The sequence below is a fragment of the Aeoliella sp. genome, assembly GCF_965227375.1.
Classification (GTDB): Bacteria; Planctomycetota; Planctomycetia; order Pirellulales; family Lacipirellulaceae; genus Aeoliella.
Map to the genome: position 1 here is coordinate 516,619 of NZ_CBDDFX010000002.1, position 115,343 is coordinate 631,961.

A 115,343-nucleotide genomic window follows, 5' to 3' on the forward strand; every position below is an offset into this window, starting at 1 on the left:
CAGAACGGCGGCTACGTCTGATTGCCGTGACCGGCTGGGGCAGCGACGCGGACCGCGCCATGTCGGTCGACGCCGGGTTCGACTCCCACCTGGTGAAACCCATCATTTACAGCGAATTGCTGGCGGAAATCGAAGGTCCGTCCAGTCGCAAGAATGAAAACGCAACGCAACTTGCCTGACTGCCATTCGTGAGCTAGGCTTTCGCAGAAGGTTCGCTCAACCACGGCCCCTGGCAATTCCCATGCGCTCACTGATCGTTATTACCGCCTTGATCATTGCCGGCACCGGGATAACTCCCTTCAATCTGGCTGGCGTCGACATCGGTGTCGACCATGCCGCCGAGATGACGCTCACGATCATGATGTTCGTGGCGTTGTTCTTTGTGATGGAGTAGTGGTCGATCCTTGCTGGACTCGCTGTCTCAATCGGCCATAAACCGGCCGTCGCTCACCAGCGACTCTTCGCCCACGTCCGAACGCAGTACGAGCGTCGGGTTGTAGACGATAAAATCCTGGTGGTACGGCACGCTCACGTTGCCGCCGAAGCCCGCATTGTCGCCCACCGCCAAGTGCACCGTGCCGAGGATCTTCTCCGACTCCAGCACACTGTCGCACGGCTTGGCCTTTTCATTGGTACCAACTCCAAGCTCCGCGAGGTTGCGAGCCATCGGGTGCGTAGCGAATACGTCGTTGAGCGCCGCCAGGAACGGCGGGTCGCCCAGCACTTCGACTAGTTCGCCTTTGGCGAAACGGAAGTACCACTTGCCGGGCTCCTCGGGCGGACCGACCGAAAGCTCACCTTCGGCGGTGCCTTCGATGGGGGCAATGAACCCTTCGCCACCGGGCAGGTTGCCGAACTGACCTGGCTGGCTGATGATGCCGGTGTCGGCCGTGCCGTCGCGGCCTTCGAGCGAAAACCTCAGCACCCTTCCTTCGGCACTGTGAACTTCGGCTTCGGTAGCCTTGGTCAAAGCCTCGGCGGCCGCCACGCTACGTCGCTCCACCATCTTCCAATCGGCGGTCATCACGCCAGAGAACATCTCCAACTCCACACCAGGCATGGTGGCGACCCGGGCGATGTTGGTGCGTGTCAATAGTCGCCGAAAGTTGGTGTGCGACACACTCGAGGCCGAGAGTACTAACATCACGTCGATCGAATCGCTGGCCGAAGACAAGTACTTCTCGAGCTTCTCGATATCCTCGGGCGCAATCGTCTTGTCGAGCAGCTTGTCAGCCAGACTCGTCTCCTCGAGATAGTCCATAAAGCCCGTTGGATAGACTTGCTCGAACACATGACGCGGAGGCTCCGCGCCCGACTCTTGCCCGCCTGGATAGATGGAGATGAGCGTTTCGACATCGCGCTGTTTCGCCTTAGCAGCAATCAACTCGGCCAACGCCTGGCGGGTGGGCACTTCGCTGGTGGCCGTTTCGAACGGCGCGTCGTCGGTCACGATGGCCAATCGCTCGCCAGCGCGGCAAGCCAGGTTCACGTCTAGCAGCGAATCAATCGCTTGATCAAACGGCATGGTCTATTCTTCCTGTTCGGTGGTTGTGTTGGTTTCATTCGTCGTGCTGTCGCCCGGCGGGTCGAACGCTGCAACCAGAGCAATGTCATCCGCTGGGGCAACGGTTCGCAGGTCCAACAGCACGCGGTCGTTCCGCCAGTTGCCAACGATCTGCGGTCTCGAATCTTCCAGTTGCTTCTGAATCCTCGCCAGCTGCTCGCCATCGCACAGCACGCTAATGCCAACCGAGGGCAATGGCCTTGTGCCGCCCATGTCTTCGGCCGAGGGGATCTCGACCGGCGAGGCGGTCACGATGCCCGGTTGCGATTCGATCTGCGCGGCCATGCGTTCGGCCCGTGATTGCAGGTTGAGAATCGGCGTGGATAACAACGCGAGCGTGGGGATCGAAGTTGCTGCGCGCTCGGTGTCGCGGAATAGCGTGAGCGTCGCTCCCATTGCGCTTTCAACCAAGGGATCGACACAAAGCGCTGTCGCAAGTGGCGAACCGCTGAGCTTGTCGACCGCGTCGCGGCGGCCGATTGCCAACCCGCAAGCCGGCCCGCCGGTGTAGCCGTCGCCTCGAGCGATGGTGAGTGCCACGCCCGCCGCCAAGCTGTCCGAAGCGGTCACCACGTCGAGCGGAATGGCTTCGCCCAGCGACGCCAGCGCGCCGCGGCCGATGTGATGGACTACTTTGGCCCCGTGCTCGCCGGCGAGCTTCACCAGCTCGGCCAACTCAGGTCGACAAGTCTGATCGCGCAAAGCATGTGGCAGCGCCTCGACACGCAGCAGCACGCCCGCACCGTCGGCCAAAGCCGCGCGGTAGTCGTCCAGCGAAACCGAATCACTCGCGCCCACCTCTACGAGGTCGACGCCGGCTTGCTGCGCGAGATCGGTTAAGCGGATACTGCCATCCATGGTGCCGACTTCGCCCCGCGCGACGACAATCGCGCGTCCTTCGGCCAGCGTGCTCAACGCGAGCAGCACTGCGCCCGCGGGCGAGTTGAAGATGGCTGCCGCTTGGCCGCCAGCGACTTGGGCCACCAGTTCTGCGACTTGTTGGCCACCGCGGGCGTGGTAGTGCTGGGCGGTGACCGAAAGCGTGGCCAACGCCTCATCGGCCAGCGGCGGACCGGTGAGCCCGGGCAGCCACAAGTTGCCAGTGGCGTTCACCACCTGCGGTGCCTGACTGGCGTGCCGTCCCAGGATAAACCGGGCAGCGCGATCGGCAATCTCGCCAATCGAGGGAATTGGGGCATCGAGCGCGCGACGACTCACTTCGCGGCGCATCCGCTCGACGAATTGCCGCACGCCGTTGGTGACTTCGAGTTCCTGCACGCGGTCGACCAAGCTCTTAATCCTGGGATTCTCCATCAGATCGTTGACCGATGGCAGTCGACTGAAAAGATCGTTGGGGGTCTTCATCGCAAACTCGCACAGGCCAAGTGTTTCACAACCGCACCGCCGATGATTCTATCACACAAACGGCCGGTCGTGTCACCACCCATACGGCCAACTTGCTTGCAAACCGCGACAGGGTGCCACACAATAACGTGGCTCGTTCGACTCGTGCTTATCCGAACGGCAGCAGTTCATCTAAGCAAGTATCAATGGGAGGGTGCGATGATTGTTGTGAACACGGAGACCGTTCCCGGCTTTGTAGTAGCCGGCGTGAAAGGGATGGTGCAAGGAAACACGGTTCGAGCCAAGCACGCGGGGCGGGACATTGCCGCCGGGTTCAAGAATCTGGTGGGAGGTGAGCTGAAAGGATACACCGAATTGTTGACGGAGTCGCGCCGTCAGGCGGTGGAACGCATGATGGCGCAAGCGCAGGAGCTGGGCGCAAACGCGATTGTCAACGTTCGCTTCACGACCAGCGCCGTGACAGCCGGTGCGGCCGAGCTGTACGCCTACGGCACCGCCGTGGTGCTGAAGAAGCCTTCCGCCTAGCTCTATTGGAGGACCACAACCATGGAAGATGCCATTGGGCTGATGATCGGCGTAGGTTTCGTAACGTTCATGCTGGCGCTCGGCTTTTTCGTGGGCGGCTGGCAGGAAAGGTCGCATATCAAGAAGCTGGATGACCGCGAAAGCGCTAACGGCGACTTTCTGATCACTCAGGGCAAGACCGCGTACAACGTGAGCCCCGACGGGCCGCCCCCCACAATCCTCATTGGCGAATCAGTGATCGCCAGCGACTACCTCAAGACATTCCTCGCAGGCCTGCGCAACCTGTTCGGCGGCGAAGTGAAGAGCTATCAAACGCTGATGGACCGTGCACGTCGAGAAGCGCTGCAGCGAATCGTCGAGCAAGCGCGGGCGGGCGGTTACAATGCGGTGTGCAACGTTCGTATGCAAGCTGCCGACGTCGGTGGTAGCACGTCGATGGGAAAGAAAGCGATGGTCATGGCCGCCATCCTGGCATCGGCCACCGCTTACCACCGACAAGGGTAACGCGACCTGCCGCGCACCAGAGCCATGCCCAAGCCACGCCACGATCCGTCGATCGAGAACGAGCCGCACTTCTTCGCAGCTCCGCTGGACGTCGATCCGAGCGAAGCGAAGGCCGAAACGCTCATTGACCGCGAGCAAGCAAGGGCGACCGAGCACGATAAGGTCGACCACGTCGTGTGGGACGAACCTTCGCTGCACAGCGAACTGGCAGGCGAGCCGGATGAGTCGCAACTCACCTACAGTCGGTGGCTCGAAAAGAACATCGCCGCAACCAGTTGGGCGAAGAGCTGGCTGACTACCTTGGCCGTGGCCGCAGCGGCAGGGCCGTTCGCGATCATCGGGGCGTTGTTCACTCCGCCCGAAGCGGGAATCGCTACCAGCGGTGGCTTGATTGCCGTATGCGTGGTGGCACCGCTGACCGAAGAGATCATGAAGATCGCCATCGCCCTGTGGGTGGTGGAGAAACGGCCTTTTTGGTTCAAGTCGATTGGACAGATTCTATTCTGTGCCTTGGCGGGCGGGATCCTGTTCGGCGTGATCGAGATCCTGGTCTACCTGAACCTTTACCTTCCCAACGCGGGACCATCGCTCGCGCGTTGGCGGTGGACCGTGTGCGTTGGTCTGCACATGAATTGCTCATTCATCGCCGGCGTGGGGCTTGCGCGCATCTGGTACAACACGATCCGCGAACGTCATCGCCCCCTGCTCGGACTGGGCATGCCATGGTTCTTCATCGCCATTGTGGGCCACGGGCTGTACAAGTTCGCGGTGACCATGGCCGAGCTATCCGGGTGGCTCGACTTCGAGCCAGCGTGAGTGCTATTGCTGCGCGGGAGCGACCGTAATCTCGCCGATGTCCAGCGAAGTGTCTTCTTCGCCCGGTGTGATCGTCTCCATTGTGAATGTCGAGCGACCGATGGGCGTTGCAGCCTCGTCGCCCTGTTGCTGGGTGACCGAGACATTGAATCGCGCGGCGGGAACTCTTTCGATTCGGAATGTGCCATCGTCGTTGACTTGCACGTTCTGCTTGGAGTACTGCTTGCCGGCTTCGGATTGCATGAACTCCGACCACGCCGCCCAATCTTTTCGGATCATATCTACCGGGCCGCTAAACGGAGGGGCGTCGGTGCCAATGCTAAGTTGCACGCCCTCCCAACTATCGAGGCCCACCAGCTTACCAACGACTGGTCGACCGCCACCGAAGATCATTTTCGTGGGCACGCCGGGAAGCACATCGACAAACTGCACCGGTCGAAGCGTTCGAATCTTATCCTCACCAACCGGTTTGCTGATGCGCGACACTTGCACCACGCCGGGCGGGACCTTGTCGAACACGTAGCGGCCATCATCTCCAGAAGTTACCTCGTCGCTGCAAGTTAGCATCAACATCACGTCGAGCCCCTCGGGATCACGATGCCCGCGAGCCGACATTTCGATCGACTCATCGGCGCCAGGAGTCTCTCCCCAGAGCACTTGCCCCTCGATGCGGCCCCATGGTTCAAGGTGCACGTCGGGATGCTCGCGAACCCACTCCAAGTTGATGATGGCCACGCCCGACGGGTGTGTGGCGATCAGCGCCGCCGGCGCTGACTCGTCCGGCAGCGTGAATGTTCCATCCTCGGCGGTGGTGGTCCAGCGGGGTTGCGACCATCGATCACGCAGCGACGCATCGTCAGCCAGGTCGCGCAAAGCGATGGAGCCGCCATCGATGCGAACTGTACGCCGGCACATCGCAATGGCCACCTTGGCGTCAGCGACCGGCTTGCCATCGACATCCACCAAACGCCCAGAAACACCCGCGGAGCGATGCAGTCGAATCGTCCGGCCGCGCTGCGGGGCGTCGCGGAGAACCTCACCGGTTTCAAACGGAACGTACCCATCCGCCTCGACGCGAATCGCTTGTCTGTCGTAGCCTTTTCTCCCCTTGGGTGGCCAGATCAACTCGCCGTTCTGATAGTTTCTGATCATGTGCGTCTGCCATTGCCAACCGAAACCCTCCATGAAGCTGGTGCCGGGCAGCGCCAGGAACTCCTTAATCGGCTCACCCGACTCGGCGTCGACTACCATGGCGGAGAACGTGGCTTCTGAATCGTCCAGTTTCTTCACTGGCTCCTTATTCTCTTCCTCGGTCTTCTCCCTCGCCCCTTGCAGGTCCTCGAACAACTTCTCATGCATCTCTAGCCGGTCGGCTTCATCGGGGGTGAGACCTCCGAGCGTGATCTCGTGAACTTCGCCGGGCTTCAGTTCCAGCTCCTTGGTAGGCAGCGAAATGGTCACGCCCTGTGGCCTCTTGATGCCCCGTCGGTAGTAGCACGCCATGTTTGGCGGCACACAAGGAAAGTTGAACTCACCTGCTTTTGGTTGGGGTCGCCGATCTGGGACGTGAATGTTAATTGACAAGTCCGGCAGACCGTCCTTCTCGGCGATGGAAGTGCTGACGCTAGCCGATTGCTCCATTCCCTCGGCCGGTAAGATCGTACTGTTGATGCTTGCCCACCGCTGAAGCTGAATGGCCGCGCCCGCTTCGCGTCCCTGCCGAGTAGCCAACGCAAAGCCATGCTCCGGGTGCACGGCGATCAGGTAGTACTTCAACTTCTCATCGGCAGGATAAACCGTGAAGCGGCCTGCGTCGTCGCTAACTGCCACGACATCGTCCAAGTGATGGCGGAGCTTACCATCTTCCAGTGAAATATCACGCCCCCGATAGGCAAGGGTCTCGTCGACCGGCGGTGCGAACACAACTTCCGCACCTTCAACTGGGTTACCGTCACTATCAACTACCTGGCCGACGCACGCGTGCGCGGAATTCGGCACCAGGTCGGCAACCGTCTCTATTTGATCGAAGCGGTGCGAACCCCGCAGCGAGAAACCACCAATTGAGTATCCGTTGAATTTGAACTTTTCCTCTAACAGTCGGTGTTCCGCCCGCTGTAGTTCTCGCGCCGTGTCCATCGCGGCGTGGGTGATGCGGTAGTGCAAGCGGGCTTTGCTCGGGTCGGGTAGCTTGGCAATGCGATCTTCCAACTCCTGCCAGGTGATGAACTCCTTGCCATCCAAGAGCATCATGTGCTTGGCGATCACGATGGTAAAATCGGTGCGAGGCGGCTCTTCGCGAACCTGGGTGGCCTCGGTCGGCGAGGGCTGAGTAGCCTTGCTGCTTGCCGCGGGCACTTGCTCCATCCGATAAGGCTTGCCCGCCTTGTAGAGTTCCAACCGCTGTTGCATGTTGGGTTTCTCTGCTGGCGTGGCTAGTTCGAGGGCCTTTTGCTCCGTTGCAATGGCCTTCTCGAAATCATCTGCCTCCGCGTAGGCGGCGGCCAAGGTATCGTACAACTGCGCGGTGGGCTGACCGAATAGTTCGATGGCTTCGGTCGCCAGCTTCACGGCTCGTTTTCCATCACGGAACGATGCTGCTGGAGCTGCTGCGAACAAGTAGGCTAGGTTATTCTTCGCGATTGCTTCGTAAGTTGTCCCACTTGCCTCACCGTCCGCGATGATTTGCTCGTACAGATTTACTTGGCCAGCGAAGTCTCGCTTTTGCTCCAACTCGCGGGCCCTTTCCAAAAGCCGCTGCAGGTTGGACTCTCCTACGGCGCCATCCTCAACTTTCGAGAGTCGCTCTCGCAGGGCGATTGCTTCATCCGGTTGGCCGGTCGCTTCGTAGGCTTTGGCCAACGCGCTGTAGAGCGGGCGGACCAGTTCAAGTGATTTGGTATCGCCAATTGCCGATGCCCCCTCTTCGATGGCTCGATCGTAGTCACGAAACGACTCATCCTTGCAGTTCACCAAGAGCATGATCAGCTGTGCCCGCACGTACGGTGCAGCGCGAGGCGTAGGATCCATCGACAGTACTTGCTCGTAGTCTGCAATTGCCTTGCCGTACTCCTCTGCTTGTAACCAGTAACGACCACGCATCACTAGGGCAGACGTCAATTCATCTCCGTTGAAGAGGTCGACTGCCTCGGACATTTTTTCGGCCGCCTCGAAAGGCTTCCCGTCTCCAGCCAGCTTAGTAGCTTCTAGACCAATGGCGCCTAGTTTGTTGCGCGCCTCCTGGTTCTTCATTTCGACATCGACGGTAATGGTCCCGCCCTCTAAGACATCGACTTCTTTGGCATTCTCATTTGCGTCACTCCACTCCGGTGCGGCGCCAGTCTCATCGTCGTAGGGTGTGCCGGCTTGCAAAACGGAGATGCTTGTCTTGCCGGGGAGGCAACGGACTGTGAACTTGGCGTCCTGGCCAACTGGCATGCGAAATCCTCGGTGCCGATCGAACCTACCCGACTTCAGGTGTTCGATTTGGACATAAGCATCAGCCCCTGGAGCAAGTGAAATCGGTTTCTTGGTTTCCGTGTCCACCAGCTGGACCTCGACCAAACCACCCCGCTCCATGCGAAGATCCGGCGCCTGAACGCGCTGGTCGGGGCCCACATTCACACCACTAAGCGGGCGCGGCAAGGCGTCGGGCACCGCCGTGTGGGGAACCATCAGCTGGATGTCGTACTCGCCTGCGGGGACTTGATCGAATTGGTAGCTGCCATCGCTGTCGGTCTGGGCGGTGAGCACGAACTGCTCGTAGGTGGGGTCGGGCCCTTCCTCGACCGCTCGAATTGCCCGCACTCGACCATTGGCTAGCGGCTCTCCATTGACTTGCTGCACTCGCCCTTCAATCTGCGAGGCCACTTCCAGTTGCACGTCCTTCGTACCAGGAATCGCGTCATAGGCGACTCGCTTGAGGGCAAAATCGGGGTGCGACACACTCAGCACGGGAGGAAGGATCTCCTCCGACTCTCCCACACTCGGCTCAGCCGCAGCCCAAAAGGACAGGGAGTAGATTGCGTCGCCTCGAGCGGCCAGCAGCTTCTCATACTCCTGGCGATCAAACGGAGCGGCATCATCGATCGAATAGCGACCCTCGGCGTCGGTCACTGCGTTGTGAATCCCAGGGGGAAGCGGCGTGGTTGCCCCTCGGCTAACCCTCACCTGCGCCCCCTCGATGGGCTTGCCATCGGGGTCGGTGACGGCGCCGGTGAGCGTTGCCGAGGGTTCGAGTGTTACGCGGGCGTTCACGCCAGCGGCGAGTGCTGGCTTGGCAGCGCTGGCATATCGAGTGACAAAGCCAGGTTTCTGAGTTACGAGCCAGAAGACTTCGTTCTCGTTTCGAGACGCAGCTTCCCGCCAGTCCTTCTCCGCGGTAGCGACTTCGTCCTTGGTAAGAACATCGGCAAACTCAAACCGTCCATCGGGGCCAGTGGTGGCGGTAGCAAGCTGCTTGAAATTGTCGGCCAGCTGGCGACTTCGATATAGCGTGACCGTCACTCCATTGGCCGGCTTGCCGTCAGGAGCGAGACAAACACCCTCGACCAGGTTTGGTGTCTTCTGGGCCTCGAAACGAAAGTTCTTGGTCCCCTGCCCTGTTTGTCCACCAGCGAGAGTTAGGGTGCCGGCCCCAGCTTCGAGCGTACCTTCGGTGGGTGCGGCGTCGCTCTTTTCTTCGCGAGGATCTGCGTCGGACTCTGCATTCGAGCGTTCCTCCGTTGCATTCAAGAGTTCCTCTTCGCCCTTTCCAAGCAGCACCCAGTCGAGTCCGCTGCCATCTTGCTCAACAGCCCCTTCGATCTGTAGGAACTGGCTAGTCGGCTCGTCGGTAAACCGCTTTGAGGTGTAGGCCATCTTCCATACTCCACTGTCATCTCTACTACCCCAGCAGGACACGTGGAGTGAGTCGGTTCCCTTGGCCACGTCCATGGAGTACCTTCCCGCTTCGTCGGTCACGGTCTCGGCGATCCAAATGCCGGTGCCGAAAGCGCGATCGCTTGGCATGTACGAGAGCTTAACCTCACAGTTTGCAACCGGTTTGCCATCGTTCCATCGCACCGTGCCGCTCAAACGAACGGCTTCTGCTTCCTCGAAATCGATTTCTACCGCCGAGACAGGTGGCGACAAATCTACAATACGAGGAGTCACCAGTGGCGGAGCGACGCGGCCAACGACAAAAGCGTCGTGAGTGCGATCATTCGTACTTGCGGCAGTCGACAGATAGAGCTTGTGCTTACCTTGGACTGGAGGCAATCGATACCTCCCCTGCTGGTCGGTGAGCGTTGCATACTGCACAGGGAACGACACGCCCTTCAAGTTGCCGTCGGCACAACTCGCCATCACCACAGCACATCCCGCGATTGGCTGGCCAGTTTGGTCGCGTACGGTACCGGAAACTCGCGCACCTTTGACTAAGGAGATTTCTCCCAAATCTGGATTGCCTGCATCAATGTCAATGTATTTGGGAGCCCATTCGGAAGATGCAATCCATGCTGCACCCTTCTTCTTCTCCGCCAGCATGATTTCGAACCGGCCATCATCATCCGTTGTCAGAGGGTCCAAGACCCAACGGTTACCATAGTCGGCGATAGTCTTGATCACTGCACCCGGAACAGGCTTGCCATTGGGATCCACGACTCTTCCCGACACGGCTTGTCCCGGCAACATGACAAGAGGGCTGAATGGAGTCTGACTGACCTTCGTGTCGCGCAGCGTATGCCACGACCAGGTACGAGCATCGGCATAGCCTTTCGCCTTAGCACTCAGCTGAATGTTGAAAGGCCGGTGCACCAGTTGGGGAAACTTCGAAACGTCGAAGCGGTAGCGTCCCTGGTTGTCGGTCTGCCCCTCTAGTGCAGCGATCGACTCATCCCAGCGGCCGATGGCATACTCATGTATCTTCTGAAGTTCAAACCTCAACTGAACATTCGGGATGGGATTCTCCTGCTCGTCAACAATTCGTCCTGTCAGTTGATTGGGCCACTCGACGGCAGTGCCAGAAACGCCCCATTCGGGCAGGGAGGACTGCGCAAGTCCTTCGGCAGAACTATCGCTTGGTACGGTTTCCTCGGCGTTGGCCTTCCCCGGCTCGACGGTCATCAAGCTCAACCCCAACGCCACGGCGCTACAGAGCACCAGCGCCGCCAGCTTCCATTTTCTCGAGCAATCGCGGAGGATCGTCAGCCGTTCGTCGAGCAGCACGGTGATGCGTTTGCGAAGTTGGCTCTTGGTTTCCCACAGCCCTACCGCACCCGCCAGCGATGGCGGACGCACGGAGTCGAGTTGCCGCGCCCAGCCGACGAGTTGCGCTGCATAGCTGGTGCGGCTGGTGAGTGCGGCGGCCGCTGCGTCGGCCAAGGTTTCCTGGTCGAGTCGCACGCGGCGGCGAAACAGCCAGTACAAAGGGTGCGCCCACAGCACGATTATCAAGCCGCGGATCGAGGCCAGCATCCACAGGTCGCCACGGCGCAGGTGCGCGAGTTCATGCGCCAGCACCAACCGCAGCCCTTCGGCGTCCTGGCGGTCGGCGTATTGTTGCGGCAACAGAATCATCGGCCGCAACAACCCGAGCGCCACGCCGGTCGCCACCCAGTGGCTAAGACGCAAATGAGGACGGCGGTCGCCTGCGTCGCACAGCGCGGAGAGCAAACTCTCCACCTCGGGCGGCGATGGGTCGGAGCTGCGCACCATGCAGTACGTTTGCCACCCCCCCAAGATCAACCACGCCAATACAATGATGCAGCCAGCGACCAGCGGCGCCAAGAAATACGGGCTGAGATTAACTTCGTGGATCTCGGCCACGACTTGGGTTTGCGTAACGCCGCCCGACTCTCTTGGGGCTGGCTCCTCCGCTACCGGAGCGGCTGGCTGAACATAGTACGATTCTCCTTCCAGCGGGTTTACTTTAACCACCGGAGTTTCTGACAGGCCGGCCGCTGGCTCTTCCTCCAACACCACCCAATCAGGCTTCGGCGGTGCGTCGCCAAGCAAATGCACCACCGACCACCCCGGTACGGCGAGCAAAACGCCCAAGAGCGCCAACCCACCAACCGTGGCCCAGGCCAACACCAACCGCCGGGCCGGTTGCTGCATCAAGCTACCGGCAAGCAGCACCACGGTCAGCAGTAACGTGGATAGCAGATAGTAGTCGGCAAACCATCCAAGTGCATAGTCGTACCAAGCATTCATCGTTCGCCCCCTTCTTGCTTACCGCGTTGTTTGCCACGAGCTTTGGCGATCATCGCTTCGAGTTGATCCAACTCCGACGCCGAGAGCCTCTTGCCCTCGAGCGCGTGGACCAGATATTCGTCTACCGCGCCGTCGAACACCCGATCGAGAAACCCCCCTGCGAGTCTCCGGAACGTGTTCTTGCGTTCGACCAGCGGCCGGTAGACGTAGGCCTTCCCCTGTTTTCGATGCTCGACCAGGCCCTTTTGTTCCATCACCTGAAACAGGCTGAGCACCGTGGTATAGGCGAGCGGCTCGCCATACTGGCTGACTGCGTCGCAAACTTCGCGAACAGTCGCTTCACCGCGGTCCCACAGGACCTTCAAAGCTTCGAGTTCGCGGTCGGTGGGGTCGAATTCGGCCATTTCTAGGGCTTTCCGGAGTTCTACGGCATCATAAGTACTGGTGAACCAGTAATTCCATCGCCGATTCTACGGGTTCGCCAGTAGATGTCAAGAAGAATTCAGCGAACGGGATAGAAATCCGTTGAAATTGCCACCCAGAGTCGAAACACAAGCGGTGGCGAACCCCTTTCGTCGCCCTGCTGGTTGCGGGATACTCGCCAGTCTCGCCCACTGCCTCGAAACATCGCTATGCCGAACACGCCACCCGATCCAACGCCCACGCAACTCTCTCCCTTCCTGTCGCAGGATGATTGGCTGGCGATATGGCTCGGCGCAATCGTACTAGCGGCGTCGCTCGCGGCGGTTGCCCTCTGGGGAAACGACGTCCAAGCGTACGTAGCCAAGCCAGGCGCATGGCGGGAGTTGCCCGTGACAGCTTTGGTGCCATCGGAACAATTCGTAGGATCGCCACTCATGGGGTCGTTGGTGGTGGGCACGGTGCTGTGCGTGCTCTTCGCTGTGGCCCAGCGCGCTCGCGGGGAGCGCAGCACTGACTTTGTACCGAGCTTTGTGGTGGTCTATCTGCTCGCCTTGGTGTCGTTCACTCTCGCCGGACACGAAGTGGTGAAGGCCTACAACCTGGAATACGCCTTGTGGGCGCTGATGGTAGGACTGATCATCAGCAATACGATTGGCACGCCCAAGTTCTTACGCCCGGCTGTTCTCACTGAGTTCTACATCAAGACCGGCTTAGTCTTGCTGGGATCCGAGGTGCTCATGAGCCGACTAGTCGCGTTGGGCCTGCCTGGCATTGGTGTCGCTTGGGTGGTCACGCCGATTGTACTGATCACCACGTATTGGTTTGGGCAGCGCGTTCTGAGAATGCCGTCGCGGACGCTCAACATGGTGATTGCGGCCGACATGTCGGTGTGTGGCGTTTCGGCCGCCATCGCCACGGCCGCCGCCTGTCGGGCGAAGAAGGAAGAACTCTCGCTGGCGATCAGCCTATCGCTCACGTTCACGGTCGTCATGATGGCCGTGATGCCGATGGTGATCAAGGCGATTGGCCTCGACCCCTACGTCGGCGGTGCGTGGCTCGGCGGCACCATCGATTCTACCGGCGCTGTGGCCGCGGCCGGTGCGACACTGGGGGACGAAGCGCTCGAAGTAGCCGCCACGGTGAAGATGATTCAGAACATCCTGATCGGCGTTACCGCGTTTTGCGTCGCCGTATACTGGACCACGCGTGTCGACGTTTCGCGCAAGGGGGAGCGTGTCGGCGCAGGCGAAATCTGGCGGCGTTTCCCTAAGTTCGTTCTGGGGTTCCTGGCAGCTTCAATCGTGTTTTCGGTGTTGCACGCTATGGTGCCAGGCGGGGCGGAGCTAACCGAAGCGATGATCAAGAACGCGACGAAGACATTCCGTAGTTGGCTGTTCTGCTTGGCGTTCGTCTGCATCGGGCTGGAGACAAATTTCCGTCAACTCTTGCCCCAATTAAAAGGTGGCAAGCCTCTCGCACTGTACTTGTGCGGGCAGTTTCTCAACCTCTGCCTGACTTTGCTAATGGCTTGGCTCATGTTTGGTGTGTTCTTCCCGCCCGCCGGCGACTGATCTTTTGCATTGACCATGAACAACCGAAGAAACGACCTGCTGCAACTTGCCGCTTACGTAGCAGGTGTGACCATCGTGTGGTGCTTCGTGCTTCCGCTTCTAAGTCGGCAGCCGACCATCGAACGGCGGCTGGACTGGCTGGCCAGCGAGCGGATCGACGCCAGCGCAATGTACTACACCGAGTTGGAGCGCATGGAAGATTGGATGCCGGAAGGCGTAGAGTGACGCCAACGCACTACTCCACCCGCTCGACGATCAGCCGCGGTGCGAGCGCTGCTTCGCGGCCAATTTGAATCGAATCGATGACCATCCGCTGCGCCTGCGACACCTGCTCGGCGCTGGCAAACACGTGAGCCAGCGGTTGCCCCGCGGCGACCTCGTCGCCCAGTCGCACGAGCATCTCCAAGCCGACCGAGAGGTCGAGCACGTCGCCTTGCTGGCGCCGGCCGCCGCCGAGTTCGATGATCGCGCGGCCCAGCATTTGGGTATCGATGGCCGTGACGTAGCCGGCGGACGGGCTCGCCACTTCGTGCCGCGCGGCAACAGGGCGCGGGGCGTCGAGGTCGCCATCCTGCGCGGCAACCATCTCGCGAAACTTGACCAACGCCGAACCATCGTCGATGGTCGCCTGCAGCATCGCCGTTGCGGAGTCGAGGTCCGCTGCCTTCTCGGTCAACACCAGTAGCTCGGCGCCGAGGGCAAGAGTCACTTCCATCAAGTCGTCCGGACCGCAGCCTTCGAGCGCGGCAACCGACTCGTCCACTTCCACCGCGTTGCCTGCCATACGGCCGAGCGGTTGGTTCATGTCGGTCACCAGGGCCACGGTCGCCACGCCCATCTGTTTGCCAGTGTCGACCAGCGAGCGTGCCAACTCTTGTGCGTCCCACAGAGTCTTCATGAACGCACCGCTACCGTGCTTCACGTCCAGCACCAATGCGTCGAGCCCCTCTGCCAGCTTCTTGCTCATGATGCTGGCGGTAATCAGTGGTATCGACTCGACAGTGGCGGTGACGTCGCGGAGCGCGTAGAGTAGGCGATCGGCGGGCACCAGTTCGGCCGTGGCGCCGTTGATCACGCAGCCCACCTGGTCGACAACCGCGCGCATCTCGTCGAGCGACAAGTCGGTGCGAAATCCGGGGATCGACTCCAGCTTGTCGAGCGTCCCCCCCGTAGCGCCGAGCCCGCGGCCGGAGATCATTGGCACCCTCAAGTCGCAGCAGGCGAGCATCGCGGCCAGGGGCAACGAGACTTTGTCGCCAATGCCGCCGGTGGAATGCTTATCCACCTCGGGCGCCAGCGAATCGGGCCAGTCGAGCGTTACGCCGGAGTGCAGCATGTGCCGAGTGAGCGACGCAGTCTCAGCCACCGTCATGCCGCGGCAACACACGGCCATGGCGAACGCCGCCATCTGGTAGTCGGCCACCTCGCCGGCCACGAACCCGCGGACCAGGTCGGCAATCTCCCCATCAGCTAGTTCACCACCGTCGCGTTTCTTGGCAATCAGGAAAGTCGAATTCATATCAGGCCATTCCCCCCACGACACCTTCAACGATCGTCATCAGTTTGCCTGCGGCCGAGGCCGCTGCGGCGACGACTTCTTCGCCGCTGGTCTCGCCAAGCTGATCGGGACTGCACGCGTTGGTTACCGTTGATAGACCCAGCACGCGCATGCCGAGTTGTACCGCCACGATCACCTCGGGCACGGTCGACATGCCGACCACGTCGCCACCCAGGCGGCGGACCATACGGTACTCGGCGCGGGTTTCGTAGGTCGGCCCCAGCATGCCGACGTACACGCCGCGGTGACAAACAAAGTCGCTGCGCCGCGCGATTGACATCGCTTGGTCGGCAAACTCGGGATCGTAGGGCGCGCACATGTCGGGCCAGCGTGGACCAAGTCGCGGGTCGTTCTTGCCCACCAGCGGGTTACGGAACATCAGGTTCAGATGATCGTCGATCACCATGATGTCGCCCACTTGATACTGCGGATTGAGCCCGCCAGCGGCGTTCGACACCACCAGCACGCTCGCGCCGAGGGCACTCATCACCCGCACCGGAAAGGCGACACGGTCCACCGGGTGCGCTTCGTACATGTGGAACCGCCCCTGCATGGCGACCACCGGCACGCCCGCCAACGTGCCACACACCAACCGGCCCGCGTGACCGATGGCGGTGGACTCCGGCAAGTGGGGAAGGTCGCTGTAGTCGATGGTCGTTGCGTCTTCGATGCGATCGGCAAGTCCGCCAAGACCCGAACCGAGAATCATGCCCACCCGCGGTGCGACGGGCCAACGGTCCTCAATCGCGGCGACCACAGCGGCGACTTGTGCAAACGTGTCGGGCATCACGCACCCGCAGTGGCCAGATGTTCCAGGACGCCATCGAACAGGGCGCTGAGCTTGGGCTCGGCGCGGCCCGCGGTGGCAATGATCTCCTCCACGTCGGCCGGCTCCAGCGCGTCGGGCAAACACATGTCGGTGATCACCGCCACGCCAAATACACGCAGCCCGCAATGCACGGCCACAATCACCTCGGGCACGGTCGACATGCCCACCACGTCGGCGCCAATCATTCGCAGGAAGCGATACTCGGCGCGCGTTTCGAGGCACGGACCGGTCACCGCCACGCTGACGCCTTTGTGGGCGACAAAGTTCTCACGGCGGGCGATCTCCAGCGCGACCTCCATCAACTCCTTGTCGTACGGCGCCGACATATCGGGGAAGCGCGGGCCGAGTCGGTCGTCGTTCACGCCCACCAGCGGGTTGTCGCCCATCAGGTTGATGTGATCGTCAATCACCATCACGTCGCCCGGCTGGTAGTAGGGATTCATCCCTCCCACGGCCTGCGAAACGCATAACACGTCCGCGCCCAAGGCTTTCATCACGCGAACTGGCAGCGTAATCTGCTTCAGCGGGTAACCTTCGTACTGGTGGAAGCGACCTTCCATGGCCACAACCGGCAGCCCCTTGAGGTTGCCGCACACCAGCCGCCCGCGGTGGCTGGTGGCCGTCGACGTTGGGAAGTGCGGGATGTCGGCGTAGTCGAGCGACGCCTGCACGTCGATTTGCTCAGCGAGGTTCCCGAGCCCCGTGCCGAGGATCACGCCGGCGCGCGGTGTAGCGTCCCAAGCGTGGCGAATTGCGCCGACAGCATCCTGTATCTTGTCGTATAGGTCGAGCATTGCTTTCGATTCAATTGCAGTAGGTTAGTAGTCTGAGTCGGAGGTCGCGCCCTCGGCGATGGCCGCGGTGGAACTGGTGCCTAGTCGCGTGGCGCCAAGTTCCACGAACTTCACCGCGTCCGCAAAGCTCCGCACCCCGCCGGACGCTTTGACTTGCATGGCGTCGGACGTGTGCTTGCGCATCAGCGCGACATCCTCCAGCGTAGCGCCGGTGCCAACTAGCCGGCCTTCGTCGTTCTTCTTGAAACCAAAACCAGTCGAGGTCTTCACAAAGGCCGCTTTCGCCTGTTCGCTCAGCTCGCAGAGTTTGATCTTCTGCTCATCGTACAGCAGTCCGGTTTCGAAAATCACTTTGGTGATCGCGTCGTGCTCGGCGGCCGCTTCGACCACCGCCTGAATGTCGGCCAGCACGTAGTCCCAATCGCCCGAGAACACCTTGCCCAGATTTACGACCATGTCGACTTCGCGCGCGCCCTGGCTGCAAGCCTCGCGGGTCTCGGCCACCTTGGTGCTGGTGGTGGTCCCGCCATGCGGAAAGCCAATCACCGTGCTCACCATGACAGGCGAGTCGCCCAATTCCAGCCGCGCCAGTGGCACATGCGATGGTTTGACGCAGATGCTGGCCACCCGCAGTTCGTCGCACAGCTTACAAGCGGCGCGGACATCATGGTCGTTCTGCGTTGGCTGAAGCACCGCATGGTCGATCATCGAAACGATGGGATTCATAGCACTAGCCGCAATAAGGGGGCGCGGAGAGAGTCAACGAGAAGAACGAATTATAGAACGGTCCGCGCGCAATGCCCAGGTAGCCGCGCGTGTGCCGATGGTGGCTACTCAGCCGGCAGCTTAAGATCGACCACCACTGGATAATGGTCGGATGTTTCGAGCGACACACACCGGGCGATGAACGCCCGCTCGACGTACGGCATCAGCTCAGCAGGCAGCAGGATGTGGTCGATCATCGTGTAGACGTCCTGCGGATCGCGGGCGCCGTTTTCGTTCCAATCCCAGTGCGACGTGTAGCGGTCGGCCACGCGAGTGATGCGTTCGGCGACGTTCACCAACTCGGGGCTTGGCTGCTGCGAATCGTAGTCCTTCAGATTGGCGATCACGTCGGTCACCGTCGAGCGGGTTTCGTCGCGGTCTTCGACGTCCGGGTCGTAGTCGTTCAAGTCGCCCAGAACAATGGGCATGTAGCCACGCTTCACGATCTCGCCGCGAATGATCCGCCGCGCGACTTCGCCCTCGGCAGTTCGGCGAGCGTTGGAGTACTCGTCTTCGGGATTCGACTTGAGGTGCAATCCCAGAAAGCCCAACTTGCGGCCCGCCACGGTGAAATAGTAGACCGAGTTGCGCGAGATCGAAGCGGTAGAGGTCTGCCGGCTGCCACTGTAACCAGTGAACGAGAACGACTGCCGCCAGGTGGGATCATCGCCGTCGGAAAAATAGGTCCGTATCGCCTCGCCATCGACCACATCGGGCTTCAGGCGGGAGATCACCGCGATGTCCATGCCGGTGAACGAGTCATTACTGTCGACGTGATAACCCTGGTACTCGGTGAGCCCCTTTTCGTGCAAGATCTTGATCAAAAGGTCGACCGATTCCTTGCTGGTCGTCTCGGCCAAATTCAGAATATCGGGCCGCAACACCTCGATCACGTCGGCCACCCGCTCATGATGCTGCTGACGAGCATGATCGAACCGAAACTTCTGCAACTGCCCCGCCCGACTGCCGGGCGCCATGAGAATCTCGGCGTTGAAAGTCACAATGCGGAGCGGCGTGGGCTCGGCGGCTGTGGCAAGGGGAGTCAACAGGCCGAGGAACAAAGCGAACGTGCTCAGGCGAGAAGGCAGATAGTAATACATGGGGCGCAGGGGGAAACCAAGTGGGAGTAAGCAGGGAGAATGTCCTTATGTTAATTGAAGGCCAATCCTCCAGCCATCAACAGAATTCGGCGCCAAGTCCATGCAGGAAACAAAACTACTAGTCATCTTGAGAGCTTCAGCTCGATAGGCTCCTGATTCTCGCTTATGGTGATGCTCACACCACCCACTAGAGAAGCGTAGCCGGGTGGAATAGGGCGGTTCTTCAGCGACCGCAGGTATTGGGCGAGCTCGCGTTGCTTATTTTCACCCAGCAACTCCTCGGGCGGGTCGCTCTCCACGACACAAACTGTGTGCTCTCCCACGGGAGCGCCGCTCACCCCATTGCACTCCAGTACGAATTTGCCTTGATCGTCGGTTACCGCCGAGGCAATGAACTCCGGTCCGACGTCCATATTCGGAATGAATCGCACGGTAGCCTTAGGAAGTGGTCTGCCTCCCAGCAGCACTACTCCCTCGACGGGTACAATTTCGGGTGTCGGCTGTCGATTGCAGCCCGAAAGGACCCCCAGAACAATTACCAGGGATACAAAGCGAGTGATCTTTCGCATGAAACCTTCCTCAAGCGAACGCCAATTGCTAGTTGGGAATGATCTCGCCGTCATCCCGCATAGACATCCGCTGAAGCGTCACCAAGTCTCCTGACGATTCGAACGAAAGAAACTGAACCGATCCGTCACACAACACGAAGTTGGCTCCTCCAGAGTGACCGCTGCCGAAGTTCGTCTTTCGAGAAGTAGCGCCTATCCGTGCTGACGTGCCGTTGATCGGCCACGCGGAATCGCACAGAACATCCTGCCCGGAGTTGTAATTGGTCCACGCCCAGCCGCGGTAATTCGCCAGCGGGGTTGAGTCTCTCCATGTTTCATCAAAGCTGTACCGCTCGCCGGCTAGAAGCGTATTGGATGTTCCGTCGGTGATCTTCTTGGCGGATATCTTGCTGTTGTAAAAAAGCACTCCATTGAAGGTAGCGTTGCTCACGGGCCACGCGCGAGTTCCACCGTTGCCAAAGTAACTATTTACACCGAAGTAGTAGTTGTTGTATCGCATCACCTTCTCCTCGACGAAGTCCGAGGGGCAGACGTAGGCTTCGATAAACGTGGCGCCTAAGGAGTCGGGGCCAACGCAATAGGCGTACTCTCGCTTGGTCAAGTCGAGCTGTGTGTGAAGGCTGTTCAATTCCAAGTAAGGCTGAATCCAAGTTAGCCAGGAGCCCCACAGTTCGGGAGTCGGCGGCTCAGGACATCCGATGGAAGGGCAACTGCTTTGGGAGATCTCACCCGAGCCATTTCCAATAGGCACGGATAGTCCAGGTGGAAACGCCTTCTTCGTATCGTGATAGAGGATACAAGCCAAGCCAAGTTGTTTCTGCTTGTTGACGCATTGAATTCGTCGGGCTGCTTCCCGGGCGCTTTGGACGGCTGGAAGAAGCAACGCCACGAGAATGCCAATGATGGCAATCACTACCAACAATTCGACTAGCGTGAATGCGCGAATTCGCGTCTCGCCACGAGTGTTCATCGATTCTCCTCGGATCATTGTCACGCCTGTCAGGCTGTTCGCAGCTCGCCTGCGAAACAAACCTCTCAACACACGAATGATAGCCCTTCCGGCAAGGTGCGCCTACGATTGCTATGTTAAGTAATGGCGATAGTTGGGTGCCTGCCTACGCAACGGCGGGCAGCACTGATGAAATGATCATTGGTGCTACCCGCCGGTTTGGAAATCCTATGCGGTCTCGCTAGTCCACTCAGGCGGCGGAGCGACGCAAGTAGAAGCCTCCACCGATAACCAACAAGGCTGCTAGTGCCAAAGCGGAAGGCTCTGGAACGGATACATTCTGGACTCCGGCCAATGCACCGGACTCCGCGCCAAAGTTCTCCTTCCACAGGGCATAGTCCGCAGCGTCTACCGTACCATTACCATTGCCGGATCCTGCTGGTAGCACGGTATTCTCGTCTCCACCAAGGTTGTTTCTCCAGACAACGTAATCGGCAATATTTACCACTCCATCGTCGTTGAAGTCTCCCTCAAGGCCCGGTGCCACTTCAATGAACACGCCCGGGCTACCGACGTCACCACCACCATGGGCTTCAATCGAGCCGCCTGCGCTGACCGGATGAGCGAAGTAGGAGTGAGAATCACCCAGTAGCGCCGCTGCCCACAAGCTGCCATCGGCGTCAAGGCCATTGGCGCCGGCAGCAGTTAAGTCGGTGAGACTGTAGGAGCTTCCTGCCTCGGGAATTGGCCAACCGTTGATCTCCGCGTATCGCAAGGTTCCCAGGAGCCCAGTCGGATCGCCGGAAGGAACACCGCTCACGGCATCGTATTCTCCGAAGCTTGCCCAAATGGAAACGATGTCGTTGTACCCGTCGAGTCCGCCTTCCCCAAGGATCGAACCTCCGGTACTGCTACCAGCCCCGTTGTTGTACGACTCCATATCGGACACAGCGATGAAGTTGATATCGATGCCAGGGTCGGGGTCGGCACCTTGACGCTCCCAGGCCGCCTCAATGTCAGCCAAGTTCAGATTGTCGTTGTAGAAGACCGCAACTCCGCCAGCGGGGATGGTGCCAGCAGCAATGTTTGATTGCGTAAATACGTTCGAATTGCCATCGTCCAAAACCCCACCGGCAAGGTCAACTTCAGCTCCCGTGTTGTTGTAGACTTCGATCCATTCCCAGTTTGGCTCGCTGGACAGAGGATCGTACATCACCTCTGTGACGATTAACTTGCCATTTGGTGTCGGAGTGGAGCCAAACACATAGCCTGGATTTCCAATGTCGCCCGTGTTGTTGAGCGTCACGTTGTCTGCGGGCACAAAGGACTGCACACTTGTCTTAGCGCCGCGCTGGTCGACAACACTGGTGGCCCATTGGCCGCCATCACCGTTCGATGGATTGCCGCTCCACTCGATAGAAAATCCGTTGGAGGAAGAAGGCCAACCCTCGGTTGCAGTTACGTCGTAGTCGATACTGGCCGTGGCCATACTGAAGTCGCCAATAACCATACCGCCGTCACCGTCGTCCACAAACGAATCTCGATAGACCGTTTCGTTCTCCCACAGCCCCATATTGGTGTTGGGGCCACTGTTGGACAAACCTGGGAAAAAGGACACCGGCACCGCGAGTTCCGTGGTGAGTCCCCAGGCATCCTTGAACGCCTGGACGCTATTCGTTCGAGGATCCATTGATCCGAAGAACCCGTCGAACAGCACCGCAACACCGCCCGCTGGAATGATGGTATCGATGGTTCCCGACGACCCGGGAGGAACCAAGGTATTGGATATGTTCGGCGAAGCACCTACCGGTGGCTCAGAATCGCCGATGCGATCCAACCAGAAGCCATTTAGGTCGATCGGGGCGTTCGTGGTGTTCTTGACCTCCAACCACTCCCAAGCGTTCTCGTCGAGAGGGTTGTACATCAGTTCGGTGATCACCAAATCCCCTGGCGCAGCAGTCGCTGGGCATGACACGCTAAGAGTAACCAAGGCAACTGCCATGATCAGAACAATGGGCTTATGCATTAAACAAACCTCTTCTCGTACGTTGTACCTATTATCAATATCAGGCCGGACAAACACCGATCGGTCGAAATGCCAGATCTCGGCATTGTCAGATACTACTCAACATGAAGGCCACGCCACGCGTAACGACGTGGCGTGGCCTTGAAATCTGAATCCGACGAGCCCTCATTCCGCTGCCCAGAATAGAAGACTCGCGTTACCGTCTGTAAGAATCTCAACCCAGGCGGCGACGCATGGCTACCGCGCCCATGCCCGAGGCGGCCATCAAGGCGACCAGAAGGCTGCTGGGTTCGGGAATGTTCGTCGCGCCGGGGGTGTCGGTTTCACCAAGTGTGAACGCACCGATTACGAAGGGACCGCCATCGGGCTTGCGGTAAGCTTGGCCGGGGACGAAGCTTCCGTCCGGGCCGAGGACCTCCAAGCCGAGCGAAGTGCCGTACTCATATTCGGTACCACTTGGTGGATTGGCTTCTTCGATCAAAGCAACGCCGTCGACAATCGACGACCACGGCATAGAGTCCAGCACGCCATCGTCATTTGTATCCAGATCGTCGGCGTTGGCGCCGGTGAACCCGCTGACCAACAGGTGGGTTGTGTTGTCGCTGTTCTCGAAGTTGATGTTTGTAACCAGATCGGGCGTAACGCCTTCGAAAACCATTCCAGCTCCGTTTTCGAAGGTGGATTCGGCCGCCAAGAAGTAACCGCTTGCCGGAATCGACATGCCGGTGAGGTCGACAACAGCCTCGATGGTCCCTGAACCACCACTTCCGTCACCAATGACAAGGTAGGTAAGACCGTCCAAGCTCTCGCCAGGACTGCCGAACAATTCGAAATACTCGCTGTTGTCTCCGCCCGATTGGTCGGTGCGCATTTCGTTGATTACTGCTGCACTAGCAGAACTGCCCAGCACTGCGATCGCCAAGCAAGAAAGTAAACCAAGTGAAGCTGCTCTCATTAGTCCAATACTCCTTCCGACAAGCGCACGGGCCTGCCTCAAATCAAAACCAAAGGTGTCGTACCCGCCTAAAATCGCGCTCACGTCGCGCAACTTTGTTGCCGTGTTATCCACACAACCCGCCGGTCACATACTACCGAACCAGTTCGCAACCGCCAGTAGTTTCAATGAAAATTCTTGCGATTTTAACAATTCTTGAGGATTCCTGCGGCGATTGGCAGGTGGCTGGGTTGCGAGGATCTAGTAGGTGAAATGCTTGATCATCTCGCCTTTCTCATCGATTTCCGTGAGCGATTCGATGCCGATGTCGAGATGTACGCTCGACCAGTCGCGGGAAACCGCTGCATCGCTGCGAGACGTCTTCACCCCCTCAGGGGTCATCGGCAGGTCGGATACCAGCAGCAGGGCGCCGCGGGCGATGTGGTTGCGGTGGCCGACCGCGAAGATCGTGGCGGTCTCCATGTCGATGGCGATCGTCGAGTACTCGCGCAGTTGCTGCTTGAAATGCTCATCGTGCTCCCACACGCGGCGGTTCGTCGTGTGCACCACGCCAGTGCGGTACTCGAGGCCGTGGCCCACCAGCTTCTCGGAGACAAACTTGTGCAGCTTGAACGAAGGCAGCGCTGGCACCAGCGGAGGCAAGTAGTCGTCGGAGGTGCCCTCGCCGCGGATAGCGCCGATCGGCAAGATGAAGTGGCCGATCTCGGTGGAATCCTTCAAACCTCCACATTTGCCGAGAAATAGCACTCCTTTAGGCTCGTACGCGGTCAGCAGATCCATGATGGTCGCCGCGTTGGGCGAGCCGATGCCGAAGTTCACGATCGTCAGGCCGGCAGAGTTCGTCGAGGCCTGCATTGGGCGGTCGTCGCCATAGACCGAGCAGCCAAACCGCTCGGCGAAACGCCGGACGTAGGCGCGGAAATTCGTCAGCAGTACGTAGTCGCCGAACTCGCCCAGAGGCATCCCCGTGTATCGTGTGAGCCAATCGCGGGCGATGGTCTGCTTGTCGAGCATGATGTACCGTGCCAGGGGGCCAAAGCAGGTGAACGGTTAACGCCTTTGCTGACAACAACTTAGGCCCACCAAGCCGCTGGTGCAAGTGAATTTGGCGAACACCCGCGTGGACGGAGCTGCGCGGTGTGCATCTGCCGACGAAACCACTTGTCGGCCTTGGGGTTAGATAGAGAGCGGTACCGGTATGGACTCATTTCCCGCGTTAGTAGCCCTGTCGGTTCAACAGGTAGATCGACCAGCACCGAACGCTGGTTCCCGTTACACCTCCTTTTTTCAAATGGAGAGACCCAGATGACTTCGAATCGATTTTTCTCCCGTTCGGTGCTGACACTGGCCGTCGTGGCACTTTGCAGCGCGGATGTGTTGGCACAGCCAGGCGGTGGACGTGGCGGTCGAGGCGGCCGTGGTTTCGGGGGACCCGGTGGCGACGTAGCCGGCCTGCTGCAGTCGGAAGACGTTCGTACGGAATTGGAAGTCACCGACGACCAGATGGCCGACATGCAAGCCATGGGCGAAGACATGCGCAACGAGATGCGTTCGATGTTCGAGGGCATGCGCGACCTGTCGCCTGAAGAGCGGCAAGAGCGTTTCCAATCGATGCGCGATGAGATGGAAGATATCCGGGCCGAGGCCGAAGAGCGTATGAACGACATTCTGCTGCCGCATCAAGTCGCCCGCCTCAAGGAAATCCAACTCCAGCAGCAAGTCCGCCGCGGCGGCCTGCAGGGCGCCCTGCGTGGTGAATTGGCGGAAAAGCTCGGCATCACCGAGGAGCAGCGAGACGAACTGGTAGAAAAAGCCCAAGAGCTGCAGACCGAAATGCAAGAAAAAATCGCCGAGATGCGAAAAGATGCTGAGGAAGAACTGATGCAAGTCCTGACACCTGAGCAGCGTTCGCAACTCAAGAGCATGCTGGGCACCGATTTCGAAATGGAAGATCGCGGCTTCGGTCGTGGTGGCTTCGGCCAGCGTGGCGGTCGTGGTGGCGGGTTTGGCGGCCAAGGCGGCCGTCGTGGTCGCCCACAGAACGAGTAACACTCACTCGGCGAATTCAGGGGCGTCCTCGGCCCTGGTAGCACATTAGCTGCAGGGATCCGGGCCGGGGACGACTTAACTTTGGGTCGCGCTCCCCCTGCGGAGATTCGCGAAATCGCCCAAAGTCCCTGGTTGCAACAGTTTGCGACCAGGGTCGCGGGTGCTCATAATATTGATAAATCGGGAATGGATTGCCGCAACTCGGCGTCTCATTCACGGGTACCTGCTATAGTTGCTGCAAGCTACCCCCTCCTGGCGCGGGCTCCCCCTGCGCCGCTCCCCCTCCCCCTGGCGTATATCTTCAGACGTGGAAACCGGCGCACTACTAGTTAAACGAGGTTTGTTGACCGCCGAGCAGGTTGCCGAGCTCAGCCAGGCGGTGAATGGTGGACCTCAGCGCCTGGAAATGGCCGCGGTGGATCGTGGTTGGGTGAACGAAGAAGATGTGCTCGAAGCGCTGGGCCAAGAGATCGGCGTCGACGTCATTGACCTGGAGCACACCGACGTCGACCTGAGCCTGCTGAACGAGTTCCCGCAGCGGCTGATTCATCGCTTCGACCTTTTCCCGGTCCGCCGCGACAATGGCTCCATCGTGGTGGCCACCAACAACCCGTTCGATCTCTACGCGCTGGACGAGCTGGCCAATCAAACTGGCACGCACATCGAACCGGTACTGGCCGAGCGACGGCAGATTGCCGAGCGCATCAAGAACCACCTGGGCGTCGGTAGCGAAACGGTCGAAGGTCTGTTGGCCGCGCGGCAGGATGAAATCCAGCTGCTCGAAGACATTGACGCCGACGACGCCGAACTGGCCGCCGAGGCGCAGGAAGCGTCCGTCGTTCGTCTGGTAAACGAGATTCTGCTCGAAGCGGTGGAAACGCGGGCCAGCGACGTGCACATCGAGCATCAGGGCACTGGCATCAAGATTCGCTACCGCATCGACGGTATCCTGCACGCCCAGCCGGTGCCGCCGGAGATCAACCACTTCCACGCCGCGATCGTGAGCCGCCTGAAGATCATGGCGCGGTTGAACATCGCCGAGAAACGCCTGCCGCAAGACGGCCGCATCAAGCTCCGCGTCGCCGGCCGCGAGGTCGACGTGCGTGTGAGCGTGATCCCCATGATTCATGGCGAAAGTATCGTCATGCGTCTATTGGATAAGGGATCGATGGAGTTCTCGCTCACCAAGCTGGGCATGGACTCCGGGCTCTACGGCCGGTTCAGCGACTACATTCGCATACCGCACGGCATCGTGTTGGTTACGGGGCCCACCGGTTCGGGTAAGACGACCACGCTCTATAGCTCACTGCTGGAGATTAAGAGCGAAGACACCAAGATCATCACCACCGAAGATCCGGTGGAGTATCAGCTCGACGGCATCAACCAGATTCAGGTTCACCCCAAGATCGGGCTGACATTCGCCGCGTCGCTGCGTTCGATCCTGCGTCACGACCCCGACGTGGTGCTGGTGGGCGAAATCCGCGATCACGAAACGGCCGAAAACGCCATTCAGGCGGCGCTCACCGGTCACTTGGTGTTCAGCACGCTGCACACCAACGACGCGCCGAGCGCCTACACGCGATTGGTCGACATGGGCATCGAGCCGTTCCTGGTCGCCAGTACCATCGAAGCGGTGATGGCCCAGCGGCTGGTACGCCGACTTTGCAACGAATGCAGAGAAGCGTTCACGCCCAGCCAGGACGACTTGCCCAAAGACTTCCCCTGGGACGACCTGCAGGAGGCCGGCGGCCAGCTGTACCATCCGCGCGGCTGCCGCAAGTGTCGCGAGATAGGCTACGCGGGCCGGCAGGGTATTTACGAGTTGTGCCCCACGACCGACTCGGTCCGCCAACTTGCCCACGACCGCGCCAGCAGCTGGGAAATCCGCCAAGCGGCCCTCAAGGATGGAATGCTCACACTGCGCCAAGACGCCTGGAAGAAAGCCATCGCCGGCAGCACCACCTTGGACGAAGTGTTGCGCGTGACGAAGGGCGATATGGTTTAAGCGACGTAAAAGGTGGGTGAACCTGCCGGTACAGTGGGCTTGGTACAAAACGGATCTACCGGCGGCAGAACCACCCACCCTACATAACATTAGGTCTCTTCCCTGAACCCCAGATTCTCCCCCTCCCATAAATGCCCGACTTCGCCTACATCGCCCGAAACTTGAGTGGCCAACGTGTCGAAGGCACGTTGGCGGCGAGCAGCGAGCGCGAAGCGCTGACGCAGCTTGCCGGGCGGGACTTGTTTCCGGTGAAGGTGTCGGCGGACAAGAAGGCCATCGCGGTGGCCGCGGGCGGCGAGGCGATCAAAGTGCCCTCGCGGATTGTGGCGCCGGTTTACTCGCAGTTGGCCGCGCTGTTGCGTAGCGGTGTGCCGCTGTTACGGTCGCTGCAGGTGATAAGCGATCAAACCTCTCACGCCAAACTTCGCGCGGTGCTCGAAGACGTGAAGAGTCGCGTGGAAGACGGTGCGACGTTGGCCGAGGCGATGGGGCACAACCCCAAAGCGTTCGACGAGCTAAGCACCAGCATCGTTCGCGCCGGTGGCGAAGGTGGCTTCCTGGAAGACGCGCTGGAGCGGGTTTCCGCGTTTGCCGAACAACAGGGCGAATTGAAGAGCCGCGTGATGGGCGCGCTGGCTTATCCCATGGTGCTGGCCGTGATCGGCACCGGCATCGTCGGCGCGCTGTTGGTGTTCGTCGTGCCTAGCTTCGAGAGCCTGTTCAACACGCTAGCCCAAAAAGGGGAACTGCCGGGAGTAACTAGCGGGCTGCTCGCGTTCAGCAGCTTCTTGCAAAGCTACGGCATCTTTCTGGCCATCGGCCTGATCGTGATATTCTTTTTGCTGCAACGACATTTCCAGACGCCGGCCGGTCGGCGGGAACTCGACAAACTGAAACTCCGCATCCCCATGGCGGGCGACATTTACCTTAGCCTGGCGGTCGCCCGGTTTTGCCGGGTGCTGGGCACCCTGCTGCGGGGTGGTGTGCCGATTGTCCGCTCGCTCGATATCTCGGCCGATTCCACAGGCAATAAGGTGCTGATGGACGCGGTGCAGAACGCTTCGGAAAACATCACTGCTGGCGAAAGCCTGGCCGAACCACTGGGCGAAAGTGGCTACTTTCCCCAGAATGTTGTGGAAATGATTGCCGTGGCCGAGCAGTCCAATAGCCTTGAAACGGTGTTAACTCAAATAGCGGACACCCTGGAACGCCAAACTTGGCGAAAGCTGGACCTGGCAGTCCGGCTGCTGGAGCCGCTGCTGCTAGTGATGCTGGCGGTGGTCGTGCTAATTGTGGTTATGGCTTTGCTGCTGCCGGTCCTTAAAATGGGAACGACCGTATAAATAACGAAATCTGCAAGACGAATAGCGAATCACCAGCCGTGACGTGCTCAATTGCGGTTTAATACATAGAGCCATTCCGGGGTCGAGGACGACCCGGTTCGCTCGAAAGAAACCTACTAGCCCCCCTACCCTGCTGAAGGATGTTCTCAATCGAATTGATTCGCCTTGATGAGCGCCGCCAGCAGCCCGCCCTAATTGATGGAAGACAGGAGTTATTGAAATGACGCGCACATCGCATAGAAGCCGTCGTCGCGCCGGTTTTACACTGATCGAACTGTTGCTGGTGCTCGGCATCCTGGTGGTGCTCGGCGCCATGGCGGTGCAGATCTTCGGTGGCACCCAAACCAAAGCCTACCGTCAGGCTGCCAAGAGCCAAGTCGATTTCTTCAACAAGCAGGCGTACGTCTACCAGGCGAACACCAAGCAGTTCCCATCGTCGATCGAAGACTTCATCAAGGCCCCGTCGGGTATGGACGAAGCCGATTGGGCGGGTCCGTACATCGATGGTTCCTCGGTGCCCAAGGATCCTTGGGACAACGAGTACAAGATGACCGCGCCTGGCAAGAACAATCCCAACAGTCTCGACATTTGGTCGATCGGCCCCGACGGCCAGGACGGCACCGACGACGACATCGGCAACTGGGAAAGCTAAGCCGCTCCCCGAGTTGATCCAGAGTTTATGGCTAAGCCGCGGGCGGTTGCTTGCGGCTTAGCCCACGTATAGCGAGTCGTTATGTCCCCCGCGCGTCCCGTTCGTTCCGCTTTCACGCTAGTCGAGATCCTGCTGGTTCTCGCGCTGTTGGTCGTGATCGCCGGATTCACGGTACTGACGCTCGACGCTTCGGTGCTCCGTTCCAAACTGCGCAAAGGCGTCGAACAGGTCCGCACCACCTGGGCCGAAGGCAAGCATACCTCGGTGGCCAACGGCCAACGGATGGTGTTCACCTGCTTGCTCGGCGGTCGCGACTACCGCCTGGCGCCGCTGGGGCAGGCCATCACGCCCGACCAGCAAGCTCAGGCCGAGGGCAGTGGCCAGCTGCCGGAAGGTGTTGTGTTCCGCTCTCTCGAGGCGGCCGCCCCCACCGCGATGACGCAGCAAACCGGCTCCTACTACGTTGAGGAGGGGCAGTGGTCGCAGCCGGTGGTGTTCAACCCCGATGGCACGTCGTACGACGCGGTCGTGGTGCTCGAAGAATCCAGCGGCAAACAAGTGCAGGTGACGCTGCGCGGACTAACCTGCACGGCCGCCACGTCGGACGTTCCCAGCTACCGGGAGACACGATGATGGGCGCTCGAAGACAAGCCAGACGCACGCACCAGAGCGCGTTCACGCTGCTGGAAGTGATCCTGGCCATTGCCATTCTGGCCATCTCGCTGGGATACATCGGCACCGTGGTCACGTCGGCGTTTGAACTGTCCGCCGAGACCTCCGACAGCCTCGAAGCCCGCATTGTCGCTCAGACGATCATCGACCAAATGAAGTGCGGTTCGATGGACATCGTCGATGCGGGTCCGATGCCGATGTCCCAGGGCGAAGCCCTCAGCGCATGGTCGGTGCAAATTATTGTGGAACCCACCTCGGTAAGCGAGCTACTGCAAGTGCGCGTGCTAGTCGCCCGCACCGAGTCGACCGACGACCGCCCCGCGTGCGAGCTGGTTCGTTGGTTCCAGGATCCCGAATACGCCGAACAGATGGCCGCGATGGCCGCCAGCGTGGAAGCGGCGGCGGCGTCGACTACCGGCACGACCTCCGACTTTTCCTCCGACACGTCTTCCGGTTCGTTTTAGGCCCCGATGAACTCTCGCCCTTCAACACGCACTCAGCAAGGCTTCACGCTCATCGAGCTGATCCTTGCGCTAGCGTTGTCGGCCGTGTTGCTGGCGATGTTGGCGGCCGCGTTGTCGTTGGGCATGTCGCGGGCGATGGTCAGTCGCGAGCGGGTCGAGCAAGCGCGGCTGGTCGAAGGCGTGATCGGGCTGATTCGCAGCGACGTACACCACGGCGTGATCTACGACCCACAAGATACCTCGACCGCTATGCAGATGGCCGAGGCGATGGCCGAGTTCGACGTCGACTCGCTCGACGACATTGGTTCCTCCGATGGCGGCTCATCCGCCGGCGGTTCATCGAGCGGTGTTTCGTCCTCTTCGTCCGAGGAGGATGCGGAGTCCCTTTCGCTCCGCCAGCCGTTGGGCCTGTACGGCACGCTGCAAGAGTTGCAGATGGATGTCTATCGCGAACGCCCCAACTTCGAACTCGACAGCAGCGGCAACGTGGTTCCTTCGGCCAGCATCTCGGGAATCAGCACGGTGCGGTACGCGCTGGGCGAGGGTGGCGCCACGCTGGGTGTGCGTGGTTCGATGAGCGGAGTGGAGTACGGCACCGGGCTGATTCGCCAGGAAGCGAACCGCGATCTGCTGAACTGGGCCAACCAAACCGGCGCCACCACGGCCCTGGTGGGCACGCCGCAACTCGTAGCGCCGGAGGTTTCGCGGCTGGAGTTTCGTTACTTCGACGGCACGCAGCTCTACGAGTACTGGGACATGCAGGAAATGCAGGGCCAGTTGCCGCGAGCGGTGGAACTGCGGATGTGGTTCGCGCAGCAGCACGAAGATCGCTTCGGCAACGTCACCACTACTGAGTCGGAACCGTACGTGCTGGTGATCGCCCTGCCGAGCACGTGGCATTACTACAGCGCCGACCTGGTGGGCGTGGATAGCGGGACAACTACGAGCGGGACCGACTCTTCGGGCAGTTCGGGTTCGGGAGGCAGTCGATGACACACGCCAAACGACAACGACGCGGCAGCCTGCTGTTAACCGTGCTGATCGTGGTGGTGATCCTCACACTCACGTGCGTGGCGTTCTACGACTGGGCGTTCGCCGAGTACAAGGCGGCCGACGTTGGACAGCGGCAACTGCAAACCAAATTGGCCGCCGAGTCGGGCATCGAGTACACCCGCTATTTGCTCGCGCTCGACGAGGCAACCATCGTCTCTGGCGGCGGCCTGACCAGCAACCCGGCTGACATGCAGACCATCCTGCCCGGTGCCGACGGTCAGTACGACCCGCGACCGGCGCTGCGTTGTCGGTATGCGATCGTGGCTCCGGCCCTCGACTCCTACCACGAATTCGCCGGCTACCGTTTCGGACTGGAGGACGAATCGGCGCGGCTGAACCTGAACACCATCCTGGTGGCCGACGCTCGTGACCCGCGCGGGTCGCTGGGGCGCTCGCTGTTGATGGGCCTGCCAGGGATGACCGAGTCGATTGCCGACGCCATCCTCGACTGGCTGGACGAAGACGACGAACCGCGCGAGTTTGGCGCGGAGCGCGACTACTACACCTCGTTGAGTCCCGCCTACGAGCCGCAGAATGGCCCGCTGGAGAGCATCGACCAGTTGCTGCTGGTGCGGGAAGTGACGCCCGAGTTGTTGTTCGGCTTCGACCGCAATCGCAACTACATCGTCGACAACGACGAGGCCCAGCTCTACGGGATAGAAAACGTCGACAACTCGACCGGCAGCTTGAATCGCGGTTGGGCGGCCTACCTCACGCTGCGTAGCGGCGAGCGGAACCTTCGCGCCGACGGCAGTCCGAAGATCGATGTGAACGCCGAAGACTTGGAGACGCTGCACGCGGAACTCTCCGAAGTGCTGGACGCCGATCAGGCGAACTTCATCATTGCTTATCGCCAAGGCGGAGCGTACGACGAGGACGACGAAGAAGACACCGGCATCGAGGACAACGCCGGCCCGGTGGAACAACGCAAGAGCGCCGGCTCGCTCGACTTCGACTACGAACAAGGCGGCTCGGTGCCGATCGACTCGATCCTTGACTTGATCGGCACGCAGACTCGCGTGGTGGAGAATGGTGAAACACAGCGGACCATCGTCGAGGAAGCATTTCCCGAAGATCCCGGTTCGATGCAGGCGTACTTGCCGGTGATGATGGAGAACCTGACCGCAGGCGGGCAGCCGGTGATTCCGGGGCGACTGAATATCAACCAAGCGCCGCGCGTGTTGCTCGACGGACTGAGTTACACCATGCCCGAGGCGTTGCCTCCGCAGGCGGTCGAGCAGATCCTGGCGAACCGCTCGTTCGAACCCGCCACCGACCAACCCGATCAGAAGTACGAGACGTGGTTGCTCACCAATGGCATCGTAACCCTGGATCAGATGAAGCAGTTGATGCCGCTCGTGACCGCGGGTGGCGACATCTACCGCGTGCAGGTGGTGGGCTACTACGAGGCCGAGGGCCCGTTCACGCGGCTCGAAGCGGTGATCGACGCCAGTGGCGTAATCCCCACCATAAGCTCGGTCCGCAACCTGTCGCCGCTGGGAGCCGGTTTTACCGTTGAGCAACTAGGTTTCCTGGAATAGGTGAAATATTCGCTTGCCCACGGCGTTGTGAATAAAATGAAGTATTGGCAAGACCTAGTTCTTGCGAATCCTGCTACAAGGCTGAGAGTTTATGTCCGACTTGCTGGTAATTGATTGGGACTCCACCCACGTTCGCGCGTTGGTGGGCAGCCGCGGTGGCGGAACGCTGCGCGCGAGCAAAGCAGCCACGGCGCCGATCGCCGGCGATCCCACTGTGGCGAACATTGCCGATGCGCTTAGTCCGCTGATCACCAAACTGCACGCTGGCAAGTTGAAGGTGATGGTCGTGCTGGGTGGACGAGATGTCCAAAGCCGGATGTTGCGCGTGCCGCCGGTGCCCAAGGACGAACTGCCCGACGTGGTGCGGCTGCGAGCCTCTACCGAATTTCCCACCGTGGACGAGTCGGCCACCATCGACTTCCTGCCACTGGCCATCCATGGCGACGAGGCCACCTCGGTGTTTGCAGCGCGGGTAAGCCAGAACACGCTGAACTCCGCTCGCAATGTTTGCACCAAGCTGCACGTGGCGGCCGAGACGATCTCGATGCGAGGCTGCGGCATCGCCCGACTGGCGATGCAGGAGACGCCGAACCTGAACACCGGCGTTCATTTGGTGGCCGCGCTGCGTGGTGCGGAACTCGACCTGGTCGGAATCTGCGATGGGCAGACCGTGGCGATTCGCTCGGTGCCGGTGCCCAGCGAGGGCGACGTCGAGGGCCGCGCGCAGGCGGCCGCTCGCGAGACGCGGCGGACGATTGCTGCGGTGGCCAGTGAGTTGAACGCCAAGGACATTCAATCGCTGGTGTGGATCGTTGGCAGCCAGCAAGACACCCAGATCGCCGACCTTGCCGGGCGAGCACTCTCGCGGAGAGTGGTGCAGGTCGACATTCGTTCGCTGGGTGAATCCGGCGACGTGTGGCCCGACGAGGCGGCTGGCTTTGCCGGCTTGCTTGGCAGCGGGCACTCGCTGGCGAGTCGCGACGTGCCGATCGACTTCCTCGCTCCGCGGAAGCCACCCGAGAAGAAGGCGCCCATCACCACCTACGCACTGGCTGGCGCGCTCGCAGCGGTCATGTTCTTGGGCGGTGGCTGGCTGGCCTACAGCAGTGTTGCCGGCATCCAACAGCAGGCGGTGAAGTACGAGAAGGACATGGGCGAACTGGAAGCAGAGATTAAGGAGTTGGAGCCGGAACTCAAACAAGCGACCGAAGTCGAGCAGTGGCTCGCCACCGACGTGAACTGGCTCGACGAAATCGACCGCCTGGCGATGACAATCAGGCCGCACGAGTTGGATAACCACGAAGACTACCAACCGGACCGCGATGTACAACTGCGCTCGATCCTCGCCAAGCAGGCACCTGGACGCAACGCGGTGGGAGGCTCCATAACGATTTCGGGTGGAGCAAAAAGCCAGGTGGTGGTGAAGGAGATCGAGGATCGACTCCGCGACGAATACCACCAAGTGAACCCGGGCCTGCTCGACACCGACGATAACGATAAGACGTTCGGCTGGAGCTTCCGCGACGAGATCGCCGTGACTCCCAGTGAGGAGGACCGACGATGAGCGATCGCGAAAAGAAACTTGCCGCTGCTGTGGTGCTGCTCGTGGTGCTGTGGGGTGGCAACTGGGCGTGGAAGAAGTACGCCACCTGGCGAGACAATGCAGTCGCCCGGCATTCGGCGGCCGACACCGGCAAGCAGGACGCTTTCCACCAGCGCGTGCAAGCGCAACGCAAGGTCGCCCAGCTTGGCAAGTGGCGCAAGCAGTCGCTGCCAGCGGTGCTGCCGGTTGCTCAGTCGGAGTACCGCGGCTGGCTGATTCACCAACTTCAAGAAGCGCGGTTGGACGTGGACGACCTGGTGCCGCAGCGGACCAATCTGCGCAGCAACGCCTATCAGGCGATCAGTTATCAAGTCACCGCCAATGGCCGATCCGAAGCGGTGATTCGTTTTCTTGACAGCTTCTACCGAAGCGACCAGATGCACAAGATTACCTCGCTGCAACTTACCCCCGACGGCAGCCGCGATGTGAAAGTGGTGCTATCGGTCGAGGCGCTGGTGGTAAACGGCGTGAAGCGCAAGACCGGCCTGTACGAGGGTGAATCGGAACGGCTGGCGCTGGCATCGGCCGACGAGTACATCGAACGGATCATCGAACGCAACCCGTTCGCCGCCTACGAGCCACCACCGCCGCCACGCAAGGAACGCCCAGTGGTGGTCCGCGAGGAGCGTTCCACTCCCCCTCCGCGACCTCGCTTCAACCACGCCGAATACGCCTACCTGACTGGGTTGGTCAGCGTGGGAGACGACTTTCAGGCTTGGGTAACCGTGCGGACGCAGGAAAAAGACCGCCTGCGTTTGAACAAGGGCGACGACATCGAAGTCGGGCTATTCAAAGGCAAAGTAGTCAGCATCGATAAGAGGCTGATGGTCGTCGAGACCGAGGACGGCGACGTTGTCGAATTCGGCATGGGTGACAAGCTGACCGACGGTCGCATTCTCACCTCCGCGGCTGCTGGCAGCTAGCAACGCCAGCGGCCTGGGCGCTGCCTGGTTGCGCTTTTCTTCAGCTAACCCTTGCTGCAAACACCAAAAAGACTGGTGAAGCTTGGTAAACCCTACCGATTATTCCGGTAGCGACGATCGCACAAGATCGTAGGGGCGGCGTGCGCGGCCAGACTCATTGCAGTTTGCGCCCCGCACCCGCGCAGAGTCACGCAATCAAAACGAACGAGCGATGCGGCACATGGACGGGCCAATCTACAGCAAGACGATTCGACGAAGCCCACTTCTGTTGGCTTCAATGCTTGTGGCACTGGCTGTCTGCTGCACTGCAGTAGCACAGCAGGCAGGATTAAAGCAACAGGCATTCTCGGTCTCGCACATCGACCTGGAAACCGCCGCTACCGAAGCGCGCAAGCTGCTGGCTAGCGACACCAGGAGCGTTGTGTTTGCCGATCAAGCGTCCAATCGACTTTTGGTGCAGGCTACCGATCAGCAGTTGGCCGCCATCGGAGGATTGCTCGCACGCATCGATCAACCCATTGCCGCTCCAGTTGCCGGCGGCGAAAGCGGCTACTTGAGGGCGTACCCGGTGCCGCAACAGCGTCGCGCCGATGCGGCCAACTGGGCCAAGCAGTTCCAGGCACCCGAGGGATCGCGCATCGCCTTCGACGATCGCACGGGGCAACTGCTGGTGATGGGGCCCGACAGCCTGCATCAGTTCGTCGCGGCGCAACTGGCAGGCACCACCAATCAACAACCAGCTCCGGCGCCGGCGGCTAGCAACTTGCCAAGCGGCGCAGGCGTCTTGCCTGCCTCCGCCACTGCGACACCAGGCATCGGCCCATCGGCACGCCTGCAACTCGGCGGCATGGCTGGCGATGCATTGCATCAGCGGCTCGAGCAATTGCTCCGCCGCCCGCTTCCCTCGACCACCACCGCGGGCGGCCAGCGGCTAGTGTTCCGTGTCGATATGGTGCCGGGCGCGAGTGTGATGATCGACGCCGATCGCACCAGCGGAGACGTACAAATGACAGGTCCCGCCGATCAGGTGCGTGCATGGAGTAGTGTGCTCAAAGCGATGGACACCCCTAGTACGCCTGCCAGCGTCACTCACGTGGTGAACACGCAAACCAAGTCGAACGCCAAGGTCCGCCAAGCGCTCGATATCGTGCGTAACCACTCCGGCGGCGGAGAGGCCACCCCCCGCACTCGCGCGGAAATGGCGAGCATGCTTTTCCAGCCGCAAGAAGAGCCGGCCGCCACTGGCGAAGAAGATCAGACCACCGCCGCGGTGCCCTTCTCTGCGGGCGCCCAGACGACCATCTCGCCCGACGAAGTCGAAGGCGCGCTACTGGGCCCTGTGCAGATCCAGTTCATTGAGGGATCGGACATGATCATCCTCAAAGGTAACAAGCGCGACGTCGAACGGGTGATGGCCATCATCAATCGCATTGAGCAGGTAACCAAAGAGACAGAGCCCGAGATCAAAGTCTATCCACTGCAACACGTGGAAAGTACCGCGATGGCCGCGCTATTGGAGCGTGTCTACTCGCAGGTGCTCGATGCTCGAACCGGCACCGTGAGCATCACTCCGCTGGGCAAGCCGAACTCGCTGCTGCTGGTGGGACGTCCTGAAAACGTGACCACGGCCATCGAACTGATCAAGCAACTCGACCTGCCGGTGGAACCGACGAATCGGTTCGAGGTGTTCCCACTCAAGTACGCAGTGGCGGGCGACGTGAAGCAGATGATCGACGCCTACCTGGACGACCGGGAAGACGCCGATGAGGACAACCTCGGACTCCTCCGCCCCAAGGCCACCGTGGTGGCCGACTTCCGCACCAACTCGCTATTCGTCAGCGCTGGGCCGCGGGACATTGCCGAAATCGCCACCCTGGTGCGAAAGATGGATGTCGATCGCGGCACGGCTGTCGACGAGGTACGGGTGTTCCGACTGAAGAATACGCTCTCGACCGAGCTGGCCGAAGTGCTTCGGCAAGCAGTGCTGGCTCGTGAAGAAGGCGCCAACCAGGAAGGCGGCGCCGCGATCTCGGCAAGGGTCTCCGCACTCAAGTTCGTGACCATCGATCCCCAGAACCAGCGGCGGCTGGAGTCGGGTGTGCTGGCGAACATTCGCATTGCGGCCGACTCGCAGGCCAACTCGCTGGTGGTCACCGCTCCCAGTGAGAGCATGGACCTGATCGCCGCGCTGATCGAACAACTCGACGCGGTGCCCAACGCCGAGGCGGAAATCAAGGTGTTCACCATCGTCAACGGCGACGCCCTGGCGCTTACCGAGATGTTGCGGGAACTGTTTGGCGACACCGAAGATGGCGGAGTGGCAGGACTGGCCGCTGGCGAAAACTCGCTGGTGCGATTGCAGTTCTCCGTTGATGAGCGAACCAACAGCATCATCGCTGCGGGCACGCGAGCCGACCTGGCTGTGGTGTACGCCATTCTGCTGCAACTCGACGCCAGCGACTCGCGTCAACGCCGTACTGAAGTGTACCGCTTGAAGAACTCGCCGGCCGAGGACGTGGCGCTTGCCCTGAACGAGTGGCTGCGAACCGAACGCGAAGCGGAGGCCGCTGCCGAATTGGCGATCAGCCCGTTCGAGCAAATCGAGCGCGAAGTGGTGATTGTGCCGGAACTGGTGAGCAACAGCCTGATCGTGAGTGCGACGCCGCGGTACTTTGAAGAGATTGCCGCCCTGGTGGACCAGTTGGACGAACGCCCGGCGATGGTGATGATCCAGGTGCTAATCGCCGAAGTGCGACTGAACGATACCGACGAGTTCGGCGTCGAACTGGGTCTGCAGGACTCGCTGCTGTTCGACCGCTCGGCCATCGACGACTTCCAGACCATTAACACCACCACTTCGACGCAGTCGGCGGGTGGGGCTACGGTGACGACTGAGCAGCAGACCATCGTCAACTCGACGTTGACGCCGGGCTTCAACTTCAACAATCAGGCGTTGGGCAACAACGGCAGCACCGCCGCGCTTGCCAACGCTGGCAACGTGGCGGCGCAAGGCCTGTCGAACTTCGCCTTGAACCGAATCAATCCCGAACTGGGCTTCGGCGGCTTCGTCTTCTCCGCCAGCAGCAACAGCGTTAGCACACTGCTGCGAGCCTTGCAGGAAAGCCGCCGTTTAGAGGTATTGAGCCGTCCGCAAGTCACCGCACTCGACAATCAGCAGGCGATCATTCAGGTCGGCCAGCGTGTGCCGCGGGTGCAAAGCACAAATATCACGACATTCGGCCAGCAGAACTCGGTGACCTACGAACCAGTGGGTATCATCCTGCAGGTTCGGCCCCGCGTGAGCCCCGACGGCATGGTGGTGATGGAGATCCAGGCCGAGAAGTCGAAGGTTGGCTCCGAAGCCGAAGGCATCCCGATCTTCACCGGTGTGGACGGCAGCGTGGTTCGCGCACCGCGCATCGATCAGATCACCGCCTACTCGACCGTGGCAGCAGCCTCGGGCCAGACGATTGTGCTCAGCGGTTTGTTGGAGAAGGAAACGTTCGACGTCCACCGCCGTGTGCCGATTCTCTCGGAGGTTCCGCTGGTCGGCGACCTGTTCCGCTACGACGCGGTATCCGAGAAACGGAGCGAACTGCTGATCATCCTTACGCCGCGAGTGATTCGCAGCGAACAAGATGCGGAAATGATCAAGCAGGTCGAGTCGTCGCGTATGAGCTGGGTGCTGTGCGACGTGGTGAGCATGAACGGCCCCAGCGGTCTGCGTAGCCGATGCGACGACTGGACCGACGCCGACTCGCAGACTTGCTACCCGACGGAAGTGCCTGCCGAAGGCGAGCTGCAATTCCAGCCCACGCCGGCAGCCGAGGGACAGTACATCCCGCGTTACGAGAGTGCACCGACGGATTCGTACGAAGTGATCCAACCCGAACAACAGCCTCAGCAACTGCAGCCAATGCAGCCATCCAGCGGACCAGTACGACAGCCCGAGGCCAACCAGGCCAGTTACGAGCAACCTGCCGTTCGCATGCTGCCGCCGGTGGCTCCCCAGTAGCTGCCCCGAGCTGCATTCCCTTCTCACGCCCTTTGTTTCAGACTTGTTAGCTGCCATGAACCGATACTCTCAATCGTTGTCTGCCCTACTCGTCGGCGGCTTGGTGTTGGCTAGCGTCGGGTGTCAATCGATGGGGAAGAAGGTGACCGACATGAATCCTCTGCCCAAACTGATGGGTGGAGAAGAAGATCCAATCGGGATGCCGGAACGGGTGGTAGCCACGTGGGCCGAGGCCGTGCTGCATCGCGATGGACAAGGCACACGGGGCTTCGGTGGACGGTTGTTCTTCTACGATCGCCATTCGGCCAAACCCATTCGCGTGGAGGGCCAACTGGTGGTGTACGCGTTCGTCGAGGACGGCCGCATGGCCACCGACCATCGCCCGACCAAGCGTTATGTCTTCCCGCCGCAGCAATTCGCGAAGTATGAGAGCGAATCGGAAATCGGCGCATCGTACAGTGTGTGGCTACCATGGGACGCCGTTGGCGGACCGCAGTCGGAAGTGAGCTTGATCGCCCGCTTCGAGCCCCTCCAGGGGGGCGGGCTCGTTGTGAGCGATCAAGCTCGCCAACGGCTGCCAGGACCACCACGACCCGATACCATGCTGGCGGAGCATCAGAACAAGACCGAAGTGCAGCAGGCTTCGTACTACACCAACGAGCCAGCTACGAAGGTCACCACCGAGCCGGTGGAAGAAAAGCAGACGATGACCACCACCACCATTTCGCTGCCCGGCCGATTTATGAATCGCACGCCAGCGGCCACGGTGCCCAGCGGGCCGACGTCGAAGGTTGCTCCGGCCAACAAGATACCTGCGGTCACTCCCGCAGCGTCGGCGACCAGTGGAGGCTATCCCGCTACGACGACGAATACCACCACCAACGTGACGGTGACCAACACGCCCAACCCGACGACGGGTGTGACCGCGTCGTCGATGGCCGACTTGCAGCCGACACCGGCAGGCACGACCGTGCAGCTGCTTAGTCCTGGCGAGTCGGTGCGTCGATCTCTTCAGCCACGGTCATTTGGTTCATCACAGTAGCCACGCCCGGCTGCTGGGCGACGAGTTGCGCGATCAGCAGTCGCTCGAAGTCGTCGGCAGCGACCCCTTTGATCACGACGTTGCCGTTGTCGACCGTGAAGTCGAAGTCCGACACTTCGCGCTCCGAGAGCACTTTGGCCAGACGATTGGAAAGCTCGGTCGCCATGGGACTGGTGGCCGCGTCCGGCACGTCGAAGGCCACCTTCAATTGCACGCGGACCTGCTGTTGGGCGGTATCGCCTGAATTGGCGTCGCGACCACGGTTGTTGCCGGCCCCACCGCGCTGACCGGCGTTGGCATTCTGCTGGCCTTGGCGGGTCATGCTCTCGAACATTGAAGCCACATCGGCGCTATCGCGACCAATGAACGCGCCTGCGCCCTGCTGGGCTCCAAAGCCCTGGAAGTTGCCAAAGCCGCCCTGGCCAATTCCACCTTGGCCCAGTCCGCCCTGACCGAATCCGCCCTGGCCCAGACCTCCGGCGCCAAAACCACCCGTGCCGCCGATGCCGCCGGCGGAGCCGATCCCGGTGTTGCTGCCGAACGTGGCATTGCCAAAACCTAACCCGCTGGTCAAACCCGAACCGGTTGGCTGCCGACCGCCGCCAACGCCCTGAGCCCAGGCGCTGTCACAGGCCAACATTCCCAGCACTCCGGCGAATAGCGCCAAGGTCTTGATTCGCTGGGTCATCACAAACTCCCAAAACGGTAGAAACTTCCACCCCACAGTTGGGGTAGGATAAACGGCCGGCCAGCGCAGGCATTATAACGTATGCATCGACCACCGGGCCAACGGCTATCGCACTGCAATCCATCAATGGGAACCACTCCATCATGAAACCCCGCCAAATTTTGCCGGTTTTCCTTATTGCCGCAATTCTCCTACCCACCAGCCTCTGTTGGGGCCAGGAGGAAGTGGAGCGACCCTCGGCCATGCGGCTGTTTCCCTACGAAACGCTAGCATTCGCCCGCGTGGCCCACGGGCGTGAGCTTTACGAGCGGTTCCGCTCCACCGGCTTCGGCCGCTTGCTGGACGACCCCGAAGTGGCCCCGTTTATCCAGGACACCTGGGCCTTCGCCGGCCGGCAATTCGACGACAACGCGGCCGAAGACGCCGGGTTCATCTGGGAGGATCTCTCGCACGTGCCCAAGGGCGAGATCGCCATCGGCGTGATCGATCGCGGCAACGCCAACATGGGCGTGCTGCTGTTGGCCGACTTCGATGGACACCAGGAGGACGTCGACTTCTTCCTGCAGTTGCTCGAGGATCGCTGGGAACGCGAAGCGATGACCGTGGAGAAGACGGACCTCGACGGCGAGACACTCACCGTAGTGCGTCGCGGCGACGACCGCTCGTCGACGTTCGGCTATGTAGTGAAACAGACCTGCATGGTCGGCAGCAACGACGAAACGCTGCTCCGTCATGTGTTCGATCGCTGGGCGGGGCGCACCCCGCAGGTCGAACCGGTGGAAGATGCTGATGATGAAGACGCAGCAGAGACCAGTGAACCCTCCGGAACGAAGACGCTGGCCGACAACCACAACTTCCAGACCATCTTCCGCGAGTGCAGCACGCAACTGGAGGAGCCGCCGCAGATTCTGTTCTACGTCGACCCCATCACCACGCTGCGGCGAGCGTTTCGCGGAAACTTTGGCGCAGGCGTAGTGCTTGCCACGTTCCCTGCGTTGGGACTCGACGGCGTCCTGGGCGTCGGCGGCACCGCCACGTTTGCCACCGAAGAGTGGGACTCGCTGATGCACTTGCACGTGCTGCTCGACAATCCCCGCTCGGGCGTGCTGACGTTGCTGCGGTTTGAAAAGGGCGACATCACGCCACCTGACTACGTGCCGGCCAACGCTTACGGCTACTCCACCACGCACGTCGACGCGCCGGGCATCTACGAGCGGTTGGTCCAACTGGTCGACCAGTTCCGCTACGACGGGGCGTTCGAGGAGTCCATCGAAAACAACATCTCCGAGGAGCTTGGCATCGACTTCCGCGAAGTGCTGATCAACAACCTCGCCGGGCAGGCGACGCTGGTCACCGGCTACGACGAGCCTGCTCGCCCGCTGGGCGAGCAACGCGCGTTGTGCGCCACGCTGGTCGATCCGGAACTCGCGATCAAGGCACTGGAGACGATTGCCGAAGACAAGGACGCCCTGGAAGAGCGGGAGTTCGGCGGTGTGACCTACTATCTGTTCACGCCCCGCTTCGCCCGCGATCGCGCCGAAGAAGATCGCATCTTCACGCCCTGCTACGCGGTGCTCGACGATACGCTGATCGCCACCACGTCGATGTCGCTGCTGCATCAACTGATTGAAGCCCAGCAGGGCACGCGGCCGCGACTGGCCGACTCGATCGAGTTCAAGGTGATTCAGAGCCGCGTGGAGCGGCTCACACGTGGCCGCCAGTTGGCGATGTTCTACTACGAGAATGCCGCCGAGGCGATTCGGCATTGGTACGAAGTCTCCCAATCCGACGACACCCGCGACCGGTTGTCCTCCTGGGCGGAGAACTCCGACGCGGCCGGCGGGTTCCTCGACGTGCTGGAGCAGAACGAACTGCCTCCGTTTGAGGTGCTCCAGAAGTACCTCGCTCCCACGGGTGGCTATCTGCTCGACACCGACACGGGCTTGCACTTCATGGCCTTCGACTTCCGCCAGGCGGCCGAGGAATAGGCCGACTCAGTTTGAGACAGCGCGGCGCTGGCGGCACATCCCGTTGAGCGAATCTGCAACACTGGTGGACCATTCCACCACACGCCCTGCAAGCATCACCTTGGCAGGCGGTCTCTATCTGCGAATTCCGACACGCCGCGTCCCGATCGGAGAAACTCGGACGATTGCGCTTGCACGGCTGCGGCGGGTTACTAGGATGCGCTATTAGAGCTGCCGCATTGGCGGTTAGCTTGCGGCGCCCACATGGAGGTACCGCCGAAGTGTCTCGGGCCACGTCAGGGGTCAGGCCCGCCTAAGGAGCATCATCGCAACGACCTGAGCCGGCAAAGCTTTTCACCTCCGCCGGCCAACCTGCCACGAAACCTTGTCTCGCATCGGCGCTCAACGTGCGCGCCGGCCGAGACGCGGTCACGGCTAGCGGTGCGCTCCAGCAGCGTCACTCAGTGAGTGAAGTTGGACCGAGACACGACTGCTTAGGGGCACACCTACGAATCGGAGAAACTCATCATGTCTCGAAAATCCCGCCGCCGCGCTCGCTTGCAGCACCGCCGTGGTCAACGCAGGTTCGAAGGACTCGAGCCGCGCACCCTGCTGGCCGCCGACCTGATGGCCATGCCCAACCTGGCCACCGACGTCGCCCCGCCCGAAGGCGTGTTACTGGTTCAAGGCACCGACGATGCAGACGTGATCCGCGTGTTCGTCACCGGCGAGCGACTCAACGTCTCGGTGAATGGCGAACTCACGCAACACGACAACAGTGCGATCGACTACATCCACATCGTCGCCAAAGGCGGTGATGACCGCGTGTCGATCGCCGACAACGTCTTTCAAAACACCTGGACCTATGCCGGCCGCGGTAACGACTCGGTCCGCAGCGGGTCGGGCAACGATTACATCGATGGCGGAGCCGGCAATGATCGCCTGGGCGGCGGCTTCGGTAACGACTTGATCGTCGGTGGCGACGGCAACGACTCGATCGCCGGGCAGTACGGCAACGACGCCCTGCTGGGCGGCGCTGGCAACGACTACGTTTCCGGCGGTTGGGGCGACGACGCCATGGCCGGTGGCGACGGCGACGACTACGTCAGCGGCGGACACGGCAACGACTGGATGTTCGGCGACGCCACGAACGAAGTGCCGGCCAACTACACCGGGCTGGTCGACTACGCCGTCGAGTACGGCAACACTGGCCGCGGTAACGACATGATGGATGCCGGCGATGGTAACGACATCGTGATCGCCGGCAACGGCAACGACCAGGTCTACGGCGGCGCCGGCAGCGACCTGATTCTCGCCGGGCGCGGCAACGACGCGGTCCGCGCTGGCGACGGCCGCGACTGGGTGTACGCCGGTTGGGGTGCCGACAAAGTGGACGGCGGCGCCCATAGCGATGTGCTCGTTGGCGACCCCCGCGACGAAACGCCCGGCGCGACCGATGGTCCCGAAGTAGTCGCCACGATCGACGGTTTGGAGATGGAGCACGCGGCCAAGCTGATCGACGGCGTCGACCGTGTGCCCGAAGCGGCCATCGACGCCGCCCTGACCACGAATGCGTCGGTCGCTGATTCCAGGCGGTTCAACGACGTGCTCTACGGAGGCGACGGCAGCGACATCCTGCTCGGCATGCTGGGCGACGATCACCTCGACGGCGGCGACGGTAACGACTCGCTCGCTGGCGGAAGTGGTGACGACAAGATCGAAGGCGGCGTCGGCAACGATTTCATGGTCGGCATGGCGGGTAACGACCACCTGCTGGGCGGCCGTGGCAACGATCGCATGTACGGCGGTCGCGGCAACGACTTCATGCAGGGCGGCGCTGGTAACGACGCCATGTACGGCGGCGTGGGCGTCGACATCCTGCTCGGCGAAGCCGGCGACGACTACCTGAACGGTGGCGACGACACCGACATTCTGGTCGGCGGCGCAGGCAGCGACAAGATCGACGCAGCCGACGGCTTCTTCGACTACATCATCGCCGACGAAGACGACGGTATCGAAAAAGACCCCTTCGACCTGGTGCTGTAGAAGTAAATCGCGCTGTCAGGGGATCGCAACAATCAGCGTTGCGAAGGGGCAAGCCAACGGAGGACCCGGCGGCTTGCCCCTGTTTTTTGTTGCCTATTACATGCAAAACCGTGACCAATTTTTTGCTGGAACATAGCCCCGCCGTTTACGGCGGGGTGGTCTGCGCATGACCGACAGGCGGTCGAGGAGAAAATCGTCTACTAGCCGGAGCACGACCGAGACCACAATCTGGCCGAGCAATGCCAACGTGGCGAACCGCGGCACGATGGCGGTCTCGGTCATGCTCCGGTGGATGGATAACTATCTTCTCGACCGCTGGAGAGTTCGTCACGGTGCAACCCGGCGTAAACGCCGGGCCTAATTGGCACACGTGGCAAACATGAGCGATCGGCCGTCGACTTAATGCCGATCGACGTCCGGTTTTTCGTTGCCGTCGCTGTCGTAGCGATTGAAGGCGAAGTACACGAACACGCCTGGCAGCACCGGAACGAACACCAGATAGTAGGGTGTCACCAGGATGCCGAGCACTACCACGATGGCCACAAACACCAGCCACACCCACCAGGTGTCGCGCCAAAGTCCAATCAGGGGGCCCATCTTGCTCTCGTCGCTCCGAAACGGTCGGTAAAAGTCGATCGGTTCATTCTACCTTGCTGACGGGTGGTTGTAGGAGTGGGGCACGCCGCGTCGGCCACGACGAATTGCGGAAACCTGACGGATTTCGTCTTGCATATTATTACAAATGCAATAAAACGTTTATGACACACGAAATAAACGTTGGAGACTGGCGAGATGCCCAATCGGGAAATCCATGTGACTGCAGGCGAAATGCAGTTTCTCACCATGCTGTGGGACGCGGGGCCGCTCACATTGGGGCAGTCGCACGAGCAGATCGCCAGCTACGGCCGCGAGATTGCCTATCCTACCGTGCAGACGCACTTAAACCGGATGGTCGAGAAAGGCCTGGTCCACCGCTCCGACCAGCGGCCGGCGGTTTACTCGGCCGCGGTCACGCGCGATCGGGTGACGCGCGGACGACTGCAGGAACTGCTCGCATCGCTGACCGGCGGACAGGTGATTCCGCTGGTGGCCAAGCTGGTCGATCAGCATGAACTAAGCGACGAGCAGATCGACGAGCTCGAGCAGCTAATCCAGCAAGCCAAGGGCAAAGCGAAAGCTTCCAAAAAGAAGAGGGGCAAACAATGACACTGCTGCCTGATTGGTTGGCCGAAGCGGTGCTTCGTGCGACGTGCGTGGTGGGTGGAACCGCACTACTAGTGGCGATAGTGACCCGCGTGCTGCGATTGCGTTCGCCCAAGGTGGAGCAACTCGCGTGGAGCCTGGTACTCGCCCAAGGGTTGTTGCTAGCGCCGATCGCGATCGAGATGCCACACGGCTGGTGGCCGCAGAACCGCGCGCCGCAGCGCAGCAGCTCGGCGGTGATGCCCAACAATCGCACTGGGCGCGAGTGGGCGTTCCGTTCCGCCCCATCGACGCCGGTAGCCGACTCGCGCGCAACGGATTCACCGCGAGCTGCGTCCCGCGGTGCAAGCCGAATCTCACATCGGCAGACGCCTGGACCGACGTGGCAGACGATTTTTCTGCGTGTCTGGATGATTGGTCTGGTGGGCTTCGCAACGATGGGCTACTTGCGATATCGGGCGTTCGTGTGCGAGCTTGCTCGCTGCACGTGGCCGCGACCGGAGTGGGAGGCCCAGTGGCGAGAAGTGCTGGCTGCGGCGGGGTGCACGCAGCCAATTCTGCTGATCGTCTCGGCGCGGCTTGGCCCGGCGCTTTGCTGGACTCCCGCCGGCTATCGGTTGGTGGTGCCACGCGAACGTTGGCAAAGGCTCACCGCCGACCAGCGAAGAGCTGTGCTGCAACACGAACTGGCCCACTACCGCCGCGGCGACATTTGGCGTTCGCTCGTGGCGCGACTCGTGGCGCTGGTGCATTGGTTCAACCCGCTGGCGTGGCTGGCGGTCCGCCGGCTCGAAGCGCAGTTCGAGTTCGCCTGCGACCAATGGGCCGCCAGTGAGAGTTCCACGTCGCTTGGCGAAGCGCTGGTGGCGCTCGCGTCGCGCAACGTGCGGCAGCCGCTGTTGACCACAGCCGCCGGCAACCGCTCGGTGGTGCAGCGAGTGCGCCGTTTGCTTGGCGAGTCGCGCGGCAGTTCGCGTTTGCGAAACTCGCTGGCCCTGGCCATAGTTTTGTTGGTCGTGGCTGCGGTGTCGGTCAAGGTAAGCGTGGCCCGGCAGGCGGACGATGCCTCCGCGCCGGACAATGTCGCGGTTCGTTTGTCGGTCGATCAATTCCGTATCGCCGGGCATGTGGCCGACTTGGCGGTGTCGCCTGACGGCAAACAACTGGTGGCGATCGCTCCTAACCGCGTGACGCCTACGTGTTGGTTGATCGACGCCGAGACGCTCGAGCAGATCGAAGAGATTCGCCTGGCGGACGATGCCAAAGGCTGGATCAGTACGATTACGTTCTCGCCCGATAGCCAGGAATTGTTGTGGGGCGAACTGCACGGCTACGTCGCGGTGTGGAACCTGGCGGAGCGTCGTTTGGTGTTTCGCGAGCAGATCCACACAGGCGAGGTACACGACGTTGCCTACAGTTCGTCCGGCAAGCTGTTTGCCACGGCCGGCGCGGATGGTCTGGTGCAAGTTTACGAGCGGGCAAAGCCCGAGCCACCGTATCGAACCTTTGCCACGGGAGCCAACCTGCTCGCTGGCGGCGATGGGATGGAAGGATCGGGCGGCGCCGCATGCGTGACTTTTTCACCGGACGAGTCGATTGTATTTGCTGGTGCGTCATCGCATGGTGACATCTTCATGTGGCAGTTGGACAACGAGCGCCGGTTGCACTACATCCGCAAGGCGCACGATCCAGCGGGTAGCTACAATCCCGTGCTGATCAATTTGCGGGTCACGCCGGACGGAAAATCGCTGATGTCAGCCGGCCAAAAAACGGTGCCTAGGTCGGAAGCCAACGTCGTGTCTGGCTCCAGAAACGTCCCGCTGGCGGAGATTCGGTTCTGGGACATCGAGTCGGGCGCCGAGCAGCGGACGCTGAACGCCAAGGACTGGTGCAGTTTTGGGCATGCCGATCTTTCGCCCGACGGAACGAAAGTTGCACTCGCCGAGTTCTCGCGACTGCAAATTCTCGACGCGAAGACCGGCGAAACGCTGCAGTCCTTCATGCTGCCTGGCGAGTGGTGCGACTCGCCGCGGTTTTCGGCCGATGGTTCGCGGGTTTACATGCCGATCGACAACACGGTGGCGAGTTTCGACATCGAGACCGGCGCGAGGCTGCTTCACAGCGACGCCACTCCCATTGGTATGATCGACTCGTTTGCTTACTCGCCCAACGAAAAGCAGATCGCCACGGGACATGGCGACGGGTATGTTCGTTTATGGGACACAACCACCCGCTCGCCGGTGTGGCTGCAGTTGCTCGCCCCGGTGGTGAGTCGCGATGGCTGGAAAGCCCGACCGGCCTTCATCGGCTTCACGCCCGACGGAAAGCAAATGGTGGTAGCCGGCCGTCGGAACGATCCCGAAGAGTACCGCGAGGGCGTGGTGGTGGTGCTCGACGCGGAAACTGGCGGGCTGGTTCGCGAGATGATCCTCGACACCGACATTCGCGGCGCCGCCCTGTCGCCCGACGGCAAGACGGTGGTTGCATTCACCTCCAATGGCGGTCTGGGCGACACCCGACTCCATGCGATCGACGTGGAAAGCGGTGCGGAGCAGTACACCTATCCACCCGAAACAGGTGGGAAGCCCGGTTTGTGGTCGCTCGTGGCGATGGAATTCACTGCCGATGGCGATAAGCTGCTCGTGGCCGATGGCAATGGCGACACACTCGTGCTGGACGCTGCGACTGGCAAGCTTCAAAAGCAGTTTGTCGCCGACTGGCGCGACGAACCGACTGGCAAAGCGAAGCGCAAAGAGATCCAGGTCTGGGGAGCCGCATTTTCGGCGGATGGTTCGACGCTTGTGGCCAACTCGGCCGAGTCGGTCTACATCTGGGACGTCGAGTCCGGCAAACTCCAACGCACCATCCGCCACCCCCACGACCACGGCTGCCACTTGGCCGTGTCGCCCGACGCTAGCCGCTTCGCCACGGCCGACCGAAACTACGCAGGCGACCCCGGCACCGACAAGGTGCTGCTGTACGACACCCAGACTGGAGAGCAGATCGCCGAGTTCCTCCAGCCCGGCAGTCGCGCGTACGTACTCGAGTTTTCACCGGATGGAAGCCAATTGACCGCAGGGTTTACGGATGGCTCGGTGACGATTTGGGATTTGCCGTGAGCGCGGCGTTGTAGCCGGATTCGCTTGAATTCGGATGCCCTTCCTAAGTGCCGGAATTTTTGCGAATCCGGCTACGTGTGGAGCGTGCTACCGCTATTCGTCCGAGTCGATGACCGCGACCACTCGATTCGGCTTCGGAGGCTCGCGAAGCTTCACACGCACACGCAGCGATAGTGGCAACGCTCCGCACATATCAAACCTGCCTCGAGCGCTAAACCACCTGATGGGGACGATGGCGTGCACTCGCTCACCTGTCTCGGTCTCCACTTCCACGTTACGGAACTCAGAGGCAACGATTCGACCCTGGATGTGAGTAGCGGTGGACATGGTTGGTAGTATAGCAGTGTCGCGGTAGCCGGATTCGCAAGAATTCGGATGCCCTTCCCATGCGCCCGAATTCTTGCGAATCCGGCTACGGTTGAAGAAGGCTCCCCTCAAGCTCGGACTAGAGCATTCAGCCCGAACGACCCAATCGTCGACATTAACAGCACCAGCACCAGGTAGGCGATGGTGCGGCGCGGTCCCAGGCGGATTAGCCAGATGCCGATGGCTAGTTCAACGGCCGTGAGCAACACGGACAGCCACGTCACCTCGTGCAGGTTGTGTCCCCATAGGCTGCTGAGGAGGGCAGCGGGGAGAAAGGCGGGCAAGCCAGCGGCCATCCAGAGGATTGCTGGAAATAGGCTCTCCAGTTCATCGTGGAACACGATCCACACGTAGGGGCCGATCATGCACGCCAGGAGCGCCGCCGTGGGCCAGCGATGGCGGCTAGATCGAATCGAGAACCAGATGGCATAGCCAAACACCATCGCGCAGAGCAGACCGCTCACCACCATCGGAAACCGAGTGGCCACTGCGACGCCAATGGCTATCCCCGCGGTGACGAGCAATAGAGTCCGACTGGTGAACCGCGGTCGGGGTAGTTTGTCGGTGGTTGCACCCGCGGCAATCGGTAGCCACGGCAGGACGATCCAGATAAGGATGGCGCCAACGAGCAGCCCTATCGCGGTTTGCGCGACCAACGGCGAAGCGCGGCTTTGATCCGAGCCGGTCCAGTCGTAGAAGCCGGGGATGAACCAGCCGATAACGAAGCTGATGGCGATCAGCGACGGATAGACTGGAAAGATCGGAATCGAGACTCGGTCTGCCACCGTGCCGCTCCCGCCTGGGCTGTTGAGACTGGCCACCGGGATTCCATGCTACACGATGGTCGGCGCCAAAACGATGCGGAACGATGAACCCGCCGCTCCACGCTTCGGTCCGAATTCTCGCGAATCCGGCTACGGGCGCGCGTCCGTGGAGTTTGCTTTTCTCCCGTTTCTTCGTGGGTGCTGGTAGGAATTTTACACGGGGCGTGGGAGAATACGGGGTTGGAACTTTGGGAGTGGAGCCAGCTGTTGAGATGCGGTCGCTTCATGCACTCGTGGTTTCAACGACCGGCGCTGGTTCGGCGGAGCGAACGGCGACCAGCGGAGTTTTGTCCCTACTGAAACATGCGGGGAACAACGCGAGGCGTTTTGTCGCACCCCCCGACAGGTTTGATCGAGAAAACAAGGGTTTATTCGACTTGAGTGGGACCGAAACGTTGGGGGTTTTGGGCCAATGGATCGTGGGTTGGGACAAAACCCCCGGTTTTGGGCCCATGGATCGTGGGACAAAACGGACCAACAATGCCGCCTGTGTAGTCGCCTTGTGAAAGTGGGGGGGATGAAGTTAACTAGCACAGGTACCGCGTGGCCGCGGAATTGGAGCCGCTACGGCCACCGGCGGCCATCGTACTAACTACTTTGAGACAACCAACCATGTATCGCGAAGCGATTCAGCAGATGACCGGATACCAGCCGGGTGAGCAGCCGCGGCGGGAGAAGGTGATCAAGCTCAACACGAACGAAAATGCCTATCCGCCGTCGCCAAAGGTGGTGGCGGCCATCCAGCAGGCAGCGACCGGCAGTTTGCAGAAGTATCCCGACCCGGTCGCATCCGCGTATCGCGAGCGAGCGGCCGAGGTGCTGCGGGCCGACCTGCCAGAGATCACGCCCGACTGGATCCTGTGCGGCAACGGCAGCGACGACATCCTGACGATCCTCACCCGCACGTTCGTGGGCGAGGGCGACGTGTTGCGTTATCCCAACCCGAGTTACGTGCTGTACAAGACGCTCGCCGAGATTCAGGGTGCGAGCGTCGACGTGGTGGACTTCGCGAGCGATTGGACGATGGGCGAGGAGTTCGCCGCGCCGGTCGATCGGCTGCGGCTGGCGTACTTGGCGAACCCCAACAGTCCCAGCGGCACGATGCTGCCGGCGGAGCGTGTGTCCGGACTGGCGGCCAACATCCCCTGCCCTCTGGTGGTGGACGAAGCGTACGGCGACTTCGCCGATTCGAACTGCCTGGGCCTGGTCGCGAACAACGAGCGGGTGATCGTAACGCGGACGCTAAGCAAGTCGTACGCACTTGCAGGCATCCGGTTTGGGTTTGCGATCGCGCAGCCGCAGGTCATCGAGCAACTGGCGAAGGTCAAGGACTCGTACAACTGCGACATGCTGGCAATCGCGGCCGCCACGGCAGCGATCGACGATCAGGATTGGCTGGCGGAGAACCGCGCGAAGGTGCTCGCCACACGCAGCAGAATGACGACCGCGCTGCGCGAAAAGGGATTCACGGTCACCGAGTCGCAAGCCAACTTCGTGTGGTGCACTGATAGCAATCGCGACCTGAAACAGTTGTACGAATCGCTGAAACAGATGGGCGTGCTGGTTCGCTACATGCCCTATCCCGGTTGGCCGGAAGGCATTCGCGTGACCGTGGGCACCGACGCGCAAGTGGATGCATTGTTGGCTTTGTTGTAAGGCGTTGCGCGCGGGCAATCACTGCTAGCACTCGCCTAGTCGTTTGTGGAAACTTTGTCGTTTCTAACGATGGTGCTGTCCGACCAGCGGGCTGATAGCCGATTCCTCTTACGTAAACGGTGCAACTCGACGTGCGCGAATTGCGTGCGCGGTGGCATCGCGGTAAGGCGTCAGGGATCAACGTTGACCGACGCCTACCTGCCAAGGGGGGAGAACTGCAATGCTTCGGTGGAATACGTTCCAGGGAATTTTGGTGATCGCGCTAGTCGCGTGTTGGAGCAATCCTGCGCGCGCCCAGGTAACACCGCTCGAGACACCAAGTGATTCGTACTACGCCGAATCGATCCAACCGAGCTACGCGGGTCAATCCGGTGGCGGCTCGAACGCCTATCCCGACGGCGACTATCAGGCGCAACTAAACGCCGCCGGTGGTGCATGCGGTTGCGACGTGTGGGGCTGCGGCGGATCGCCGTTTCGCACGGGTCCCGGCTGCGGCGACGATTGGATGGTCGGCCCGCGGTGGCGGATCTCGCTCGACGGAGTGACCATGTCGCGCGAAAGCACAAACCTCGAAGCACTGGCGGCATCGATGGGCACGACCCTGGCCGCAGTGGATCAATACGAGAACTTCGACCACGGCGTCGGCGCGCGGCTCATGGCCGGCGCTTACTGGCCGCAGAACAAGAACTTCGAACTGGTGATGGGTTACGTGGGCGTCGAAGAGTGGAACGCCAACATCGTGCTACCCGTGGTGACGCTGCCGCCGGTGGTGATCCCACCGATCAGCGTGGAAGTCGACGAGCGCCGCACACTCAATTACAACTCGAGCCTGCACGCGTTGGAAATCAACTTCCAGGCACTCAACCAGATTAGCTGGAAGCCATACGCGGGTGTGCGGTACTTCTCGTTCGACGAATCGGTCGAGGATCGCACGAACCAATACGAGACGATGCCGCTGTTGGTTACCGAAACCTCCATCACTCGCTCGTACCTGACCGCCACCAAGGTGCAGAACAACCTGATTGGTTTTCAGCTTGGTATGCGTCGCGACCAATGGCGCATTGCACCCAAGCTGTACATCGAAGGATTCTCCAACGCAGGCATCTACTGCAACCTGATCAACCGATCGGATGTGGATCAAGCGACGCTCACCACCACCACGGTGCTGGAAGACGACCCTGGTACCATGGACGTCGACGAGACTGGTCAAGTGCAGGTCATTCGACAGTCGACCGGCAACCGGGTGAAGACCGAACGGACTGAGATGGCGCTGGCCGTGGAGACTTCGCTGGCGCTGGTGTGGAAGATGAACAACTGCTGTGCACTGCGCGGCGGTTACCAGGTGCTGTTCATCGACGGCGTGGAACTGGCCGACAACGCCTTCCTGGGAAGCGAAAGCTCCGACAGCCTGCTGTTCCACGGCTGCTTCGCGGGCTTCGAGTACCGCCGGTAGCGCGGCTCAGTTCATCGACGGGTCGGGCGGCAGCTCGTCGGGCGAGACACCCGGCAGCATGATGTTGATGGCGATTCGCTCCAGGACCTGGTTCCAGAGGTGGTCGAACTCGGTGTCGCCGAACACATCGTCGGTCACCGCCGGCGTCACGTGCCAACCGCCGGCCTCGAGTTCGTCTTCGAGCTGACCACCGCCCCAACCCGAGTGCCCGCTGTAGAGTCGTAACCGCGTGTCGGGCGTGTGGACGAGCTGCTGAATCACGTCGCGTTGCACCGACATGTACACGCCGGGAATGATTCGCTTCTCGCCCAGTTCCTCGATGGCGTGCAGCGCGACCAGCGGCCCCGGCACGGGACCACCGAGGTAGACGAACTCGTCGTTATCGACCAGGTCCTCGCCGAGCGACTCCCATACTTCGCACACCGTTTTGGGCGAAGGCCGATTGAGCACCACGCCGAGCGCGCCTTCCTCGGAGTGCTCGAGCATCAGCACCACCGTCCGCGCGAAGTTCGGATCGCGAAGCGTACGGGATGCAACGAGCAACTTACCAGCGATGAAGGCCACGAACGTTAACCGCCACGATTGAAGGAAGAAGACTACGTGTCACGACTTGCCCGCTGTGCGATCTTCGGTAATTTCGATGGCCTTGAGCAGGCCGCGGGCTTTGTTCAGGGTTTCCTGGTACTCGGTGGTCGGTACGCTGTCGGCCACGATGCCCGCGCCCGCCTGCACGTACGCTTTGCCATCGGCTACGACCAGCGTTCGCAGGGCGATGCAGGTATCCATGTTGCCGGCGAAGTCGATGTAGCCCACCGCGCCCGCGTACGGTCCCCGGCGATGAGGTTCCAGCTCGTCGATGATCTCCATCGCCCGCACCTTCGGCGCGCCGGACACGGTTCCGGCCGGCAAGCAGGCGGCCAAGGCGTCGAACGAGTCGCGATCGTCGGTCAACTGCCCCGTCACGTTCGAAGTTATGTGCATCACGTGGCTGTATCGTTCGATGACCATCACGTCGGAGATCTCCACCGAGCCGTACTTCGCTACGCGGCCGACGTCGTTGCGGCCCAGGTCGACCAGCATCACGTGCTCGGCGCACTCCTTGGGATCGGCCAGCAGTTCGTCGGCCAGCGCCTGATCCTCGGCATCGGTTGCACCGCGGGGGCGCGTGCCGGCCAGCGGGCGGACGGTCACCTTGCCATCGACCACGCGGACCATGATCTCCGGCGAGCTGCCTACCAGTGTCGAATTGCGCGTCCGCAGGAAGAACATGAACGGGCTGGGGTTCACCACACGCAGCGTGCGGTACACTTCGAACGGGTCGCTGGCGAGCGGCAACTCCAAACGCTGGCTCACCACCACCTGGAAGATGTCGCCTGCGCGGATGTACTCGACGCACTTGTCGACCGCCGCTTCGAACGACTCCTGCGTGAAGTTGGCCCGGTACTCGAGCGACACGTCGCCGCCAGTGGCGATATCGACCGGCGCCAAGTTGGTAGGCGGCACCGAGAGCTTCTCAACGAGCCGGTCCACTCGGCGGCAAGTTTCGTCGTAAGCAGCTTGCAGCTCCTCGCCCTTGGTATCGCTGACCTTCGCCAAGGCGATCACCATCACGGTTTTCGTCACGTTGTCGAAAACCACCATGTGGTCGAAGAACGCGAACGCCATGTCGGGCAGGTGGCGGTCGTCCTCCGGGGCATCGGGCAGGTGCTCCACGTAGCGAACCGTGTCGTAACCCGCGTACCCCACGGCCCCACCGACAAACGGTGGCAAGCCGGGCGCTTTGGCGACCCGCACGGCCGCAATCCGCTTGCGAAGTTCCTCCAGCGGGTTGTCGCACTCGAACGTCTCGCTAGCGGGCTCCTGCTGTCGATCGGACGCGCCAAGCTCCGCCGGGCGGCCCAATTGGGTGGCGGTCACGGTGGTGCCGGAGGCCTCCAGCAGCAGATACGGCTCGCTGGCCAGAAAACTGTACCGCCCAACCTTCTCGCCCCCGATCACGCTCTCGAACAAGCAAGCCGACTTGCCGTCGTCGATGGCGCGAAACCCGGTCACCGGCGTGAGCGAGTCGCTGATCAAACGGCGACATACAGGGACATAATCGGCCGAGGCCGACAACTGGGCGAATTCGTCGAACGCGGGAAAGTGAGGCATCGTAACCTTCAAGACATCGTGAACTGTCGAAGCGGGCGGCCCCCATCCGCGAGTTCGACCGTAACCCAGCGTAGACCAGTGGCTGCGGGGCTGCAAGCGTCGATGGCGGTAGCGCATGTCGTTGCACCACAAGGGGTTGGCACCAACGGTACTGCATGCTGTTCACCTTGACACTCAAGGGCCCACAGATAGAATCCGATACGAAGCTTCTCCATGCTGCCGAGCTCCCTCTTAGCTGCCCTACTCGATCTACCATGAAGTGCCAAAAGTGCGAAAAACAGGCGACCTTCCACATCACCGATCTGGTGGATGGCGAGCCGAACGAACTGCACCTTTGCGAAGACTGTGCGCAAGCGTTCCTTGCGCCGCCGAACGCATCGGACGCCGACGAGATGATGCCGGCCATGGCAGGACTGTTGGCCCAGCAACTTGCGGTGGGCGAAACGGCCGAGGAACTGGCGCGGCTCGACAAGCAAGTCTGTCCAGTATGCGGCATCAGTTTTCGGGAGTTCCGCAAGCAGGGTCGCCTCGGTTGCCCTTACGACTACACATGCTTCGCCGAGGAGCTTGAACCGCTCCTGCTGAACATCCACGACGAAACCCGGCACGTCGGCAAGGTGCCCAAGGGCTTTGGCGCGAACGCCGAGCAGCAGACGCAGTTGATTCGTCTGCGTCGTGAAATGAAAGAGGCCGTGACTCGCGAAGACTACGAGCAGGCGTCGAAGCTGCGCGACGAGATACGCGAAATCGAGGAAGCCCGCGAGCAACCTCCCGCCGAACCGCCGCCTGAAGATTCGTAGGCTGCCACTCGACTCGCTGATGTGCTCCCAGTTGCTTCCATTCACTCCGCCCGGCTCAGAACCACAAACATGCCGCTCAACTTCGAAGAACTTGCCGGTGGAAGCGGCGAATGGCTGAAGGGCTCGGGGCCCGAGTCGGACATCGTCATCTCCAGCCGCATTCGCCTGGCTCGCAACCTGGCCGAGTTCCCGTTCATCGCCCGCGCCACCGCGGCCGATCGCGCGGAGATCGAAAAGATCCTGCACGCGCGCATCGCTGCGTCGAACGACTCGCAGAAGTTCCCCGGCGAGTTGATGTACGTCGACGTGAGCCAGTTGGCGGAGATCGACCGCGCGTTCCTGGTCGAGCGACAACTCATCAGCCGCGAGCTCTCCGAGAGCGAAGGCGCACGGGCCGTGGCCATCGATTCGCTCGAGCAGTACAGCGTGATGATCAACGAGGAGGATCACCTCCGCATCCAAGTGATGCACAGCGGGCTCGACCTCGACGCGGCCTGGGAACAGATCAACACGCTCGACGACCTCGTCGAAGAGCAAGTTACTTACGCCTACAACGAAAAGCTCGGCTATCTGACCGCTTGCCCCACGAACGTCGGCACGGGCATTCGCGTGAGCGTCATGCTGCACCTGCCGGCCTTGGTGATCACTCGCCAGATCGACAAGGTGTTCCGCAGTCTGCAGAAGATCAACCTCGCGGTCCGCGGACTGTATGGCGAAGGCTCCCAGGCGATGGGCGACTTCTACCAGGTTTCAAACCAGATTACGCTGGGCTTGAGCGAACAGGAACTGATCAAGAAAGTGGCCGACGTCGTGCCGGTGCTGATCGACTACGAGCGCCAAGCCCGTGAGTTCCTGGTGCGCGAAAGCCAGGAGACGCTGCACGACCGCGTGAGCCGCGCCTACGGCATCCTTCGCAACGCCCAAACGATCAGCAGCGAGGAGACGTTGCACCTGTTGTCCAGCGTTCGGATGGGCGTGAACCTCGGCCTGATCGGCGACGTGGCCATTCCCACGGTCAACAAGCTGTTCGTCCACACCCAACCGGCCCACCTGCAGAAACTGGCCGGCATGGAACTCGATTCCTCGGATCGCAACATCGAACGAGCCACCTATCTCCGCCGGCATCTCGGCGACGACGGCGAGCGTGCCGAGCAGAACTAAGTGTTGGGAGACCAACACCTTACGCACACTCGCGTCGCGCGCTGTTAACTTGGGTAATCGCGGATTGCCGCGCCAAGGGGCCCTCGGACGGTTGCAGTGTCTCCACACTCGGGTACCATGCCCGGCTTGTGGCACCTGGGCATTCCAGGGGCAGAGATTCTCAAGTGGTAAGAGATGGAGGCAAACATGCTCAGCAAAATCACCCTCACCCATTGCGCAGTGCTGCTGCTTTTCAGCGGTGCAGCGTATGGCGTGAACGTCGAAGGAATCAAACTCGCCCCCGGCGAGCGATTGGTGGCCATCGACGGAGTTCCGGTCGATGCGGCCACCGCGGCCAAGGTAGAAACACGTACCAGCAGCGCCACGACTCACACGGTCAAAAAGGTCGACACGTCGGCCGACAAAGTCGCGACGGCCGAGAGCACCGAGGGCACCGCGACCAACATCGTGGGCAACCTGGTGCGTTCCAGCAAGTCGTTCAGCCACTCCGACGGCGCCACGGCGCTCGACAAGGCCAACACCGAACGGGCCAAGCAAGGTTTCGGCGCACTGGTGCCCGATCCCGCGCTTCAGCGGCTTGCGCTGCGCAAGGCGACCATCGCCGCGAAGCGTAGCTTCAAGAACCACATTGGTGGTTCGCTCGGCGGGGCGAAGTGCGAGGGCGTTGGCTTTACCAACGGCCGCTTCCTCACGTGCTGCCTCGACGAACGCGGAACCTATGGCGGCGCCGCCATGGTGAAAGGCCGCGACGGCTGGTACTGCTGCCTGCTGGTGCGATAGCACCTGACGAGCAAATTCATGAGCCCCGGGCCCCGCCATCGCGGCGGGGCCCTTTTTATGCGCGGAACTCAAGTGCAAATCATTGCGTTCGGCCCCCCGAGGGTATATCCTGCGCGCATGGCGATTTTGTTCGCACAGGTCGCGACTCCCTTTCTTGGCAGGATTTTCCTGATGACAACGTCTCTGCATCTTACCCGCCGTGTGGCGTTGTTGTTGATCGCACTGCTCCCAACCACCGCGGCGGTTGCCAAAGACGTCGAGATTCTTCGCGACCCATGGGGCGTGCCTCATGTGTTCGCTGAGACCGATGCTGGAGCGATGTACGGTCTCGGTTACGCGACGGCCGAAGATCGCGCATTCCAAATGACCTACTCGCTGCGGATCATTCAGGGCCGGCTCTCCGAAGTGGTGGGCGAAGTTCGCAAGCTCCGACGGAACGAGTCCTCCATCGACCACGATAAGAAGATGCGGACCTTCGGCTTCCATCGCGCCGCGCAGCGGACCGCCGAGAACCTCGACGCCGAAACAAAGCAGTTGCTCACCGCCTACAGCCGCGGCGTGAACGACTACTTTGCCGAGCACTCCGATAACCTCAATCCGATGTTTGCCGAGGTGGGACTCGAGCCCGAACCCTGGACGCCGGCCGATTGCCTCGCTTCGTGGTGGCACATCGGGCAGTTCTTCGCCACCGACGGCACGCGCGACCTGATGGCCAGCCGGGGAATGAACCGCCGCGCGCGGCAATTGATGATGCAAGTGCCCGACGACCTGCAGAAGATGCCGCCCGACGAAGCGCCCGCGGTGGTGCAGCGGTCCGACGTGTCGTACGAGTGGGTCGAGGCGGTCAATCGCTACGCCGAACAGCAAGGCATGACCGACGCCGGCGGCGAGGCTCCCGCGGGACCGAAGTTCAGCCACGCGTGGGTGGTGGGCGGCGACAAGACCACCACCGGTTCGAGCGTGCTGGTCAGCGACCCGCAGACGCCGGTCCGCAATCCGTCGCTGTTCTACGAGTGGCACGTCGTCGGAGAAACGTTCAACGCTCGCGGCATGGGCGTGCCGGGTAGTCCGATCATCCTCATCGGCTTTACCGACCGCGTCGCGTGGGGGATGACCGCGCTCGGTGCGGACCAGGCCGACTTGTTCCTGCTCGAAACCGACCAGGAGCATCCCGACGCCTACAAGTTCGACAACCAGTGGCGCGACATGCGCGTCTACAACGAGCGGATCGAAGTAAAAGACGCTCGGCCGGTCGAACTGGTGGTTCGCGAGACGCACCTCGGCCCGGTGGCCACCGAGTACTGCTTCGCTCAACCGCGCGACGGAGAGGTCGCGCTCAAGCGAATCCCCATCTGTGAAACCGACCGGGACACCATCCAAGGCGCGATCGCCATGATGCGCGCCAAGGATGCAGCGCAGTTCGACGACGCGCTGGCCGGTTGGCGATTCCCCAGCGCGAACGTGGTGTTTGGCGACCGCGCTGGCGACATCGGCTACCGAGCACTCGGCGCCATGCCTGCCCGCTCGGCCAGCGACCCGTCGCACGGCCGCCACGCCCGACCAGCCCGCACCACGGGCGACGACTGGCAGGAGATCATCCCGCACGAACTGCAACCGCACGTGATGAACCCCGCCGCCGGTTTCCTCTATAGCGGCAATCATCGCACTACTGGCTCCTGGTACACGATTCCCGTCGGCGCGATGACCGGCACCGGCGGCGACTCGCTTCGCTCCTGGCGGCTGCGAGAGCGACTCCAAGAGCACGAGCAGTTCACGCCCGGGCAGGTCAAAGCGATCCACTTCGAGAGCACTAACCCCGCGCGGCGCGACATCGTCGCGCTGGGACTGCACCTGGAGCAACAAGACGAAGACGCCCTGTCGCTCGAAGCGCAACTGGCGCTGGCGTTGCTCAAGCCGTGGTACGAGCAAGGCGCGTCGTCGTCGCTCAAAAAGGAAGGCTCGGCCGTGGCGCTCGAGCTCAACACGTTCTTCCGTTTCGTCAACACGCACCTCGCTCACGTTTACGGCGGCGGCGAGTCGGGCCTGGCTTACTTCCTCAAAACCACCACGCAGAAGATCGCCGACAACCCGGACTACCAACTCGGCGAACTGGAGCAACAATTCATCGACCAAGCGCTCGCCGCCGCGTGGGAAACGTGCCTTGAGCGCTACGGCGACGATCCCACCACGTGGCAGGACCAAGCCCGCGAGGCACTCACGCAGCAGCGACTGGGCTACTACGAGAGCCTCGACGGTTTCGGTACGCTCTCCCGCGAGCACGACTTGCCGATGCCGCCGCTCGACATCACCGACGGCGGTACCATCGCCTGCCAGACCGCCCAGTCGTACACGCAGTGGGTTCCGATGCACGATCCCGACTTGGCGGAGTCGATCCTGCCGATCGGCCAATCGGAACGCCCGGGCGAGGCGCGCCGCACCAGCACGCTCGACCTTTGGACCGAGCGCCGACTGCACCCTGCCCCGCTGTCGCGCGACAAGGTCGAAGCATTGGGCGTGACGAAGCAGACACTCGAGTTTGAGTAGCCTACTCCCGCTCCGCCCAACACCGCGGCTGGCCGTCTTCGTCCACCTCCACGTGGATCACATTCGGACAGCAACACACCGGGCAATCCTCCACGTACTCCTGCAACGCTCCTTGCGAAACGTCGACCGGAATGACAATCTCCTCGCCACAGGAGTCGCAAATGTAACTGGGGTCATCTTGCATGGGGTCGAAATGTCACCATCGGCGAGTCGGAAGCATGAGCGAGCGTACACTTTACCCTCCCGCTTGCGGGAGGGTCGCGGTCTCAGCCGCGGGGAGGGTTGCGAAGGGCAATGCTCAGCCTACAGATCAACTTGTCCAACCAAGCCTACTTATCCTTCTGTCTACTAGTCGTACGAGTACTCTCCATCCCCGCACCAGTTCCGCTACGAGGGCGAAACTCATACTCTACTCCGAGCGACTGCGCAATCGCTCGGGCGACTACCTCGGCATCCTGCTCAACCTCCTCGTCTGTGAACCGAAGTACCGTCCAGCCGCATTGCTGCAGATAGCTCTGACGATCTAAGTCGGATTCGACAACCTCATCGTGGTACCCGCCGTCGACCTCAACGACGAGGTGCTGGCTCACACACGCGAAGTCTGCATAGAACGGGCCAATGGGGTGCTGTCTGCGAAACTTCAATCCGCACACTTGCTTTCCCCGCAACAGGCTCCACAGAATTCCTTCTGATTTTGTCTGTTTTGATCGAAGTTCACGTGCGCGATTGGTGTGATTGTCCATTCGCTTTGATCCTGTCGTGTTACGCATTCACTAAAGGCCCAGCGTTACTCTCCGCTACCCTCCCCGCACCAAATGCAGGAGCGACCCTCCCGCTAGCGGGAGGGTGAAGTGAGAGCACCTCAATCCTCCGCCTTGCTGCCGTCGCCGCACATGCGGACGATCTTGGGATCGAACTGGGCGACCACTTCCACCAGATCCTCTTGCGCGGCCATCACCTGGCGGATGTCCTTGTACACGCCGGGTACTTCGTCGCTGCCGGCGGCCAGCACGGTGATGCCCTTCTTCGCCAGGTCGGTCTTCACCGCGTTGAAGCGATAGGTGTCCTTCGCCTTCTTGCGGCTCATGCGACGACCCGCGCCGTGCGACGCGCTGGTGAGGCTCTGTGGGTTGCCACGACCGCGCACCACGAACGCCGGGTCGGCCATCGAACCGGGAATCACTCCCAACTCGCCAGCCGCCGCCGGAGTCGCGCCCTTGCGGTGCACAACGACCTCGCGGCGCCCCATTCCAGGGACGTCATGAAACTCCTTCCAGGCGAAGTTGTGGTGGTTCTCCACGCCTGCGATCACCTTTGCGCCGGCCAGCTTGGCGACCAAACGATGAATCACCGCGTGGCTCGCAGCCGCGTACTCGCCCATCAAGTTCATCGCGGCCCAGTAGTCCTGGCCCTCCTCGGTATCGAGCGACAACCACGCCAGCCGGCCCAATTCCTTGCAGCTTTCCGGTAGCATCCGCTGCGCCATTTGGCTGTAGTAATTGCACACGGCCGCGCCGGCGCCGCGACTACCACTGTGCGATAGCAGCGCCAGGTACTCGCCAGCGTCGAGGTTCAGGTCTTCGTCGCGCTCGGCCAGCGTCAACAGCCCGAACTCCACGAAGTGGTTGCCCGAGCCGCTGGTACCGAGCTGCTTCCACGCGGTGTCCTTCTTTTGGTGCGTGATGTGCGTGACCTTCCAGTCGCGGTCCAGGACTTCATGCCGCTGACGAGGCTTGTGCTCCACGCCCACTCCAAACTTGGTGCCGCCCATCAGTGCTTCTTCCAGCAGGTTGCGGCGCTTCGTGAGCGCATCGGCTGGCATGTCGAGCACCGACAACTTCATGCGGCAAGCAATGTCGACACCCACTGCGTATGGAATCACCGCGCCCTCACACGCCAAGACGCCGCCGATCGGCAGGCCGTAGCCGATGTGCGCATCCGGCATCAGCGCAGCGCCCACCGCGCTCGGCACGCGGCATGCGTCGCGCATCTGGGCGTGCGCGCCGGGGTCGATCTCGTCGCCCCAGGTCTGGTACTCGATTGGCTCGCTCTGTGGCTCGATGTCGGCAGTCATCAACTCCCGCGCGAACTCGCCCCACAGCGGATCGTGCAAATAAGTCGCCGGGCTGTCGAGCACCCCCGCAATCAGCTCCTTCGCCTGCTTGCCCTTGAGCCCAAACCCGGTCCCTTGCTGCGCAGCACGACTCAAAGTCTGCGTGGCAATCTTCACACAACGAGGAGGAACACCGATCTTTTGCAGCTGCTTGCGATTCATAGGAGGTGGGTGAGTAAGTGAGTAAGTGAGTAAGTGAGTAAGTGAGTAAGTGAGTAAGTGAGTAAGTGAGTAAGTGAGTAAGTGAGTAAGTCGAATAGACGGTGCTTCTGCGCCTGGTTCGGACTTTGCCATTCCCTCCAGGAGCCGCTCCGTTCCTCAAAGGTTCATGCTTTCCTGCCAACCGGGGAGTTTTGTCCCAATTGGGTTTTGCCCCATACCCCCATTCACTGGGGCAAAACTCTTACGTCGAGGGGGTGGCCGAAACACGCGATGTTTCTCGGTGGTTTTTTGCCTGCAGTGGTCGTAAGTCGGACTTTGCCAGCGGGTTTTGGACCAACTGGTTGGGGCAAAACCCCGCCTGCAAGCGCTGTCGTTGCTAGTTCTGCTGCGCCACTTTACTTGCGCAGCGATTCATGGTCGGTTCTATCACATGGGGTGTAAGAATACTACAAAGAAGTGCGGCGAGTAGACGAATACAACGATGCGTCGAACGGTCTTGCTTGACGAGTTGACGATCCGTGATGTCTGCATCGACCGGGAAGGGGAGCGCTAGTGGGTTCATCGAACAGCAGCCAAAGATGCCGCTGATGCTTTGTTGTTGAGCACAAAGCACCAGCGGCTTTTTTGTTTCCTGTTTCCAGCACTCTTGAGGAGATCTGACTAATGAAGGCTACTATCATGCTGGCAGTGTGCACACTCGTCCTGGTTATTGGATCCGCAACGACGCAGGGCGCCGAGCTGATTCTCGACGGAGACTTCGAAGGACAATTGGCTGTCGACGGAATACCGGCCGCTGCTCCCTGGACCACCTTCACACAGTTGGGTTCGTCCCAGCAGAACTTTTACATCGACACACCGGGAACCTCCACACCAATTTCAAGCCGTCCAACCGTGGCGACACCAGCGAACGGACAGCGCTACGCCGTGACCGACCAAACCGGCGCAGGCGCTACCGCTTTGTTGCAGACGTTCACCGTACCGGCCGGGACCACGGCACTGAACCTCTCCTTCGATTTGTTCGTCAACGATTCGGATGGTGGCCCGATCGTCGACGCGTCGGGGTTGGACCACACTTCGAACGGCACTGGCGCGCCGAATCAGCATGCACGAGTCGATATCTTGACGGCTACCTCCGCGCCACTTTCCACGGCGGCGGCCGACGTGGTATTCAACGTCGTACCACCATTTGTCGATCCACAAGCCACCAATCCAAACTCATTTACAAGCTACGACATGTCGCTGCCGCTGCTTGCTCCCGGAACCTACCAACTCCGCTTCGCCGAGGTCGACAATCGCAACTACTTTAACTTAGGGGTCGACAACGTCAGTCTGACCGCCATCCCCGAACCCGCCACGCTGCTGACCGCCGCACTCGGACTCGCCGGACTCGTGTGCGCTTACCGCCGCGGGCGCAAGTAGTGGCTCCGATCGCGGGGCGTCGATCGCCGGGGCAACGGAGCGGTGAAATTGGAGAGCCTTCAGACGTATCCTGCGGTGGGTCGTTGGTGCTTGAAGAAGTCTGCCTATTTGGGCTAATTTGGGCGTCAACGAGTCGGTTTCCCCTCGACGCCGCTGTCGCAGAGCGCACCAGAAAGACTGTTTGATGGCCCGATACGTTCAACTCGACTGCACTTACTGGAAATCCGACACGAAGGTCTTCTGTGAATGCCGCCCCCTGAAACTCGATCCAAAAACAGTCAGAGTCTATTACGGTGCCTGGGCGACAGATGGCAAGCTCGTATACTATGGCCCACATTTGACACGGAAGGCTGATGCTGCAACATTCGTCGGCTTGAACGCGCTCTATGCGAAGGACGCAAAGAACTGCTTCGCGTGTCCCGCTGGACTCAACGACCTCAAGACGATCTCAAAGGCCGATCCGACCACGTTTGAGGTTTTAGACTCAGGCGAAGAATGTCCCTGTTCTATCGACACGAATCTCACCGCTGGATACGCGCGGGACGCCAACCGAGTCTATTACAATGGAAACGCGATGAAATCGGCTGACAGGTCAACATTTGTTTCTCTAGGACACTGTTTCGCACGGGACTCGCAACAAGTCTACTTTGAGCGGACCCGACTACCTCAGGCCAATCCTATGAGGTGGAGGCGACTTCATGGGCACTATAGCTGTGACGACTCCAACGTCTTCTGGCAATGCAAACGTGTTCCTACCAACTGTCCCTCATATCAGTTTGTAGCGATCCCACACAGCGAAGCCGATCTTGGCTATGACGGAGAACGGTTCTTCTGTGAAGGAGAGATATGCGATCTACGGGACGCCATCAATTACTTGGAGCAGCAAGCGGCATCAGTATCTGAGTTCGCTAGCATCATTAAATCCGGAAAGTGGCAAAGCGTCTTGCGAAGCAGTCACCGTTCCTATCGCGCACCCGATGAACGCGAGTTTGACGCACAGGATTTGCAGATGAAGGAGTCTCGCTCCTCTCTGGAAGAACGAATAGGTCCTGGTGAAGACTTGCCGCTAGCTGAATTCGTTGAGTGGTTTGAACCAGAAGTAGACGATTTCAATCGTCCAGACGCCAACGACGATCTTGTTCGTTGGGATCGTGGTCCGCACACGCTCGTCGCCTGGTTCGGCAGGTACGGCCTGCGAGACTTTCGAATCCGGAACGCGGGTTAGTTGTTTCTTATCCGGCTTGGTGACTTCTGCTTTATCAGGTCCCTTGCTCCTGGTAGAATTGGGAGTCTCCAAGCGGTTCTGAATCCCCATCAGAGAGAATCCCATCCATGCCAGTCTATCTTCGCCGCGGGCTCCCCCTGCTCGTGCTCGCGACGCTGCTCGCCATGTCATCTCGCGCGCTCGCCCAAGAGCCCGCCACCGAAACGGCCCCTCGGTTCACCGTCGGCGAGTTCACGCACATTTATGATCCTTCCGTCCGCGAGGACGAAAAGTGGTACATCAACGACCATTGCATTATTCGCGGGCCGGACAAGCAGTGGCATATGTTTGGTATCACCCGCGAGGAGCCGGCCAGGCCGCAGGATGAGATTCATTTTGCCCATGCCACGGCCAAGACGCTCCTGCAGCAGCCGTGGGACAAGCGACAGTTCGCGCTCACCGTGGCGCGGGGCGAGCCTTGGTGGGAGGCCCACCTGTGGGCGCCGCACGTGGTGGAGCACGAGGGCACCTACTACATGTACTACTGCGCTGGCGGGCCCGACTCGCAGCACTATCGCATCAATCTGGCCACGTCGACCGACTTGTTCAACTGGAAGCGGCACCCCGAGAACCCGATGGTCGTCGACGGGTTCGACGGCCGCGATCCGTGCGTCCGTCGCGAGGGCGACAAGTGGGCCATGTACTACACCGGCAATCGCCCGGTGGAGCGCGGCAATCACGTGGTGCTGAAAGTCACCAGCGACGACCTGATTCATTGGGGCGACAAGCGTGTGGTGTTCACGCACCCCAAGGTCGGCACGTTCGGCGGGCCGACCGAGTCGCCGTTTGTCATCGAGCGCAACGGCAAGCAGTACCTGTTCGTCTGCACCAACACGCCGTACGACAACACGGCCGTGTATGAAAGCGACAACTCCGACGAGTGGAAACCGGAAGACCAGATCGGCGACTTCCCGGCCCACTGCGCCGAAGTGCTGAAGGTCGACGACAAATGGTACGTCACCCGCGCCGGTTGGGGGCGTGGTGGGTTGTACATCGCGGAATTGAAGTGGGCGGACGAGGAGGAGTGAACAAGGGCGTTTACTCGGGCACTGCTTCCAGCCCTCCGCGGCTAGCCGAAGAATCCGGACGATTTTCTGCTTTTCTTGTTACCTCGGGCGGGTTTGGTGGAGTTTAACTACACTGGTTCTATCCCCACTGTCGTCCAACATTCCGTGCCCGAGGGTTTTCTAGCTGTGCTGAGCAACTTTTGGCGGCAGATTTGCGCCGCGCTGGTTTTGGCGGTACTCTGTTTGGCAACTTCATCGCCCGCGCTTGCCCACGCAGGGCGGCGGATGGAGGTGGGCGTCGAGAATGGTAAGCTCACTGCGCAGGGATCGAACAACGACCCGTCGGCGCCCGATTTTGGCATTCGCACGTATCCCAACGCAGTACACGACCACTGGCAGGTCGTCCCGAGCTCGCCCGATTTCGCGTACGCGTTCTCGCCGGAGTTCGACATTCCCAGCCCGCCGGTGGAGCTGCAGAACTACCCGCTGTTTCTCAAGCTGGAGTCGGCCGCCAAGTGGGTCTCGCCACCAGTGATGCCGAGCGAAGGCACCGTGCCCGACTTGGTGCCGCTCTCGCCGGGCGAGTTGGTGACCATCGAGTCGACCGCACCCTACAACACCGACTCCGCCGAGCTGGGCGATCTATTGCTCAGCACTTCGGTACCTGCAGGTGGCGAAACGGACATCGCCCTGTACTACTCTCTGAACGCAAACCCCGCCGGCGTGCTGTACGCACTGGAGTTCACGCTGCACTCCCCTGCTCCGTTGGTCGAGCCCAGCGATCCTCTGTACCTGGTCATGTCGCCCGCCGGCGCGAACCCCGTGGAAAAACTGCACCACGCGTCGCTCTATTTGGAAGAGTACCTGGCAACGGCAACCGCGGTGCCAGAGCCAGGGGCGATTGGGTTGGTAGTGCTTGGGGTGGGCATGTTAGCGTGGCGTTGGCGCGCAATATCCAACAGGTAGGGTGGGTGGTTCTGGCGGCGCGAATGACATCGACTTACGAGCAGATGCACCCGCCGGCAGGTTCACCCACCGCGGCATGACCACATTCATGCGATCAAGCCAGTGCAAACGGTGGGTGAACCTGCCGGTAAAGTGGCTTGGATGATTGCCAAGCACCTTGGCGGCAGAACCACCCACCCTACGTTTTCCTTCTGAGCGGATGTTGTGGCAGGAAACCGCTTTCCGCGCGAACCCTCCCCCGCCCTCTTGCGTCTTACCGCGTGGCGGGTGCAGCCGTGAAATTCCTGTGAAGCGTCAAAATCCCGGGTTTTTTCGCGCTGCGGTGTTCGGACTCGCCGATTATAGTAACGTTAGAGGGTCGCACTAACGCAGTGCGACGGACTATTTGGCCCGGTCGTGCGTGTCTCTGGCATTCACCACGATTCGCGCCTGGTCTTAATAAGGAAGGAGGTGGTACTTTGTACGACAGTTGTTCTAGTAGCCAGCGAGGTGGCTTAACCTGACGATGACCGGCGGGTTGTCCCCAGGACAGCCACCACCTGCTTCTGAGCGGCTGCCACCTCTTACCATGAGGTCGGCCTCCCTTAGAGCATCAAAACGCAAGGCTCGGTTTTCCCTTTGGGAAGGCCGAGCCTTGTTTATTGCGCTAACAACGGCGAGCCGGAAGCGTCAGCGCCCGGAGTGAAGAACCGAAGAGTCCACTTGAGTGGATGATTGACCCTGCTGCCGACTAGATTTCTCAGTCGGCGAGCCTCCTTCGAAAAGACACAAAGGTCAACCGGGGCGACGGAGGACGATCAGCGCGATGCCGAATACACCGACAAGAGCAAATACCGTCCACAACAGCGCGCTGCGTAGTCCCGTGCGGGTGCGCTCGACTTCGTCGGACAGGGGGCGGATCACTTCGATCATGCCGCGCACTTGGCCGACCTGCCAGTCTCGCTTGGTGCTGTCGGGGTGGCTGTTGTGGCAATCGACGCACGATTGCTGCATCTTCATCGCCAGCGCGTACCGCAGCGTCGGCTCGCCAGCGTCGGAGCGAAACTCGTGGTAGTTGATCGCTTCGCCCTTGTCGAATTCGGCGAGGGCCGACTCCTCGAACTCGTCGAGCGGCGGGCGACTGCGGTTCTTGAACGGATACTCACTCAGCAATCGCGCCTGCGTGCCGCTACGGGCTTTGTTCTTGCTGAGGTACTCGAACAGCTCGATGGTGAACGTGGCGGGCGGCTTCAGATCGGCGGCCGCGTCGGGCGAGGCTTGTTTCAACTCGTCCAGCACGTTGGTGTAGTACTTGTGGCCGTGCAGCAGCATATTGGCTTGCTGCTCGGCACTGGCGAGCGCCCCATGACGCACCAGCGACGTCGACAAGTGCGTGAGATAGGCCAACCCAAACAGCGTGGCCGCCAGCACGCCCATCAAGATGCTCACCCCCACCGGATTCTGACGGCAGGTGCGCCACAAACGCTCGGCGCTGGTGAGCGGTCGGGCGACGATCGGCTCGCCGGACAAATAACGCTCGATATCGGCCGCCAACTGCCCGGCCGAGGCGTACCGCCGCTTGGGCTCGGCGCGGAGCGCCTTGCCGGCCATGTTGTCGAGGTCGCCGCGCAACTGATCGCGCAGTCCGCGCGGCGTCGTGTTCCGCACCGCGGCCACGTTGCTGGCGGTGGTGGTATCGCCGCGCTTCGCGTTGCGGTCGCGCATCACCACCGAACTGGGCCGCGGGAACTCGCGGAAGTCGGTGCTCGTCTCCTCGGTGCTCCGCTGCGTGTCCGCAGCATCTTGCGGCCGGCGTCCGGTCAGCAGTTCGTATAGCAGCACGCCGAGTGAGAACACGTCGGTCGCAGTGGTGAGCGAGTCGCCCCGCAGTTGTTCGGGGCTGGCGTACTCGGGCGTCATCGCCCGCTGCTGAGTGGCCGTCGGCGCGGCGGTTCCTTCGCCGAGTTCCGGGGCGGTGAGCTTGGCGATGCCGAAGTCGATGAGCTTCACCCTCCCGCCTTGGGCCACCATCACGTTGCTCGGCTTCAAGTCGCGATGGATGATCGTGTGCTGATGGGCGAAGTGCACCGCTTCGGCCACCTTCTTGAACAGCTCGAGCCGGTCGCGAATGCCCAGCCGATGCGTGTCGCAGTAGTCGTCGATGCGTTTGCCTTCGACGTACTCCATCACAAAGTAGGGCAAGCCGTCGTCGGTAGTTCCCGCGTCGAGCAGCTTGGCGATGTTGTCGTGCTGGCCCAGCGCGGCGAGCACACGGATCTCCATGCGGAATCGCCGCAGGATCTCGTCGGTGTCCATGCCCCGCTTGAGCAGCTTGATCGCCACGCGACGCTTAAAGTCCTCGGTCCGCGTGGCGAGGTACACGTTGCCCATGCCGCCGCGGCCGATGCGTTTTTTGATTTCGTAGTTGCCCAGCCGCTGGCCGATCATGGGATCGGTCATCTGCGCCGGCAAGCTCAGCGAGCTTTGGCTCAGCAAATCCGGATCGAGAAAGTGGCTCGCCTCGGCCGACTCTTCAGCGGCCAACAGCATTTCGACCTCGCGACGCATCTCGTCGTCGTCACACGCCTGCGCAAGAAACGCGGCACGCTCCTCGGGCGGGCGCCGGAGGGCCTGGTCGAACAGTTCGCCAGCTTGTTCCCAGCGTTCGGTATTCATGGACGAGACTACTGTGGTGGCGGAGCGAGACTGGAACCGATCGAAGCGCCATCGAGTTGCGACTGCAGCCAGGCGCGGGCCATCCGCCAGTCTTTCTCCACCGTCGAGACCGAAACGCCCAGGTGCTCGGCGATGTCGGGCACGCTGAGGCCGCCAAAGAAACGCAGCGTCACCACGTCCGCCTGTCGCTGACTGCGCGAGGCGAGTTGGTCGAGGGCCTCGTCGAGCGACAACAGATCGAGCCGCCCGTCCTGCTGAATCGCGTCGACCGCTTCGTCAAGCGGCACCTTCTGTTGCTCCGAGCCGCCGCGTCGCTGGGCGCCGCGCGAGCGAGCGTGGTCGACCAGCACCCGTCGCATGGCAGTGGCCATGGCGCCGAAGAAGTACGCCCGATCGCGTTTGGCCAGCGAACCGCCCTGCCCCAGCATACGGAGCGAAGCCTCGTTCACCAGCGCGGTGGGCTGCAAGGTGTGGTCAGGTCGCTCGCGCCGCATCATGCCGCCCGCCAGACGGCGAAGCTCGTCGTAGGCCACTTCCATCAATTGGCAGTGGGCCTGCTGATCGCCATCGGCGGCGCGGCCCAGCAGCTGAGTGAGTTGAGTCGTGTCTTCCGGCATAAGCGGCATTATAGCAACCAGTCGGGCGGAGCGGAGCAGCAGAAAAACGGCCGCCCGGGGACGCGAGTTCCAAAGGTCCGTGGCTCGGAAATACCTTGTTTTGTCGAGCGAAATACGCCGGCAAAAGTTTTTTGATTTTTCGGTAAGGGGTTCGAGGGGTTTCTCCGCCAGTCTGAGTGGCGGCAACAAGTGGTTGCCTGCCAATAACCATCTCCCTTAGCTCTTGAAAGGAGCCTACCATGTCTCGCGTTGTTAAAAACTTGTTGCTCGTTGCTGTTGCTACTGTCTCGCTCGCCGCATCGGCCCAAGCCCAGAATCGCTGGCAGTTCGGAATGAGCGTCCAACTCACCAATGTCGGCTGGGGTAAGTACCTGCGGGTGACGTCGGTCACGCCGTACAGCCCTGCCGCCCAGGCCGGACTCGAACCTGGCGATATGATCTACAGCGTCAATGGCCAGAGGTTCAACAACGCCAACAACGATTGGCAGGCACTTAACATCCTGCAGCAGGCCACCACCAGCGGTATTGGCAACCCTGGCATCCCCACCACGATGGTCGCCACGAACCCTGGCACCGCCCGCATGCAGGTGAAAGACGTTCGCTCCGGCAACTTCACCCAAGTCGTGTGCTACCCTCGTGACAACTTCGGTGGCGGCGGTGGTGGCGGCGGAATCCCCACCCAGATCCCTGGGCAGCCCACGCAGTTTGTCAATCCGCAAGTGAATCCGAACCCTGGCTTCACTCCGCCTGGCAACTGGTACCCTCAGCCGAATCCCGGTTGCGGCGGTGGCGGTGGCTACCCAGTTCCTCCCACCAACCCCGGCAACCCTGGTTGCGGCGGTGGCGGCGGAAACCCGGGTGGCGGAAACCCTGGCGGTGGCGGCGGCGGAGTGCCCACCACCCTGCGACAAGGCATTCAGATGTTCAAGCAGCTCACCCAGTAAAGGTTTCTACGGTTGAACTAAGAACTTCGATTTAGCAAGGCTCGGTCGCCCCCCACGGGTGGCCGAGCCTTGTTTTTTGTGTCAGATCATTTCAAATGGCAAATTGCAAAATGAAAGTTGCAAGTTGGCGAGGAAGGGTTCCCGCCGCAATTTGAAATTTGCATTTTTCAGTTTTCAATTTGCAATGTCTCAGGATCCGTTAGAACAGCAGCAGGAACTAGCCGAATCGAGCCTTGCGCTGTTGTTCGAAACCTTCGAACAGGCCGTCGAGCGCAACGTGAAGTCGCCGGTCGTGATTCTGGTTGACTGCGAAGACGAGATCGGCGGCCAGATCGCCCGCGCTTGGTTGGGCGACGATGCGGTGGACGACGCGATTGCCAACAACCCCGACGGCGAAACGACCGTCTACGCCCGCGCCGAGAGCTGGCGGGAGTGCAAGCGCGAGGTGCCCGAGACGTTCGAGTACCTGGCTCCGGTGTTTGCCGAAGGCCCACCGGAAGACGGTTTCCTGGTGGTGAGCGTCACTGCCGGCGGAGCCAGCGCGCTCACGGTGCCGATGGATGCAAGGGAGTGAGCCGATGTCCGACTACCTGGTAACCATCGAAGCCGCCAACCTGCTCGTGACCGTCGAAGGCGAGCAAGACAAGTACGGCTTTGTGCGATGGCTGCTGGTCGAAGCCAGCGACGCCACCCTGGCGGCCAAGCGGGCGCTCACCGAAGTGACCTCCGACGAGGCGCTGTACGAGAAGATCGAAAACGCCGAAGGCGACTCGCCCGCGATGACCGTGAAAGACGTCGTCCGCGCCGACGGCAGCGACGACGCCCAGCAAGTGGCCGGCACGACAGTTTGGTTTTCGATGGATGCTCGGGAGTAAGGGGATGTTTCCATGGGATTTCGAGCGTGTTGGCTCGCCACTCGCGGCAAAGCCCCCGATGAAGTGCTTCAGCAATTGTCATTGAATCCAACCGGCGAGTTCGAGGAGGTTCCAGAAGCATCTTTCTCCAGATGCGAATTGCGGGATGATTGGCATTTGGTGTGGGCGAACAACTCAGCCTACCTACGAGACCGCACACTTCGAACGCTCTCTCAGAGTTGTGAACTAGTGGCCTGCCACTTCAATGAGACGGTCATGGCCTGTGGCGCGAGTGAATGGCGGAATGGCAAGAGAATCTGGTCCGTGGAACACGACTGCCAATCCGGGAGTGCGCACCTGGACGTACGCGGTGAACCACCGGAGGGTTTTCCCCGACTGCGAGACAAGCTGCTTCAGAAGCAGCTCAATGACGACGAATGCGACTACGTTTTCGATGTGCCCATTGAACTCGCTCGCCAACGGGTAGGATTTCGGTACGATATGTGTGACGACTCCCGCAGTTTTGAAATACTTGCAAGCCAAAATCGCCCCGCCGTTCGTTGGAAGTTCTGGCAGCGCGACAAATAGAACTAAAACCTATCGCCCGCGGCTAGCGCCGTCGGCTCACACTCAACAACCCACAAGTACATGTACAACATTGTTTATATCCCCGGAGATGGAATTGGCCCCGAAGTCGTCAACGCTGCGATGCGGGTGGTCGACGCGACGGGCGTGAAGTGCAATTGGCAGGAGGCCCAAGCCGGGCTGGGCACGTTCGAAGCGACCGGCGACCCGCTGCCCGAGGCCACGCTCGAAGCGATTCGCGGGGCCGATGCGTCGATTAAAGGACCGACGGCCACCGCCAGCGGTGTGGGCTTTCGCAGTGTGAACGTCGCGCTACGGCAGAAGCTCGAACTGTACGCAAATTTTCGCCCCGCGCGGAGCATCCCGGGCATCAAGTCGCGGTACGACGACGTCGACCTGATCGTTATTCGTGAAAACACCGAAGGACTCTACAGCGGTTTGGAGCACACCGTGGTGCCGGGGGTGGTGGAGAGCCTGCGAGTGATCAGCGCGAAGGCCTCTGAGCGGATTGCAAAGTTCGCCTTCGACACCGCCCGCCGGCAAGGACGCAAACGCGTGACCTGCGTGCACAAGGCGAACATCCTGAAGCTGAGCGACGGGCTGTTTCTCGATTCTTGCAAGAAAATTGCGGCCGAGTACAGCGACATCGAGTTCGACGACTGCATCGTCGACGCGGCCGCGATGAAGCTGGTGATCGACCCGCACCAGTTTGACATGCTGGTGATGGAAAACTTGTTCGGCGACATCTTGAGCGACCTGACCAGCGGTCTGGTTGGCGGACTCGGCGTGACGCCTAGCGCCAACGTGGGCGACAACGCGGCCGTGTTCGAAGCCGTGCACGGAACCGCGCCGGACATCGCCGGCAAGGGGCTGGCGAATCCCACCGCGCTGATCCAAAGCGCGGTGCTGATGCTCCGCTTCCTGGGCGAGAAAGACGCCGCCGACCGTGTCGACGCCGCGGTCCGCAAGGTCATGGCCGAAGGCCAAGCAGTCACCGGCGACCTGGGCGGCTCGGCCGGCACGACCGAGTACACGGATGCTGTGCTGGCAGCGATGTGATCGGGACTGGTGAGGCAACGGCGCTAGCCGCGGGTAACTCGGGGTCTATCGTTTCCAGCGCGTCCACAACACGCCGACTACGCCGAGCAATCCGACCAGTGCGAGGGACGACGGTTCGGGCACATGGTCCGTAGCGGCGACGTAGACTCCACCGGAGTAGTTGAGATCGAACGCAAAAAAGTCGGCCAGCATATCGGTCGACTCGGGCACTCCACTCAGGGATGGCAGCGCTGCCCCATTAATCACGCGCACGTGTGCCAGTCCGGTCGCGGCGCCAGTTATGATGTCGTCCAAACCGTCACCGTTCACGTCGCCTACCGCGACATTCACGCCACCTGTGAATCCAAAATCGTACGCAAAGAAGCTGCCAAGTAGCGCTTCGTTGGAGATTTCTGAGGAAGTTGGATGAATCTGATCGAGCTTGGTGCCGTCGATCACCCGCACGTGAGCAGTACCCGTGCTAGCGCCGACGATAATATCGTCGAAGCCGTCGCCGTTCACATCTCCAGCGGCTACGTTCACGCCGCCCGTGTAGCTCGTGGTGAAAGCGAAGAAGTCGGACACCAAGGCGGAGTTGTCAATCACGCCGCCGGGTGTGGTTTGATCGAACATGGTGCCGTTGATCACGCGCACCTGGGCCAGCCCCGTCGCCGCGCCAGTGATAATGTCGGCATTGCCATCGCCAGTGACGTCTCCGCTGGCGACAGTCACTCCACCAGTGTAAGACGTGGTAAATGCAAAGAAGCTGGCAAGATCGGTGGCGGAGCCACCTGGATCGGCATCGATCACACGCACTTGAGAGCTCCCCGAAGCAGTGCCGGTGATGATGTCGTTGACTCCGTCGTTATTCACGTCGCCAACAGCGACGTTGACGCCGCCGTTGTACCGGACATCGAAGGGCGTGAAGCTACTGGGTGGGATGCCGTCCTGGCCGTCAAGAATCGTCACGTCGGAGGCGGAAAAAGGTACGGATGAATCGGGGCCTTGACCAACGATGATATCGGGAATGCCATCGCTGTTGATATCACCGGCCGCCACCCTCGCCCCCGTACTAGCAGTGCCGAATGGCAACGTGTCGAACACAATGTCGTCGGGCGTGGCCACGCCCGAACCAACCGATCTGGCATCGATCACGCGCACTTGGGCCAGTCCTGTCGCGGTGCCCACAATAACGTCGGCCTTCGTGGACGTACTCAGAACAACAACAGCAGCGAACAGCACAGTTTGAGCTTTCATTTGGTCCTCTCCCCGTTGCGAAAAATCGTGCTAGTACCGTGCGATCACATGGCCTGCACAGTGTAATGTGGTCGAGAGCGGGCGGCAACTTGTCGGATGGATTCGAGCGTTAAATGCTGGCGACCATCTTTAACGTGAAGCGAGAATTGCCCACGCCACAGCGGGCGATGCAATAAAGTCGCCGATTTCTGCGAAATGTTTCACGATTCTCGGACCCATTGGCTGGCGCCGTGCGTCTAAGTTGTCAGGGCTACCGGTCGGCCCCTATACTGACGGGCGGCCGGCGGATGGTGGTGGGCGGCTGGAATTCTCACGGGAAGGGGCTTGGCGTGTTCGCGAGATGCAGGTGGCTGGCGATTTGTGCGATCGCTGTGGTGCTGATGGGGCTGCAGTTGGCCAACTCCGTCACGGCGCAGCAGCCCGTTCGAGGCGGTTTTGTTCCCGCTCCCGGTCAGCCGGGCGTGCAACCTGCGAGCGGTCCGCAGCCGGGTGTGGTCGCGACGCCTCAGCCCAGCAACCAGACGCCCCCCGACCAACAGGGCGAGCAGCCCAACGAGGAGAACAAGCCTAACGAAAGCGGCGAGGAAAAGAAGCCCGACGAGGCGCAAGGCGAACAAACTCAAACGATCACTCGTCCCGACAAGCCACCCAAGATTGCTGATCCCAGGGAACTCGAGGCCGAGCCCGACTCGAGCGGCCGCGTAACGTTCAGCTTCAACGGCCAACTCTGGCCCGACGTGCTGCAGTGGCTGGCCAACGTGTCCGGCTACAGCCTCGATTGGACCGAACTGCCCAAGGGCTACCTGAATCTCTCCACGCAGCGGGCCTACACGCTGCCCGAAGCACGCGACCTGATTAACCGCCAACTGCACGCCCGCGGTTACACGATGATCCTCGCCGGCGAAGTGCTCAGCGTGTTCAAGATCGACCAACTCGACCCGAGCCTTGTGCCGCGCGTCGAGGAAGAAGACCTGTACGACTTGCAACCGTACGATTTCGTGAAGATCACGTTTGCGCTACCCGAGGGCGTGGAGGTGGCCGCAGCGGCCGAGGACATCAAGAAGACTGCCAGCGCGCATGCCAAGGTGATTCCGCTACCAGCCACGCGGCGCGTTTTGATGATCTCCACCGTGGCCAGCGCGCGGCTGGTCAGCTCGATCCTGAACGAGGAACGCCTGGCGACCGATGGCCAGGTCGTGCCGGTAGAGATTGTTCTGCAGCATCGTCGGGCGGAGAAAATCATCGACATCCTGTACGTGGTGCTGGGACTCGACCCCGCGTCGCGGCCGTCGCAGCAGGAATTGGCCGTGCAGCAGCAGAAGATGCAACTGCTGCAACAGATGCAGGGCGCGGGCAAGGATATCTCGAAGATGCTGCAGAAGGACGGCCCGCAGGTGTTCCTGGCGTTCAACTCGCATCGCAACAGCGTGCTGATCAACGCTCCGCCGGCGGAACTCAAGAAGATCCGACGCACGATCGAACTGCTGGACGTACCAGCGGGCGGCGAGTCGGTGGACATCGCGGAATTGGCGGGCCATCGCGTGCCGCGGAGCTACAAACTGGAAACCATCGACCCCAGGACGCTGCTTTCGACGCTGGAAGAGATCGGCGACCTGAGCCCGCTGACCGAACTGCGCGCCGATAACCGCGCCGATATCCTATTCGCGCGGGCCACGGAGGCCGACCACGAGAAGATCGCCCAGATGATCGAGCAACTCGATGAGGCGGGCATGGAGACCATGGTGTTCACGCTGCGGAAGCACCCCGCCGACGCGGTGGCGGGCACGCTGCGGACGATGTTCGCGCCGAAGAAGGAAGAGAAGGACAACAACAATCGTTATCGCGGCTGGGATCCTTGGGGTTACAATCCTTACGAGCAAAACCAGGACGAGCCGCCGACCGACGTGCGAGTGGATGCGGACATCGAAAACAACCGCCTAATCGTCCGCGCCACGCCTGAGCAACTCCAGGAGGTGCGGGACTTCCTGCTGAAGATCGGCGAGCCACTCGACGAGCCGGACAAAGGAGATCGCATTCGCGTGGTCGATGCGCTGCCGCCGGAGGAGACCGCGCAGTTGCTGCAGGAGCTGCGCCGCCTGTGGCCCCAGGCCGGCAAGAACCAACTGTTGATCGAAGGCCCCGCTGGCGTAGAGCTTCGACCGCCTGCTGCGGGTCCTAACGAATCGACTGTACCGACCGACCGCGAAACCCGCACCGAGGCCGCGGACGGCAAGGTGTTCCAGTTCGCCGTGGAATCGGCGCCGCAAGCAACACCAGAGTCAGAGCCCAACAACGAGCCGCCCGTCACGGTGAAGATCGCCCCCGACGGCCGGTTGGTGCTCTCCAGCGAAGACACCGAGGCGCTCAACCAGTTGGAGGAGTTAATCGAGTCGACACTTCCGCCGCAGGAGCGATTTCGCATCTTCCAGATACATTACGTTCGCGCGTACAGCATCTATTTGACGCTCGAAAATCTCTACAAGGAAGAAATGAAGGGCGAGGACACCGATGGCTACTTCGATACTTACATCTGGGAGTACATCCCTGGCAAATCGAAGTCGGTCTCGCCGCAGATGTCGAAGCGTCGCAAGCTGCAACTCGACTGGGATCCGACCAGCAACACGCTGCTGGTGGCCAACGCGTCGCCCTCGCAACTGCATGAGATCGAAACGCTGATCAAAGAGTACGACAAGCCTTCGGAAGACGACGATGCGGCCACCCGCCGCACCGCGGCGATCAAGCTCAAGTACTCGCGGGCGAAGGTCGTGGCCGCGGCGCTCAAAGAGGTGTATCGCGACCTGTTGAGTTCCCGCGACAAGGAGTTCGAGACCGAGGACAAGAAAGGCTCCGCGACCACCAAAGAGACGACCACCATCATTCGCTACGGTCAGCAAAATTCCAGCAGCGACACGGCCAAGCGGCCCACGCCGGTGAAGGTGGGCTTCCAGGGCGCGCTGTCGGTGGGCGTCGACGAGATTTCCAACACCATCATCATCTCGGTGCAGGAAGAGTTGTTCGAAAGCGTGCTGCAGATCGTCAACAGCCTGGACGAAGCCGCCAAGCCCGACACTTCGGTGACCGTTCACACAGTGAACGGCGGCGTATCGAGTGAGGCCCTACAGAAGGCGCTCACCGAGGCGTTCGGCACCCCTTGGGTGGGCGGCAAACCCGAGAAGCCCGAACAGCCCAACAACCAACAGCAACCCGGCGGGCAGCAACCGGGACAACCCGGCCAGCAGCAGCCGGGCGGTCAACCACAAGCGCAGCCGAGTGGTTAGTAATCAGTCGCGGATATTCGCGTCTAATTCTCCCTAAGCTGGCTCGGCCGGTTTGGCTTTGCTACGGGCGATCCACTTCCCGACCACCAGTCCGACCACCAGCCCAATGAAGCCGGTGCAGACGCCGAGCATCCACAGGTACTTGCGGATGTTGGCGTCGAGCACAGGGTTGGAGAACGGGTCGATCGAACTGTGGGCGCGGAGGATCTTCCACTCGCCGCCCTCTTTGCGCAACACGACCGACCAGGGCGACTGGAACTCGTATCGCGTACCATCTCCGGTGGTCATGACGTTCGTCGAGTTGCCGTGGCAGGTGGCGATGTCGCCATCAAAGATGGCCGGCTCGTGCTCGAGCGTCACGGAATACGTCCCGCCTTGGAGGAAGTTCTCTCGTGAGATGTTCCACTCTTTCACAAATACATCGAAGTCGTCGAATTGCCGACTGGTGAACGTGACGATCGAAAAGTCGTCGGTAACGTGCGGGCCGAGCGTCTTGATCTGATCTTCCTCGCTCATCGCCTTCTCGGCGATGGCTTTCAGCTTGAGCAACTCATCGCGATCGGCCTGGCGTTCGTCGGCATGCACTCGCGGCGCTGTGAGACACGCGACAGCAAACACTGCAAGCAGGACTTGGCGGTTCATGGGAGTTTCCTGATGTCGGTAAAGGCCGCGTTTGGCGGCCGATGCGGTAAATGAACTACTGCCTCGCGCGGGCCAGGAGCATGCCGACCATGTGCGGCGGGGCGGCGAGCGGGTGGTACTCGGCGTGCTCGAAACCGCTATCGGCAAGCATCTGCTGTAACTGGTCGCGAGTGTGAACCCGCGCCTGCTGCGTGCGCAGCGCCAGGCCCAGTCGGTACAAACCATGCGCCACGCGGTCCTGTTCCGGCGAATCGGCCAGGGCGTCAATCACTGCTACGTGGCCGCTGGGAACGAGCGACGCGCGCACTCGCTTGAGTAACTGCACGGTGTTCTCGGCGCTTTCCAGGTGAGTCACGTTGGCCACGATGGCCAGTTGGTAGCTTTGCGCGGGAAGCTCAACTTCGTGGTAGTTACCCGGTAGGCAGGTGAGTCGGTCGTCGACAGCGGCGAACGCGGCGAACTGCTGAGCCACCTCAAGCACCGCCGGCCAGTCGATGGCCGTGACTTTGAGCGTCGGTATCGATTTGGCGAGCGCGAGACTCCACACAGCCGATCCCGCCCCGACGTCCAGCACCTGCGCACCATCGAGCGAGCACTGCTCGGCGAGAATCTTGGCAGCCTCCTGCGCCGCGGGAACCATCATCCAGCCGAGAGCCATCGCCTGCGTCTGGTAGTGCTCTTCGCTGTCGTCTACCGAGTCCATCGCGGCCATCGGATCGCCGCTGGTCAACAGTTTCGGCAGATGCTGCCAGTACTGGTCGCCCAACTCGCGGTAATGCCCCGAAAGCAAAATCTCGAGGAGCGGCGCCGCGCGATACTCGTCGCCATCGTGCTCGGCGAGTCCGGCGGCTTGCAGTACGTCGAGGACGACCTCCGCGCCCCGCGGCTGAAGCTGGCACGTGGTGCAAAGTTGGTCGAGCGTCGCCGGGCCACTGGCCAGAGCGTCGGCCAGGCCGGAATCGAGCGCGCCGCGATAGGTTTGGGCGAGCGCATGGGCGTTCATCAGCCGGAAGTAGTTCGACAGCGTTTCGGGGTCGAAGGGCAGCATGGTCTAACGAGCTTTGGCGAGTGAAACGGTGAAGATTCCCCAGCGGTCGATCCGCATCTGCTGCTTCTCGAAGCCGGCAGCCGCGACCAGTTGGTCCATCTCGGCCGTGCTGCGGCAACGCATGGCCCACAACTTGCCGTCGAAGCCATGTAGCGCCCTGGCGATCAGCTCCTGCTGAGGATGCCACGGCTGGTTGGTGTAAATCAGGTACCCGCCTGGCTGTATCGCACGCGCGAGTCCGGCCAGCGTGTGACGGATCGGCTCGTTGCTCGCAAACAACTCGAATAGCCCCGATACGATGGCCACGTCGGGCTTGGGCGTCGTGGCAGCAAGTTGCTCTTCGTCGAACGCATCGGCCTGGCGGAACTCGACCGACGTGAGACCACGCTGGGCGGCAGCCGCGCGACCCGTGTCGAGCGCCGCGGTGTCCTGATCGCACAGCGTGGCGCTGATCTCGACTTCGGAGTGTCGCTCGATGGCATCCATCACGTAGCGCCCCGCGCCCGCGGCCACGTCCAGGATGTGCAACGGGCGATCGGGCGAGTCGGCGGCGAGCTGCTGGATGGCTGCGTCGAGCAACTGGTCCATGTGCTGCCGACGAACGCGAATGCCCGACCAGCCGGGCGAGTTCAAATACGCGCGGTCGCCCATCTTGCCAATAGGCGTGGTGCCGCGGGGGCGGTTCTCGTACACGTAATCGAGCGTCCGCCCGGAGTTAAAGCCGCTCTGCCAACCCAGCCGAACGCCATCGCTGAGTTGACCAATGGTCCCAAGCACTGCCCGGGTGGCGTTGTAGTACAGCGACTTGGGATGCAGCGCGGGAAGCGTCGCGGCGCACTGCTGCCACCGCTCGAACGACGGCCCGCGCTGATCGGCGTCGGTCAGCACTGGCTCGGGCGATGGCTGGTCGAAGTGTCGCTGGAGGAATTGACCAATCGCACTGCAAGCCTCGGCCGCGCACGTCTCGTGCAACAGGTCGTGGTACATACCGGGGTACTCCATCAGTTGCTTGTCGTCGGCCGACAGCCGCTGGAGGAACTGTTGCTGCGGCCGCGTGCGAACCACCCAGTCGGAGCCGGCCGTTAAAAGCAGCGTTGGCGTGTGAATGGCGGACGCGTCGTCCAACAACCGCGTCGACGTGTCGTGCAGGTCGAGCAGCAACTGCACCGACACGCTCGAACTGATGAGCGGATCGGCCGCGTAGTCGGCCGCCGCCTGCGCGTCGTGCGTGAGCATGGTGGGGCGAACGTAGCTGGTGACGTTCGCCTGAGGGCGGAGCTTGTGCAGCATTCGCAACCCGGGAATCGCCGCGGGCACGTACAGTTTGACGCGAAACGCCGGCGCCACCAGAGCCATCGCACGCAGCGGCGGGGCGTAGTCGTGCACCCATGTGGCGAGGACCACCGCGCCGATGCTGTGCGCCACGGCCGCGAAGTTCTCCGGCGGAATATCGTAAGTCGTCGAGACGTGCCTGGCGAACTGATCGAGGTCGGCCGCCAGTTGGCCCACTCCTTCGGCGTAACCGCGCGGGCCATCGTTGCGCCCGTGGCCGCGGGCGTCCCAGGCGAAGAGCCAACAATCGTCGAGGCCCAGCTTGTCGATCACGTCGAGGAACCGCCCCGAGTGCTCGTGGCCGCGATGCACCAACAGCACCGCGCGGGCGCTTGCATCGGCTCTAGCAGCGGTCGGTTCCCAGTAGCGGTAGAACAGCGACGTGCCGTCGTCGAGCGTCATCGTCTGCTCGTTCGCGGGGCGAGTCGCCTCGGGCGGAGTAAGTGCTTCGGCTGTCACATGAACTTCCGCTGTTAGGAGTCGACTTGCAGCGTGCCGGTCAGGTACCTGCCAGTGTGCCTATCGAATAGTAATACATCGGCGCGGCGAACAGCAGGCTGTCGATTCGGTCGAGCACACCACCGTGGCCGGGAATCGCGGTGCCCATGTCTTTCACGCCTACGCTTCGTTTTATCAGACTCACGGACAAGTCGCCAAGCTGGCCACCGACACCAACCGACAATCCGACGAGCAGCAGCTGAGCCCAATGAAAGTCGCTGGGGAACGAAAATCGCAACAGCCACGGCAACGCAAGAGCCACGGCCAATGCGCCGATTGCGCCCTCCCAGGTCTTGTTTGGGCTGACCGCCGGGCAGAGCGGATGCCGGCCGAGCAGCGACCCGAACGTAAACGCGGCGATGTCGGTGGTTTCCACGGCAAACAGAAGGAACAACAGCAACCCCGTGGCGTGTGGCGAATGTGCGATCCACGCGGTATGGGCCAGCATCCACCCTACCAGCAAGAATCCCACCAGTGCCAGCGACACCGCGGTGAGTCCGTCCTCCGATTGGTTTCGAACCACCCGCGCCGCGAACAACATTACGATCGCGATGACCGGCATGGCGGCGAACAGGCTCCAACCGCCCCCCTGCCCTACCACGCCGGACAGTAGCGGCGCGACGTACGTGAATACCACTAGCAGGCCCATTACGATCATATTGCTGCGATGCGTCGTGAGGCTAGTGGCCCGGGCGTATTCGTAGCAGCCGACCAGCGAAAGCGCCGCAAAGCCGATCGTCACGGCGATCGGGCCGAGGTAGATCATCGCCATAGCCAGCGGAATGATCACCAGCCAGCTTCGATAGGTGGGCCACACCCGGGCGACGTTGCGCCCCGCCAGCCCGGCAATCGCGATCCCCGCGGCGGCCGCCAACAGGCATCCGCCTAGAATCCAACAGTACTGCAGAAACAGAGGGTCCATCTCGGCTACCGCGGCATCGGGTGTTGGAAGTCTGCAGGCTGCGATCTCAGATTCTGACCCCGCTGCCACCAGCACGCATTGTACTTATCCGTCGAACGCACGAGAAGTGAAATTCACTTGCCGGATGCTTCGCTTAACCACTGCATGATGCTTCGCAGTCGGACGAACATGGTCTGCACCGCCCCGGCGACTACGATCCAGCAGCCCAGCGTGAACCAGCTTACGTCTGCTGGTGATTCCAACACGCCGGTCAGCACGGCGGCCACCATCACCACGACCATCCGCCACGGCTTGGACATCAGGCCGCCGAACTGCCGTGGCGCACCGACGGTTTGCCCGATGATGCCGACGTAGGCCACCAGCAACGCTGCAATCGCCGCCGCGTAACCCGCGTGGAGATTGCAAGTGGGGTTGAGCGCCACCCCGACAAAGATCAGCACGTCCGAAATACGATCGGGCAGCTCGTTGACGATCTCACCTTCGCGGCTACTGGTTCCGCCTTCGATGGCGACCATGCCGTCGAGCATGTTGCACCACAGGCGAACCAGGCACCCGGCGCATCCGACGAGCAGCCACGCGAGGTTCGTTCCTCCCAGGGCGAAGGCTGCCGCTGCCACGGCGGCGGCGACCATCGAGGAGTACGATATCCAGTTAGGTCGAATGCCATGCCGCACACACCACCGCGTGGTGTGGTGGGCAGTGGTGCGAAACACGCCCGCAATGGGGCGGCGATTGGCGGAGTCGGAAGGCATCGAGCGGGTGTGTCAGTGGCTGTGAGTTTGCCGTGATTCTATCACAAACTGCCGCGTCGATTAATGGAAGTTGGCTAGAGCACTTTCAGGATTAGATGCAGATCTCTTCGAGTTCTTCTTCCGCACACACGAGTTTATCGACTCTCATGTCCACTTGGTGAATCGGCAGCCAGATGGTGAACGTGGTGCCCACACCCGGCGTGGATTCGAGTCCGATCCGCCCTCCATGCTGGTTGACGACCACGTTGTGACTGATCGACAGCCCCTGTCCCGTTCCGCGGCCCACTTCCTTGGTGGTGAAGAAAGGGTCGAAAATGCTGTCCCGGATCTCCTCCGGGATACCGCCGCCATTGTCTTCCACCTCCACCACCACGCCATCGTCCTCGGCACGACTGCGAATGGTGATGGTTCCCAACGCATCGTGCTCGTTGGCGAATCGCTCGGCAATCGCGTCGCTGGCGTTGACCACCAGGTTGAGCAGCACCTGATTCATTTCCGACACTAACAGCGGAATCCCGGGAAGATCCTCTCCGAGTTCCAACTGCAATTCGGCCGTGTACTTCCAGCGGTTTCTTGAGATGGTAGCCGTGCTCTTAATCACATCGTTGATGTCGGAGAGTGTCTTCTCCTTGGCGCCAGGATGCGAGAACTGTTTCATCGCCCGAGCGATTTCTACCACGCGCGACACTCCCTCGCGCGTCTCCTGCACGGCGGATACAATTTCCTGGCAGTAATAATCGAAGTCGTAGAGCTGAACCGCCTCCTGGATCATCGCCCTTCGGCTCCGCCAAGGGATCTCTTCGTCGGTTGAGAGAACTTGCTGATACAGGTCGGTGACACTCCTCATCTTCTTGAAGGCACTCTCCACGAACTCGATGTTGTCGTGGACAAACTGCATCGGGGTGTTGATCTCGTGCGCCAATCCGGCCGCCATCTGCCCAATCGACTCGAGCTTCTGCGCCTGGGCCAACTGTTTCTCGAGTTGTCGAACCTGGGTCAAGTCGGTGACAAACGCCACGTAGACCGGTCGATCGTGGTAGGACGAGCGGTGCACGATGACTTGCACCGGATGGCGGCTTCCATCTTTGCGATAGTGCTCCGTGTGGATCTCCACTTGCGTCGCGTTGGTCTCCTCGAGAGTGCGGAGCTGCGTGAGGATGGCGTCGAGTCGATGGTTGGGATTCAGATCGACTGGCGTCATGCCTTGCATCTCCTCTTGCGAGTACCCCAGGTTGTCGCAGGCGCCGCAGTTGACTTCGATGAACTGAAGCGTTTCCAGGTCGCAGATGTAGACCTCGGTGGGCGATTCGCGAATGATCTTCGCCATTTCCAACGACTCGCGTTGCCGCTCCTGCGACTGTTGCATCGCTCTGGAGATCAGCCCGACGATCCACCACGACGCTGCTAGAAACATCACCGACGCTCCTCCGGCCAGCACGTACAGGGCGCGGGAGGCGTTGTCGAGCAGGTGGCTGTCCGCACTAGTCGCATCGGTATATCGCGCGGCGACCGTGCGATTCATCTCTCGTTCGGCCGATTGGCAGGCCCGCGCTGCCTGTTCGGCTCGTTCACCTTCGCGACGCAGTACGCCGAGATTCTCTATCAAGTGAACCTTTTGTTCGTAGTAGCCGTCGTCGGTTGTGAACAACATCTGATACAGCTTGTCGTCGCGCGAACCGGCGCCAAACACATGGTGCTGATAACTGTCCAACTCTTCTACGAACTTGTCGGCGTCCTCTCCTAGCCGAGCGCTGTTGCGCCGCAAGCGGGACAAAGTCTGGCGAATGCGGTTATCTTTGAAGCTTCGCAGTGCATCGACGTCGTCCAATGCAAACAGGCGCTCCGTGTCCAGTGCCAGTTCCCGCAGGTCGTCTTGCAACTGCAGCGGTTGCTGCATGCCACGAAAAGCCCCGACCAACCGCTCGAGTTGCTGAATGCGATCACCCTGCTCCGCCCTGCGCAGCGAAGCGAGCTGCTTGGCCACCTGCAGGCGGGTTAAGCCAACCACGCGGGCAACAATGGCCGACAATTGGTGCAAGTTGTGATCCACTTGCCGCTCGATGTCGCCACAATACTGCATCAGTTGCTCGGCCCGAGTGGTTCCCCGCCAAACCTCCTGCAGCGAACGATGGGTTTGCTCCAGACCATAGGCCAGTGCTTCGGTGCCGCCGACTGCTTCGCATTTGCTTCCTCCCAATTCGGCAATGCGGGCTCGGAGTATCGAGGAGCAGGTGTCGACCCGCGATTGATCGAACTCCAGCGGTTCTGCTGAAAGTCCCTCGCCCGCGGTTCTTCCACCAAGCATTTGCAGTTGCAGCGTGCCGAGTTGCTCCAGCAGGCTCAGGCGGTAGGAGCGAAGGTCGTCGAGTGTGCTCGACACCGCATCGCGGGCCAGTTCGGTTTGCTCTCGATGGACGCGCACGCTGCTGAGTCGCAAACTGACATCCGTCAGTACGACCGCACCGGCCACTACTCCGACTACGGCCATCAACCACACCAGGCAGACCACCCTCCGCGCCGACTTGTCGATTGGCTTCGGCGTCATGGAGCGCTTACCTCGCGAGGAAGCTCCGCCCAATCAACCTGTTGCACGCGCCCCGCACGGATAACGGTTGGCCAAACGTGATGGCTAGCCTGATGGTCTTGAGGGGAGTAACTCAGCGTTTCACCCAAGCCGATATCGAATTCGCCCAGATCCTCTAGCGCCCCGGCGAGCGCTCTGCGGTCGATGGGACCTTCCATCCGTCGCAGGCCGGTAAGCAGCACCTGGGTGGAAAGGTAGCCTTCCAACGAACCAAACGACGGCCGGGCGGAAGGGTCGAATTCCTGGAGCGCAACATGATAGCGCTGCACCGCCGGCAGGTGCGAGTCGTAGTGTGGCACGACCTGGGTAACGATCACTCCATCGCCCTGCTCGCCGAGCGCCTCGGCAAGTGGTTCGGCGCCAACGAACGAGACATTCAAGTACACCGCCTGCAGCTCGGTGGACTTGGCCAGGCGAATGAACGCCGCACAGGGCTCGTACGCCCCCACCATGATCACGGCGCGAACCGCTTCGGGGGCCATCAGGATGTCGGCCAGCGCGTTTTCCACCGCCACCGTGTTGCGCTCGTAGCGGCCATGCACGATGCCAGTCTCGTCCGCCAACCCATGACGCTCCAACGCCTGCACGGCACCAATGTAGCCCGCATCTCCAAACGCATCCCGTTGCGTAAAGAAAGCAATCTGCTCAGGCTGCAATCCGAAGTGTTCGATTAGCGAGTCGACCATGGCGCTGGTCTCTTCGGAGTAACTGGCGCGGTAGTTGATCACGAAACGCTCGGGCGGCGACTTCCGCAGTACGCCAGCTCCCGTATACGCGCCGTAAAACAGCGTTTGCCGGCTGGTTGCGATTGGCTCGGCCACCACCGCGGTGGGCGTACCAACATTTCCCACCACGGCCAGAACTTGCTGGTCTTCGATCAGGAGGTGCATGTTGGGGGCGGTGCGATTCGGTTCGTACCCGTCGTCGAGCGCTACCAGGCGGAGTTCCTTACCGCGGACACCGCCTTGGCGGTTCGCCTCAGCCAGCGCCGCTTCGACGCCTTGCTTCATATTCCTGCCCAACTCGGCTGCCGGGCCGGAGAGCGCCGTACTCATGCCGAACACTAGATCGTCGGCGGTCGACTCCGCCAAAGCGGTTGGTGTCGCCACGATGAACGCGATGATCCCCACCAGCCACCAACCGATGGCTGTTCGAATGGTTCGAAGTTGTTCCATCCCGCTGCTGCCCCAGGATTTGCACAAAGTCGTTTTTCTCCCCTCCGTGTCTTGTTGGCGACAACAGAGGTCCAATGGGACTCTAGCTTGGCAACCAGCAGGCCGGGCTCGACTGGTGGGAAGCTGCGGAAAGGTGCAGAGGGTTCTGCGATTGATGACGATTGTATCGACAAGCAACAGACGCAGCGATAGAACGACTATCCAGCAGGGGCATGTCTAAGCGTCGCTGGCGGGACCCTGCAATTCAGAAAGTAGCCGACGGAGCTTAGTAGCGACCGAGTCGTGCGTATAGGGATCGTCGTCGGCAGGCGGCTGGCCGGGGCGCTCGAAGCGAGGGCGTTCGAGATACATCCGGCCCCACTCCGCATCGACCGCGCGGACAAAGCTCTGCAAACCGGTTTCCGAGTCGAGCAGCCGTTGACAGTACTTGGCGAGCGCCAGCAGGGGCCGGTCGTAGCTGTCTTCGAGCATCTCTTCGCTGGCCGCTGCGCGCCGCAGCAACACACGGTGGAGCGCGCCCTCCGAGTCGCGCAGGTGTGATTCGAGAAAGCGTTCGAGCAGCAGTTCCGCTTGCCGCTCGCGTGTCACCGGCGAGGCGCCTTTCATCAGTTCGCCGCCTCCCATCCTCCCGATGGCTTCGGCAAGAGAGAACTTACGATGTTCGCGAATCTCGCGTTCCAGCTCTCGATCGCGCTGCTGTTGGTCGTCAGGAGATTCGTTCATCGTGACACTCCTTCGAGTTCGTTAATCCTCGTCGCCCGGCTTCCAGTCGACCTCGAAACCGTTCTCGGCGAGCCAATCGGCCACTTCGCGTGGCGAACGATGATCGGTTACCGGAAACTGCTCGCCGCGCGTAGGCTGCTGCTCGCCGTAACCGCCGGGAATGGTCGAACTGCCTGCGCTCACGCAGCGACTCGAAACGTACAGCGGCGCGTAGAGCAACATCGACCACCGCGGCGGAGCGCCCACCGAGGTCCGCGCGTCGCCTGCAAAGTTTGCGGCCGTGGTTTGCCGCGCCCGCGAGATGAGTGGCTCGAGCGGATACTCCGGATCGATCGCATCGACGGCCTCCGGCGCAATGGCTTCGTCGCCCGCTTGGTGGACCGCATGATGCGTCGCACGCGTGTCGAACTCGGCCCGATCGGCGAGCACATTCGAGGTGGCGTTGAGCGCCACGGCCAACTCGGCGTCGCGCGGCGCAAGGCGTCCGGCGTGTTCGCTGAGCAGTTGATACCGCCACCGCTCGAGTTTGTCGCTCAACTCGCGCGCCGCCTCCGGGTCCGCCATGCCGGAATCGAGGCTCTCGCTTACACGGTCAATCACCGCCAAATGGTGCGCGGCGTGATCATCGGTATCTTGGAGCCAGTCGGTGAACGAACTCAGTGGGGCAACAGTGGCGGAAGACACTACGGACTCGTGCAGTCGCATCAAGGAAGCTGCAGTCGATTCCCGCGAGCGAAGCGGAGATCGAATCGGCCGCTCCCCCGATCGTACTTTCTCGTCGCGACCAACTCCAGAGCCGGAGGCTGCGAACATCAACTTAGTCGGAAGTGAGCACCTGGAGCATGCCGCGGCAAAACTCCGGCAGATCGTCCGGCTTGCGACTGGAGACGTGATGGCGGTCGACCACCACAGGGGCGTCCTCCCAAATGGCGCCGGCGTTGACCAGATCGTCCTTGATGCCCAGCGACCCGGTGACTCGCACGCCGCGATAAACACCGGCCGAAATGGGAATCCAACCGCCATGGCAGATCGCGGCCACGAGTTTACCGGCCTCGTGAAAGTGGCGGACGATGTCCAGTACTTGCGCATCGCGGCGGAGCTTGTCGGGCATGAATCCACCCGGCACCAACAGCCCGTCGTAGTCGTCGGGCTTGGCATCGGAGATAGCGATGTCCGACTTGGCCGGGTAACCGTTCTTCCCCTCGTACACCACGCCGGCCTCCGGCCCTGCACACACTACCTCGGCACCAGCCTCGATCATCCGCAGCTTGGGATACCAGAGTTCCAGGTCTTCATAGATATCGCCGACAAACGCCAGAATGCGTTTGCCGCTGAGTGGTCGGTCCATGCCATGCTCCTTTTACCAATAGGTCGAATCGGAATACAGTATCGACCCAATCGGCGAGCAGTGGCAAGGGCGTCGCGCAATACCTAACTATTGGTAGGCCAAAAACGAAAAGTTGCCGCTGCGACCCTTGGAGTCGTGCCACACGCCGACCACTTCGGTGAGCGAACTGGAAGCGGGCCAGCCGATTTGGTAACTACACACGTAGCCCTGCTCGCGTTGCTGGAAGGTGAGCAAGTTGCCGTCGGCGTGCTCGACCAACTGTCCGTCGATGATCGCATCGCGCAGCGTGCCGGCAACTCGACCATCGAACTGGCCTTCCACCTTGCCATCGATCACTCGGAAGCGAATGTTGCAGTTCTTCACCTCGCCAGTTAGCTCTCGGCCAACCGTGTCATCCCAACTCAGTTGCCACATCCCGTTGAGAGAGAAGCCTTCCTCCGGCGCCGCAGGGCGGAACGAGCCGCGAACCGGCTCCACGAATCTGCTATCGGCAAAGTCGGGATTGCTGTCGGGTATGTGCGGGATCGCGCCAAATTCGGCGACGGGAGCAATCGTGAGCGCAACGAGCAAGTTCAGTACAGCGAGATTCATGACCGGTTCTCCGAGAGTAGACGGAAGCTTTCGGAACTCAGACGCGGGGAACAAGAGATTGGTTCCCGAATTCTTGTTCCAAACCTCGTTGTGGAAACTACTTCCGCTGCCACTGGTCGTCTGCTTCCAGCACGTCGCGCACCTGCTGGGACTCGAGCCACGCCCGGGCGGCTTGGTCGTCTTTTAGGTAGGCATCCCAGAACGCCGTGGTTACCGCCAGCACGGCGCGATGATGGTTCGGGTTGCGGCGTTGGCGGTCGCCGGGCAGGCCGCGCTCGCTGAACGCCGAATGCTCCGCGCCGTCGAGCACCAACTGGTACTTATCGCCTGCCGGCAGCGCGGGATAGACCTGCTGGCGGGTCTCGGGCGTCTGATCGCCGATCGCCCCGGCGTCGTGCGTGCCGGTTAGCAGCATCCAGGGCAACTCCACACTGCCGAACGAACGCCGCGCGCTGCCTCGCCGGGGCGTGCTGGGACTCATCATCACGGCGGCCTTGATTCGGGGCTCGGTCAACGTGTCGCGGCCCAGGAACGCTTGCCCCGCGACCGCCTGCGTGGTCATCGCCCCGAACGAATGCCCCGACATGCCAACGTGCTCGAGGTCCATCCGCCCAGCAAGCGGCTCCGCCTCCGGCTCGGCGTTCTTCCCGTCGTTCCACTCCGCCAATCGATCGAGCACCGCAGGAACGTCGCGGACTCGCAACATGAAGTTCTCGCCGCTGGCCGCGCTGCGCAGGGCGGTCATCCTTTGCAGCGGCCTGGTGTTCTTCCACACCGACTCGTCGCTGCCCGGGTGCTGCACGAACACCACCACGTAGCCGCGCCCCGACCAATGTTTGCCGAGGTAAGGATTGTTCATCCGCGAGCCACCCAGCCCGTGACTGAACAGCACCACCGGCGCTTTAGAATCATCCTCCCCTCCAGCGGCCGGCAGGTAAACGCGAACAGGAATCTCGCGCTCGCGACTCGTGTCCTCCACCGTGAGATCAATCGGCTCGGGCAGCTTCGCGGTGTCGACCTTCAGCGGATCGTACGTGGCCGACGACGACGCGCTCGCCAGTACGAATGCTGCGGTGAGTGCAAAGAGAATAGACGCCGGGCTCTTCATCTCGGTTCCCCTTGTTGCTTGCCTGTACTATGGCCGCCTCGGCCGTAGCGACTCGTCGTCCGCCCACACGTGGCCATAGTACCAGAAACCCCGGCCACGGGGCGGAGTTCTGCCCTGGCGCGCAGGCGTTTCGAGAAGTTCGACGCACAATCTTGCATTTCAGTTTGACGGAATGGTTGCTGGAGCTTAGAAGAGAGGTTGATCAGGGGCACCGCTTTCTCACTAGCGGTCTACTGCGGCTTGGACGCCGCACGGGAACAGACGCCTGCGACGGCCACACTACCGCAGGCTTGGCACAGGAGCAGGAGTCAATGAACGCGATCGGTTACTTCAGGCGGTGCGTGGGTACGTGTTCTCTAGGCCTTGTACTCTGCGCAGGCGACTCGTTGGCGGTAGCACCTTATCCGCTGGAGGATACCTTCTTCCTGCACAGCAACCCCGGCGCCGACCATGTGATCTACATCGATGCCGACGGATACCAGGACAACCTTGGCTACGACAAGGATGGCGATCCCAACACGTTCAACGACGACGAACGCGAAGAACTGCAACGCATCTGGGCCCGCGTCAAAGAAGACTTCCTGCCATTCGACATCGACGTAACCACTGAATACCCGGGGCAGGACGCTTTGACGAAAGGGCTCTTGTTCGACGACGATTGGGGCGTTCGGGTTGTCATCTACCAGGGCCCCGGCGAGAACGGCGGCCACGCTTCGGTCGGTTCCTTCGACAACTTTTCCGACACCCCCGCCTGGGCCGACCAGAACGGCGTTGGCACCGGCAACAAGAACCTGGCCGAGGTCATCTCGCACGAGGCGGGGCACACGCTGGGGCTAACCCATGATGGGCGCGAATTCGCCAGCGGCGACGACGAAGTGTACTACCGCGGGCACGGCAGCGGCACTACCGGTTGGGCGCCGATCATGGGCGTCGCCTACTCCAAAGAGGTCAGCCAGTGGAGTCGCGGCGAGTACGCCGACGCCAACAACCAACAAGACGACTTGGCGATCATCACCAACAGCACCAACGGATTTGGCTACCGCACGGACGACCACGGATCGACGCTCGGCACCGCCACGTTCCTGCCGACCATCTCTGGCATCGGGCTCGAAGCCGAAGGCATCATCGAGCGCAACACCGACAAAGACGTGTTCCGCTTCGCCGCCGACCTCGGCGGACCGCTGTCGCTTACCATTTCGCCTGCCGAAATCGGGCCAAACCTCGACATCCAGGCCATCCTGTACAACTCCTCGGGCGAGCAAGTGGCCATCAGCAGCCCGGCCAACAATTTGGGCGCGTCGTTCGACCTGTCGCTCACCCCGGGCGACTACTACCTCGAGATCAACGGCGTCGGCAGCACCGGCGATCCCGTCACCGGCTACAACGACTACGGCAGCCTCGGCTACTTCTCAATCCTCGGCACGTTGTTCACACCGCTGGCCGCCGACCTGAACCAAAACGGCATGCTCGACACCGGCGACATCGACGCGTTCGTCGCGGTCTGGCGTTCCACCAGCGAAGGATCGATCGAAGAACACATCGCCCACGGCGACTTCAACCTCGACGGCATCACCGACCTGCACGACGCCTTCTTCATGCACCAGGCCTTCCAAGCCGCCGGCCAAGGCGGACTTACCAGCGGCCTGGTCGCCGTACCGGAGCCGGCGAGTGTTGTTTCGCTGCTGGGGCTAGTCGGCATCGGCGCCGTGCTGCGTCGGCGACGAAGTGCAGCGTCTAAGTAACTCTTTCACCCTCCCTCGGGAGGGTCGGACGCCGTAGCGGCCAGGGAGGGGAAGTTTCAAGAGCGCTTCGCTTCACACCGAGTCGATCCTCCCTGCTCAATCACCCGTGGCCTCCTGTTGCTCATCCGCCAGCTTCCCTTGGAGTGCTCTGTTGTAATTCAGCGCGAACTGCGTGGCGGTTCTTTGCCACTGCATATCTTCGATGGCGTCAGAAGTGCCGGGTATTACCCAGTAGTCATTCGCTGTGACTTTCAAAATCGTGTCCTCCGGCGTGCCGGGCAGCACCAGGGCGTCCTCGTAGATCGCCATCCAGCGATGATCGCCACTCTCGATGGCTGTGGCGACAAGCTTGAGAACGTCAGTTTCTTGCACCAGTCGAGTGGCCTTGGCGTACTCCTTGCCGCGAATGAGCGCATCGACCTGCGATTGCAGTTCAGAGACGTTCGCCGATGGCGCTGTAGTGGCCAAATTCTGCTTACACCCGGGTAAACATGCCAGCATGACTACGAGTCCAAGCAACACGGACCGCTGTATCACACCACTTCTCCCATCGCCCGCTCGAACTCCGCGAGTTCCGTCGAGCTGCCAGTGCTAACGCGGACCCAGTTTTCGCCTTGGTTGACGACCACCGGTTTCAGTGCGACGCCCCTGGCCCGCATGCGGTCGACAAACGCCTCGGCCGGCTCGCCCACCTGGAACGACAAGAAGTTGGTATCGGTGCGAATGTAGTTGAGCTGGTGCGAGTCGAGGATGCGGTAGATGGTTTTCTGGGCGGCTCGCATATTGCGGCGGCCGGCGGCGATGTACTCGTGGTCGTCGATCGCGGCGATGGCTGCCGCGGCGGCGATGCTGCTTTGCATTTCAAGCGTCGGCACGGTCGACTCCAGTTGGGCGAGCAGCGTCGGGTCGCCCATCATGTAACCCACGCGAAAGCCGGCCATGCCCCACAGCTTCGAGAAGGTCCGCGCAATCACCACGTTCTTGTTAGCCGGCAACAGCTTCTTCATGCTCAGCTCTTCGGCGCCTTCCAGGCAGTCGATGAAGGCCTCGTCGACCATCACCACGCGCGTCTTGGCCACTTCTTCGACGTACGCGAGCAATGTGTCGTGATCTTCGGCAATGCCAGTCGGGTTGTTGGGATGGCAGAGATACACCAGATCGACGCGGTCGCTCATCGCCGAGCGCATGCGGTCGAAGTCGTAGTGGTAATCGTGGGTGAGCGGCACGCGCAACCACTCGCCGCCGCTGGCCTCCGCATACTTCGCGGTTGTCGACCAGGTGGGATCGCCGGTGAGCACCGCCCTACCCTGCCGACCGTACCACAACCCGGTGTTGATCATCAGTTCGATCGACCCCGCGCCGATGATCACATGATCCGCGGTCAGCCCGTTGATCCCGGCAATTTTTTCACGCAGCTCGGTCACCCGCTTGCGTGGATAGCGATGCGCGCTCGCGATTTCCTTCCGCGCCGCTTCCATGGCCGACTTCGGCGGCCCGGCGGGATTCTCAGCGCTCCGCAACCGCACTTCCCCAGTGCTGCCGGTCGCAATTGCTTCGCCCGCACACAAATCCAACGCACTCAGCCCCACCACCGGCGCGGCCAACCCCGCTCCGAGAAATAGACGACGATCCATAACATACCCCTGAGAAAGGAGGAAACGGCCACGCCTGCGCGCCTCATTGTAGCGAAGGCGGAGTGGGGATGCACGCACGTTTGGCCGGTCGCAACGCCGGCGATGGCGACAGTGAACTCGCCCGCGAATGCACGCGAATCGACGCGAATCCGCCATCGGGCCGCGGATTGGCTTTTGGAACTGGAGGGAGCGGAGGTATAAGATAAGCCGCGAGCGTTGGTCTCTTAACGGCTTCTCTTTCAATCTTCTGGCAGACTGGAAGTAGCCCGCGTGAGCAGATTGAAGGCAGCCTGTTTGGTCCAAATTACGTGCATTCGGATTTCTTCAAGCAATCCCGTTTCCTCGGCGTTCTGAAGAGCTTGATCAGCAAAGTGTAAAATCAATGCACAGGGCTCGACAACACTTCTGGGTAACGACTCCTTCTCTTTCAACCCAGATTCCAACACCATGAGCGATTGCTGAAGGGCAGCTATCCGCTCTGGTCCAGGGTTCTTTCCTAAACGCAGGATCGTATAGGCGCCATCACTTTCTAAGGTTTCTCGTTGCACCAACTTCAATGCCTCTTCAACTGTCATCGAAATGCCCTTGCCGATGGCCTTTTGCTTGCCGAAAATCCGCTTCGGCTATTCCTACCCGCGTCCCTCTTCTCCCGCCGAGCCTCCTAAAAGTTTACACCCAAATCCGCTATAATCCGGGGTGAACGGCCTTACAGACTCGGCGGCTGAACCGTCCCGTTTTGGGCCGGTGGGTTTTGGTACCACTTCGATTCCACCACGGCGGCAGCCGCGGGGGGTTTTGGGCCAGCTCGCTGGACATGCGGGGAACAACGTGGTGGGTTTTGTCGCACCCCCCGGATGGTTTGGCCGAGAAAACAAGTGGTTTTGCCACTTTGAGGGGACCAAAACACCCCGAGTTTTGGGCCAACGAATCGATAACTGGTCCAAAACCCCTTTTGGTCCAGTGAATGATGGGTGCCCCAGTTGGGGCAAAACCACGCACGCCTGCCGGCTCGCCATTTCACCCAATCACCTACTTCAGCAAACTGCCTAACGTGCCTGGTAAACGTCAACAACGCCGATCCTCCACCTCCTCGGGCCAGAAGAAGTCGGGCCAGAAGAAATCTGCGCCCAAGAAGCCCGCGAAGAAGGGCACCAAGAAAGGTCCGGCGAAGAAGACCACCAAAGGTGCGAAGAAGGGGACGGCCAAAAAGGCGGCCGGCAAGAAGGGGCCGCCTAAGAAGCGTGGTAGCCAGAAAAGCGGGCCCAAGAAATACGCAGGCGGCAAGTCAACTGGTGCGAAGCGGAAGCGGCCGGCGCGGAAGGCGACGCCGCGTGTTAGTGATCAGCCGGGTGAGCGGCTGCAGAAGGTGCTCGCGGCAGCCGGCATTGCGAGTCGGCGGGAGTGCGAGGAGTTGATTCGCGAAGGGCGCGTCGAAGTCGATGGAGAGGTGGTCACCGAGTTGGGCACGCGGGTCGATTTGCACGTGCAGGATGTGCACGTCGATGGCGAGCCGCTTCCCAAGCCAAAGAAGGCGTACTTCGCGGTGCACAAACCGACCGGCGTGGTCTCCACCGCCAGCGACCCCAGCGGCCGGCAGCGGGTGATCGATCTGTTGCCGCCGAGCTTGGGGCGGTTGTACAACGTCGGCCGTTTGGACATGGCGAGCGAAGGGTTGATCCTGGTCACCAACGATGGAGAACTGGCCAACCGCCTGACGCATCCCAGTCACGGCGTCGAGAAGACCTATCACGTGCAAGTGGCCGGCCTGCCGGAGCCCGAGGTTTGCAGGCAATTGATCAAAGGTGTGTACTTCGCCGAAGGCAAAGCCCAGGCACTGCGGGCCAAGGTGAAAAGCCGCCGCAAACAGTCGGCCGTGATCGAGATGGTGCTGGCCGAAGGCCGCAACCGCGAAATCCGCCGCATGCTGGCCAAAGTGGGCCACAAGGTGCAACGCCTGACGCGCGTGGCCGTCGGCCCCGTGCGCCTGGGCGACATGCCGGCCGGCAGCTACCGGAAACTCACGCCGCAGGAAGTGAAGGAGTTGCGGAAGGTGGCGGGGATGAGGTAGTAGGTGAGTAGGTGAGTAGGTGAGTAGGTGAGTAGGTGAGTAGGTGAGTAGGTGAGTAGGTGAGTAGGTGAGTAGGCTAGTAGGCTAGTAGGTGAGTTTGTTTATTGTGTCATTTCGAAAGGAGGCTCGCCGACTGAGGAATCTCGATTGGAGTACGCTTCGCTTGTCGATGAGGTTGTTCGAACTCCAGAGGTACCGCAGCGTCGTAGCAACGCAAACTAGATTCTTCGGTCGCTTAGACTCCCTTCAGAATGACACTTCGATTTTTAATGAACGAACCGTGGTGCTTTGCCCCCACCCTGCCCTTCCCCAAACGATTTCGCGACTAAGTTACTAAAAGAAAGACACTCCCCACGCACGAAATCGCCCGGGGGAGGGAAACCAGTTTCAGTCCTCAGCCTCAAGTCCCGAGTCCCCAACGAATGCCTTTCGCTTTAGAAGCTGTTTCCTCTACGGTGCCGGTGGTTGAGAACGTCGAGTTGGCGACGCGGACCTATCGGGTGCGGATCGAGTGTCCTGAGATTGCGCGGCAGATTGTGCCGGGGCAGTTTCTGATGTTGCGGCTCGCTGGGAGCGACGACCCGCTGTTGGGTCGAGCGTTCGCGCTGTACGACACGGTAGACGACACCAGCGGCCAGCCGACGTTTGTCGACATTGTTTACCTGGTGATGGGCAAGATGACCTCGCGGCTCGCCCGTTACCAGCCGGGGCAGATGCTCGACGTGTGGGGCCCGTTAGGCAACGGGTTCGAGGTGCCGGAGTGCGATCGGATGATCATGGTCGCGGGTGGCATCGGGCAGACTCCCATGCTGGCGCTTGGGAAGGAGTACCTCGGCGGCCGCACGTATGGCCAGCCCACCAGAAGCGTGCACCAGCCGCAGCACGTGTCGCTGTTGTATGGAGTGCGCTCGGCCGATCTGGTGGCGGGCGAAGCCGACTTTCGCTCCGCGGGCATCGACTTGAAGCTCGCCAGCGACGATGGCAGCGTCGGCCACCATGGGTTCGTCACCGAGCTACTGGCTCAGGCATTGGAAGAGACCATCGGCCAGCGGCGGCAAGTCGTGTGCTGCGGGCCCGAAGTGATGATGGAGCGAGTGGCCGAGGTGTGCGGCGCGGCCGACGTGCCGTGCCAGGTGTCGCTCGAGACGCCGATGGCGTGCGGCATCGGCATTTGCTTTAGCTGCGTGGCGAAGGTCCGGCAAGAAGACGGAACCTGGGACTACCGCCGTACGTGCGTCGAAGGTCCCGTGTTCGACGCGCAAGCTATCGAATGGTAAGCGACGAGACCGACCAGTGGCCAAGGTCGCCCATGGTCATTGGGTATTTCGGACTTGGGTCCTTTACCCTTTGATGCCTTTGACGGCCTTCGACAAGCGGCTCTTGGTGCGTGCTGCAGCGTTGGCGTGAATCACGTTCTTGGAAGCCGCCTGATCGAGTTTCTTGGTGGCGACTTTCAGTGCGGCTTCGCTCTCCTCGACGTTGCCGGCAGCGACGGCCGCACGGACCTTACGGACCTGAGACCGTACGTTCGACTTCACGGCGCGGTTGCGGGCGTTGCGGGTTTCGTTTTGGCGGAGCCGCTTCTTGGCACTTTCGGAATTTGGCATTTGTTACAAACCGTGGGGACGCTTGAATCCAATGACTCGTGAGGATCGGCCACCCTGCTCGCGGAGCGATAGAAGTGGCGAATCGCTAAGTATTTCGCATTTGGGCCAGTTTGTCCAGCCGGTCGGCCACATCTCGGTAGCCAAAATCGGCGTTGGCCAGCTCCGTCAGGTGCTTTTCGGCCTGATCCAGCTCGCCCAGACCCATCGCCAGCACCCCGGCACGGTAGCGAGCCAGCTTGTGCAGGTCGGTGGCCGGGTCGGTCGCGGCGGCGACGGCCGCCTCGTAGCTGCTCATTGCCAGGCGGAATTGCTCGATTTTCTGGAAGCATTCGCCCAGGTGCAGTTGGGTATCGGCCAGCCGACGACTATCGGCCCGGGCGCCCTGCAGGGCCTGGATCGCCTCGCGGAACTTGCCCGCCCGCTTCAGCCGCAGCCCCAACTCGTACTGATAACCGAGGTTGCCGGGATTGCGCTCCACCCGGGCGTTGAAGACTTCCAGTTCCACCTGGTTGGCCTGGGCGTGCATCTTGCGGGCGAGTTTTCGGGCTTCGTCGGAGCCTTCCACTTCGGCGCGGCGGTCGGCCACTTCGGTTTGCTGACGCATGCGGCGGAGCTGGGCTTCTTCGAGCCGCTCGCGAAGGTCGAGGTCGCCGCTGGAGACGGTGAGCGCCTTTTGCAGCACCCGCTCGGCGTCGCGGTATCGCTCGGTTTGCGAGTACTCGTCGGCCAGATCGCGGTAGTGTTCGAGTTCGGCCGGGTACAAGCGAATCTGCTCCAACAGCTCTTGTTCGCGCGACTTGGCTGCAGGGGCCACCTCGGCGGGCGGGGCCTGTTCGGCTTCGTCTGCTGCGCTTTGCTTGTACGCGGTGTGCAGCATGTCGCTGGCGTCGGCGTCGGGCGTGGCGGTTTCGCTCGAGCCTTTTTTGAGCAACTCCTGGTTATAGCCGCCCTTTTGGATGGTCTGCTCGACGCTCATCCGCGAAATGGTCTTCGCCACTTCATGGTCCTGCGGCTTGAGTTCCTGCACTCGCTTCAGGCAGGCGATCGCTTGCTCGAACTGCCCCACGGCCGACAGCGCGTCGGCCGCCTGGCGGTTGGCTTGTTCGTGCTTGGGGTCCGAGTCGAGCGCCCACTTCAGGTAGTAGAGCTGACACTCGCCGGCGCCAAGTTCCTTCGATGCCCGGGCCAGGTCGAGCAGCGTGGCGACGTCGTTCGGACCGTGGTCGAGCGCTTCGCAACCTGCGGCGAACGCAGCCTCCCATTCGCCTTTGTCGATGGCCTTGGTCATCGCGCTGCGGGCCGTCTTCAGCTTGCGACTGCCACCGAACAGCGACGACTTCTTGGTCTCGGGATGCTTGCGAGCCAGGTTCGCCCGCAGGTGCTGCAGGTAGATGAGGTTCGCGGGGTCCTCGGCCACGCACTGGGCAAACATGTCGTGGGCGTACTGGAAGTCGCCCTTGTCCAGGCTTTTCTTGCCGTGCTCGAACAACTGCTGCAGCCGCTGGCGTACAGCAGCCGTGACCGACCTGGCTTGGGGAGGAGACGACATAGTGTGCGAATCGGCGGAAACGGGAGAAACGACTACCAAAATTCTACTCCACAGGCCGCGTGTTCGGAATGTCCGTCGGTCGGGAGCAGCCAAATGGGCCCACAATTCCTCCCAGGCCGGGTGGATCGACACGATGGGCTTCCCCCATCGCTAGTTCGGCGCGAGGGGAGCGGACTATTCGCAGCGCAGGGCGAACGAGCGTGCCAAATGGGCCTCCGTTGGAATCGGACAATGCGCATCTACAATCGGCAAAGTTTGCGGATTTCCCTGAATTTTCCACTTGGTGTCAAACCATTTGCTCTTTCTAATAGTAGTAACAGCAGTGCTTGGCCTTGCCGGTCGGGCGCGGCTGCTGCGCGCACCAGGTCGTGCCCCGCCTTAGCCCTCGATTACGCTTCCGGGCTGCACACGGAACAACGCGACGTCCGTCGCGACAAGCAACCATCCAAGTAACATTCAACGAAGGGAATTCAGTCGATGCTATTCAAGTATTTCGCCCCCTTGGCGGTGGGTCTTCTCCTTTCCACGCCCAGCTTGGGCGACACCCCCGAAACGCTGGCCACCGAGATTGCCTCCGCGATCGCCGTGCCTGCGGTAGCCGCCGAGCTGCCCGATGAGGTCGAGCGTCAGATCGACGAGCAAACCGAACACCTGCCGGACGAGATTCGCGAGAAGGTCCGTCAGAAGATCAAGGAGATCGCCGAGAAGAAGTTAGCCGAAGCCAAGGAAAAGGCCGAAGAGGACGAGGAGTCGGCTGAAGAGGAAGAAGAAACCACCGAAGGCGAAGAGTCGGACGAAGACGGCGACTCGGAAGAGGCCGAAGAAGAGAAGAAAGAAGAGAAGTCGGCCGACGACGCCCAGAGCGAAGAAGTCAAGAAGATGAAGGCCGAGCAGGAGCTCAACGACGCTCGCTTCAAGCACAAAATCGCTGAGTACAAGCAGCAGCTCGAATCGCAACGTCTGGCGATCGAGAAGAACAAGATCGACATGGAACTCGAAGCCCAGCGCGTCAAAGCGCAGAGCGTTGCCCTGGAGCGAGAGCGCGATCGCATCAAGCTCGAAGCCGAAGTGATGAAGCTAGAGCGTGAGCTGGAAGTTCAAGAGCTCGAAGACGAGCTGGCCAAGCTGCAGGCCGAGAAGAAGCGGATCGAGACCGCGATAGAAGTTGAAAGCGTCAAAGAAAAGCTTGAAGACCGCGTGCTCGGCGAAGAGACCTATCCGGACGAGCCGTTCAAGGATGGAGTGCTCACGGTGAGCGTCCGTCGGATCGAGTTGAATGGACCGATCATGACCGGCGCGGCCGACTACGTTTGCCAGCGGCTCGACTACTTCAACAATCAGTCGGACAAGCCGATCTTCCTAGTGATCGATAACTGCCCCGGCGGTTCGGTATTGGAAGGCATGCACATCCTGCAGGCGATGAAGGAGAGCAAGGCCCCTGTGCACGTGGTGGTCAAGCGATTCGCCGCCAGCATGGCTGCCATCATCACCACCCTGGCCGATGACTCTTACTGCTACCCCAACGCCATCATCCTGCACCACCAGGCCAGCACTTCCTTCAGTGGTAACGGCCGGTTGCTGGAAGACCAGAAGGATATGTTCGACCAGATCTCGCACCGCGTGATCGGCGAAGTCGCCAAGAAACTCGGTACCACCGAAGAGAAGTTCGTCGAAGAGATGTACGAACACCGCTCGTCGGGCGACTGGGAACTGTTTGGCGACCAGGCCGTCGAGCGCGGTTGGGTCGGCAACGTGGTGGAACTGGTTCGCGAGGAGGCCATTCGTAAACGCCCCACTGGCACGCGTTCGACCGGCTTGCGATTCATCCACCTCGGTGAGAAGCAGCAGTCGCAACCACCGCAGGCGACCGGTTACCTCGAGCGGTACGAAGCCCAGTTGGTCGAACAGGTCGACGACCAAGGTCGCTCGTTTGTGCGGCTGCCCCAATCGGGACCGTTCGACGCCTGGATGTTGTACAACCCCAACGGCTACTACAGGTAAGCCCTGCTAGGGTTAACGAAGACTCCTCACACGGAGCAGGTGCCACCGGCGCCTGCTCCGTTTTTTGTGCCCGCAAGAACTGTTGCGCGTGCCAATTGAACCGTTGCGGGTGCCTGGGGACGAGCTCCGTGAGCCCCCAGCTCGTAGCAAGCGCCTATTGAGCCGGTGCGTACGTCGGAGCAGGTGCATAAGTCGGTGCCGGCGTCGGAGCAACGAACTGTGTGCCGCCGCGTTGGTTGTAGTACTGCCGCGCCCGCTCCACTGGAGGGCGGGGATTCTGGAAGCCCATCGGCCGTCCGCCATCGACCGGAGGACCGGCATCGGGCAGCGGGTAGGGATCGTAGTTCTGCGCGCTGTACTGCTGGTAGCTCGCCGGACCCGGATTGTACAAGTGAGGCATGCGAACCGAAGGCGAGCAGCCGATGCCCGGCGCCAGAACGAGAGCCAAAACGCCAAGTAGGCCAACTGTTCGTTTCAAGGTTCCATCCTCGCTTTATGGAGATATTCGGGCGGCGATTGTAGGCGCCGCCGCTGTGGGTGTCGATAGGAAGTGGCTCCATGCCAGCAGACACCCACCGCTAGCATCGACCACTACCGTCGAAAAGGTGAGCCACAACCGAAACACGCGGCACACCCCCGTTCTGCCGGTCATTAGGTCTACGGCAAGTTGCGCGGTTGGTTCGATGCTAGCGCCGCCGCCGTAGAACGGAATTCATTCCGTTAGGGTCCGTAGCTGGATTCGCAAGAATTCAGATGCCAAACCAATGCGTCCGAATTCTTGCGAATCCGGCTACGACGAGATGGATGATCAACCCGGCAGGTACATATCAAGCCAAGTCGCCGAACCCGCAGGCTTGAGTTCCACCTTCCCGCACACAGCCGGCACCAGCACGGTTTGGCCCTTGGGCAGTTCTGTAGAACCGGCTTCCGACTCCAGCGTCACCGTGCCATCGAGCACCGCGATGATGTGAAAGCGATCGCCCAGGTCGAGCGACAGCGCTTCGCTTCTTGTCGCGCGATCGAGCACGAACTTGTCGCACTCCACTAAGCGCTCGACGCCCGACTCGCCGGTCGGCTGCGGAGTCTGCGCGGCAACCGGGCCGCGGGCGAAGTCGGTCACTTCGAGCGATTGCTCGATGTGCAGCGGGCGGGAGTTGCCGTCCTTGTCCAGGCGGTTCCAGTCGAACAGGCGGAACGTCGTGTTGCTGGCTTGTTGGATCTCGCCGATCACCAAACCTTCGCCCAGCGCGTGCACCGTGCCCGCCTTGATGAAAACGCAGTCGCCCACCGACGGCTCGAACGCGTGCAGGCATTGGTCGCTGGTGCCAGCCTCCACCGCAGCGGCCAACGACTCACGCGTGACGCCCGGCTTCAATCCGGCGTAGATCTGACTGCCAGGCTCGGCCGCCAGCACCACCCAGGCTTCGGTCTTGCCGAGGTCGGGCGGATCGAGCTTCGCGCCTTGCTCGTCGTTGGGATGCACCTGCACGCTGAGCGTCTTCTTGGCGTCGAGGAACTTGAACAACAGCGGAAACACTGGCTGCGGGTGGTGTCGGCCGAACAGCTCTTCGCCATGTTCGCTGACGATGTCGTGCAGCGACTTACCAGCCAGCGGTCCATCGGCCACGATGCTCTGGTCGTCGCCATGATCGACCGCTTCCCAGCTTTCGGCATAGGTCGGGCCGTCGCCGATTGGCTTATCGAGCAGCGTACCAAGCCGGCGGCCGCCCCATAGGTACTCTTTGAATAGTGGCTGGAAGCGGAGGGGGTAAAGCGTAGGCATCGGTCGCAGACGGCTGGGGTGAAAACGAAAAATCGAGCATTGCTGGACGCCATTATCTGCAGTATCCGCGTTTTCGCTACCGGGCATCCGGCTGCTGGTGGGAAGGGGTGTGCGGGCAGTGGGACCGGGCCGCAGCGGCTGCTAGAATAGAAAGTTTGGCGGATCGAGAGCCACGCTCTCCGCGCCCTGCGGCTTGGCCCCCGCCCTCCCCCGCCAAGCCAAAGCCTGCCTCCCTATCCTTCAGCATTCCACGATGGCCGAGCCCGACGACCTGTTTGAAAAGAGCAAGATGACTTTCGGGGAACACCTGGAAGATCTTCGCGGAGCGCTGATCAAGTCGCTGCTGGCCATCGCCATTGGGTTCGGTTTCGGCATGCTGCGAGCCACCTGGTTTGTGAACGTGGTGAAGCAACCGCTGCAGGAAGCTGTCGACGCCCACGTGCTGAAAGACTCCAAGCAACGCTATCTGAAAGAGTTGCAGGAGAAGAAGGATTCCGGGGAAGCGGTGCCTGAGGACATGGAAAAGGCCGTGGAACGCCGAGTGGAGGAGGGACTGGCGCCGCGCATCATGTTCGTCGAACCAGAGTCGCTAAACCTCGAGTCCGACAAGGACCTGGTGCCGCTCACCTTATGGGAGCCGGTGAAAGACGACCCGCGGCAGATCATCGGCACCGGCGTCACCCAGGGTTTCATGGTGTGGGTCAAAGCCGCGCTGGTGCTCGGCTTGGTGGCAGCCAGTCCGTTTGTGTTCTACTTCATCTGGGTGTTCGTGGCCGCAGGTCTCTATCCGCACGAGCGACATTACGTCTATGTGTTCGGCCCGTTTAGCGTGGTGCTGTTCCTGGCTGGCGCTGCGCTCGCGTTTTGGGGTGCGATCCCATACGTGCTGAAGTTCCTGTTCATGTTCTACGACGCGTTGGATATCGCCCCGTACCCGGTGATCAACGACTGGATGAGCTTCATCATGATTCTACCGCTCGGTTTTGGTGTCAGCTTCCAGTTGCCGTTGGTGATGCTGTTCCTCGAACGGATCGGCGTGTTCACCATTGAGAACTACCTGAAGCAGTGGAGAATCGCGGTGGTGGTGATCTGCGTGATCTCGACCGTACTCACGCCGGCCGACCCGCAGAGCATGATCATGATGGCCGTGCCGCTGGTGGGGCTCTACTTTGGCGGCGTCATGCTGTGCCGATTTATGCCACGCCGCAAGGCGCCATTTGGTACCATGGTGGACCAGTAGCCGATCCGTCTTGCAACGACCAAGAACAGTTTTGGGTGCCTGTGGTCGAGCTCCGCGAGCCCAAAGCAGACAAACACGGAGAGCTTGCAGTACATCATGCCAAACTCCACGATTCGACTATTCGCCCTGCTCATGCTCTGTTGCTCGGCTGCACACGTCGTTGCGCAGGAAGCAGCCGAAGAGCAGCAAGCGGAGGCCAAAGAACAAGCGCCCCAGGCTCCCCCTGCCCCGCCGGAGTACATGGGCCGGCAAATCGCCCAAACCATGCACTACGCCGGCGCGCCATGGCTGGTACGCGAGTCGCGCGAGCGGGAAGAAGAGTGCAGCAAGCTGCTCAAGGCGCTCGAGATCAAACCTCGACAAACGGTTTGCGACCTGGGCTGCGGCAACGGGTTCTACACACTCAAGATGGCCAAGCTCGTCGGCCCCAAGGGCACCGTGTGGGCGGTGGACATTCAGCCCGAGATGCTCGAACTGTTGGACGAGCGGGCCACCGCGCGGGGCGTGACGAATCTCGAGCCTACTCTGGGCACGGCTATCTCTCCCAATGTGCCGAAGGGCAAACTCGACCTGGTACTGCTGGTCGACGTGTACCACGAGTTCTCCCATCCGAAGGAGATGCTCTCAGCAATTCGCGACAGCTTGAAGCCGACCGGCCGCGTGGCGCTGGTGGAGTATCGCACCGAAGACCCCGAGGTGCCCATCAAGCGGCTGCACAAGATGAGCCAGCAGCAGGTGATGAAAGAGTACCAAGCGAACGGCTTCAAGCTCGTGGGGCAGTACGACGAACTGCCGTGGCAACACGTGTTCTTCTTCGCGCGGGACGATTCGGAACTGGAAGAAGTGGAGCTGAAGCGTTGGGAGAAGAAAGAAGAAGCCAAAGAGTAGGCTACCAACGCAGTAGCCTAATAGCCGACGACCTACGTGTCGTCGTGCGCGAACACCCTCACAGCTTGAACTGCTCTGGCAACAGTTCATCAAGCGTGTACTCCGCGATCTCATCGCCTTGGCAGCCAAGCAGCACTTGCATGTTTTCGGCAAACTCGGCCAGCACTTGCCTGCATGCACCGCAGGGCGAGGCTGGCTTGGGCGTGGGTGTGTAGATGGCCACCGCCACCAAGCGTGTGGCGCCAGCGGCCACGGCGGCGAACACGGCCGAACGTTCGGCGCAGATCGTCAAGCCGTAGGAAGCGTTCTCCACGTTCACCCCGGTGAACACCCGCCCGTCGTCGGCCAACACGGCGGCGCCCACAGAGAACTTGCTGTAGGGGGCATATGCCGCGTGACTGACAGCTTCGGCGGCGCTCAGCAGTTGCTTGGTGTCGATGTTCAAGGGGATGTTTCCCGGGCAGGATGAGAATCGCTTGCGCCACCTATTCTTAGCGATGGCAAACCCGAGGCCAACCCGGTCGTCCGCATTCGGCTACGGAGCAGTGCCCAACGGCTGGAGCGCGATGCCGCCGCTGGGCAGTTGCTGCATGCCAGGCGAAGCCGCTGGTTGACTCGGCGTGGCGGCCGGTTGGCTCGGAGTTTCGTACGACGATTGGTAAACCGTCGGGGCCACCACGGCCGGAGTGGTCGCTGCAGGTGGTGAGATGATCGTCGTGGGTGCGCTTTCGACTACCGGCACGACCGCCGGCGTCGGGATCGTCCGCGGATCGAACGCCACGCCTGCTGCGGTGCTACCCAGGTCGACCTTGGGATAGTTGTCCAGCGCGGGTGGCGAAAACATTAAGCTCCGCCCAGGAATCGCCTGGTTGATCGCGACGTCGCCCACGTCGATCGTGAGCGCGAGCTGCGAGGCGGGCACGCGGATCGTCACGTGACGCGGCAGCGACACCTGCGAAGATTCGTCGTAGCGAAAGTCTTCGGCGATGGCGCTGGCCACCGGTGGGCCACCGCTGCCATCGTACAAATGCTGCTCCAGCACCCACGCATGGGCGGCGTCGATCACCAACACGCGCGTCATTGGCCCAGTGGGCGTGGAGATGACCGCCCGCAGTTCGAGCGTTCCATTCTGCCGGGCCACGGGACCCTGGTAGGGAATGTTGGGATCGAGTTCCACCAGACCCAGCGCGTCGCCCACCCACGTTGGATCGACCGGCAACACTTGCCGCGCGCCGCTGTTGGCGAACTGATCGTGCCGGCAATAGTAGAGCGCCGGCGGCGAGTTCTGTTTTACCCAGAACCACAGTATCTCGTCGTTGCTGCCCAGGTCGATCTGGTCGCCACCCCCCAACGCGATGCCGGCGGTAAGGCGGAAGTTCATTGGGCGTTCCAGGGCGATGTTGCCTCGGAGCATCGGAATGCCCGCCATGCCCGGCACGGTGAAGCGGGCGTTGCTGGTGTAGTACGACCGCACGCGGGCGGTGTTGGCATTGATGGCCGAAACCACTTGCGGCGCGGAAGTGGCTTCTTGCAGCACTATCGGCGCGGTCGGTCCTGGCGGCCGGAACAAACCAGTGCTGCGACAGCCCGAGAGCGTCGAGAGCACCAAGGCGGCCAGCAGCAACGTACGGCGTTGGAAAAGATGAGATGCCAAGGCTTTACGCGTGTTGAAGGTTGGGACGTAGGGTTTGTGTTAGTTGGCGTCGCTGTACAACAGCTCGATCAACTGAGTTTGAATCTCGTCGGCTCGCTCGCTATCGACGTCGATCACCGGAACGTCGTACTCGGCGGCGCGGGCCGGGCAAAACAGCCGCAGGATCTCCTCACCCGTGTGGGCGACGGGGAACGCCGTCTCGGCGAAGCGAAACACACGCTTGCGGACCAGGAACAGCGCGAGAACGTACGCACAGTCCTCGTGGTCCGGTTGATCGCGCCAGCGATCGAACAGTTCGAGCGCCACTTCGCTGGGAGCAAGCTTTGGTTTGGCGGCGCCTTCGGTGGGCATCTGCGACTCCCACCAACCGAGCGCGCCATCTGGCGGCCCTTCCCAGGCGGCCCGCGAGTAGTCGCGACGCAGGACTTCCGCGCCCTCGGCCACCAGCACCGAGTAATACCGATCGCCGGGCGCGAGTTCCGCGTCGGTCGTCGCGCAGCGGCGAGAGCATCGTTTGACGTCGAAGTCGAGCACCGAGGGCGTCTCCCGGAGCGGTTGCGAAAAAAAGGGGCCACGAAGCCGAGGGACCGTAGCGAAATCCGCCCATCGACGCAACGCGATCTGGTGCTAGCAGTGGAAGCCTCGCTGGAGGCATTAAAGAGTCAACTCGCGGTGAACATCCGCGAATTGGTGCCGCCGGGACCGATCTCGAAGCGGACGCGTCGTGCACAGCGAGGGCAATGGCCCACGTACGCCGATCCGTCGCGATTCACATAGATCCTCTGATAGATATCGCAGCAGGCGAAGTGCACACCGATAAACCGCCGGGCGGCGTTGCTGCCGTTCGGCTTGGGCGAGCCGTCGCTCGACAAATCGAGATTTTCTCCCGGCATAGTGCGTTCCTCCACGCCTTTGTGGTCGGCGAAGAACTTACCACACGCACACCACAAAGCGGAATACGATTTCTATTTGCCTTCGGAGTGACTTAAGCCTTGCGTAACCGGAAGAGCTTGCCATCCCGGACAGCTAGCACCCCTGGGCGCGGGCAGATTGACCGCTGCCGCGGCCGTCCGCTGTTCGATACCAGAGAGGAAGGAGCCTGCTAGCGCTGGCGCGGACTGCTGGCAAAGTTGGTGGGTTGTTTCGAAAGTAACGGCGGACCGATGTAACCGTTCACGCAACGGCGTGAGTGAATCACCAATAGAAGAGATGGATCGCTGGCCGCAAACAGCCACTGCGAGAAATGGAATTGAGCCCCCACATCCTCCGTGACACCTTAACTGGCGAACGGGGTACGAACTCATGCACGACGCGTAGCGCTAAGAGCACGCGCTGGGTGCTGCTGGCTTGCTGCGCAGCGTTCTGCATCCAAGCGAATGTCGTTGCCCAAGTTCGGCCGTTCCTGCCGCCGCTCGATTGTTGCGAGAACCAATACGATCCTTGTTGTCCTTCGAAGGCCGCCAGCTGTATCCCGCTGCCGACCGTGCATGTGCCGGAAGACCACGTGTACGTCGACCTGAACTCGCCCAATCGGTGGCCAATCACCGTGTACGAGGCGATCGGCATCGCGTTGAACAACTCGGAAGTGGTTCGCAACCTCGGTCTGGTCGACGCCCACTCGAAGAACGACCTGGTGCAGGCGGACATCACCACTTACGACCCAGCCATCGCCGATGCCGAGGCGGCGGCCGAGTGGGGTATCTTCGATCCGCTGTGGACCACCGAGATGTACTGGGACCGCGCGGACCTTCCGCCGGGAGTCTCCTTCAGCGGCATCGGCAATCGACCGCCGCAGCTCGACTACGCCGAGTTCGTCTCCTCGATCGATCAATTGCTGCCAGGTGGTACCCGCTTCGGCATGGACGAAGTAGTGAACTACTTGTTCAACCCCGAGCGTCCGGCTGGACTCGATCCCAACCCGCAGTACTACAGCTACACGCAGTTCCGCGTGAGTCAGCCGCTGCTTCGCAACTTTGGCATGAACGCCAACATGGCGAAGATCCGCATCGCGGCCGCCGAAGCGGAACGGACCGACTGGGAGTTCAAGACCGAAACCCTGGCGTTAGTGCGTAGTGTGGAAACGGCGTACTGGGATCTGTATGCCGCCGAGAAGAACCTCAAGGCGCTCGACGAAGTGCTGCCGATGTTCCGCGAGATCGTTCGAATTCGCGAACAACGCCAACAAGCCAATGCCGGTACCAGCGCCGAACTGTCGCGGGCCAAGGCCGAGATGTTCCGCTACGAACAGGCGCGGCTGCAGTTGATCTCGGTGGTCGCCGAGCAACGTTTGGTGCTGCGGAACCTGATGGGATTGAACCCCGGCGACGGGACGCTGATGACCACCATGGCCGTAAGCACGCTCTCGCCGCCCATCGAATCGCTCGAAGCCGCGGTCTACACGGCGCTTCGCCAGCGTCCCGACGTGTTGCGGCAACGCCTGTCGGTGTACGTGGCCAAGCAGGAAGAGACACTCGCCTGCAACAACCTCAAGCCCGTGTTGGACTTCAACGCCTTCTGGCGGATCAATGGCTTGGGCGACGATCTCGGTAGTTCTTTCGGGGTGCAAGCCGACGACGACTACAACAGCTGGAACATGGGCTTCACGTTCCAGGTGCCACTCGGCCGCCGCGAAGCGAAAGCGAACGTGAGGGCCACCAAGCTGAACATTCGCAAAGAGCGTGCCCTGCTCGATCAGGTTGCTCACCAGGCGTCGTTCCAGGTGGCCGACGCCCATCGCCGCATCGTCTGGCTGTATCAGCAGTACGACGTGGCTCAAGATCGCGTGAGCGCGCTTCGCGAGTACGGCGAGGCCGCCCAGGCGCAGCTCGAAACACCTCCGCCGGGCATGAGCAGTTCGTTTGCGTTGGAACTCTACCTGCAGCACCTGCGCGAATACACCGAGTCGATGTACCGGGTGAACGCCATCGTTTCCGACTTCAACAGCGCGGTCGCTCGTTACGAAGAAGTCAAAGGCACCCTGCTTGGCTCGCGCCTGGTGGAGATCGAAGGCGACGGCACCGATGCAATTCCCGAGGAAGTGCTGGCGCCGGAAGACGCCCAACCGGTGCCGGCCAACCAGCCAGCTCCAGCTGAGCAACCAGCGACACCTGAGCAACCGTTGTCGCAGGCGCAACCCAAGATCCAGGGTCCCACGTCGGCGCTTCGCCAACCCGCTTCGTCGCCGCAGAGCATCTACGACTTGCCGCCCGATCCAGTGGTTCAGCAACCGGCTCCCTCGGCGCCGTTGGCTACGCCAGCGCCTGCGACCAATCCGAAGCCGATGGTCACGACTTTGAGTCCGGAGTCGGTCACCGCACCGATGGATCAAGGCATGGCCCCGCCAATGGCGGCGCCCGAGCGGACGCCTGCCGCAGTTGCGCCTGCCCCCGTGGCACAAGCACCGGCACCGGTGGTACAAGCTCCGGCACCCGTCGCGTCGGCACCGCCGGCAATCGTGAGTCCACAACCGCTGCTCACGGCCCCTGCCCCAGTGGCTCCAACACCGCAGACGATCGCGGTTCCCCCCGTGGCCCAAGCGCCCGCAGCACCGGCTCCTACGATGAGCCCCGCGATCGAACCACAACCTGCACCCGTCGCACCGCTGGATGTTCCGTCGCTCGCTCAGCCTGGACTGGTCACGGGCCCCGCAACACGCGAACTATCGCCAGCGCCACGAGGCCTCCGCACTCCAACTACCGAAGTGCGTCCCTACACGCCGCCGCCCGCGCCGCGACAACCGACCGTGCAGGTCGCTCCTGTGCAGCCATTGCAGCCGACTCCCGTGCAGCCGTTGCCCCAATTCGAAGTGGGCCCAATCCAGCAACCCTCGATGGCGACCCCACCCACGGTCGCGCAACCGAAGCTGCAACTCGAGCAACCGAGCTTTGCACCGCACCAACTGAGGATTCCAGTATCGAAGGCGCCGATGCCAAGGCAACAGCCCTCGCAGCCCAGCGTCGAGGCACCGGTGCTTCGCCAACCTTCGTTGCAGCCCGTGCTTCAGCAGCCGGCGCCGATTCGCTGGAAGCCACTGGCACAAACACCGCCTCAGCCGCTGGAGATGAGTCACAGCACCCTGCCTGCGGTGCAACAGCCGGCCGCGTTGCCACAGTTCGAAATCCGCCAAGCTCCTTCGCAACCTAGCCCCGCGGCGGCGCCAGGTCCTATCGCGATTCAGCAAGTGCCAGCCCTGGCCAACCCGCTGGCGTTGGTTCCAGCAAATCGGTACCAGCAGCCCCGCTGGCGTCCGCTGGAGGACCTGCAAGCAAGTCGCGAAACCGCAGAGCTTCCCTCCTACGAGATCACTCAACCGATCTCGGCCATGCCACCAGAAGTGCAAGCGGGTCCGATTCCCTTCGTGGCGGTCTTGCAACCTCAAGCCTTGCTTCCCGCCCAATTGCCCGCCACGATGGCCGACCTTCAGCAGCCAGAAGTGAAGCACCAACTGCAGCAGCCGGCCAGTCAGCAATCGGTGCTCGAACGCTCGAACTTCCAACGAACTGTGCCGTCGATGGCACGCGAGAGCCTCACGCAGCCAATGTTCGTTCGCTAGAACACTAAGTGGCGCTGGCGCTCGCCTTGCGATTGCGGTACAGCGACTTGTCGACCGTGGCTGCCATGGCTTCGACGTCGAGTCCGCCACCCAGGAATTCGTTGACCTTCGTCAACTCGGCGGCAGGATCCTGCATCAGCGCGTTGTAATCGACGCGGATCATTTTGAAGCAGGGTCGGTCGGCAATCCACTTGAAGAACTTGTCGATCTCCATTTGGAACATCATCCGCATCTGGTCGTCGGTGATACCGTCGTTGCCGGTGCCGTTGCGCTCGAGCATCACTCGCTGCGACCTGAGCACTTCTTCCAGATCGCGAGCCATGAACAGCACATAGTAAGTGCGATCCTCCGGCAGATCGTACAGCAGGCGGTACACCATCTTCACGACCTTGCCGGCGCTGCTTTCCAGCCAGCTCGGATCTTCCTTGGTCTGCTTCACCGCTTCGAACTCGTAGTACCCGTTGGGGTTATCGTCGTCGGCGGTGCGGATTTCGTCGATCATGACCGGCAAACCGCCCGTCTCCAGCATCCGCATCATCATCGACGTGCCCGAGCGCGGCAGGCCCGAAACGATGGTCAGGAAGTCCTTATCAGCAGGAGCGGTCATCATCGAACTCCAATATGCACAAATGGGTGTAGAGCACTCAGGCAAAATGCTGAGCGCCAACGTTCAACTATGCCTGTGTAGTCGTCAAGGCAGCAAAGGGGAACAAGCAACCAAGGGAACACTCGCTGCTCGGTCCCTGCACTTTAGGATGCTCGATTGGACCAACCACACGGTGGGATCGCGCGGCATCCGACGCGCCTGAGTTACCTTAGTTGGCGTTGGACCGATGATCAATAGTCGAGACTATTTTTGAGCGGATACACTGCGATCGACTGCCCACCCATTGGGCATCGCTGACGAAATAAACTGCATCGAGCTCCTCGGGATGAAGAACGCATGAGCGATGGCCAGCGACGTTTTCGCGCTTTCGCTACACCAAAGAACCGAATCGCCGAATTGGTTCGTGACCCTATATTTCTCGTGCAAAAATGGCGCCGCGAGTTACTGTTCTCCGCATGTTACAGCGGCACTTGAGTTGTGTCTCATCCGTCAGCATTTCGAATTGGTCCATGGATTGCTTTGCGTGGGGACATACCTCGTCGACCCCGCGCAGCGTTAACACCTGGGGTACTGTAAACCCAGGTTTACAGGCGGACAAGCGGCGACACAATTCGTTCCGCGCGTAAAACGTCGGCACGCATAGTTGAACAACAACCAAAAGGTTTTTTAGTTCCTTTCGACAGAGTTTTCGGTTGAACATCAATCTGAGTTGGGCAATACTGATTGCCCGAGGGAGAAAAGACTGCCAGGTATCCACCGCCGTAGTTCGCGTCTCGCGAGTGTTCTCTACGGCTTCGTCTTGTGTGATTCACCTGGGCAGGCTCTGTGCATTGACCTGACGCACGCTTGAGATATTGCATCAATGTTGATTGAGGGGGATCACTTTATGTGGCCGCTAGAGCTGGAAGTGCCGCGACTTGGAGAATTAGCGCGGCAGTTCACAGGGGTGAGCGCCAGCAACCTGCGTCAGGTTCTCCAACTGCAAGAGAAACAAGGAGGTCGCATTGGTGCACTAATGCTCCGCGCCGGATTGATCTCCGAAGACCAACTCACCGACTTGCTGCGTCGCCAAGCGCGATGGGTCGCCAACACCCGCAGCAACGATCTAAAGCACGACGACTTCCCACTGTCGACGCCCATGTCGATCTGCATGCCGTGCTTCAACGAGGCACAGGTGCTCGGCGAAGTGCTGACCGGCGCGTTGGCGGTGCTGCCTGAATTTCTCGAGGAATTTGAGATCGTCATCGTCGACGACGGCTCGTCCGATCAGACATCGGAAGTCGTGCGATCGTACGCCGAAAAGGACGACCGGGTGCGGCTGGTGCGGCACGAAGTGAACCGCGGCTATGGAGCTTCGGTGGCGACCGGCTTGCGGGCCGCCCAAGGCGATTGGGTGTTCTTCACTGATGGCGACGGCCAATTCAACTTGCTCGACCTGCCACAGCTATTGGTGGAACTCGAGTCGCACGACGTGGTGGTCGGCTACCGCTACGACCGGGCGGACCACGCGAT

At 61.3% G+C, this 115,343-nt stretch carries 96 protein-coding genes and 1 pseudogene (2 of these 97 only partly in view); 46 read left to right on the forward strand and 51 right to left on the reverse strand.

The window, feature by feature from the left end:
* Both ACQK2L_RS15170 and ACQK2L_RS15175 read left to right on the forward strand, forming a co-directional pair.
* Positions 1-179: the final stretch of an ATP-binding response regulator gene (locus ACQK2L_RS15170; RefSeq protein WP_425397868.1), read on the forward strand. 1,381 nt of this gene lie to the left of the window's left edge; only the last 179 of its 1,560 coding nucleotides appear in the window; the start codon falls outside the window, past its left edge; its stop codon occupies positions 177-179.
* A gap of 62 nt (positions 180-241) precedes the next feature.
* Positions 242-394 (forward strand): hypothetical protein, encoded by a 153-nt coding sequence (locus tag ACQK2L_RS15175; protein WP_425397869.1) that lies wholly within the window; start codon positions 242-244, stop codon positions 392-394.
* A gap of 27 nt (positions 395-421) precedes the next feature.
* Here the strand turns inward: ACQK2L_RS15175 and ACQK2L_RS15180 are convergent, their stop codons facing one another.
* Together ACQK2L_RS15180 and ACQK2L_RS15185 are read right to left on the reverse strand one after the other, a co-directional pair.
* Positions 422-1,525, reverse strand: coding sequence for an aminopeptidase (locus ACQK2L_RS15180; RefSeq protein WP_425397870.1), 1,104 nt, complete (start codon positions 1,523-1,525; stop codon positions 422-424).
* 3 nt (positions 1,526-1,528) lie between these two features.
* Complete coding sequence (locus tag ACQK2L_RS15185; RefSeq protein WP_425397871.1) at positions 1,529-2,929, reverse strand: hypothetical protein; 1,401 nt, start codon at positions 2,927-2,929, stop codon at positions 1,529-1,531.
* A gap of 198 nt (positions 2,930-3,127) precedes the next feature.
* Between ACQK2L_RS15185 and ACQK2L_RS15190 the strand changes: the two genes are divergently transcribed.
* Genes ACQK2L_RS15190 through ACQK2L_RS15200 form a run of 3 tightly spaced genes read left to right on the forward strand, consistent with a single transcriptional unit; the run spans position 3,128 to position 4,774 of the window.
* Entirely contained in the window at positions 3,128-3,454 is a 327-nt protein-coding gene (locus ACQK2L_RS15190; protein ID WP_425397872.1) for a YbjQ family protein, read from the forward strand.
* A gap of 21 nt (positions 3,455-3,475) precedes the next feature.
* On the forward strand, positions 3,476-3,958 hold the full coding sequence (locus tag ACQK2L_RS15195) for a YbjQ family protein (protein WP_425397873.1): 483 nt from the start codon (positions 3,476-3,478) through the stop codon (positions 3,956-3,958).
* Between the two features lie 24 nt (positions 3,959-3,982).
* Positions 3,983-4,774 carry a PrsW family glutamic-type intramembrane protease gene (locus tag ACQK2L_RS15200; protein WP_425397874.1) on the forward strand — a complete coding sequence of 264 codons (792 nt, stop codon included), beginning with the start codon at positions 3,983-3,985 and terminating at the stop codon, positions 4,772-4,774.
* A 3-nt stretch (positions 4,775-4,777) separates the two neighbouring features.
* On the opposite strand, the gene ACQK2L_RS15205 is transcribed toward ACQK2L_RS15200, so the two are convergent.
* Together ACQK2L_RS15205 and ACQK2L_RS15210 are read right to left on the reverse strand one after the other, a co-directional pair.
* The gene (locus ACQK2L_RS15205) at positions 4,778-11,965 is read right to left on the reverse strand and encodes a carboxypeptidase regulatory-like domain-containing protein (protein WP_425397875.1); all 7,188 of its coding nucleotides are present in this window, start codon (positions 11,963-11,965) and stop codon (positions 4,778-4,780) included.
* A complete protein-coding gene (locus tag ACQK2L_RS15210) occupies positions 11,962-12,369 on the reverse strand; it encodes a BlaI/MecI/CopY family transcriptional regulator (RefSeq protein ID WP_425397876.1) in 408 nt (135 codons plus the stop codon). The genes ACQK2L_RS15205 and ACQK2L_RS15210 overlap by 4 nt, the downstream gene beginning before the upstream one ends.
* A gap of 228 nt (positions 12,370-12,597) precedes the next feature.
* On the opposite strand from ACQK2L_RS15210, the gene ACQK2L_RS15215 reads away from it, so the two are divergent.
* Positions 12,598-13,959, forward strand: coding sequence for a YeiH family protein (locus ACQK2L_RS15215; protein ID WP_425397877.1), 1,362 nt, complete (start codon positions 12,598-12,600; stop codon positions 13,957-13,959).
* A 15-nt stretch (positions 13,960-13,974) separates the two neighbouring features.
* Positions 13,975-14,184: a hypothetical protein gene (locus tag ACQK2L_RS15220; protein ID WP_425397878.1), complete on the forward strand. Its 210-nt coding sequence runs from the start codon at positions 13,975-13,977 to the stop codon at positions 14,182-14,184.
* 10 nt (positions 14,185-14,194) lie between these two features.
* On the opposite strand, the gene ACQK2L_RS15225 is transcribed toward ACQK2L_RS15220, so the two are convergent.
* The 10 genes from ACQK2L_RS15225 to ACQK2L_RS15270 all read right to left on the reverse strand — a co-directional run bounded on the left by ACQK2L_RS15225 (position 14,195) and on the right by ACQK2L_RS15270 (position 24,518).
* Complete coding sequence (locus tag ACQK2L_RS15225; RefSeq protein WP_425397879.1) at positions 14,195-15,478, reverse strand: thymidine phosphorylase; 1,284 nt, start codon at positions 15,476-15,478, stop codon at positions 14,195-14,197.
* Position 15,479: 1 nt separating this feature from the next.
* Positions 15,480-16,304 (reverse strand): purine-nucleoside phosphorylase, encoded by an 825-nt coding sequence (locus tag ACQK2L_RS15230; protein WP_425397880.1) that lies wholly within the window; start codon positions 16,302-16,304, stop codon positions 15,480-15,482.
* Positions 16,304-17,140: a purine-nucleoside phosphorylase gene (locus ACQK2L_RS15235; RefSeq protein ID WP_425397881.1), complete on the reverse strand. Its 837-nt coding sequence runs from the start codon at positions 17,138-17,140 to the stop codon at positions 16,304-16,306. The genes ACQK2L_RS15230 and ACQK2L_RS15235 overlap by 1 nt, the downstream gene beginning before the upstream one ends.
* A gap of 24 nt (positions 17,141-17,164) precedes the next feature.
* Complete coding sequence (gene deoC, locus ACQK2L_RS15240) at positions 17,165-17,866, reverse strand: deoxyribose-phosphate aldolase (RefSeq protein WP_425397882.1); 702 nt, start codon at positions 17,864-17,866, stop codon at positions 17,165-17,167.
* 104 nt (positions 17,867-17,970) lie between these two features.
* Complete coding sequence (locus ACQK2L_RS15245; RefSeq protein ID WP_425397883.1) at positions 17,971-19,005, reverse strand: endonuclease/exonuclease/phosphatase family protein; 1,035 nt, start codon at positions 19,003-19,005, stop codon at positions 17,971-17,973.
* Positions 19,006-19,127: 122 nt separating this feature from the next.
* Complete coding sequence (locus tag ACQK2L_RS15250; RefSeq protein ID WP_425397884.1) at positions 19,128-19,574, reverse strand: hypothetical protein; 447 nt, start codon at positions 19,572-19,574, stop codon at positions 19,128-19,130.
* A 28-nt stretch (positions 19,575-19,602) separates the two neighbouring features.
* Entirely contained in the window at positions 19,603-20,544 is a 942-nt protein-coding gene (locus ACQK2L_RS15255) for a DUF1559 domain-containing protein (RefSeq protein WP_425397885.1), read from the reverse strand.
* Between the two features lie 229 nt (positions 20,545-20,773).
* Complete coding sequence (locus tag ACQK2L_RS15260) at positions 20,774-22,549, reverse strand: lamin tail domain-containing protein (RefSeq protein WP_425397886.1); 1,776 nt, start codon at positions 22,547-22,549, stop codon at positions 20,774-20,776.
* A 214-nt stretch (positions 22,550-22,763) separates the two neighbouring features.
* Complete coding sequence (locus tag ACQK2L_RS15265) at positions 22,764-23,420, reverse strand: PEP-CTERM sorting domain-containing protein (protein WP_425397887.1); 657 nt, start codon at positions 23,418-23,420, stop codon at positions 22,764-22,766.
* A 324-nt stretch (positions 23,421-23,744) separates the two neighbouring features.
* Complete coding sequence (locus ACQK2L_RS15270) at positions 23,745-24,518, reverse strand: AMP nucleosidase (RefSeq protein ID WP_425397888.1); 774 nt, start codon at positions 24,516-24,518, stop codon at positions 23,745-23,747.
* A gap of 291 nt (positions 24,519-24,809) precedes the next feature.
* Here ACQK2L_RS15270 and ACQK2L_RS15275 point away from each other — a divergent pair, with 291 nt between their 5' ends.
* The 12 genes from ACQK2L_RS15275 (at position 24,810) to ACQK2L_RS15330 (ending at position 40,866) form a co-directional block, all read left to right on the forward strand.
* Complete coding sequence (locus tag ACQK2L_RS15275) at positions 24,810-25,553, forward strand: Spy/CpxP family protein refolding chaperone (protein ID WP_425397889.1); 744 nt, start codon at positions 24,810-24,812, stop codon at positions 25,551-25,553.
* 343 nt (positions 25,554-25,896) lie between these two features.
* Entirely contained in the window at positions 25,897-27,558 is a 1,662-nt protein-coding gene (locus ACQK2L_RS15280) for a GspE/PulE family protein (protein ID WP_425397890.1), read from the forward strand.
* Between the two features lie 131 nt (positions 27,559-27,689).
* A complete protein-coding gene (locus tag ACQK2L_RS15285) occupies positions 27,690-28,901 on the forward strand; it encodes a type II secretion system F family protein (protein ID WP_425397891.1) in 1,212 nt (403 codons plus the stop codon).
* Between the two features lie 220 nt (positions 28,902-29,121).
* Positions 29,122-29,553 (forward strand): type II secretion system protein GspG, encoded by a 432-nt coding sequence (locus ACQK2L_RS15290; RefSeq protein ID WP_425397892.1) that lies wholly within the window; start codon positions 29,122-29,124, stop codon positions 29,551-29,553.
* An 81-nt stretch (positions 29,554-29,634) separates the two neighbouring features.
* On the forward strand, positions 29,635-30,186 hold the full coding sequence (locus ACQK2L_RS15295) for a prepilin-type N-terminal cleavage/methylation domain-containing protein (protein WP_425397893.1): 552 nt from the start codon (positions 29,635-29,637) through the stop codon (positions 30,184-30,186).
* The gene (locus ACQK2L_RS15300; RefSeq protein ID WP_425397894.1) at positions 30,183-30,689 is read left to right on the forward strand and encodes a type IV pilus modification PilV family protein; all 507 of its coding nucleotides are present in this window, start codon (positions 30,183-30,185) and stop codon (positions 30,687-30,689) included. The genes ACQK2L_RS15295 and ACQK2L_RS15300 overlap by 4 nt, the downstream gene beginning before the upstream one ends.
* Before the next feature lie 6 nt (positions 30,690-30,695).
* Complete coding sequence (locus tag ACQK2L_RS15305) at positions 30,696-31,682, forward strand: prepilin-type N-terminal cleavage/methylation domain-containing protein (RefSeq protein WP_425397895.1); 987 nt, start codon at positions 30,696-30,698, stop codon at positions 31,680-31,682.
* The gene (locus ACQK2L_RS15310) at positions 31,679-33,283 is read left to right on the forward strand and encodes a general secretion pathway protein GspK (protein ID WP_425397896.1); all 1,605 of its coding nucleotides are present in this window, start codon (positions 31,679-31,681) and stop codon (positions 33,281-33,283) included. The genes ACQK2L_RS15305 and ACQK2L_RS15310 overlap by 4 nt, the downstream gene beginning before the upstream one ends.
* 91 nt (positions 33,284-33,374) lie before the next feature.
* On the forward strand, positions 33,375-34,847 hold the full coding sequence (locus ACQK2L_RS15315) for a hypothetical protein (protein WP_425397897.1): 1,473 nt from the start codon (positions 33,375-33,377) through the stop codon (positions 34,845-34,847).
* Complete coding sequence (locus ACQK2L_RS15320) at positions 34,844-35,809, forward strand: hypothetical protein (RefSeq protein ID WP_425397898.1); 966 nt, start codon at positions 34,844-34,846, stop codon at positions 35,807-35,809. Before ACQK2L_RS15315 ends, ACQK2L_RS15320 begins: the two co-directional genes overlap by 4 nt.
* Positions 35,810-36,086: 277 nt before the next feature.
* On the forward strand, positions 36,087-39,824 hold the full coding sequence (locus tag ACQK2L_RS15325) for a secretin N-terminal domain-containing protein (protein WP_425401098.1): 3,738 nt from the start codon (positions 36,087-36,089) through the stop codon (positions 39,822-39,824).
* A 55-nt stretch (positions 39,825-39,879) separates the two neighbouring features.
* The gene (locus tag ACQK2L_RS15330) at positions 39,880-40,866 is read left to right on the forward strand and encodes a hypothetical protein (RefSeq protein ID WP_425397899.1); all 987 of its coding nucleotides are present in this window, start codon (positions 39,880-39,882) and stop codon (positions 40,864-40,866) included.
* Here the strand turns inward: ACQK2L_RS15330 and ACQK2L_RS15335 are convergent.
* Complete coding sequence (locus ACQK2L_RS15335; protein ID WP_425397900.1) at positions 40,805-41,554, reverse strand: BON domain-containing protein; 750 nt, start codon at positions 41,552-41,554, stop codon at positions 40,805-40,807. The genes ACQK2L_RS15330 and ACQK2L_RS15335 overlap by 62 nt on opposite strands.
* Before the next feature lie 143 nt (positions 41,555-41,697).
* Here ACQK2L_RS15335 and ACQK2L_RS15340 point away from each other — a divergent pair, with 143 nt between their 5' ends.
* Complete coding sequence (locus tag ACQK2L_RS15340; RefSeq protein ID WP_425397901.1) at positions 41,698-43,542, forward strand: hypothetical protein; 1,845 nt, start codon at positions 41,698-41,700, stop codon at positions 43,540-43,542.
* Positions 43,543-44,049: 507 nt separating this feature from the next.
* Positions 44,050-45,567: a calcium-binding protein gene (locus ACQK2L_RS15345; protein WP_425397902.1), complete on the forward strand. Its 1,518-nt coding sequence runs from the start codon at positions 44,050-44,052 to the stop codon at positions 45,565-45,567.
* Between the two features lie 399 nt (positions 45,568-45,966).
* Here ACQK2L_RS15345 and ACQK2L_RS15350 read toward each other — a convergent pair whose 3' ends face one another.
* Positions 45,967-46,164, reverse strand: a complete 198-nt coding sequence (locus tag ACQK2L_RS15350; RefSeq protein ID WP_425397903.1) for a hypothetical protein — start codon at positions 46,162-46,164, stop codon at positions 45,967-45,969.
* Positions 46,165-46,359: 195 nt separating this feature from the next.
* On the opposite strand from ACQK2L_RS15350, the gene ACQK2L_RS15355 reads away from it, so the two are divergent.
* Together ACQK2L_RS15355 and ACQK2L_RS15360 are read left to right on the forward strand one after the other, a co-directional pair.
* The gene (locus tag ACQK2L_RS15355; protein WP_425397904.1) at positions 46,360-46,773 is read left to right on the forward strand and encodes a BlaI/MecI/CopY family transcriptional regulator; all 414 of its coding nucleotides are present in this window, start codon (positions 46,360-46,362) and stop codon (positions 46,771-46,773) included.
* Positions 46,770-49,889, forward strand: a complete 3,120-nt coding sequence (locus ACQK2L_RS15360; RefSeq protein WP_425397905.1) for a M56 family metallopeptidase — start codon at positions 46,770-46,772, stop codon at positions 49,887-49,889. The genes ACQK2L_RS15355 and ACQK2L_RS15360 overlap by 4 nt, the downstream gene beginning before the upstream one ends.
* Before the next feature lie 93 nt (positions 49,890-49,982).
* Here ACQK2L_RS15360 and ACQK2L_RS15365 read toward each other — a convergent pair whose 3' ends face one another.
* Positions 49,983-50,216, reverse strand: a complete 234-nt coding sequence (locus ACQK2L_RS15365) for a hypothetical protein (RefSeq protein WP_425397906.1) — start codon at positions 50,214-50,216, stop codon at positions 49,983-49,985.
* A 107-nt stretch (positions 50,217-50,323) separates the two neighbouring features.
* Positions 50,324-51,040, reverse strand: a complete 717-nt coding sequence (locus tag ACQK2L_RS15370) for a hypothetical protein (protein ID WP_425397907.1) — start codon at positions 51,038-51,040, stop codon at positions 50,324-50,326.
* Positions 51,041-51,691: 651 nt separating this feature from the next.
* Between ACQK2L_RS15370 and hisC the strand changes: the two genes are divergently transcribed.
* A complete protein-coding gene (gene hisC, locus ACQK2L_RS15375; RefSeq protein WP_425397908.1) occupies positions 51,692-52,735 on the forward strand; it encodes a histidinol-phosphate transaminase in 1,044 nt (347 codons plus the stop codon).
* Between the two features lie 220 nt (positions 52,736-52,955).
* Positions 52,956-54,188 (forward strand): hypothetical protein, encoded by a 1,233-nt coding sequence (locus ACQK2L_RS15380; RefSeq protein WP_425397909.1) that lies wholly within the window; start codon positions 52,956-52,958, stop codon positions 54,186-54,188.
* Between the two features lie 6 nt (positions 54,189-54,194).
* Here ACQK2L_RS15380 and ACQK2L_RS15385 read toward each other — a convergent pair whose 3' ends face one another.
* Positions 54,195-54,752: a YqgE/AlgH family protein gene (locus ACQK2L_RS15385; protein ID WP_425397910.1), complete on the reverse strand. Its 558-nt coding sequence runs from the start codon at positions 54,750-54,752 to the stop codon at positions 54,195-54,197.
* Positions 54,753-54,791: 39 nt separating this feature from the next.
* Entirely contained in the window at positions 54,792-56,339 is a 1,548-nt protein-coding gene (gene trpE, locus ACQK2L_RS15390) for an anthranilate synthase component I (protein WP_425397911.1), read from the reverse strand.
* 254 nt (positions 56,340-56,593) lie between these two features.
* Here trpE and ACQK2L_RS15395 point away from each other — a divergent pair, with 254 nt between their 5' ends.
* From ACQK2L_RS15395 to ACQK2L_RS15410, 4 genes are all read left to right on the forward strand, one after another.
* Positions 56,594-57,139, forward strand: coding sequence for a UvrB/UvrC motif-containing protein (locus ACQK2L_RS15395; RefSeq protein WP_425397912.1), 546 nt, complete (start codon positions 56,594-56,596; stop codon positions 57,137-57,139).
* 69 nt (positions 57,140-57,208) lie between these two features.
* Entirely contained in the window at positions 57,209-58,300 is a 1,092-nt protein-coding gene (locus tag ACQK2L_RS15400) for a protein arginine kinase (protein ID WP_425397913.1), read from the forward strand.
* A gap of 186 nt (positions 58,301-58,486) precedes the next feature.
* Positions 58,487-59,080: a hypothetical protein gene (locus ACQK2L_RS15405; protein ID WP_425397914.1), complete on the forward strand. Its 594-nt coding sequence runs from the start codon at positions 58,487-58,489 to the stop codon at positions 59,078-59,080.
* 171 nt (positions 59,081-59,251) lie between these two features.
* On the forward strand, positions 59,252-61,624 hold the full coding sequence (locus ACQK2L_RS15410; protein ID WP_425397915.1) for a penicillin acylase family protein: 2,373 nt from the start codon (positions 59,252-59,254) through the stop codon (positions 61,622-61,624).
* A 1-nt stretch (position 61,625) separates the two neighbouring features.
* On the opposite strand, the gene ACQK2L_RS15415 is transcribed toward ACQK2L_RS15410, so the two are convergent.
* The 3 genes from ACQK2L_RS15415 to ACQK2L_RS15425 all read right to left on the reverse strand — a co-directional run bounded on the left by ACQK2L_RS15415 (position 61,626) and on the right by ACQK2L_RS15425 (position 63,899).
* Positions 61,626-61,808: a CPXCG motif-containing cysteine-rich protein gene (locus ACQK2L_RS15415; protein WP_425397916.1), complete on the reverse strand. Its 183-nt coding sequence runs from the start codon at positions 61,806-61,808 to the stop codon at positions 61,626-61,628.
* A gap of 145 nt (positions 61,809-61,953) precedes the next feature.
* A complete protein-coding gene (locus tag ACQK2L_RS15420; protein ID WP_425397917.1) occupies positions 61,954-62,394 on the reverse strand; it encodes an endonuclease domain-containing protein in 441 nt (146 codons plus the stop codon).
* A 92-nt stretch (positions 62,395-62,486) separates the two neighbouring features.
* Entirely contained in the window at positions 62,487-63,899 is a 1,413-nt protein-coding gene (locus ACQK2L_RS15425) for an RtcB family protein (protein WP_425397918.1), read from the reverse strand.
* A 663-nt stretch (positions 63,900-64,562) separates the two neighbouring features.
* On the opposite strand from ACQK2L_RS15425, the gene ACQK2L_RS15430 reads away from it, so the two are divergent.
* Positions 64,563-65,318 (forward strand): PEP-CTERM sorting domain-containing protein, encoded by a 756-nt coding sequence (locus tag ACQK2L_RS15430; RefSeq protein ID WP_425397919.1) that lies wholly within the window; start codon positions 64,563-64,565, stop codon positions 65,316-65,318.
* A 184-nt stretch (positions 65,319-65,502) separates the two neighbouring features.
* Positions 65,503-66,162: pseudogene (locus ACQK2L_RS15435) on the forward strand (DKNYY domain-containing protein); the annotation flags it as partial.
* 222 nt (positions 66,163-66,384) lie between these two features.
* On the opposite strand, the gene ACQK2L_RS15440 reads toward ACQK2L_RS15435, so the two are convergent.
* Complete coding sequence (locus tag ACQK2L_RS15440) at positions 66,385-66,648, reverse strand: hypothetical protein (protein WP_425401140.1); 264 nt, start codon at positions 66,646-66,648, stop codon at positions 66,385-66,387.
* Positions 66,649-66,650: 2 nt separating this feature from the next.
* Here ACQK2L_RS15440 and ACQK2L_RS15445 point away from each other — a divergent pair, with 2 nt between their 5' ends.
* Together ACQK2L_RS15445 and ACQK2L_RS15450 are read left to right on the forward strand one after the other, a co-directional pair.
* Positions 66,651-67,610: a family 43 glycosylhydrolase gene (locus ACQK2L_RS15445; RefSeq protein WP_425397920.1), complete on the forward strand. Its 960-nt coding sequence runs from the start codon at positions 66,651-66,653 to the stop codon at positions 67,608-67,610.
* Positions 67,611-67,832: 222 nt separating this feature from the next.
* A complete protein-coding gene (locus ACQK2L_RS15450; RefSeq protein WP_425397921.1) occupies positions 67,833-68,555 on the forward strand; it encodes a PEP-CTERM sorting domain-containing protein in 723 nt (240 codons plus the stop codon).
* 774 nt (positions 68,556-69,329) lie between these two features.
* Here ACQK2L_RS15450 and ACQK2L_RS15455 read toward each other — a convergent pair.
* Both ACQK2L_RS15455 and ACQK2L_RS15460 read right to left on the reverse strand, forming a co-directional pair.
* A complete protein-coding gene (locus ACQK2L_RS15455) occupies positions 69,330-71,210 on the reverse strand; it encodes a protein kinase domain-containing protein (RefSeq protein WP_425397922.1) in 1,881 nt (626 codons plus the stop codon).
* Positions 71,211-71,218: 8 nt separating this feature from the next.
* Entirely contained in the window at positions 71,219-71,836 is a 618-nt protein-coding gene (locus ACQK2L_RS15460) for a sigma-70 family RNA polymerase sigma factor (RefSeq protein ID WP_425397923.1), read from the reverse strand.
* Positions 71,837-72,066: 230 nt separating this feature from the next.
* Here ACQK2L_RS15460 and ACQK2L_RS15465 point away from each other — a divergent pair, with 230 nt between their 5' ends.
* The 4 genes from ACQK2L_RS15465 (at position 72,067) to ACQK2L_RS15480 (ending at position 75,269) form a co-directional block, all read left to right on the forward strand.
* Complete coding sequence (locus ACQK2L_RS15465; RefSeq protein WP_425397924.1) at positions 72,067-72,771, forward strand: PDZ domain-containing protein; 705 nt, start codon at positions 72,067-72,069, stop codon at positions 72,769-72,771.
* Between the two features lie 184 nt (positions 72,772-72,955).
* A complete protein-coding gene (locus ACQK2L_RS15470) occupies positions 72,956-73,345 on the forward strand; it encodes a hypothetical protein (protein ID WP_425397925.1) in 390 nt (129 codons plus the stop codon).
* Positions 73,346-73,349: 4 nt separating this feature from the next.
* Positions 73,350-73,646, forward strand: coding sequence for a hypothetical protein (locus tag ACQK2L_RS15475; protein WP_425397926.1), 297 nt, complete (start codon positions 73,350-73,352; stop codon positions 73,644-73,646).
* Between the two features lie 627 nt (positions 73,647-74,273).
* Positions 74,274-75,269, forward strand: a complete 996-nt coding sequence (locus tag ACQK2L_RS15480) for an isocitrate/isopropylmalate dehydrogenase family protein (protein WP_425397927.1) — start codon at positions 74,274-74,276, stop codon at positions 75,267-75,269.
* 45 nt (positions 75,270-75,314) lie between these two features.
* Here the strand turns inward: ACQK2L_RS15480 and ACQK2L_RS15485 are convergent, their stop codons facing one another.
* Complete coding sequence (locus ACQK2L_RS15485; protein ID WP_425397928.1) at positions 75,315-76,505, reverse strand: FG-GAP-like repeat-containing protein; 1,191 nt, start codon at positions 76,503-76,505, stop codon at positions 75,315-75,317.
* Between the two features lie 329 nt (positions 76,506-76,834).
* Between ACQK2L_RS15485 and ACQK2L_RS15490 the strand changes: the two genes are divergently transcribed.
* Positions 76,835-79,783 carry a secretin N-terminal domain-containing protein gene (locus ACQK2L_RS15490; protein WP_425397929.1) on the forward strand — a complete coding sequence of 983 codons (2,949 nt, stop codon included), beginning with the start codon at positions 76,835-76,837 and terminating at the stop codon, positions 79,781-79,783.
* A gap of 33 nt (positions 79,784-79,816) precedes the next feature.
* Here ACQK2L_RS15490 and ACQK2L_RS15495 read toward each other — a convergent pair whose 3' ends face one another.
* From ACQK2L_RS15495 to ACQK2L_RS15550, 12 genes are all read right to left on the reverse strand, one after another.
* On the reverse strand, positions 79,817-80,425 hold the full coding sequence (locus ACQK2L_RS15495) for a YybH family protein (RefSeq protein WP_425397930.1): 609 nt from the start codon (positions 80,423-80,425) through the stop codon (positions 79,817-79,819).
* A 55-nt stretch (positions 80,426-80,480) separates the two neighbouring features.
* A complete protein-coding gene (locus ACQK2L_RS15500) occupies positions 80,481-81,473 on the reverse strand; it encodes a class I SAM-dependent methyltransferase (RefSeq protein ID WP_425397931.1) in 993 nt (330 codons plus the stop codon).
* A gap of 3 nt (positions 81,474-81,476) precedes the next feature.
* Positions 81,477-83,264 carry a bifunctional alpha/beta hydrolase/class I SAM-dependent methyltransferase gene (locus tag ACQK2L_RS15505; RefSeq protein ID WP_425397932.1) on the reverse strand — a complete coding sequence of 596 codons (1,788 nt, stop codon included), beginning with the start codon at positions 83,262-83,264 and terminating at the stop codon, positions 81,477-81,479.
* 40 nt (positions 83,265-83,304) lie between these two features.
* The gene (locus ACQK2L_RS15510; RefSeq protein WP_425397933.1) at positions 83,305-84,225 is read right to left on the reverse strand and encodes a phosphatidate cytidylyltransferase; all 921 of its coding nucleotides are present in this window, start codon (positions 84,223-84,225) and stop codon (positions 83,305-83,307) included.
* A gap of 113 nt (positions 84,226-84,338) precedes the next feature.
* Positions 84,339-84,977 carry a hypothetical protein gene (locus ACQK2L_RS15515; RefSeq protein WP_425397934.1) on the reverse strand — a complete coding sequence of 213 codons (639 nt, stop codon included), beginning with the start codon at positions 84,975-84,977 and terminating at the stop codon, positions 84,339-84,341.
* A gap of 91 nt (positions 84,978-85,068) precedes the next feature.
* Positions 85,069-87,522, reverse strand: a complete 2,454-nt coding sequence (locus ACQK2L_RS15520) for a PAS domain-containing sensor histidine kinase (protein WP_425397935.1) — start codon at positions 87,520-87,522, stop codon at positions 85,069-85,071.
* On the reverse strand, positions 87,519-88,736 hold the full coding sequence (locus ACQK2L_RS15525) for an ABC transporter substrate-binding protein (RefSeq protein WP_425397936.1): 1,218 nt from the start codon (positions 88,734-88,736) through the stop codon (positions 87,519-87,521). The genes ACQK2L_RS15520 and ACQK2L_RS15525 overlap by 4 nt, the downstream gene beginning before the upstream one ends.
* Positions 88,737-88,952: 216 nt before the next feature.
* On the reverse strand, positions 88,953-89,459 hold the full coding sequence (locus tag ACQK2L_RS15530) for a hypothetical protein (protein ID WP_425397937.1): 507 nt from the start codon (positions 89,457-89,459) through the stop codon (positions 88,953-88,955).
* A 21-nt stretch (positions 89,460-89,480) separates the two neighbouring features.
* Entirely contained in the window at positions 89,481-90,143 is a 663-nt protein-coding gene (locus tag ACQK2L_RS15535; RefSeq protein ID WP_425397938.1) for a hypothetical protein, read from the reverse strand.
* A 133-nt stretch (positions 90,144-90,276) separates the two neighbouring features.
* Positions 90,277-90,807: a type 1 glutamine amidotransferase domain-containing protein gene (locus ACQK2L_RS15540; RefSeq protein WP_425397939.1), complete on the reverse strand. Its 531-nt coding sequence runs from the start codon at positions 90,805-90,807 to the stop codon at positions 90,277-90,279.
* 87 nt (positions 90,808-90,894) lie between these two features.
* Positions 90,895-91,398, reverse strand: coding sequence for a hypothetical protein (locus ACQK2L_RS15545; RefSeq protein WP_425397940.1), 504 nt, complete (start codon positions 91,396-91,398; stop codon positions 90,895-90,897).
* Between the two features lie 97 nt (positions 91,399-91,495).
* Entirely contained in the window at positions 91,496-92,506 is a 1,011-nt protein-coding gene (locus tag ACQK2L_RS15550) for an alpha/beta hydrolase family protein (protein ID WP_425397941.1), read from the reverse strand.
* Positions 92,507-92,892: 386 nt separating this feature from the next.
* Between ACQK2L_RS15550 and ACQK2L_RS15555 the strand changes: the two genes are divergently transcribed.
* Entirely contained in the window at positions 92,893-94,248 is a 1,356-nt protein-coding gene (locus ACQK2L_RS15555; RefSeq protein WP_425397942.1) for a M66 family metalloprotease, read from the forward strand.
* Between the two features lie 96 nt (positions 94,249-94,344).
* Here ACQK2L_RS15555 and ACQK2L_RS15560 read toward each other — a convergent pair whose 3' ends face one another.
* From ACQK2L_RS15560 to ACQK2L_RS15570, 3 genes are all read right to left on the reverse strand, one after another.
* Positions 94,345-94,716, reverse strand: a complete 372-nt coding sequence (locus ACQK2L_RS15560) for a hypothetical protein (RefSeq protein WP_425397943.1) — start codon at positions 94,714-94,716, stop codon at positions 94,345-94,347.
* A 65-nt stretch (positions 94,717-94,781) separates the two neighbouring features.
* A complete protein-coding gene (locus tag ACQK2L_RS15565) occupies positions 94,782-95,882 on the reverse strand; it encodes a pyridoxal phosphate-dependent aminotransferase (protein WP_425397944.1) in 1,101 nt (366 codons plus the stop codon).
* A 239-nt stretch (positions 95,883-96,121) separates the two neighbouring features.
* Positions 96,122-96,457, reverse strand: a complete 336-nt coding sequence (locus ACQK2L_RS15570) for a hypothetical protein (RefSeq protein ID WP_425397945.1) — start codon at positions 96,455-96,457, stop codon at positions 96,122-96,124.
* Positions 96,458-96,933: 476 nt separating this feature from the next.
* Between ACQK2L_RS15570 and ACQK2L_RS15575 the strand changes: the two genes are divergently transcribed.
* Together ACQK2L_RS15575 and ACQK2L_RS15580 are read left to right on the forward strand one after the other, a co-directional pair.
* Entirely contained in the window at positions 96,934-97,950 is a 1,017-nt protein-coding gene (locus ACQK2L_RS15575) for a pseudouridine synthase (RefSeq protein ID WP_425397946.1), read from the forward strand.
* Positions 97,951-98,372: 422 nt separating this feature from the next.
* Positions 98,373-99,227, forward strand: a complete 855-nt coding sequence (locus ACQK2L_RS15580) for a dihydroorotate dehydrogenase electron transfer subunit (RefSeq protein WP_425397947.1) — start codon at positions 98,373-98,375, stop codon at positions 99,225-99,227.
* Positions 99,228-99,290: 63 nt separating this feature from the next.
* On the opposite strand, the gene rpsT is transcribed toward ACQK2L_RS15580, so the two are convergent.
* Positions 99,291-99,557: a 30S ribosomal protein S20 gene (gene rpsT / locus ACQK2L_RS15585; protein ID WP_425397948.1), complete on the reverse strand. Its 267-nt coding sequence runs from the start codon at positions 99,555-99,557 to the stop codon at positions 99,291-99,293.
* A gap of 85 nt (positions 99,558-99,642) precedes the next feature.
* Positions 99,643-101,106 carry a tetratricopeptide repeat protein gene (locus tag ACQK2L_RS15590; protein WP_425397949.1) on the reverse strand — a complete coding sequence of 488 codons (1,464 nt, stop codon included), beginning with the start codon at positions 101,104-101,106 and terminating at the stop codon, positions 99,643-99,645.
* Positions 101,107-101,583: 477 nt separating this feature from the next.
* On the opposite strand from ACQK2L_RS15590, the gene ACQK2L_RS15595 reads away from it, so the two are divergent.
* Complete coding sequence (locus ACQK2L_RS15595; protein WP_425397950.1) at positions 101,584-103,107, forward strand: ATP-dependent Clp protease proteolytic subunit; 1,524 nt, start codon at positions 101,584-101,586, stop codon at positions 103,105-103,107.
* A gap of 154 nt (positions 103,108-103,261) precedes the next feature.
* On the opposite strand, the gene ACQK2L_RS15600 is transcribed toward ACQK2L_RS15595, so the two are convergent.
* Together ACQK2L_RS15600 and ACQK2L_RS15605 are read right to left on the reverse strand one after the other, a co-directional pair.
* Complete coding sequence (locus tag ACQK2L_RS15600) at positions 103,262-103,585, reverse strand: hypothetical protein (RefSeq protein WP_425397951.1); 324 nt, start codon at positions 103,583-103,585, stop codon at positions 103,262-103,264.
* A gap of 330 nt (positions 103,586-103,915) precedes the next feature.
* Positions 103,916-104,890, reverse strand: coding sequence for a type I phosphomannose isomerase catalytic subunit (locus ACQK2L_RS15605; protein WP_425397952.1), 975 nt, complete (start codon positions 104,888-104,890; stop codon positions 103,916-103,918).
* Between the two features lie 253 nt (positions 104,891-105,143).
* On the opposite strand from ACQK2L_RS15605, the gene tatC reads away from it, so the two are divergent.
* Together tatC and ACQK2L_RS15615 are read left to right on the forward strand one after the other, a co-directional pair.
* Positions 105,144-106,130 (forward strand): twin-arginine translocase subunit TatC, encoded by a 987-nt coding sequence (gene tatC, locus ACQK2L_RS15610; protein ID WP_425397953.1) that lies wholly within the window; start codon positions 105,144-105,146, stop codon positions 106,128-106,130.
* Between the two features lie 96 nt (positions 106,131-106,226).
* The gene (locus ACQK2L_RS15615; protein ID WP_425397954.1) at positions 106,227-107,018 is read left to right on the forward strand and encodes a class I SAM-dependent methyltransferase; all 792 of its coding nucleotides are present in this window, start codon (positions 106,227-106,229) and stop codon (positions 107,016-107,018) included.
* Positions 107,019-107,076: 58 nt separating this feature from the next.
* On the opposite strand, the gene ACQK2L_RS15620 is transcribed toward ACQK2L_RS15615, so the two are convergent.
* From ACQK2L_RS15620 to ACQK2L_RS15635, 4 genes are all read right to left on the reverse strand, one after another.
* On the reverse strand, positions 107,077-107,463 hold the full coding sequence (locus tag ACQK2L_RS15620; protein ID WP_425397955.1) for a cytidine deaminase: 387 nt from the start codon (positions 107,461-107,463) through the stop codon (positions 107,077-107,079).
* Between the two features lie 90 nt (positions 107,464-107,553).
* Positions 107,554-108,672, reverse strand: a complete 1,119-nt coding sequence (locus ACQK2L_RS15625) for a hypothetical protein (protein ID WP_425397956.1) — start codon at positions 108,670-108,672, stop codon at positions 107,554-107,556.
* A gap of 39 nt (positions 108,673-108,711) precedes the next feature.
* Positions 108,712-109,206 carry a hypothetical protein gene (locus ACQK2L_RS15630; RefSeq protein WP_425397957.1) on the reverse strand — a complete coding sequence of 165 codons (495 nt, stop codon included), beginning with the start codon at positions 109,204-109,206 and terminating at the stop codon, positions 108,712-108,714.
* Between the two features lie 128 nt (positions 109,207-109,334).
* On the reverse strand, positions 109,335-109,565 hold the full coding sequence (locus tag ACQK2L_RS15635; protein ID WP_425397958.1) for a hypothetical protein: 231 nt from the start codon (positions 109,563-109,565) through the stop codon (positions 109,335-109,337).
* A gap of 350 nt (positions 109,566-109,915) precedes the next feature.
* On the opposite strand from ACQK2L_RS15635, the gene ACQK2L_RS15640 reads away from it, so the two are divergent.
* A complete protein-coding gene (locus ACQK2L_RS15640; protein WP_425397959.1) occupies positions 109,916-113,224 on the forward strand; it encodes a TolC family protein in 3,309 nt (1,102 codons plus the stop codon).
* 4 nt (positions 113,225-113,228) lie between these two features.
* Here ACQK2L_RS15640 and ACQK2L_RS15645 read toward each other — a convergent pair whose 3' ends face one another.
* A complete protein-coding gene (locus ACQK2L_RS15645; RefSeq protein ID WP_425397960.1) occupies positions 113,229-113,834 on the reverse strand; it encodes a sulfotransferase domain-containing protein in 606 nt (201 codons plus the stop codon).
* A gap of 883 nt (positions 113,835-114,717) precedes the next feature.
* On the opposite strand from ACQK2L_RS15645, the gene ACQK2L_RS15650 reads away from it, so the two are divergent.
* Positions 114,718-115,343: the 5' portion of a glycosyltransferase family 2 protein gene (locus ACQK2L_RS15650; RefSeq protein WP_425397961.1), read on the forward strand. Its footprint extends 481 nt past the window's final position; 626 of the gene's 1,107 nt are visible here — the first part of the coding sequence; its start codon is at positions 114,718-114,720; its stop codon lies beyond the right edge, outside the window.

Excerpts from the sequence above, each read along its gene's own strand:
- ACQK2L_RS15480 (WP_425397927.1), top strand. The coding sequence starts at position 74,274 with ATGTACAACATTGTTTATATCCCCGGAGATGGAATTGGCCCCGAAGTC.
- ACQK2L_RS15220 (WP_425397878.1), top strand. The coding sequence starts at position 13,975 with ATGAACAACCGAAGAAACGACCTGCTGCAACTTGCCGCTTACGTAGCA.
- ACQK2L_RS15260 (WP_425397886.1), bottom strand. The coding sequence starts at position 22,549 with ATGCATAAGCCCATTGTTCTGATCATGGCAGTTGCCTTGGTTACTCTT.
- deoC (WP_425397882.1), bottom strand. The coding sequence starts at position 17,866 with ATGAATCCCATCGTTTCGATGATCGACCATGCGGTGCTTCAGCCAACG.
- ACQK2L_RS15580 (WP_425397947.1), top strand. The coding sequence starts at position 98,373 with ATGCCTTTCGCTTTAGAAGCTGTTTCCTCTACGGTGCCGGTGGTTGAG.
- ACQK2L_RS15315 (WP_425397897.1), top strand. The coding sequence starts at position 33,375 with ATGTCCGACTTGCTGGTAATTGATTGGGACTCCACCCACGTTCGCGCG.
- ACQK2L_RS15545 (WP_425397940.1), bottom strand. The coding sequence starts at position 91,398 with ATGAATCTCGCTGTACTGAACTTGCTCGTTGCGCTCACGATTGCTCCC.
- ACQK2L_RS15270 (WP_425397888.1), bottom strand. The coding sequence starts at position 24,518 with ATGCTCGACAAGCAGACCATCGCCCGCGATTGGCTCACACGATACACG.
- ACQK2L_RS15340 (WP_425397901.1), top strand. The coding sequence starts at position 41,698 with ATGAAACCCCGCCAAATTTTGCCGGTTTTCCTTATTGCCGCAATTCTC.
- ACQK2L_RS15255 (WP_425397885.1), bottom strand. The coding sequence starts at position 20,544 with ATGAACACTCGTGGCGAGACGCGAATTCGCGCATTCACGCTAGTCGAA.
- ACQK2L_RS15235 (WP_425397881.1), bottom strand. The coding sequence starts at position 17,140 with ATGCTCGACCTATACGACAAGATACAGGATGCTGTCGGCGCAATTCGC.
- ACQK2L_RS15500 (WP_425397931.1), bottom strand. The coding sequence starts at position 81,473 with ATGCTGCCCTTCGACCCCGAAACGCTGTCGAACTACTTCCGGCTGATG.
- ACQK2L_RS15515 (WP_425397934.1), bottom strand. The coding sequence starts at position 84,977 with ATGCCTTCCGACTCCGCCAATCGCCGCCCCATTGCGGGCGTGTTTCGC.
- ACQK2L_RS15230 (WP_425397880.1), bottom strand. The coding sequence starts at position 16,304 with ATGCCCGACACGTTTGCACAAGTCGCCGCTGTGGTCGCCGCGATTGAG.
- ACQK2L_RS15595 (WP_425397950.1), top strand. The coding sequence starts at position 101,584 with ATGCTATTCAAGTATTTCGCCCCCTTGGCGGTGGGTCTTCTCCTTTCC.
- ACQK2L_RS15395 (WP_425397912.1), top strand. The coding sequence starts at position 56,594 with ATGAAGTGCCAAAAGTGCGAAAAACAGGCGACCTTCCACATCACCGAT.
- ACQK2L_RS15455 (WP_425397922.1), bottom strand. The coding sequence starts at position 71,210 with ATGAATACCGAACGCTGGGAACAAGCTGGCGAACTGTTCGACCAGGCC.
- ACQK2L_RS15430 (WP_425397919.1), top strand. The coding sequence starts at position 64,563 with ATGAAGGCTACTATCATGCTGGCAGTGTGCACACTCGTCCTGGTTATT.
- ACQK2L_RS15215 (WP_425397877.1), top strand. The coding sequence starts at position 12,598 with ATGCCGAACACGCCACCCGATCCAACGCCCACGCAACTCTCTCCCTTC.
- ACQK2L_RS15485 (WP_425397928.1), bottom strand. The coding sequence starts at position 76,505 with ATGAAAGCTCAAACTGTGCTGTTCGCTGCTGTTGTTGTTCTGAGTACG.
- ACQK2L_RS15440 (WP_425401140.1), bottom strand. The coding sequence starts at position 66,648 with ATGGGATTCTCTCTGATGGGGATTCAGAACCGCTTGGAGACTCCCAAT.
- ACQK2L_RS15475 (WP_425397926.1), top strand. The coding sequence starts at position 73,350 with ATGTCCGACTACCTGGTAACCATCGAAGCCGCCAACCTGCTCGTGACC.
- ACQK2L_RS15400 (WP_425397913.1), top strand. The coding sequence starts at position 57,209 with ATGCCGCTCAACTTCGAAGAACTTGCCGGTGGAAGCGGCGAATGGCTG.
- ACQK2L_RS15530 (WP_425397937.1), bottom strand. The coding sequence starts at position 89,459 with ATGAACGAATCTCCTGACGACCAACAGCAGCGCGATCGAGAGCTGGAA.
- ACQK2L_RS15185 (WP_425397871.1), bottom strand. The coding sequence starts at position 2,929 with ATGAAGACCCCCAACGATCTTTTCAGTCGACTGCCATCGGTCAACGAT.
- ACQK2L_RS15300 (WP_425397894.1), top strand. The coding sequence starts at position 30,183 with ATGATGGGCGCTCGAAGACAAGCCAGACGCACGCACCAGAGCGCGTTC.
- ACQK2L_RS15245 (WP_425397883.1), bottom strand. The coding sequence starts at position 19,005 with ATGTATTACTATCTGCCTTCTCGCCTGAGCACGTTCGCTTTGTTCCTC.
- ACQK2L_RS15205 (WP_425397875.1), bottom strand. The coding sequence starts at position 11,965 with ATGAATGCTTGGTACGACTATGCACTTGGATGGTTTGCCGACTACTAT.
- ACQK2L_RS15550 (WP_425397941.1), bottom strand. The coding sequence starts at position 92,506 with ATGAAGAGCCCGGCGTCTATTCTCTTTGCACTCACCGCAGCATTCGTA.
- ACQK2L_RS15470 (WP_425397925.1), top strand. The coding sequence starts at position 72,956 with ATGTCTCAGGATCCGTTAGAACAGCAGCAGGAACTAGCCGAATCGAGC.
- ACQK2L_RS15465 (WP_425397924.1), top strand. The coding sequence starts at position 72,067 with ATGTCTCGCGTTGTTAAAAACTTGTTGCTCGTTGCTGTTGCTACTGTC.
- ACQK2L_RS15335 (WP_425397900.1), bottom strand. The coding sequence starts at position 41,554 with ATGACCCAGCGAATCAAGACCTTGGCGCTATTCGCCGGAGTGCTGGGA.
- ACQK2L_RS15460 (WP_425397923.1), bottom strand. The coding sequence starts at position 71,836 with ATGCCGCTTATGCCGGAAGACACGACTCAACTCACTCAGCTGCTGGGC.
- tatC (WP_425397953.1), top strand. The coding sequence starts at position 105,144 with ATGGCCGAGCCCGACGACCTGTTTGAAAAGAGCAAGATGACTTTCGGG.
- ACQK2L_RS15445 (WP_425397920.1), top strand. The coding sequence starts at position 66,651 with ATGCCAGTCTATCTTCGCCGCGGGCTCCCCCTGCTCGTGCTCGCGACG.
- ACQK2L_RS15190 (WP_425397872.1), top strand. The coding sequence starts at position 3,128 with ATGATTGTTGTGAACACGGAGACCGTTCCCGGCTTTGTAGTAGCCGGC.
- ACQK2L_RS15345 (WP_425397902.1), top strand. The coding sequence starts at position 44,050 with ATGTCTCGAAAATCCCGCCGCCGCGCTCGCTTGCAGCACCGCCGTGGT.
- ACQK2L_RS15365 (WP_425397906.1), bottom strand. The coding sequence starts at position 50,216 with ATGTCCACCGCTACTCACATCCAGGGTCGAATCGTTGCCTCTGAGTTC.
- ACQK2L_RS15510 (WP_425397933.1), bottom strand. The coding sequence starts at position 84,225 with ATGGACCCTCTGTTTCTGCAGTACTGTTGGATTCTAGGCGGATGCCTG.
- ACQK2L_RS15570 (WP_425397945.1), bottom strand. The coding sequence starts at position 96,457 with ATGACAGTTGAAGAGGCATTGAAGTTGGTGCAACGAGAAACCTTAGAA.
- ACQK2L_RS15425 (WP_425397918.1), bottom strand. The coding sequence starts at position 63,899 with ATGAATCGCAAGCAGCTGCAAAAGATCGGTGTTCCTCCTCGTTGTGTG.
- ACQK2L_RS15325 (WP_425401098.1), top strand. The coding sequence starts at position 36,087 with ATGCTTGTGGCACTGGCTGTCTGCTGCACTGCAGTAGCACAGCAGGCA.
- ACQK2L_RS15640 (WP_425397959.1), top strand. The coding sequence starts at position 109,916 with ATGGAATTGAGCCCCCACATCCTCCGTGACACCTTAACTGGCGAACGG.
- ACQK2L_RS15420 (WP_425397917.1), bottom strand. The coding sequence starts at position 62,394 with ATGCGTAACACGACAGGATCAAAGCGAATGGACAATCACACCAATCGC.
- ACQK2L_RS15275 (WP_425397889.1), top strand. The coding sequence starts at position 24,810 with ATGACTTCGAATCGATTTTTCTCCCGTTCGGTGCTGACACTGGCCGTC.
- ACQK2L_RS15285 (WP_425397891.1), top strand. The coding sequence starts at position 27,690 with ATGCCCGACTTCGCCTACATCGCCCGAAACTTGAGTGGCCAACGTGTC.
- ACQK2L_RS15200 (WP_425397874.1), top strand. The coding sequence starts at position 3,983 with ATGCCCAAGCCACGCCACGATCCGTCGATCGAGAACGAGCCGCACTTC.
- ACQK2L_RS15180 (WP_425397870.1), bottom strand. The coding sequence starts at position 1,525 with ATGCCGTTTGATCAAGCGATTGATTCGCTGCTAGACGTGAACCTGGCT.
- ACQK2L_RS15290 (WP_425397892.1), top strand. The coding sequence starts at position 29,122 with ATGACGCGCACATCGCATAGAAGCCGTCGTCGCGCCGGTTTTACACTG.
- ACQK2L_RS15380 (WP_425397909.1), top strand. The coding sequence starts at position 52,956 with ATGCTTCGGTGGAATACGTTCCAGGGAATTTTGGTGATCGCGCTAGTC.
- ACQK2L_RS15415 (WP_425397916.1), bottom strand. The coding sequence starts at position 61,808 with ATGCAAGATGACCCCAGTTACATTTGCGACTCCTGTGGCGAGGAGATT.
- ACQK2L_RS15520 (WP_425397935.1), bottom strand. The coding sequence starts at position 87,522 with ATGACGCCGAAGCCAATCGACAAGTCGGCGCGGAGGGTGGTCTGCCTG.
- ACQK2L_RS15225 (WP_425397879.1), bottom strand. The coding sequence starts at position 15,478 with ATGAATTCGACTTTCCTGATTGCCAAGAAACGCGACGGTGGTGAACTA.
- ACQK2L_RS15265 (WP_425397887.1), bottom strand. The coding sequence starts at position 23,420 with ATGCGCACCGACCAATCGGGCGGAGACAACAGCGAGTATTTCGAATTG.
- ACQK2L_RS15590 (WP_425397949.1), bottom strand. The coding sequence starts at position 101,106 with ATGTCGTCTCCTCCCCAAGCCAGGTCGGTCACGGCTGCTGTACGCCAG.
- ACQK2L_RS15350 (WP_425397903.1), bottom strand. The coding sequence starts at position 46,164 with ATGGGCCCCCTGATTGGACTTTGGCGCGACACCTGGTGGGTGTGGCTG.
- ACQK2L_RS15645 (WP_425397960.1), bottom strand. The coding sequence starts at position 113,834 with ATGATGACCGCTCCTGCTGATAAGGACTTCCTGACCATCGTTTCGGGC.
- ACQK2L_RS15495 (WP_425397930.1), bottom strand. The coding sequence starts at position 80,425 with ATGAACCGCCAAGTCCTGCTTGCAGTGTTTGCTGTCGCGTGTCTCACA.
- rpsT (WP_425397948.1), bottom strand. The coding sequence starts at position 99,557 with ATGCCAAATTCCGAAAGTGCCAAGAAGCGGCTCCGCCAAAACGAAACC.
- ACQK2L_RS15320 (WP_425397898.1), top strand. The coding sequence starts at position 34,844 with ATGAGCGATCGCGAAAAGAAACTTGCCGCTGCTGTGGTGCTGCTCGTG.
- ACQK2L_RS15525 (WP_425397936.1), bottom strand. The coding sequence starts at position 88,736 with ATGGAACAACTTCGAACCATTCGAACAGCCATCGGTTGGTGGCTGGTG.
- hisC (WP_425397908.1), top strand. The coding sequence starts at position 51,692 with ATGTATCGCGAAGCGATTCAGCAGATGACCGGATACCAGCCGGGTGAG.
- ACQK2L_RS15305 (WP_425397895.1), top strand. The coding sequence starts at position 30,696 with ATGAACTCTCGCCCTTCAACACGCACTCAGCAAGGCTTCACGCTCATC.
- ACQK2L_RS15405 (WP_425397914.1), top strand. The coding sequence starts at position 58,487 with ATGCTCAGCAAAATCACCCTCACCCATTGCGCAGTGCTGCTGCTTTTC.
- ACQK2L_RS15210 (WP_425397876.1), bottom strand. The coding sequence starts at position 12,369 with ATGGCCGAATTCGACCCCACCGACCGCGAACTCGAAGCTTTGAAGGTC.
- ACQK2L_RS15540 (WP_425397939.1), bottom strand. The coding sequence starts at position 90,807 with ATGGACCGACCACTCAGCGGCAAACGCATTCTGGCGTTTGTCGGCGAT.
- ACQK2L_RS15615 (WP_425397954.1), top strand. The coding sequence starts at position 106,227 with ATGCCAAACTCCACGATTCGACTATTCGCCCTGCTCATGCTCTGTTGC.
- ACQK2L_RS15410 (WP_425397915.1), top strand. The coding sequence starts at position 59,252 with ATGACAACGTCTCTGCATCTTACCCGCCGTGTGGCGTTGTTGTTGATC.
- trpE (WP_425397911.1), bottom strand. The coding sequence starts at position 56,339 with ATGCCTCACTTTCCCGCGTTCGACGAATTCGCCCAGTTGTCGGCCTCG.
- ACQK2L_RS15635 (WP_425397958.1), bottom strand. The coding sequence starts at position 109,565 with ATGCCGGGAGAAAATCTCGATTTGTCGAGCGACGGCTCGCCCAAGCCG.
- ACQK2L_RS15195 (WP_425397873.1), top strand. The coding sequence starts at position 3,476 with ATGGAAGATGCCATTGGGCTGATGATCGGCGTAGGTTTCGTAACGTTC.
- ACQK2L_RS15355 (WP_425397904.1), top strand. The coding sequence starts at position 46,360 with ATGCCCAATCGGGAAATCCATGTGACTGCAGGCGAAATGCAGTTTCTC.
- ACQK2L_RS15330 (WP_425397899.1), top strand. The coding sequence starts at position 39,880 with ATGAACCGATACTCTCAATCGTTGTCTGCCCTACTCGTCGGCGGCTTG.
- ACQK2L_RS15360 (WP_425397905.1), top strand. The coding sequence starts at position 46,770 with ATGACACTGCTGCCTGATTGGTTGGCCGAAGCGGTGCTTCGTGCGACG.
- ACQK2L_RS15250 (WP_425397884.1), bottom strand. The coding sequence starts at position 19,574 with ATGCGAAAGATCACTCGCTTTGTATCCCTGGTAATTGTTCTGGGGGTC.
- ACQK2L_RS15175 (WP_425397869.1), top strand. The coding sequence starts at position 242 with ATGCGCTCACTGATCGTTATTACCGCCTTGATCATTGCCGGCACCGGG.
- ACQK2L_RS15295 (WP_425397893.1), top strand. The coding sequence starts at position 29,635 with ATGTCCCCCGCGCGTCCCGTTCGTTCCGCTTTCACGCTAGTCGAGATC.
- ACQK2L_RS15310 (WP_425397896.1), top strand. The coding sequence starts at position 31,679 with ATGACACACGCCAAACGACAACGACGCGGCAGCCTGCTGTTAACCGTG.
- ACQK2L_RS15565 (WP_425397944.1), bottom strand. The coding sequence starts at position 95,882 with ATGGATCGTCGTCTATTTCTCGGAGCGGGGTTGGCCGCGCCGGTGGTG.
- ACQK2L_RS15605 (WP_425397952.1), bottom strand. The coding sequence starts at position 104,890 with ATGCCTACGCTTTACCCCCTCCGCTTCCAGCCACTATTCAAAGAGTAC.